117 protein-coding genes, 1 tRNA gene and 3 other annotated features (2 of these 121 cut by a window edge) are annotated in these 115,343 nt (G+C 43.5%); of the genes, 31 read left to right on the top strand and 87 right to left on the bottom strand.

Going from position 1 to position 115,343, the window contains the following annotated elements; all coding sequences use genetic code 11:
* On the top strand, positions 1-827 hold the 3' portion of the coding sequence (locus IGK14_RS06215; RefSeq protein WP_154694394.1) for an NAD-dependent epimerase/dehydratase family protein. 52 nt of this gene lie to the left of the window's left edge; 827 of the gene's 879 nt are visible here — the last part of the coding sequence; the start codon falls outside the window, past its left edge; its stop codon occupies positions 825-827.
* Positions 828-908: 81 nt separating this feature from the next.
* On the opposite strand, the gene IGK14_RS06210 is transcribed toward IGK14_RS06215, so the two are convergent.
* From IGK14_RS06210 to hprK, 6 genes are all read right to left on the bottom strand, one after another.
* Positions 909-1,589: a YtxH domain-containing protein gene (locus IGK14_RS06210; RefSeq protein WP_005235400.1), complete on the bottom strand. Its 681-nt coding sequence runs from the start codon at positions 1,587-1,589 to the stop codon at positions 909-911.
* Positions 1,590-1,603: 14 nt separating this feature from the next.
* Positions 1,604-2,029, bottom strand: a complete 426-nt coding sequence (locus tag IGK14_RS06205; RefSeq protein WP_005235398.1) for a DUF948 domain-containing protein — start codon at positions 2,027-2,029, stop codon at positions 1,604-1,606.
* A gap of 160 nt (positions 2,030-2,189) precedes the next feature.
* A complete protein-coding gene (gene galU / locus IGK14_RS06200; protein WP_005225793.1) occupies positions 2,190-3,107 on the bottom strand; it encodes a UTP--glucose-1-phosphate uridylyltransferase GalU in 918 nt (305 codons plus the stop codon).
* A gap of 17 nt (positions 3,108-3,124) precedes the next feature.
* A complete protein-coding gene (locus tag IGK14_RS06195) occupies positions 3,125-4,153 on the bottom strand; it encodes an NAD(P)H-dependent glycerol-3-phosphate dehydrogenase (RefSeq protein WP_005225792.1) in 1,029 nt (342 codons plus the stop codon).
* A 75-nt stretch (positions 4,154-4,228) separates the two neighbouring features.
* The gene (gene lgt, locus IGK14_RS06190; protein WP_010748008.1) at positions 4,229-5,059 is read right to left on the bottom strand and encodes a prolipoprotein diacylglyceryl transferase; all 831 of its coding nucleotides are present in this window, start codon (positions 5,057-5,059) and stop codon (positions 4,229-4,231) included.
* Positions 5,060-5,073: 14 nt separating this feature from the next.
* Positions 5,074-6,009 (bottom strand): HPr(Ser) kinase/phosphatase, encoded by a 936-nt coding sequence (hprK, locus tag IGK14_RS06185; RefSeq protein ID WP_005225790.1) that lies wholly within the window; start codon positions 6,007-6,009, stop codon positions 5,074-5,076.
* Positions 6,010-6,166: 157 nt separating this feature from the next.
* Here hprK and IGK14_RS06180 point away from each other — a divergent pair, with 157 nt between their 5' ends.
* Positions 6,167-7,867 (top strand): M3 family oligoendopeptidase, encoded by a 1,701-nt coding sequence (locus IGK14_RS06180; protein ID WP_154694393.1) that lies wholly within the window; start codon positions 6,167-6,169, stop codon positions 7,865-7,867.
* Between the two features lie 62 nt (positions 7,868-7,929).
* Here IGK14_RS06180 and IGK14_RS06175 read toward each other — a convergent pair whose 3' ends face one another.
* From IGK14_RS06175 to rplU, 37 genes are all read right to left on the bottom strand, one after another.
* A complete protein-coding gene (locus tag IGK14_RS06175; protein ID WP_005225788.1) occupies positions 7,930-8,289 on the bottom strand; it encodes a phage holin family protein in 360 nt (119 codons plus the stop codon).
* Positions 8,289-8,597, bottom strand: a complete 309-nt coding sequence (locus tag IGK14_RS06170) for a PspC domain-containing protein (RefSeq protein WP_438711873.1) — start codon at positions 8,595-8,597, stop codon at positions 8,289-8,291. Before IGK14_RS06170 ends, IGK14_RS06175 begins: the two co-directional genes overlap by 1 nt.
* A 49-nt stretch (positions 8,598-8,646) precedes the next feature.
* Entirely contained in the window at positions 8,647-10,209 is a 1,563-nt protein-coding gene (gene liaX / locus IGK14_RS06165) for a daptomycin-sensing surface protein LiaX (RefSeq protein ID WP_010748005.1), read from the bottom strand.
* A gap of 528 nt (positions 10,210-10,737) precedes the next feature.
* Positions 10,738-11,415 (bottom strand): phosphate signaling complex protein PhoU, encoded by a 678-nt coding sequence (gene phoU, locus IGK14_RS06160; protein WP_010748004.1) that lies wholly within the window; start codon positions 11,413-11,415, stop codon positions 10,738-10,740.
* Between the two features lie 11 nt (positions 11,416-11,426).
* Positions 11,427-12,185, bottom strand: a complete 759-nt coding sequence (pstB, locus tag IGK14_RS06155; protein ID WP_005225784.1) for a phosphate ABC transporter ATP-binding protein PstB — start codon at positions 12,183-12,185, stop codon at positions 11,427-11,429.
* Positions 12,186-12,216: 31 nt separating this feature from the next.
* Entirely contained in the window at positions 12,217-13,023 is an 807-nt protein-coding gene (gene pstB / locus IGK14_RS06150; protein ID WP_005225783.1) for a phosphate ABC transporter ATP-binding protein PstB, read from the bottom strand.
* 13 nt (positions 13,024-13,036) lie between these two features.
* Positions 13,037-13,921, bottom strand: coding sequence for a phosphate ABC transporter permease PstA (gene pstA / locus IGK14_RS06145; RefSeq protein ID WP_005225782.1), 885 nt, complete (start codon positions 13,919-13,921; stop codon positions 13,037-13,039).
* On the bottom strand, positions 13,921-14,841 hold the full coding sequence (gene pstC, locus IGK14_RS06140) for a phosphate ABC transporter permease subunit PstC (protein ID WP_005225781.1): 921 nt from the start codon (positions 14,839-14,841) through the stop codon (positions 13,921-13,923). Before pstC ends, pstA begins: the two co-directional genes overlap by 1 nt.
* Before the next feature lie 97 nt (positions 14,842-14,938).
* The gene (locus IGK14_RS06135) at positions 14,939-15,793 is read right to left on the bottom strand and encodes a phosphate ABC transporter substrate-binding protein PstS (RefSeq protein WP_010748000.1); all 855 of its coding nucleotides are present in this window, start codon (positions 15,791-15,793) and stop codon (positions 14,939-14,941) included.
* A 400-nt stretch (positions 15,794-16,193) separates the two neighbouring features.
* Positions 16,194-16,925 (bottom strand): alpha/beta hydrolase, encoded by a 732-nt coding sequence (locus tag IGK14_RS06130; RefSeq protein WP_194185961.1) that lies wholly within the window; start codon positions 16,923-16,925, stop codon positions 16,194-16,196.
* Between the two features lie 95 nt (positions 16,926-17,020).
* Complete coding sequence (gene recN / locus IGK14_RS06125; protein WP_154694391.1) at positions 17,021-18,694, bottom strand: DNA repair protein RecN; 1,674 nt, start codon at positions 18,692-18,694, stop codon at positions 17,021-17,023.
* 15 nt (positions 18,695-18,709) lie between these two features.
* Positions 18,710-19,159, bottom strand: a complete 450-nt coding sequence (argR, locus tag IGK14_RS06120) for an arginine repressor (protein WP_005225777.1) — start codon at positions 19,157-19,159, stop codon at positions 18,710-18,712.
* Between the two features lie 97 nt (positions 19,160-19,256).
* Positions 19,257-20,078 (bottom strand): TlyA family RNA methyltransferase, encoded by an 822-nt coding sequence (locus IGK14_RS06115; protein ID WP_005225776.1) that lies wholly within the window; start codon positions 20,076-20,078, stop codon positions 19,257-19,259.
* Positions 20,075-20,971 carry a polyprenyl synthetase family protein gene (locus IGK14_RS06110; RefSeq protein ID WP_121261670.1) on the bottom strand — a complete coding sequence of 299 codons (897 nt, stop codon included), beginning with the start codon at positions 20,969-20,971 and terminating at the stop codon, positions 20,075-20,077. Before IGK14_RS06110 ends, IGK14_RS06115 begins: the two co-directional genes overlap by 4 nt.
* Positions 20,968-21,189, bottom strand: a complete 222-nt coding sequence (locus tag IGK14_RS06105) for an exodeoxyribonuclease VII small subunit (protein WP_121261672.1) — start codon at positions 21,187-21,189, stop codon at positions 20,968-20,970. Before IGK14_RS06105 ends, IGK14_RS06110 begins: the two co-directional genes overlap by 4 nt.
* A complete protein-coding gene (gene xseA, locus IGK14_RS06100; protein WP_438711868.1) occupies positions 21,170-22,522 on the bottom strand; it encodes an exodeoxyribonuclease VII large subunit in 1,353 nt (450 codons plus the stop codon). Before xseA ends, IGK14_RS06105 begins: the two co-directional genes overlap by 20 nt.
* Positions 22,523-23,374 (bottom strand): bifunctional methylenetetrahydrofolate dehydrogenase/methenyltetrahydrofolate cyclohydrolase, encoded by an 852-nt coding sequence (locus tag IGK14_RS06095; protein WP_005235351.1) that lies wholly within the window; start codon positions 23,372-23,374, stop codon positions 22,523-22,525.
* 293 nt (positions 23,375-23,667) lie between these two features.
* Entirely contained in the window at positions 23,668-24,132 is a 465-nt protein-coding gene (nusB, locus tag IGK14_RS06090) for a transcription antitermination factor NusB (RefSeq protein ID WP_034858046.1), read from the bottom strand.
* On the bottom strand, positions 24,125-24,550 hold the full coding sequence (locus IGK14_RS06085) for an Asp23/Gls24 family envelope stress response protein (RefSeq protein WP_005225770.1): 426 nt from the start codon (positions 24,548-24,550) through the stop codon (positions 24,125-24,127). The genes nusB and IGK14_RS06085 overlap by 8 nt, the downstream gene beginning before the upstream one ends.
* A gap of 209 nt (positions 24,551-24,759) precedes the next feature.
* On the bottom strand, positions 24,760-25,824 hold the full coding sequence (locus IGK14_RS06080) for a M24 family metallopeptidase (protein ID WP_154694389.1): 1,065 nt from the start codon (positions 25,822-25,824) through the stop codon (positions 24,760-24,762).
* A 218-nt stretch (positions 25,825-26,042) separates the two neighbouring features.
* A complete protein-coding gene (locus tag IGK14_RS06075) occupies positions 26,043-26,282 on the bottom strand; it encodes a GlsB/YeaQ/YmgE family stress response membrane protein (protein WP_005225767.1) in 240 nt (79 codons plus the stop codon).
* A 74-nt stretch (positions 26,283-26,356) separates the two neighbouring features.
* Complete coding sequence (locus IGK14_RS06070) at positions 26,357-26,722, bottom strand: DUF956 family protein (protein ID WP_005225766.1); 366 nt, start codon at positions 26,720-26,722, stop codon at positions 26,357-26,359.
* 114 nt (positions 26,723-26,836) lie between these two features.
* Positions 26,837-27,748, bottom strand: coding sequence for a PTS system mannose/fructose/sorbose family transporter subunit IID (locus IGK14_RS06065; protein WP_154694388.1), 912 nt, complete (start codon positions 27,746-27,748; stop codon positions 26,837-26,839).
* A gap of 20 nt (positions 27,749-27,768) precedes the next feature.
* Entirely contained in the window at positions 27,769-28,572 is an 804-nt protein-coding gene (locus tag IGK14_RS06060) for a PTS mannose/fructose/sorbose transporter subunit IIC (RefSeq protein WP_005225764.1), read from the bottom strand.
* A gap of 30 nt (positions 28,573-28,602) precedes the next feature.
* Positions 28,603-29,595 (bottom strand): mannose/fructose/sorbose PTS transporter subunit IIA, encoded by a 993-nt coding sequence (locus tag IGK14_RS06055; RefSeq protein ID WP_005225763.1) that lies wholly within the window; start codon positions 29,593-29,595, stop codon positions 28,603-28,605.
* 69 nt (positions 29,596-29,664) lie between these two features.
* Positions 29,665-30,159 carry a PTS system mannose/fructose/N-acetylgalactosamine-transporter subunit IIB gene (locus IGK14_RS06050; RefSeq protein ID WP_026008065.1) on the bottom strand — a complete coding sequence of 165 codons (495 nt, stop codon included), beginning with the start codon at positions 30,157-30,159 and terminating at the stop codon, positions 29,665-29,667.
* A 229-nt stretch (positions 30,160-30,388) separates the two neighbouring features.
* Positions 30,389-33,163, bottom strand: coding sequence for a sigma-54-dependent transcriptional regulator (locus IGK14_RS06045; protein WP_208788417.1), 2,775 nt, complete (start codon positions 33,161-33,163; stop codon positions 30,389-30,391).
* Positions 33,164-33,393: 230 nt separating this feature from the next.
* Positions 33,394-33,927, bottom strand: a complete 534-nt coding sequence (locus IGK14_RS06040) for a GNAT family N-acetyltransferase (protein WP_208788408.1) — start codon at positions 33,925-33,927, stop codon at positions 33,394-33,396.
* Between the two features lie 96 nt (positions 33,928-34,023).
* Entirely contained in the window at positions 34,024-34,932 is a 909-nt protein-coding gene (locus tag IGK14_RS06035) for a diacylglycerol/lipid kinase family protein (protein ID WP_010747989.1), read from the bottom strand.
* Between the two features lie 146 nt (positions 34,933-35,078).
* Complete coding sequence (phnE, locus tag IGK14_RS06030; protein WP_154694386.1) at positions 35,079-35,870, bottom strand: phosphonate ABC transporter, permease protein PhnE; 792 nt, start codon at positions 35,868-35,870, stop codon at positions 35,079-35,081.
* Positions 35,867-36,649, bottom strand: a complete 783-nt coding sequence (gene phnE / locus IGK14_RS06025; protein WP_231473429.1) for a phosphonate ABC transporter, permease protein PhnE — start codon at positions 36,647-36,649, stop codon at positions 35,867-35,869. The genes phnE (IGK14_RS06030) and phnE (IGK14_RS06025) overlap by 4 nt, the downstream gene beginning before the upstream one ends.
* The gene (phnC, locus tag IGK14_RS06020) at positions 36,646-37,434 is read right to left on the bottom strand and encodes a phosphonate ABC transporter ATP-binding protein (protein WP_005225755.1); all 789 of its coding nucleotides are present in this window, start codon (positions 37,432-37,434) and stop codon (positions 36,646-36,648) included. Before phnC ends, phnE (IGK14_RS06025) begins: the two co-directional genes overlap by 4 nt.
* A 95-nt stretch (positions 37,435-37,529) precedes the next feature.
* On the bottom strand, positions 37,530-38,465 hold the full coding sequence (phnD, locus tag IGK14_RS06015; protein ID WP_154694383.1) for a phosphate/phosphite/phosphonate ABC transporter substrate-binding protein: 936 nt from the start codon (positions 38,463-38,465) through the stop codon (positions 37,530-37,532).
* Positions 38,466-38,925: 460 nt separating this feature from the next.
* Complete coding sequence (locus tag IGK14_RS06010) at positions 38,926-39,390, bottom strand: GNAT family N-acetyltransferase (protein WP_154694382.1); 465 nt, start codon at positions 39,388-39,390, stop codon at positions 38,926-38,928.
* A 109-nt stretch (positions 39,391-39,499) separates the two neighbouring features.
* Positions 39,500-39,793 carry a 50S ribosomal protein L27 gene (gene rpmA, locus IGK14_RS06005; protein ID WP_003126181.1) on the bottom strand — a complete coding sequence of 98 codons (294 nt, stop codon included), beginning with the start codon at positions 39,791-39,793 and terminating at the stop codon, positions 39,500-39,502.
* A 12-nt stretch (positions 39,794-39,805) separates the two neighbouring features.
* Positions 39,806-40,150 (bottom strand): ribosomal-processing cysteine protease Prp, encoded by a 345-nt coding sequence (locus tag IGK14_RS06000; RefSeq protein WP_005225752.1) that lies wholly within the window; start codon positions 40,148-40,150, stop codon positions 39,806-39,808.
* Between the two features lie 26 nt (positions 40,151-40,176).
* Positions 40,177-40,485, bottom strand: a complete 309-nt coding sequence (gene rplU / locus IGK14_RS05995; protein ID WP_005225751.1) for a 50S ribosomal protein L21 — start codon at positions 40,483-40,485, stop codon at positions 40,177-40,179.
* A 19-nt stretch (positions 40,486-40,504) separates the two neighbouring features.
* Positions 40,505-40,575: a sequence feature (ribosomal protein L21 leader region), on the bottom strand.
* A 169-nt stretch (positions 40,576-40,744) separates the two neighbouring features.
* Here rplU and IGK14_RS05990 point away from each other — a divergent pair.
* Complete coding sequence (locus IGK14_RS05990; protein WP_154694381.1) at positions 40,745-41,398, top strand: uracil-DNA glycosylase; 654 nt, start codon at positions 40,745-40,747, stop codon at positions 41,396-41,398.
* 17 nt (positions 41,399-41,415) lie between these two features.
* Here the strand turns inward: IGK14_RS05990 and leuD are convergent, their stop codons facing one another.
* From leuD to IGK14_RS05970, 4 genes are read right to left on the bottom strand one after another with little or no spacing between them, the layout of a single operon-like run.
* A complete protein-coding gene (leuD, locus tag IGK14_RS05985) occupies positions 41,416-42,003 on the bottom strand; it encodes a 3-isopropylmalate dehydratase small subunit (RefSeq protein ID WP_154694380.1) in 588 nt (195 codons plus the stop codon).
* Entirely contained in the window at positions 42,003-43,385 is a 1,383-nt protein-coding gene (leuC, locus tag IGK14_RS05980) for a 3-isopropylmalate dehydratase large subunit (protein ID WP_128488992.1), read from the bottom strand. Before leuC ends, leuD begins: the two co-directional genes overlap by 1 nt.
* Positions 43,366-44,430, bottom strand: a complete 1,065-nt coding sequence (leuB, locus tag IGK14_RS05975) for a 3-isopropylmalate dehydrogenase (protein WP_154694379.1) — start codon at positions 44,428-44,430, stop codon at positions 43,366-43,368. Before leuB ends, leuC begins: the two co-directional genes overlap by 20 nt.
* Positions 44,427-45,947: a 2-isopropylmalate synthase gene (locus IGK14_RS05970; RefSeq protein ID WP_154694378.1), complete on the bottom strand. Its 1,521-nt coding sequence runs from the start codon at positions 45,945-45,947 to the stop codon at positions 44,427-44,429. Before IGK14_RS05970 ends, leuB begins: the two co-directional genes overlap by 4 nt.
* Before the next feature lie 574 nt (positions 45,948-46,521).
* Between IGK14_RS05970 and IGK14_RS05965 the strand changes: the two genes are divergently transcribed.
* From IGK14_RS05965 to IGK14_RS05955, 3 genes are all read left to right on the top strand, one after another.
* Entirely contained in the window at positions 46,522-47,220 is a 699-nt protein-coding gene (locus IGK14_RS05965) for an O-methyltransferase (protein ID WP_005225745.1), read from the top strand.
* A gap of 145 nt (positions 47,221-47,365) precedes the next feature.
* Positions 47,366-47,439: transfer RNA gene (locus IGK14_RS05960), tRNA-Arg, on the top strand.
* Between the two features lie 341 nt (positions 47,440-47,780).
* Positions 47,781-48,203: an HIT family protein gene (locus IGK14_RS05955; RefSeq protein ID WP_154694331.1), complete on the top strand. Its 423-nt coding sequence runs from the start codon at positions 47,781-47,783 to the stop codon at positions 48,201-48,203.
* 39 nt (positions 48,204-48,242) lie between these two features.
* Here the strand turns inward: IGK14_RS05955 and IGK14_RS05950 are convergent, their stop codons facing one another.
* The gene (locus IGK14_RS05950; RefSeq protein ID WP_074535676.1) at positions 48,243-48,779 is read right to left on the bottom strand and encodes an AAA family ATPase; all 537 of its coding nucleotides are present in this window, start codon (positions 48,777-48,779) and stop codon (positions 48,243-48,245) included.
* A gap of 113 nt (positions 48,780-48,892) precedes the next feature.
* On the opposite strand from IGK14_RS05950, the gene IGK14_RS05945 reads away from it, so the two are divergent.
* A complete protein-coding gene (locus IGK14_RS05945) occupies positions 48,893-49,750 on the top strand; it encodes a PhzF family phenazine biosynthesis protein (RefSeq protein WP_231473426.1) in 858 nt (285 codons plus the stop codon).
* Between the two features lie 154 nt (positions 49,751-49,904).
* Here IGK14_RS05945 and trpA read toward each other — a convergent pair whose 3' ends face one another.
* From trpA to trpE, 7 genes are read right to left on the bottom strand one after another with little or no spacing between them, the layout of a single operon-like run.
* Positions 49,905-50,681 (bottom strand): tryptophan synthase subunit alpha, encoded by a 777-nt coding sequence (gene trpA, locus IGK14_RS05940; RefSeq protein ID WP_438711856.1) that lies wholly within the window; start codon positions 50,679-50,681, stop codon positions 49,905-49,907.
* Positions 50,678-51,871: a tryptophan synthase subunit beta gene (gene trpB, locus IGK14_RS05935; RefSeq protein ID WP_154694328.1), complete on the bottom strand. Its 1,194-nt coding sequence runs from the start codon at positions 51,869-51,871 to the stop codon at positions 50,678-50,680. The genes trpA and trpB overlap by 4 nt, the downstream gene beginning before the upstream one ends.
* Positions 51,868-52,515, bottom strand: coding sequence for a phosphoribosylanthranilate isomerase (locus IGK14_RS05930; protein WP_154694327.1), 648 nt, complete (start codon positions 52,513-52,515; stop codon positions 51,868-51,870). The genes trpB and IGK14_RS05930 overlap by 4 nt, the downstream gene beginning before the upstream one ends.
* The gene (gene trpC, locus IGK14_RS05925) at positions 52,512-53,270 is read right to left on the bottom strand and encodes an indole-3-glycerol phosphate synthase TrpC (RefSeq protein ID WP_154694326.1); all 759 of its coding nucleotides are present in this window, start codon (positions 53,268-53,270) and stop codon (positions 52,512-52,514) included. Before trpC ends, IGK14_RS05930 begins: the two co-directional genes overlap by 4 nt.
* Before the next feature lie 26 nt (positions 53,271-53,296).
* Positions 53,297-54,331 carry an anthranilate phosphoribosyltransferase gene (trpD, locus tag IGK14_RS05920; RefSeq protein WP_154694325.1) on the bottom strand — a complete coding sequence of 345 codons (1,035 nt, stop codon included), beginning with the start codon at positions 54,329-54,331 and terminating at the stop codon, positions 53,297-53,299.
* An 18-nt stretch (positions 54,332-54,349) separates the two neighbouring features.
* Positions 54,350-54,928: an aminodeoxychorismate/anthranilate synthase component II gene (locus IGK14_RS05915; RefSeq protein ID WP_231473424.1), complete on the bottom strand. Its 579-nt coding sequence runs from the start codon at positions 54,926-54,928 to the stop codon at positions 54,350-54,352.
* A complete protein-coding gene (trpE, locus tag IGK14_RS05910; RefSeq protein WP_154694323.1) occupies positions 54,909-56,315 on the bottom strand; it encodes an anthranilate synthase component I in 1,407 nt (468 codons plus the stop codon). Before trpE ends, IGK14_RS05915 begins: the two co-directional genes overlap by 20 nt.
* 58 nt (positions 56,316-56,373) lie before the next feature.
* Positions 56,374-56,618: a binding site (T-box leader), on the bottom strand.
* Positions 56,619-56,684: 66 nt separating this feature from the next.
* Positions 56,685-56,897: a binding site (T-box leader), on the bottom strand.
* Positions 56,898-57,725: 828 nt separating this feature from the next.
* Here trpE and IGK14_RS05905 point away from each other — a divergent pair.
* Positions 57,726-59,177 (top strand): helix-turn-helix domain-containing protein, encoded by a 1,452-nt coding sequence (locus IGK14_RS05905; protein ID WP_154694322.1) that lies wholly within the window; start codon positions 57,726-57,728, stop codon positions 59,175-59,177.
* Between the two features lie 16 nt (positions 59,178-59,193).
* Here the strand turns inward: IGK14_RS05905 and IGK14_RS05900 are convergent, their stop codons facing one another.
* On the bottom strand, positions 59,194-61,758 hold the full coding sequence (locus IGK14_RS05900) for an HAD-IC family P-type ATPase (protein WP_154694321.1): 2,565 nt from the start codon (positions 61,756-61,758) through the stop codon (positions 59,194-59,196).
* 267 nt (positions 61,759-62,025) lie between these two features.
* Between IGK14_RS05900 and IGK14_RS05895 the strand changes: the two genes are divergently transcribed.
* Positions 62,026-62,364, top strand: a complete 339-nt coding sequence (locus IGK14_RS05895; protein ID WP_010747965.1) for a RidA family protein — start codon at positions 62,026-62,028, stop codon at positions 62,362-62,364.
* A 74-nt stretch (positions 62,365-62,438) separates the two neighbouring features.
* Here the strand turns inward: IGK14_RS05895 and IGK14_RS05890 are convergent, their stop codons facing one another.
* Positions 62,439-63,590, bottom strand: a complete 1,152-nt coding sequence (locus IGK14_RS05890; protein ID WP_438711850.1) for a glycerate kinase family protein — start codon at positions 63,588-63,590, stop codon at positions 62,439-62,441.
* Between the two features lie 170 nt (positions 63,591-63,760).
* Here IGK14_RS05890 and IGK14_RS05885 point away from each other — a divergent pair, with 170 nt between their 5' ends.
* The 4 genes from IGK14_RS05885 to IGK14_RS05870 are packed head-to-tail and all read left to right on the top strand — an operon-like array spanning position 63,761 to position 66,840.
* A complete protein-coding gene (locus IGK14_RS05885) occupies positions 63,761-64,951 on the top strand; it encodes a helix-turn-helix domain-containing protein (RefSeq protein WP_154694319.1) in 1,191 nt (396 codons plus the stop codon).
* Positions 64,944-65,171, top strand: a complete 228-nt coding sequence (locus IGK14_RS05880) for a PLDc N-terminal domain-containing protein (protein WP_154694318.1) — start codon at positions 64,944-64,946, stop codon at positions 65,169-65,171. Before IGK14_RS05885 ends, IGK14_RS05880 begins: the two co-directional genes overlap by 8 nt.
* Entirely contained in the window at positions 65,168-66,079 is a 912-nt protein-coding gene (locus IGK14_RS05875) for an ABC transporter ATP-binding protein (RefSeq protein WP_154694317.1), read from the top strand. Before IGK14_RS05880 ends, IGK14_RS05875 begins: the two co-directional genes overlap by 4 nt.
* Positions 66,076-66,840, top strand: coding sequence for an ABC transporter permease subunit (locus IGK14_RS05870; RefSeq protein WP_154694316.1), 765 nt, complete (start codon positions 66,076-66,078; stop codon positions 66,838-66,840). Before IGK14_RS05875 ends, IGK14_RS05870 begins: the two co-directional genes overlap by 4 nt.
* A gap of 52 nt (positions 66,841-66,892) precedes the next feature.
* On the opposite strand, the gene IGK14_RS05865 is transcribed toward IGK14_RS05870, so the two are convergent.
* The 4 genes from IGK14_RS05865 to IGK14_RS05850 form a co-directional block, all read right to left on the bottom strand.
* Positions 66,893-67,510 carry a YitT family protein gene (locus IGK14_RS05865; RefSeq protein ID WP_151195351.1) on the bottom strand — a complete coding sequence of 206 codons (618 nt, stop codon included), beginning with the start codon at positions 67,508-67,510 and terminating at the stop codon, positions 66,893-66,895.
* Between the two features lie 164 nt (positions 67,511-67,674).
* Positions 67,675-68,235, bottom strand: a complete 561-nt coding sequence (locus IGK14_RS05860) for an NAD(P)H-binding protein (protein WP_154694315.1) — start codon at positions 68,233-68,235, stop codon at positions 67,675-67,677.
* 60 nt (positions 68,236-68,295) lie between these two features.
* A complete protein-coding gene (locus IGK14_RS05855) occupies positions 68,296-68,703 on the bottom strand; it encodes a MerR family transcriptional regulator (protein ID WP_034868481.1) in 408 nt (135 codons plus the stop codon).
* A gap of 75 nt (positions 68,704-68,778) precedes the next feature.
* Positions 68,779-69,759 carry an aldo/keto reductase gene (locus IGK14_RS05850; protein WP_154694314.1) on the bottom strand — a complete coding sequence of 327 codons (981 nt, stop codon included), beginning with the start codon at positions 69,757-69,759 and terminating at the stop codon, positions 68,779-68,781.
* Between the two features lie 210 nt (positions 69,760-69,969).
* On the opposite strand from IGK14_RS05850, the gene IGK14_RS05845 reads away from it, so the two are divergent.
* Positions 69,970-70,335, top strand: a complete 366-nt coding sequence (locus IGK14_RS05845; protein ID WP_154694313.1) for an HIT family protein — start codon at positions 69,970-69,972, stop codon at positions 70,333-70,335.
* 65 nt (positions 70,336-70,400) lie between these two features.
* Here IGK14_RS05845 and IGK14_RS05840 read toward each other — a convergent pair whose 3' ends face one another.
* From IGK14_RS05840 to IGK14_RS05830, 3 genes are read right to left on the bottom strand one after another with little or no spacing between them, the layout of a single operon-like run.
* Positions 70,401-71,249 (bottom strand): PRD domain-containing protein, encoded by an 849-nt coding sequence (locus tag IGK14_RS05840; RefSeq protein WP_010747958.1) that lies wholly within the window; start codon positions 71,247-71,249, stop codon positions 70,401-70,403.
* 20 nt (positions 71,250-71,269) lie between these two features.
* Complete coding sequence (locus IGK14_RS05835; RefSeq protein WP_438711844.1) at positions 71,270-72,733, bottom strand: glycoside hydrolase family 1 protein; 1,464 nt, start codon at positions 72,731-72,733, stop codon at positions 71,270-71,272.
* A 46-nt stretch (positions 72,734-72,779) separates the two neighbouring features.
* The gene (locus tag IGK14_RS05830; RefSeq protein ID WP_154694312.1) at positions 72,780-74,612 is read right to left on the bottom strand and encodes a beta-glucoside-specific PTS transporter subunit IIABC; all 1,833 of its coding nucleotides are present in this window, start codon (positions 74,610-74,612) and stop codon (positions 72,780-72,782) included.
* Positions 74,613-74,948: 336 nt separating this feature from the next.
* Here IGK14_RS05830 and IGK14_RS05825 point away from each other — a divergent pair, with 336 nt between their 5' ends.
* The 8 genes from IGK14_RS05825 to IGK14_RS05790 all read left to right on the top strand — a co-directional run bounded on the left by IGK14_RS05825 (position 74,949) and on the right by IGK14_RS05790 (position 82,266).
* Entirely contained in the window at positions 74,949-75,872 is a 924-nt protein-coding gene (locus IGK14_RS05825; protein ID WP_142965716.1) for a dihydrodipicolinate synthase family protein, read from the top strand.
* Complete coding sequence (locus IGK14_RS05820) at positions 75,862-76,521, top strand: HD domain-containing protein (protein WP_270792355.1); 660 nt, start codon at positions 75,862-75,864, stop codon at positions 76,519-76,521. Before IGK14_RS05825 ends, IGK14_RS05820 begins: the two co-directional genes overlap by 11 nt.
* Before the next feature lie 314 nt (positions 76,522-76,835).
* On the top strand, positions 76,836-77,900 hold the full coding sequence (locus IGK14_RS05815; protein WP_005235249.1) for an ABC transporter permease: 1,065 nt from the start codon (positions 76,836-76,838) through the stop codon (positions 77,898-77,900).
* An 11-nt stretch (positions 77,901-77,911) separates the two neighbouring features.
* Complete coding sequence (locus IGK14_RS05810) at positions 77,912-78,628, top strand: ABC transporter ATP-binding protein (RefSeq protein WP_005225713.1); 717 nt, start codon at positions 77,912-77,914, stop codon at positions 78,626-78,628.
* Positions 78,625-80,112 carry a phytoene desaturase family protein gene (locus IGK14_RS05805; protein ID WP_231473421.1) on the top strand — a complete coding sequence of 496 codons (1,488 nt, stop codon included), beginning with the start codon at positions 78,625-78,627 and terminating at the stop codon, positions 80,110-80,112. The genes IGK14_RS05810 and IGK14_RS05805 overlap by 4 nt, the downstream gene beginning before the upstream one ends.
* Positions 80,102-81,025, top strand: a complete 924-nt coding sequence (locus IGK14_RS05800; protein WP_142965719.1) for a phytoene/squalene synthase family protein — start codon at positions 80,102-80,104, stop codon at positions 81,023-81,025. Before IGK14_RS05805 ends, IGK14_RS05800 begins: the two co-directional genes overlap by 11 nt.
* Before the next feature lie 2 nt (positions 81,026-81,027).
* On the top strand, positions 81,028-81,588 hold the full coding sequence (locus IGK14_RS05795) for a TetR/AcrR family transcriptional regulator (RefSeq protein WP_142965720.1): 561 nt from the start codon (positions 81,028-81,030) through the stop codon (positions 81,586-81,588).
* A 99-nt stretch (positions 81,589-81,687) separates the two neighbouring features.
* Positions 81,688-82,266 (top strand): TMEM175 family protein, encoded by a 579-nt coding sequence (locus IGK14_RS05790; RefSeq protein WP_185933022.1) that lies wholly within the window; start codon positions 81,688-81,690, stop codon positions 82,264-82,266.
* A 106-nt stretch (positions 82,267-82,372) separates the two neighbouring features.
* Here the strand turns inward: IGK14_RS05790 and IGK14_RS05785 are convergent, their stop codons facing one another.
* The 8 genes from IGK14_RS05785 to IGK14_RS05750 form a co-directional block, all read right to left on the bottom strand.
* Complete coding sequence (locus IGK14_RS05785) at positions 82,373-83,368, bottom strand: sugar kinase (RefSeq protein WP_438711838.1); 996 nt, start codon at positions 83,366-83,368, stop codon at positions 82,373-82,375.
* 9 nt (positions 83,369-83,377) lie between these two features.
* Complete coding sequence (gene dagF, locus IGK14_RS05780) at positions 83,378-84,127, bottom strand: 2-dehydro-3-deoxy-phosphogluconate aldolase (protein ID WP_231473419.1); 750 nt, start codon at positions 84,125-84,127, stop codon at positions 83,378-83,380.
* The gene (locus IGK14_RS05775; RefSeq protein ID WP_016610351.1) at positions 84,124-85,230 is read right to left on the bottom strand and encodes a DgaE family pyridoxal phosphate-dependent ammonia lyase; all 1,107 of its coding nucleotides are present in this window, start codon (positions 85,228-85,230) and stop codon (positions 84,124-84,126) included. Before IGK14_RS05775 ends, dagF begins: the two co-directional genes overlap by 4 nt.
* The gene (locus IGK14_RS05770) at positions 85,214-86,326 is read right to left on the bottom strand and encodes an amidohydrolase/deacetylase family metallohydrolase (RefSeq protein ID WP_438711835.1); all 1,113 of its coding nucleotides are present in this window, start codon (positions 86,324-86,326) and stop codon (positions 85,214-85,216) included. The genes IGK14_RS05775 and IGK14_RS05770 overlap by 17 nt, the downstream gene beginning before the upstream one ends.
* Before the next feature lie 4 nt (positions 86,327-86,330).
* Entirely contained in the window at positions 86,331-87,425 is a 1,095-nt protein-coding gene (locus IGK14_RS05765; RefSeq protein WP_438711833.1) for a DUF871 domain-containing protein, read from the bottom strand.
* A 1-nt stretch (position 87,426) separates the two neighbouring features.
* A complete protein-coding gene (locus IGK14_RS05760; protein ID WP_005235223.1) occupies positions 87,427-87,678 on the bottom strand; it encodes a hypothetical protein in 252 nt (83 codons plus the stop codon).
* Between the two features lie 27 nt (positions 87,679-87,705).
* Positions 87,706-89,004 (bottom strand): PTS sugar transporter subunit IIC, encoded by a 1,299-nt coding sequence (locus IGK14_RS05755; protein ID WP_005225702.1) that lies wholly within the window; start codon positions 89,002-89,004, stop codon positions 87,706-87,708.
* Between the two features lie 306 nt (positions 89,005-89,310).
* On the bottom strand, positions 89,311-89,796 hold the full coding sequence (locus IGK14_RS05750) for a GNAT family N-acetyltransferase (protein WP_034858072.1): 486 nt from the start codon (positions 89,794-89,796) through the stop codon (positions 89,311-89,313).
* A gap of 168 nt (positions 89,797-89,964) precedes the next feature.
* Here IGK14_RS05750 and IGK14_RS05745 point away from each other — a divergent pair, with 168 nt between their 5' ends.
* Positions 89,965-90,228, top strand: coding sequence for a hypothetical protein (locus IGK14_RS05745; RefSeq protein ID WP_123833853.1), 264 nt, complete (start codon positions 89,965-89,967; stop codon positions 90,226-90,228).
* 116 nt (positions 90,229-90,344) lie between these two features.
* Here IGK14_RS05745 and IGK14_RS05740 read toward each other — a convergent pair whose 3' ends face one another.
* The 3 genes from IGK14_RS05740 to IGK14_RS05730 all read right to left on the bottom strand — a co-directional run bounded on the left by IGK14_RS05740 (position 90,345) and on the right by IGK14_RS05730 (position 92,748).
* Positions 90,345-90,515 carry a hypothetical protein gene (locus tag IGK14_RS05740; protein ID WP_005225698.1) on the bottom strand — a complete coding sequence of 57 codons (171 nt, stop codon included), beginning with the start codon at positions 90,513-90,515 and terminating at the stop codon, positions 90,345-90,347.
* Between the two features lie 131 nt (positions 90,516-90,646).
* Complete coding sequence (locus IGK14_RS05735; protein WP_142965726.1) at positions 90,647-91,522, bottom strand: cation diffusion facilitator family transporter; 876 nt, start codon at positions 91,520-91,522, stop codon at positions 90,647-90,649.
* Positions 91,523-91,722: 200 nt separating this feature from the next.
* The gene (locus tag IGK14_RS05730; RefSeq protein ID WP_005225695.1) at positions 91,723-92,748 is read right to left on the bottom strand and encodes an NAD(P)/FAD-dependent oxidoreductase; all 1,026 of its coding nucleotides are present in this window, start codon (positions 92,746-92,748) and stop codon (positions 91,723-91,725) included.
* 266 nt (positions 92,749-93,014) lie between these two features.
* On the opposite strand from IGK14_RS05730, the gene IGK14_RS05725 reads away from it, so the two are divergent.
* Both IGK14_RS05725 and mprF read left to right on the top strand, forming a co-directional pair.
* A complete protein-coding gene (locus IGK14_RS05725; protein ID WP_005225694.1) occupies positions 93,015-93,740 on the top strand; it encodes an alpha/beta fold hydrolase in 726 nt (241 codons plus the stop codon).
* Between the two features lie 2 nt (positions 93,741-93,742).
* Complete coding sequence (mprF, locus tag IGK14_RS05720) at positions 93,743-96,289, top strand: bifunctional lysylphosphatidylglycerol flippase/synthetase MprF (protein WP_081116742.1); 2,547 nt, start codon at positions 93,743-93,745, stop codon at positions 96,287-96,289.
* A gap of 66 nt (positions 96,290-96,355) precedes the next feature.
* On the opposite strand, the gene IGK14_RS05715 is transcribed toward mprF, so the two are convergent.
* A complete protein-coding gene (locus tag IGK14_RS05715) occupies positions 96,356-97,315 on the bottom strand; it encodes an SPFH domain-containing protein (protein WP_081116743.1) in 960 nt (319 codons plus the stop codon).
* Positions 97,312-97,524, bottom strand: coding sequence for a hypothetical protein (locus tag IGK14_RS05710; protein WP_005225691.1), 213 nt, complete (start codon positions 97,522-97,524; stop codon positions 97,312-97,314). Before IGK14_RS05710 ends, IGK14_RS05715 begins: the two co-directional genes overlap by 4 nt.
* 248 nt (positions 97,525-97,772) lie before the next feature.
* Between IGK14_RS05710 and IGK14_RS05705 the strand changes: the two genes are divergently transcribed.
* Together IGK14_RS05705 and IGK14_RS05700 are read left to right on the top strand one after the other, a co-directional pair.
* Positions 97,773-98,183, top strand: coding sequence for an organic hydroperoxide resistance protein (locus IGK14_RS05705; protein ID WP_026008061.1), 411 nt, complete (start codon positions 97,773-97,775; stop codon positions 98,181-98,183).
* Positions 98,184-98,241: 58 nt separating this feature from the next.
* Positions 98,242-98,676: a MarR family winged helix-turn-helix transcriptional regulator gene (locus IGK14_RS05700; RefSeq protein ID WP_081116744.1), complete on the top strand. Its 435-nt coding sequence runs from the start codon at positions 98,242-98,244 to the stop codon at positions 98,674-98,676.
* 75 nt (positions 98,677-98,751) lie between these two features.
* Here IGK14_RS05700 and IGK14_RS05695 read toward each other — a convergent pair whose 3' ends face one another.
* The 5 genes from IGK14_RS05695 to IGK14_RS05675 form a co-directional block, all read right to left on the bottom strand.
* Positions 98,752-99,114, bottom strand: a complete 363-nt coding sequence (locus tag IGK14_RS05695) for a hypothetical protein (protein ID WP_081116745.1) — start codon at positions 99,112-99,114, stop codon at positions 98,752-98,754.
* A gap of 277 nt (positions 99,115-99,391) precedes the next feature.
* The gene (locus IGK14_RS05690; RefSeq protein WP_015509452.1) at positions 99,392-99,760 is read right to left on the bottom strand and encodes a DUF7006 family protein; all 369 of its coding nucleotides are present in this window, start codon (positions 99,758-99,760) and stop codon (positions 99,392-99,394) included.
* Between the two features lie 685 nt (positions 99,761-100,445).
* A complete protein-coding gene (locus IGK14_RS05685) occupies positions 100,446-102,605 on the bottom strand; it encodes an L-type lectin-domain containing protein (RefSeq protein ID WP_438711828.1) in 2,160 nt (719 codons plus the stop codon).
* A gap of 45 nt (positions 102,606-102,650) precedes the next feature.
* Entirely contained in the window at positions 102,651-103,682 is a 1,032-nt protein-coding gene (locus tag IGK14_RS05680) for a DUF916 and DUF3324 domain-containing protein (protein ID WP_438711827.1), read from the bottom strand.
* Positions 103,683-103,698: 16 nt separating this feature from the next.
* Positions 103,699-104,367: a WxL domain-containing protein gene (locus IGK14_RS05675; RefSeq protein ID WP_118214972.1), complete on the bottom strand. Its 669-nt coding sequence runs from the start codon at positions 104,365-104,367 to the stop codon at positions 103,699-103,701.
* Between the two features lie 92 nt (positions 104,368-104,459).
* Between IGK14_RS05675 and IGK14_RS05670 the strand changes: the two genes are divergently transcribed.
* Positions 104,460-105,965 carry a helix-turn-helix domain-containing protein gene (locus IGK14_RS05670; protein ID WP_118214973.1) on the top strand — a complete coding sequence of 502 codons (1,506 nt, stop codon included), beginning with the start codon at positions 104,460-104,462 and terminating at the stop codon, positions 105,963-105,965.
* An 81-nt stretch (positions 105,966-106,046) separates the two neighbouring features.
* On the opposite strand, the gene IGK14_RS05665 is transcribed toward IGK14_RS05670, so the two are convergent.
* Positions 106,047-106,934, bottom strand: a complete 888-nt coding sequence (locus tag IGK14_RS05665) for an SDR family oxidoreductase (protein ID WP_005225682.1) — start codon at positions 106,932-106,934, stop codon at positions 106,047-106,049.
* 572 nt (positions 106,935-107,506) lie between these two features.
* On the opposite strand from IGK14_RS05665, the gene IGK14_RS05660 reads away from it, so the two are divergent.
* Together IGK14_RS05660 and IGK14_RS05655 are read left to right on the top strand one after the other, a co-directional pair.
* Entirely contained in the window at positions 107,507-107,764 is a 258-nt protein-coding gene (locus IGK14_RS05660; protein ID WP_010747924.1) for a hypothetical protein, read from the top strand.
* Between the two features lie 365 nt (positions 107,765-108,129).
* Entirely contained in the window at positions 108,130-108,315 is a 186-nt protein-coding gene (locus tag IGK14_RS05655; RefSeq protein WP_010747923.1) for a hypothetical protein, read from the top strand.
* Between the two features lie 51 nt (positions 108,316-108,366).
* Here IGK14_RS05655 and IGK14_RS05650 read toward each other — a convergent pair whose 3' ends face one another.
* From IGK14_RS05650 to IGK14_RS05640, 3 genes are all read right to left on the bottom strand, one after another.
* Complete coding sequence (locus tag IGK14_RS05650; protein WP_438711824.1) at positions 108,367-109,836, bottom strand: glycoside hydrolase family 1 protein; 1,470 nt, start codon at positions 109,834-109,836, stop codon at positions 108,367-108,369.
* Positions 109,837-109,927: 91 nt separating this feature from the next.
* Positions 109,928-111,829, bottom strand: a complete 1,902-nt coding sequence (locus IGK14_RS05645) for a beta-glucoside-specific PTS transporter subunit IIABC (RefSeq protein WP_010747921.1) — start codon at positions 111,827-111,829, stop codon at positions 109,928-109,930.
* A gap of 170 nt (positions 111,830-111,999) precedes the next feature.
* Positions 112,000-112,842, bottom strand: a complete 843-nt coding sequence (locus IGK14_RS05640) for a PRD domain-containing protein (protein ID WP_005225677.1) — start codon at positions 112,840-112,842, stop codon at positions 112,000-112,002.
* 1,057 nt (positions 112,843-113,899) lie between these two features.
* Between IGK14_RS05640 and IGK14_RS05635 the strand changes: the two genes are divergently transcribed.
* Positions 113,900-114,763 carry a helix-turn-helix domain-containing protein gene (locus IGK14_RS05635; RefSeq protein ID WP_142962717.1) on the top strand — a complete coding sequence of 288 codons (864 nt, stop codon included), beginning with the start codon at positions 113,900-113,902 and terminating at the stop codon, positions 114,761-114,763.
* A 257-nt stretch (positions 114,764-115,020) separates the two neighbouring features.
* Here IGK14_RS05635 and IGK14_RS05630 read toward each other — a convergent pair whose 3' ends face one another.
* Positions 115,021-115,343 carry the 3' portion of an oligopeptide ABC transporter substrate-binding protein gene (locus tag IGK14_RS05630; RefSeq protein ID WP_081116753.1) on the bottom strand. Its footprint extends 1,471 nt past the window's final position, so the window shows 323 of its 1,794 coding nt (coding positions 1,472-1,794); its start codon lies beyond the right edge, outside the window; its stop codon occupies positions 115,021-115,023.

Genomic DNA, 115,343 nt, shown 5'->3' with positions numbered 1-115,343 from the left:
TGGTCCAATCACTAATTGATCAAGGATTGGACGTGACGATCGCTACCCGAGGGAACACGAAAGATTCCTTTGGCGATCAAGTCAACAGAATCATCTTCGATCGTACGGACGAAGAAAGTATCAAAACGGCATTGACAAAAGAAACCTATGATGTCATTTTTGACAATATTGCTTATACTTCTAACGACATTGAGATTCTACTGCGTCATGTCACACCCAAGCGCTACATCGTTACTAGCTCAATGTCTGCGTATCATGAATTACACTTCGATTTGATTGAAGCGGATTTTGACCCTGCTAAAGAACCCTTCAGACTGGTCAGCTCTGAGGAGGTCGATTATGCACAAGGCAAGCGAACCGTGGAAGAGATCCTGACCCAAAAATACAGTCAGATCCCGTCCGTTTTTGTCCGCTTTCCTTATGTGATCGGTGCAGATGATTACACAAAACGTTTTACCTTTTACATTGACCATCTGATAAAGCAAAAGCCAATGGCTGTCGATAATCTAACGCATCAAATGGGCTTTGTGGATGCCCAAGAAGCTGGTAAATTTTTAGCGTTTCTAGGCACTAGCTCGTTCACAGGCCCCATCAATGGTGCGTCAAAAGGTACAGTTTCCTTAGAAGAAGTGCTGCAATACGTAACGAAAAAAACTGGTCTTTCCCCGCTCTTTTCAGAAACAGGCGACCAAGGCCCTTACAATGGTACACCTGCTTATTCGATCAATGTTGATCTCGCTGAGGAAATTGGTTTTTCATTCAGTCACCTGCAGGATTGGCTCTATCAACTTTGCGATTGGGAAATCACCCAAGCATCAAACGAATAACTACTGAAATCACAAAAAAACGTTCGCCGATTTAATTGGCGAACGTTTTTATCTTTTAAAGCAATCAAGTTTTATCCTTACTTATGCTTCTGGGTTGTTTTTTTCTAATGTGTCTTTTAATTCTTCTTTGGCATCTTCCAAGTCAGCTTTAGCTTCTTTTGTTTCTGCTTTCGCTGTTTTTTTGGCATCATCCGCTGCCTTTCCAGCTTCTTTTTTCAAATCAGCAGCTGCTGCTTGACCGTCTTTTTTGGCTTCTTCAACGACAGGTTTTGCTTCTTGTGCCCCTTCTTTGACGGTTTGTTTCATATCCGCTGCAGAAGATTTTGCATCAATAATGATATCTTGGACTGTATCATCTGCATCTTCTTTGGCATCTTTCGCTGTTTCTTTCACATCGCTCGCTGATTTTTTGAAGCGTTCTGATAGATCACCTGCTTGTTTCTTTAACTCTTCAACGGTTTCTTCGGATGAACCAGCTGCTGTTTCTTTCAAGTCATCGACTTTCGCTGTTAAAGAACCGGTGAAGTCAGATGCTTGCTCGCTTAGTTTTGCCGCTTTATCTTTAGCGATATCGACAAGATCCGTACTTCTTTCTTTGGCTAAATCACCATAATCAGATGCTTTATCTAATAAATCGTCTGCTTGTTTTGCTAATTTATTTCTTAATGTTTTACCAGATTCTGGCGCCAACAAAAGTGCTGCTGCTGCTGCCGCTGTTCCTCCGATGATTGCTCCTAATAAAAATCCGCCTTTTTTACTCATTGAAAGTCCTCCTTTTATTTTTGGTTATTTTTGTCTTTGAAAAATTTCATGGCTGTTTGACCGACTTTTCCAGCTACCGTTGCTTTGGCAGTGGTCCGGCCAAGACTACCCACGCGCGTAATTAAATTTTTTCCAGAAACATTTAGTTCTGAAACACTGGTACTTAGATCTGCAACTGCTGTGAACAAAGGATCGATGGTTGCGACTTTTCCGTTCACATCTTGTAAAAGCTCATTCGTTTTTACCAATAGACCTTCAACCTCTTTTGAGAGAATATCAACGTCTTTGGTAATGACACGGATGGTTGTGTTTGCTTCTTCGACCGTTTTGTCTACTTTGGTCATTGTCTTGCTGACTTGCATCAACAAACGAACGACGAAAATGACCAATACGACAAATGCAATCGCAGCAATCAATGCAGCTAGTTCTCCTCCTGACATAGAATGGCTCCTTTCCCCATTTACTTATATTAAGAATAGCATTTCACTGCACTTTCTACAAATAAAAGACTGCATTTTTAAGAAAATTATCCGCTTTCAACGAGAAATAATAAAAAAACAAAGCAATTTCATCAGAAATCGCCTTGTTTAGGAGTTTTTGTTATTTTTTTGACGCTTTCGGTGCTTCTTTGACTTCTTTTTGAGCCGGAGCTAGTTCTTTTCCTAACTCGATCAAATACTCTTTCAAGCTGTCTTTGACTTCAGGGTGCACTAGACCATACTCGATACTTGTTTTTAAGAAACCGAATTTGTCTCCAACATCGTAACGCTTGCCGGTAAATTGATGAGCAAACACGCGTTGGGTTTTATTTAATGTGTCGATGGCATCCGTCAATTGGATCTCGCCACCAGCACCTGGTTCTTGATTGGCTAAAATATCAAAAATTTCAGGGGTCAGCAAGTAGCGGCCAATAATTGCTAAATCACTTGGCGCATTTTCTGGCGCTGGTTTTTCAACAAAGTTTTTGACATTGAACAAGCCTTTTTCAACTTCCATACCAGGATCAATGATCCCGTATTTTGATGTATCTTCATGAGGAACATCCATGACAGCGATCGTTGATGCATGCGTTTTTTCATAATTATCGATCAACTGTTTCGTCAACGGTACTTGATCTTCCATCAAGTCATCACCAAGCATAACTACAAACGGTTCATTTCCGACAAATGCCCGAGCCTGTAATACGGCATGACCTAATCCTTTTGGATGAGATTGGCGAATGAAGTGAAGATTTACGTCAGTTGTTTCTTCCACTAATTTCAAAAGCTCCGTCTTGCCTTTTTCTTTTAGATTCATCTCTAATTCTAAATTGGCATCGAAATGGTCTTCGATTGGACGCTTTGCTTTCCCTGTGACGATCAAAATATCTTCGATCCCTGATTGTAATGCTTCTTCCACGATAAACTGGATCGTTGGTTTGTCAACGATCGGCAACATTTCTTTTGCCATTGCCTTTGTAGCTGGTAAAAATCGGGTACCTAGACCAGCTGCTGGGATAACTGCTTTTTTAACATTCATGTGACTCGCTCCTTTAATCATAATGATTGATCTACCGAAAATTCGTTTTCTTCTTTGCCGTCTCGCAGCATAATATCTTTAGCTGCTTGCTTGATGTCTTTGCCTTCATACAAGACCGAATAAATCGTTTCTGTGATTGGCATTTCCACCGACAAAGCTTCTGCTAATTCGCGGGCAGCTTTTGTGGTTGAAACTCCTTCAACGATCATCCCCATATTGTCTAATACTTCATCTAAGCTATGGCCTTTTCCTAATAGGTTTCCTGCACGCCAATTCCGTGAATGGACACTGGTACAAGTGACGATCAAATCGCCAACCCCACTCAATCCGATAAAGGTTAAAGGATTGGCACCCATTGCCACACCAAGACGACTGATTTCTGCTAACCCACGGGTCATAATCGCTGCCTTCGCATCATCCCCAAAGCCAAGTCCTGCGATAGCACCGGCACCAATGGCGATGATGTTTTTCAAAGCGGCGCCAGTTTCGACACCGATCACATCGTTATTCGTGTAGATTCTAAAGTAATCATTCATAAATAGCTCTTGTACATACTTAGCAGCCGCTTCATTTTCTGAAGCTGCCGTGATCGTCGTGATATCATGGACAGCGACTTCTTCAGCATGAGATGGTCCTGACAAAACAACGATTTCTTGCCGTTTATCAGCTGGGATCTCTTCGGCAAGTACTTCTGAGATTCGTTTATGACTGCCTTGTTCTAACCCTTTTGAGGCATGGATAATGACTGGCTTGCCAGTTGTTTTCTTAGTGAATTCTTGTGCCACGGCACGAATCGCTTTAGTTGGTACGACAAACAAGACGGCATCTGCCCCTTGGATCGCCTCTTCTAAATCTTTACAGCCTAGAATATTTTCAGGAAGCTTCAGATCTGGCAAATAATGCCGATTCGTATGATACGTATTTATTTCATCGATTTGGGCGGGATTGTTCCCCCAAATAGTCACTTCATGTCCATTTTCAGACAAGACTTGTGCCAAAGCAGTCCCCCATGATCCGGGACCTAAGACGGCGATTTTCTGTTTCACTATGGAAACCTCCTCTATCCTTTTCGCAAATTCATGCACTTCATCATTTTACCATAATTTCGATAAAATAACTGTTTAGATAATCGCTTGGTTCTTACCAAAGCTGCGGTTGTAATCCTTTAACGCTTGTTTTTTCCTGCGCCAGATCATTAAAGCGATCGCTCCGAAGAACAATAAAGCGGAAAGTGCCTGTGACACACGGATTCCACCAAATAAGTATAAACTATCGGTACGCATTCCTTCAATAAAGAAGCGCCCGAATCCATACCAAATCAAGTAGCTCAAGAAGACTTCGCCTTCTTTTAATAACCCAGTTTTCTTACGCAAGAAGATCAAAACGATAAATCCAATCACGTTCCAAACCGATTCATAAAGAAAGGTCGGCTGCCGATACGCTTCATCAATATACATATTATCGATAATAAATTTCGGTATATACAAACTTTCTAAGAAGGAGCGGCTGACTTCAGCGCCAAATGCTTCATGGTTCATAAAGTTGCCCCAACGCCCGATGCCTTGTGCCAATAAGACACTTGGTGCGGCGATGTCTAAGAAGGTCCAGGGAGAAATAAAATTTCGTTGGCAGAAAAAGTATAGCCAGATCCCCCCGGCGATCAGTGCGCCATAGATCGCGATCCCACCAGAGCGAATATTGAAAATTTGACTTGGGTCATCAATGTAGTATTGCAAGTCAAACAGAATATAATAAAGCCGCGCACCAATGATCGCTACTGGCAATCCAATCAACATAAAATCAGTCACATCATCTGGCTTGAGCCCGACACGAACCGCCTCTCTCGTGCTTAACCACATAGCAATGATCACGCCTGATACGATAATTATCGCATACCAATAAATCGGCAAACCAAATAGTTCAAATGCGACTCGATTTACTAAACCTAACATCTATCTTATCCTCTCTAGTTTCCAGAATTTTCTTCGATCAATTGCGTCAATCGATTTTCAAAGGTCTTCGTTGCATCGTAGCCCATCGTTTTCGCTCGGAAATTCATGGCAGCGACTTCGATAATGATCGCAACATTTCGACCAGTTTTTACCGGGATCTTGATTTGTGGTACATCGACGCCACCAATTTCAACCGTCGTATCATCGGTTCCTAGTCGATCATACTTTTTGTCTTTCGCCCAAGCTTCTAAATACACTGCTACTTGAACTTGCATATACCCTCGTACGGCACTGGCACCAAAAAGATTCATGACATCGATGATCCCGATCCCGCGGATCTCGATCAAGTGCTGCAAGATTTTCGGCGGTTCCCCTACCAAAGTCAATTCATCTTGCTTATACACGTCCACCCGATCGTCAGCGATCAACCGATGCCCACGTTTGATCAACTCTAAGGCTGTTTCGCTTTTCCCAATTCCGCTATCGCCTTGAATCAAAACACCTAGCCCATAGACATCCACTAATACTCCATGGACACTGGTTCTTGTGGCTAAACGCCCATCGAGGAAACTAGAAAGCTCTCCTTGCAGACGTGAGGTTGAGATGGGCGAACGCAAAATTGTGATCTCATGTTCTTTGCAGGCTTGAATCATTTCTGCTGGTACTTCCAAGCCGCGAGAAACGATAAACCCTGGGGTATCCTCAGCACACATTTTGCGCATCACCATCAAGCGTTCTTCTGGCATCATTCGTTCCGCAAAGGTGATCTCTTTGCTGCCGAATAATTGCAGACGATCATGGGAATAGTAATTAAAATAACCCGTCAATTCCAAACCAGGTCGGGAAATATCGCCGGTAATGATTTCTCTTTCTAAACTGTTTTCAGTTCCTTCAACTATCTCTAAATTTAAAGCCTCCGCCAGCTCGCTGACTTTGACGGTTTCTGCCATAGGTTTTCCCTCTTTTCTCAATGATTCTTGCCGCTGTTTCTTGTAAACGACACTCTGGTTCTATTTTATCATTCTATCAGTAAAGTTACTACCTTCGCCAATAGAAGTCCTCATTCTTTTTCGTTTGTGTTATTATTTTACTAAGGAGGGATTTTTAATGAAATTTTCAGCATACAAGTATCAACGCCCTGATTTTCCAGTCTATCAAGAAACATTCAAAAAAGCATTAGCGAACCTTCAGTCAGCCGATACCTTCTCGGAGGCGAAGCAAGCCCTTGATGCTTTGAACGAACTAAGAAGAACGATCGATACCGCAATGAACTTGGCTTCGATGCGCTATTCGATCGATACCAACGATGCCTTTTATGAAGCAGAAGACACCTTTTGGAATGAATACCAGCCTCATTTTGAAGCTCTGGATTTTCAATTCTATCAAGCACTCCTGGCTTCACCTGTCTTAGATGAATTAAAAGCCGAATATCCAGAAACACTTTTTTTATTTGCCGAAAGCCGTGTGAAGCTTTTTGATGAGGCCTTGATCGAATTATTTCAAAAAGAAAACCAATTGGCTTCTGATTACAGCAAATTGGTCGCTTCTGCCCAAATCGACTTCCAAGGAGAAACCTATACCCTCGCACAACTGCGACCATTTACCGAAAACAAAGATCGCGGTGTTCGAAAAGAAGCGTTTGAAAAACAAACGGCTTTCTTCACGGAAAATGAAGACCGTTTTGATCAAATTTATGACGAGATGGTCAAGGTTCGTACCGAGATCGCCCACAAGCTCGGCTTTGAAAATTACGTCGCCTTTGCGGATACCCAAATGAATCGTTGGGACTATGATCGTTCAATGATCGAGACCTATCGTCGGGAAATTTTAGAAAAAGTCGTCCCAATCGCCCAAAAACTATACCAAAGACAGGCGCAGCGTAATCAATTGACTCAGGCAACCTTTACCGACCTGCCGCTTGTTTATCCTAGTGGTAACGCAGAGCCTAAAGGAACTCCTGAAGAACTAGTAGAAAAAGCCCGTGTGATGTATCAGGAACTATCCCCTGAAACTGGCGAATTTTTTGATTTTATGCTCGAGCATGACCTACTTGATCTACTAAGCAAAAAAGGCAAACAATCTGGCGGCTATTGTACGTTTATCCAAGACTATCAATCGCCATTTATCTTTGCCAACTTTAACGGCACTTCTGGCGATGTCGATGTTTTGACCCACGAAGCTGGCCACGCGTTTCAAGCCTTTCGCTCTCGTTGGGTCAAAGAACCGGAAATTCTCTTTCCCAATTATGAGTCTTGCGAGATCCATTCAATGTCGATGGAATTTATCGCCTGGCCATGGATGGATGCTTTTTTCGAAGAAGAAACAGAAAAATACAAATTTGCGCATCTTGCTAGCAGCCTGCAATTTCTGCCTTATGGCGTTTTAGTGGATCACTTCCAGCAAGACGTTTATGAGCATCCCGAATGGTCACCTGCGCAGCGCAAAGCCCGTTGGCGGGAATTAGAACGTCAATATTGTCCTGAGCGGGATTATTCCGAATATCCGGACCTTGATCGTGGCTTGTATTGGTTTAGACAGGGGCATATTTTTGAATCACCTTTCTATTATATCGATTATACATTGGCGCAAGTGTGTGCGTTCCAATTTTGGTATCGATTCATCGTGGCAAAAGACGAAACCGCTTGGCAAGATTATTTGGCCATCTGCGAAGTCGGCGGCACGAAAACATTCCTTGAGATCCTGGCTCTTGCTCATTTGCGTTCACCTTTTGAAAAAGGAGCGCTTGATGAAACGTTACAGGCAGTAGATACGTACCTGGCAGCCATCAAAGAAGAACAGTTAAACTAAAAAAAGACGTTTCCGTTTCTCCACTAGCTTCATAGTTAGTGGAGAAAACGTGAAACGTCTTTTTAACGTGAATATTTTTCGATATGGTGTTCGGTCACGATCATATTGATCACTGACATGATCAGCGCCACTAATAGTGCAGCCCCAAACGAGGAGAAGCCGAAGTTGGCTGACCCAACAAAATACGAAGTCAAATTCAGCATGAGCGCATTGATCACAAAGGTGAAAAACCCAAGCGTCAGTAAAGTCAATGGAAATGAAATGACGATCAGAATTGGTTTAATCAAAGCATTCAGTATCGACAGTACGAAACTGGCGATCACTGCAGTCATAATGCTTTGAACATGGATCATATTTGGTAATAGAACCGCCAATGTGACAAACGTCAGTGTATTCATGATAAGCCGTTGAAAATAAGACACTAGAAGTCACTCCAGTCCTCATCCTCCACCTTTTCCGCTTCTTTACGGGGACGATTTGCTTCATTGTATTTGTTTTGTTTGTAGTAGTGATTGTCGTAGCCATATCCTGAGGTGCTCTTGCGTCCTGAAGGAATCAAGACCGCCATGATGATATATAAAGTGATTCCAGGGAATCCAGCAGTCACTAAAGATAGAAAGACATAGATCACGCGAACGATGGTTGGATCGATTCGCAAGTATTCTGCCAGACCCCCTAGAGTACCTGTAATGACAACGTTATTGGCTGATTTTGTTAATTTTTTGTTCATTTATCTACACCTTCCTTCTTTTCTTTAATGAGTGTAAACCCAGCGATTCTTATTTGTCTGTATCTTTGATAAAGACATTTCCTGTTGTTGTGGATAGATCGATTTGTGCGACTTTATCGGCAACCCGACGGAATTGCAATAGTTGGTTTAGGCGTTCTTTTTTCTCACGCACAACTTCCATCTCGCTTAAACGATTGTTGATGCTACCTAAACTTGTTTTTGCGATCCCTTCAAAACCGATTCCTGTCGGTAATGCTACTTTGACATTCCCATTTACAGAGCTGGCGTTTAATTTTTGAACCGTTTCTTCCTTATAGGTCACACGGATATTACCGTTTACTAAAGAAATGCCGGTATTTTGAGGCGTTGCTGTCAACGTAACGTCGCCGTTCACCGTTTCGATAATGGCATCTAAAATCTCACCCTCTTGAACAGTGATCGTTCCATTCACGCCTTCAATCTCTAACATCGATGCGTTTACTTTGCGGAAATCGATATTGCCGTTTGTTGATTTTGTATAGACATCTTTCGCATCCAATTCATTGAATGTAACATTGCCGTTCAGCAATTTCACTGCCACATGATCATAGGTACGTTTTGGCAAGTAGAAAACGAGATCGGCACGAATGCGTTTGTTAGGAATTTGGAAAGAGATGCGTTCATCATCGACATTGATTTGGCTTCTTGCTTCAAAAGCATCGAAAGGCTCCGCCGCATCCATTTTACCATATAGTTTGATTTTGGCATCTACTTTGACACCTGGTTCATCCCATAATTGGAAGGAAACATTGCCGTTTGCCAATTTCACATCGATCAATGTCGCTGCCGTTTCGTCATAGCTGAATGTGTGCTCAAATTTTGTCGCTGCAACACCAGGAACTTTCAAGTTGATGTCTTTCCATTCCATGTTGTCATTGACTGACTCTGTCACTGCCCGAACTGTTTTCTTCAAGAAGTGTCCGAAGTGTGTGCTGGCATCGACCATTTTTTCACTTACTTGGTTAAAGGTGTCAGTCGCTTGCTCTTTCCAATCCTCTGGAATATCTAATTTTTGAGAAATTTTTTCTTTTGTTTGAGACCATTGGTCTTTGCGAATATTTTTTAATTTTGCTTCCAATTCTGCTTTTTCTTCAGATAAACCATCTAAGGTTTCTTCCAAGGCAGTAATGGTCGCTTCTGTTTCGTGACGCGTAGCCAATTCATCTTCTGACAATTGATCCAACTCTTCTTTGGTGTTCAATTGCATCAGTGTTTCTTGTGCTTCTTTTAATTCTTCTTTGACGCCAAGAATTTCAGCATTGATTTCGTCCAACTCAGCAGATGCTTGGTTGGCTTCCGTTGCTAAGCCATCGAGAATCTTTTCAAGATTTTCTTTGTCTTGCGCTTCGTTTTGACGAAGTTTTTCTTCGCTGTCAAACGTGAACATCTCATCGTCGTTTTCAGTATCATCAAATGGGCTTGTCGCATTCTTATCCGCGGTTACCTCAGCAGCAGCTTTGTTAATTTGTTTTTCGTCTTTGGCTTTTGCCATACCTTCTAGTAAATCTAAGGCTTCTTCTGTAGAAAGCACACCTTTTTTTACTAGATCCAATATACGTTCTCTTTCGTTCATGGAAATTGCCTCCTTCAGCAAATGTGTGATTGCAAGTTTAGCTTACGAACCTATTATGCCTTGTTTTAGCGAAAGTGTCATAGGTCTTAAGTACCAAGTTTTTCTCAATCTGCAGATTGGCAAGCAAAACCGACACTTTTTCTTCATTCCTCTAGGCTCAAAACGATCTTCCTATTATTAACAGTACCACGAAAAACCAATAGAAACAAAAGTTTCAGCTAGTAGAATTCTTAAGGAATAGGCCTGCTAGAGTAAATGAGTGATTGCTCCTTTCACTGCAGGTCGGCGACGAAAAGAATAGACGGCTCAACTAGTAAATTTCAGGGACGATAGAATCGATTTCCATTGGCCATCTTTATGGAGGAGCCAATTTCTAATTTGCCTATCCTGTTCACATCATCGATTGAAGCGATTCTTTCAAATCAAAAAGACCGCCGAGAGAAGTTACTTCTTAAAGGACAACTTCTTTCGACGGTCCGTCCCATCTCTTTTAAAAGAGATATGTGATCAAGAACCCAAGCTGGTTTCTTATATCATTTCCGTACGGTTTGTATTCAATTCACTGATTTTCCCAGTAGCAAGATACACGATCCATTCACAAATATTCGTAACGTAGTCACCGATTCGTTCCAAGTATTGAGCAACAGACAAATAATCGGTCCCACTGACAACTGTTTCTGGATTTTCTTTCATACTCTCGATCGTTTTGTAATAAATGTCTTTGTAATATTCATTGACCCGATCGTCCATTTGAGCGATCATACGGGCATCTTCTTGGTCGGTCTTTACATACGCCACTAAAACATTATCGACCATTTTCTTGACATAATCCGACATATCAGAGATTTCTTTTTCGATTTCAGCAATCCGCGTTTCACCTTTGACCCGAATCGTTGACTTCGCGATGGATACCGCATGATCCCCCATTCGCTCCAAGTCAGAGCTGGCTTTCATTACAGTAATGATCATTCGTAGATCGGTCGTTACTGGTTGTTGCAAAGCAATCATCTCAAAGCTCTTTTTTTCTAAACGAACTTCCATATTGTTGATCGCCAAATCATTTTCAATTACTTCCTGCGCAATTTCTTTGTCATGTCTGACATATGCTCGCACAGATTTATGAATGGCACTGCTGACTAGCATCCCCATTTCATAAAATTGATTGTGTAAATTTAATAATTCTTCTTCAAATTGTGTACGCAACATCCCTTTTCCTCCTAACCAAATCTTCCTGAGATATAATCTTCTGTTTCTTTTTTGCTTGGACTTAGGAACACTTTTTTCGTGTCATTGAACTCGATCAAGTTGCCGTCCAAAAAGAACGCGGTTTTATCTGAGATTCTTGAAGCTTGTGACATGTTGTGGGTCACGATGATCATGGTGTAGCGTTCTTTCAGTGCTAGAAGGGTATTCTCGATTTTCCCTGATGAAATGGGGTCTAACGCACTGGTTGGTTCATCCAGCAAAATGATTTCTGGATCGACAGCCAATACCCGAGCGATACAAACCCGCTGCTGTTGTCCACCTGATAAAGAAAGCGCACTTTGGTGAAGTTTGTCTTTGACATCTTCCCAGACAGAAGCTGCTTTCAGGCTTTCTTCTACCGTCTTATCAAGAATCTCCTTGTCCGTGACTCCTTTTAATTTTAACCCATAAATCACATTTTCGTAAATTGAAAAGGGAAAAGGATTCGGTTGTTGAAAAACCATCCCGATTTCTTTGCGCAAATCAACGATGTCTTGCTTTGGACTATAAATGTCTTTCCCTTTATAGACAACACTTCCTGTAATTGTCACACCAGGGATCAAATCATTCATTCGATTAAGAGAACGCAAGTAGGTCGATTTCCCACATCCTGAAGGTCCGATCATTGCAGTGATCTCGCCTTTTTTGATGGAAAGGTCGATTCCTTTTAATGCTTCTTTTTTTCCGTAGTATAAATGCAGATCTTTCGATGTAATAATTTCTTCTGCCATTGTTTTGCCTCCGTTTACTGATCGAATCGGCTCAGCCAAAATGACCGGATACGTAATCTTCTGTTGCTTTAATTTTTGGACGAGTAAATATCTTACGGGTCTCATCGTACTCGATCGCATTTCCTAAGTAGAAAAAGGCAGTATAATCGCTGATCCGAGCAGCTTGCTGCATATTATGGGTCACGATGATGATAGAATAGTCGTTTTTCAAGTTGATAAGAGTTTCTTCCACTGTCCCGGTCGAGATTGGATCAAGGGCACTAGCTGGTTCATCTAGAAGTAAGATATCTGGTTTCATCGCAATTGCTCGAGCGATACACAGACGTTGCTGCTGTCCACCAGATAATGCCAAAGCACTTTTATCTAAACTGTCTTTTACTTGATCCCAAAGAGCCGCTTGTTTCAAGCTGGTTTCGACTGCTTCATCCAATTTCTTTTTGTTTCTTTCTCCATGACGGCGTAAAGCAAAGGCGATATTGTCATAGATCGATTTACTGAAAGGATTTGGTCGTTGGAAAACCATGCCGATCCGCTTGCGCATTTCGAAGACATCGACTTCTTTTGTATTGACGTCGACTCCTTTATACATGATGTTTCCTGTGACTCTCGTGTTTGCGATCCCATCATTCATTCGATTCAAAGAACGCAGATACGTTGATTTACCGCAACCGGAAGGTCCGATCAATGCGGTGATTTTATTTTTTTCAAATTGTAGATCAATGCCTTTGATGGCTTCATTTGATCCATACCATACATGCAAGTCAGTGGTATAAAGCGCCACATCTTCTGGTTTATCGAAGGTAATGATATTTCGATCGTCCCAATTGTAATCGTTCATACTGTCATTCTCCTTATGCTGACGTCATTTTCTTGTACAACCGTTTGCCAGCTGCACGGGCGCCAAAGTTAAATAGCAAGACGGCAATGATCAATACCGCGGAAGCCCCGGCTGAAACTTGAGCGCCATCAGGCATCGTACCTTCTGTATTGATTTTCCAAATATGGACTGCCAGCGTCTCCGCTTGTCGGAAAAGACCGATCGGGCTGGAAACACTCAATGGATTCCAGTTGGTAAAATCAAGGGCCGGTGCACTTTGTCCTGCAGTGTAGATCAGCGCTGCCGCTTCACCAAAAATCCGACCAGAACTTAGAATGACCCCAGTCAAAATCCCTGGTGTTGCTTCTGGAACAATGATGCGTGTGACAGTTTCCCAACGGGATAAGCCTAAAGACAAGCCCGCTTCACGCTGCGTATAATGAATCGCTTGTAGAGATTCTTCCACATTTCTAGTCAATAGTGGCAAATTGAAGAAAGTCAATGCCAAGGCACCTGAAATGATCGAAAAGCCATAACCAAACTGGATAACAAAGACCAAGAAACCAAAAAGACCGACAACCACAGAAGGCAGTGAACTCAAGATTTCGATCGATGTCCGAATGATATCCGTCAACCAGTTTTTCTTCGCATATTCTGATAAGTAGATCCCCGCTCCTAAAGAAATCGGAAAACTAATGATCATTGTCACTAAAAGCAAGTATAGGGAATTGAACAATTGGATGCCGATCCCGCCACCTTCTTGATACGCTTTTGAAGAAGAAGTCAGAAACTCCCAATTGATATGGGGAATACCACGTACCAAAATGTACAATAGTAAGGAAGCCAAAATCAAAACAATGACTCCAGCAACAGCATACAAGACGCCGGTAGCAATTTTATCAGAACGTTTTGCATTCATTATTTCAATGCTCCTTTCTTCCCAATAAAGCGAATGACAATGTTAAATAGTAAGGACATCAATAAGAGAATCAAGGCTAATGACCATAGAACGTTGTTTTGGACTGTTCCCATGATCGTATTCCCAATACCCATGGTTAAGATCGATGTCAATGTTGATGCAGGTGTCACTAAGCTCGTCGGCATCAATGCCGCATTACCGATAACCATTTGGATCGCCAATGCTTCCCCAAATGCGCGAGCCATTCCGAAAACAACTGCCGTTAAAATCCCAGGGACAGCTGCTCGTAAAACAACTTTATAGATCGTTTGCCAGCGTGTTGCACCTAAAGCTAAGGATGCCTCACGGTAGTGCCGAGGGACTGCCCGTAATGCATCGACAGTCATCGTAGTCACTGTCGGCAAAATCATGATAAATAGGACAAAGGTCCCCGCCAAGATCCCAAACCCTGTACCGCCAAAAACAGAACGGACTGCTGGTACAATGACAGACAAACCGATAAAACCATAAACTACAGAAGGAATACCGACTAATAGTTCGATGACGGGCTGCAAAATCTTCTCTCCGTTACGAGGGGAGATCTCCACCATAAAGACTGCTGCACCGATCGCAAATGGTGTTGCGACGATCGCTGATAGGAAGGTTACGAAGAACGAACCAAGTATCATCGGTAAAGCACCTACTAATGGTTGGCCATCAGGACCAACAGCACTTGGATTCCATTGCGTACCAAACAAAAAGTCGAAAACATTGACTTTGTCTACAAAGAATGTCGCTAATCCACGGCTAGCAACGAAATAAAAAATGGAGATCACAACCAATACAATCAACGCAATACATAGAAAGCTAACCAGCTTTCCTCTTTGTTCCATTCTTGCGCGCTTGGATTTTTTTGTTAACACTTCTTTTACATTTTCCACGAGGGTTCCTCCTCAAAAATCAAACTAAACTCATAACCATTAGTTTATCGGTTCAACATCAATTTCTGTTAAAGCTTGTGTAAATTTTGTGTAAAGATTACTCGACGATGTTGCCTTCCCAATCTCTTTCCACCTGCATGATGGAAATTGGAATATAACCCAGATCCCCGACGATATGCTCTTGTACTTCATCAGAAAGCATATATTCGAGAAATTCAGCGGTCAATCCCGTTGGTTCTCCTTTTGTATACATATGCTCGTAAGCCCAAACTTTCCAATCATTGGTCGTTACATTTTCAATCGTTGGTTGAACCCCATCGATCGAAAGGACGTTGACTTCATCTGTCACATAAGAAAATGCAACATAACTGATGGCGCCTGGTGTATCTGAAACAATCGAACGGACCATCCCACTAGAATCTTGCTCTTGGGAAGGAATCGCTGTTTCGCCATCCATGATCCATTTTTCAAACGTACTTCTCGTGCCGCTTCCAGTCGCCCGATTCAACAAAACGATGGGCAGATCATTTCCGCCAACTTCACGCCAATTTGTAATATTTCCTAAGAAGATATTTTTTAAGTCCTCTGTTGAAATATCCGTGATCCCGACGCCTTTGTTGACGATCGGTGTGATACCCACCGTTGCCACTCGGTGGTCAACGAGTGCATCCGCATCGATCCCTGGCTTTTCTTCTGCAAACAAATCAGAATTCCCAATATCGACTGCGCCTGCTTGGACTTGACTTAACCCAGTGCCGCTCCCGCCTCCTTGGACATTGATAAATCGCCCAGGATTTGAGTTTTGAAATTCTTCCGCAACGGTTTCTACGAGTGGCTGCAAGGCAGAAGACCCGACTGCTGTGATCGATTCTCCTCGATCTGCCCAGCTTGCACATCCTGAGAGTAAAATAACCAATCCGATGATAGGACTTAGAAGTTTTAATTTTTTCATCATAACGCTCCTTGTACTTTCGAAAGTCATTGATTGTAAAAATCAATTATTTTCATTTTACCATTAGTTGAAATCAATGAAAATTATTATTTGCTTTTTTTTCTTAAGCTGAGTCTGTCCCTTTATTTAAAACGCTTTTTTTCTTTTACAAAATAACTATTTTGTAAATAAAATGACAAGATTTCTTAATTAAATTACGTGCATCCAGAAGGTATGCTGTGCTATACTGTGAGAGGAAACGTATTTTAAAAAGAACATAATTATTAATCTTGCTTCCCCAATCAAGTACAATATGTTGTTATGTTCAGCGTTTTCACGATTTCATCAACATTTCCCCAAAATGTCTGTTGAATCGAAACGGCAGAAAGAAGCATTCCTATGCATCTTCTGCCGTCTTTTTTTATTCTAATTCACTTAACCATGCCGCCATCTGCTCAATGATGGCTTCTTGCTGTGCTTCATTTGGTAGATCCGCTGCTGCTTCTCCTTTTTGTAACCCATAGGTACCAAAGCCAGCATGATTGCCGCCTTCGATCGTTTGGAACGTCGTAGTTTCTGGAAGGAGGCTGCGGGCAGCCTGCCAATTTTCTTGATTCACTACTTGGTCTTGACTGCCTGAGAGTGACAACACAGCAATCGATTGATCAGCTAAGGATCCTTTTTCATCTGGGTAACTAGCAAAGAAAAAGACGCCTTTTAACTCGTTGTCGTTTTCAGCCAACTGATTCGCTGCAAAACGGCTTGCCATGACGCCACCTAATGAATGACCGCCAATGACATAGGAGCTATGGGGAATTTCTTTCAAGACCTCTTCTGCACGATTGCCTGCTAAAACAGCCATGTTAAAGGGCATTTTAACGATCGCTACAGAATAGCCTTTTTCCGCTAAACCTGCTGCCCATACACTATAGCTTTCGGCATCGACAAGCGCACCAGGATAGAAAATAACCAAAGGCTTTTCTTCATCTCCAGCAAAATAGAGGACATTTCCCTCATCATCTGCCTCTTTCGCAGCTGTAACTGCAGCATCCACTGCTGGGTAATGCAGTTGTTGCCAACCGACCCAACCGGCAATAGTTAAAATAACAACGGTGATCAATACACCGATCAAGACTTTTGTTCTTTTTCTCATCATGTCCTCCTGCAAAAAAGAAGATCAGGAAAGGATGGCAGACGAAACTTGCGAGTCCATCATCTCCTGAATCTTTCTATAAGTGTTTCCAATTTTTATCGGTGAGCCAGCGCCAATAGTTCTCGTGCATGTTCAATTGTTAAATCGGTGATTTCTGCACCTGAGAGCATACGGGCGATCTCAGCCACTCGTTCTTCTTCTGATAATTTACGGACATGGGTTTCTGTCCGACCTTCTTGAATTGCTTTTTCGATAAAATATTGATTGTCCGCCACAGCCGCTACTTGCGGCAAGTGGGTGATACACAAGACTTGCGAATTCGCAGCGATCTTGGCGATTTTTTCGGCGATCGCCTGAGCTACTCGGCCACTGACCCCAGTATCCACCTCATCAAAGACAATACTAGTGATTCCTTGCTTGCGGGAGAAAATCGATTTAAGCGCTAATAAGATTCGGGAAAGCTCTCCTCCAGAAGCAACTCGCACTAACGGTTTCATGCCTTCACCGGGGTTGGTGGTCAAATAAAACTCCACGGTATCAAAGCCGCTGCTGCTTAATTGTTTTGAGCCAGATGCAAACCGTACTTCAAATTGCGCGTGGTCCATATACAGCTCTTTTAACTCTTGAACGATTTCTTTTTCTAAACGATGAGCCAGTTCACGTCGTTTGACGTGCAAGGCTTCCGCCAGCTGCCAAACTGCTTCAGCTTTTTGGGCAAGCTCTTCTTCTAATTGCTCCAACTGACCTTCCGTATAGGCTGATTCGCTGATTTCTTTGCTGATCTCGTCATAATAAGCAAGGATCACAGGAATCGATTCCCCGTATTTGCGCTTCAATTGACGAATCGTTTCCAGCCGTGAAATGACTTCTTCCAGTCGGCCTTCATCTAATTCAAGGTTGTCGACTTGCCGCGAAATATCAGTGGCTGCATCTTGCAACAAGTAATACGCACTTTGGATCGCTTCACTGATTTTTTCATACGCAGGATCAAGATGGGCGATCGACTGGATCTCTGATAATGCCACACTGACTCCATCTAGGCTATTAACTTCTTCGGCGGATAGAGCGCCATAGCTTTGCCCTAGAGCATCCACGATTTTTTGATAATTGGTCAGTTTTTCTCGTTCATCGATCAGCTGCTCTTCTTCATTTTCCATCAATTCCGCTTGGGCGATCTCTTCTTGTTGAAAACGCAGCATGTCCATTCGCTGCACATAGAGCTGTTCATTTTCTTGAATGGTCCGCACATGTTTTTCTAAGGAGCGATAGGCTTGATAGGCTTGACGGTAACTTGCAAGTTCCGCTTTAAAGGCATCATCTCCAAAACCATCCATCAACGCCAAATGTTTTTCTGGCTGCAGCAGCTCTTGATGCTCATTTTGTCCTTGGATATCAACTAAAAACAAGCCGATTTGGCGCAAAACCGACAAGGTAACAGTTCGACCATTAACACGACAAATAGTTTTACCCGATTGAGAGATATCCCGTTGTACGATCAGAACTTCCTCTTCATCAATACCCAGATCTGCGGTCAATTCTTTGAACTCCTGCTGATTCGGCCATTCAAAAATCCCTTCCAAACGGCATTTTTCTGCGCCTTGACGCAAATAGTCACTGGATCCTCTGCCACCTGCTAGTAAGCCCATCGCATCGATAATGATTGATTTCCCAGCACCTGTTTCACCTGTTAGAGCCGTCATTCCCTCATGAAAAGACAGGTGCAAGTTGGAGATAATCGCAAAATTTTGGATCGACAATTCTAAAAGCATCCCTTGCCTCCTCTTTTATACGTAACGTTGGAAATCCTTGAATAGGTTCTCGGTATCTGCTTCTGTTCTAGTGATCATCAAGACGTTGTCATCATCGTTTAGCGTGCCAAATAATTCTTTGGCATAACGCTTATCGATCAAATTCGCCAAAGCCGAAGCATTGCCAGGCAGTGTGCGCAGGATCACAAATTTGTCCATTCGATCGACAGAAACAAACGCCGTTTTTAGGATTTTATCTAGTTTACCACTCACGTCTTCTGTTGTCTCTTGTGGAATACTATAGCGATAGCCGCCTTTTTGGGAAGGAACTTTCACTAACTTCAATTCCTTGATATCCCTTGATATGGTTGCTTGTGTGACTGAGACGCCGCGATCTTTTAGCAACTCGACAAAATCTTCTTGTTTCTGAATATCTTGTTCACTTAACAATCGTGTAATCAAGCGATGCCGTTCTTTTTTTCTCATCTCTTGTTCCTCCTGAATGAATTCCTACTAATTTTATCCTATTTTGCGCAAGAAAGAAAGAGAGCCGACAAGTAAAATGTCCACTCTCTTCCATTCTTTATTTTGGTTGATGAAAGGTCTCATGTGCTGATGCAACAACTTTCGGGATGTCGATCCCTGCTGCGGTGCCTTCTTGCAGGCTTTTCTTTAAATGTACGATAAACTCGATATTCCCTTCGCCACCAGTGATTGGTGAAAAACTTAGGTTTAATACATCGAATTTTGTTTTCTTAGCGAATGCCAGTACTTCCTCCAACACTCGTTCATGGGTTTTGGGGTCACGAACGATCCCATTTTTTCCGACCGCTTCTTTGCCCGCTTCAAATTGTGGTTTGATCAGCGCCATCACTTCGCCATCCGCTACCAAAATATCATAAAGGGGAGGTAAGATCAGTTTAAGTGAAATAAAAGAAACATCGATCGTAGCAGCTTCAGGAAGACCATCCAGGAAGTCTGTTGGTTTTGCATAACGGAAGTTGACCCGTTCCATTACGATCACTCGCTCATCTTGCCGCAGCTTCCATGCTAACTGATTGTAACCGACATCCAGTGCATAGCTTTTTTTGGCGCCATTTTGCAACGCCGCATCAGTAAAGCCACCGGTGGAAGCGCCGATATCTAACATGATTTTATCGGTTACGTCAAAATCAAAAACTTTGAGTGCTTTTTCTAACTTGAGACCACCACGAGAAACATAAGGCAGCTTCTTCCCTTTGATCTGCAGCAGTGTATCTGCGGCAATTTTTTCTCCAGGCTTATCTAAGCGCTCATTGTTTTTTTCTTTGTACACCAATCCAGCCATCACTCCTCGTTTGGCTTGCTCGCGGGTCTCAAAGAGGCCTTGCTGGACAGCTAAAACATCTACTCGTTCTTTCTTCATGCGTTCCCTCGAATCTCAAATCGTTCCACAAATGCTAATAAAACATCCTGCGTAAATTGACCGTATTGGCTTAACTGTGCCAGAATTTCTTTGGCTTTGCCCAATTCTTCAGTCAAGGCTTGCTGCGCGCCTGCTAAGCCAAGTAAAGCAGGATAGGTACTTTTCGCCAACTCGTCATCTCGGCGGACAACTTTGCCTAGCTCTTCGGTCGTACTAGTGGCATCTAACAGATCGTCGCGAATTTGAAAGGCTAACCCAATATGCTGGGCAAAGCGATCCAATTCATGCAGAACCTCTTCCGTCTGGTCGGCTAAGACACCACCAGCAATCACCGCAAAGCGGATCAATTCTCCAGTCTTTCGTTCATGGATTGACATGAGCTCCTCAAGACGAAGGGCTTGGTTCTCCCCTTGAATATCAGCTGCTTGGCCGGCGACCATCCCTTGCGTGCCCGCTGCTTTACTCAACTGCTGCAGCAGCAAGACTTTTTGATTGGCTTCGATTTCCGCCATAGCGACTAATTGAAACGCAGCCGTCAAAAGACCATCTCCAGCTAAAATCGCTAAAGCTTCACCAAAAACCTTATGGTTGGTGGGTTTTCCTCGACGCAGATCATCGTTGTCCATTGCTGGCAGATCATCATGGATCAGCGAATACGTATGCACCATTTCTAGGGCTGCTGCACACTGGTACACCGCGGTATTGACGGGTTTGTGAAAAGCGGCGACTGTTGCTACCAATAAAAGCGGGCGAATGCGTTTGCCGCCAGCTTGGATCGAATACTGCATGCTTTCAAATAGTCGTTGATCAGAAGTGTGTTCTTTGACAAAACGTTCCATAACTTCTTCGATCAATGGGGCGTGTTCTTTCGTAAATTCCTTCAAAGCACTCATTGGCTTTCCTCTTCAAAGGGGATTTCTTCATTGGATTCAGTCATCATTTTTGTTAAGGATTTTTCCGCTTTACTCAAGGTGTCCTTGCATTGCTTGCTCAAAACCATGCCTTTTTGAAAAGCATCTAACGCTTCTTCCAATGGAACATCGCCTTGTTCCAAACGGGTTACGATTTGTTCTAATTCTTGTAATGATTCTTCAAATGTTGGATTTGCCATGATTAACTCCTTCTGTACTAATAACTTCGACCAGTGCTTGGCCATCTTGGTAATGGATCGTCAGCTGATCTTCTGGCTCGATCGCATCAATCGATTTGATCACCTGCTCATTTTTCGTGGTATAGCTGTAGCCGCGTCCCATGATTTTTAGTGGGCTTAACAAATCAAGGGATTGGACTGCATTTGCAAATTGATTTTCTTTTGCCGCATAAATATCTTTCATAGCTTTCGTTAAGCGTTGAGAAAGATAGCTGACCTCTTGATTGCTGGCTTGTAATCGCGCTTTTGGTTGTTGCTGGGCCAGCCGTGAAATCAATTGCTGTGCCTGGCGATCCTTGTCATAAAGCAAGGTTTGCAAGCCTTGCTGCATCCGCTGCTGCAACTGATCGAGTTTGATCGACTGTGCCTCATACAAGCGCTCTGGTTGTCGAAAAACATACGATCCAATCACTCGCTGATAGCGCTCTTGTTTGTACCGGATCTGGTGCATAAATGCTTGCTCTAATCGGGCTTGTCTTTCTTCGATCCGCATAATCTCCTCCGACAGCACTGGCACCGCTAATTCGGCAGCGGCGGTCGGAGTTGCCGCCCGTACATCCGCCACTAAATCGGCAATCGTCGTATCGGTTTCATGCCCCACTGAAGAAATAATGGGGGTTTTTGCATCAAAAATGGCTCTTGCCACTCGTTCTTCATTGAAAGGCCAGAGGTCCTCGATCGATCCACCCCCACGTCCGATGATCATAGTATCAAAGGTCCCATCGGCTTCGACTCGTTGGATATTTTTCACCACATCATCCGCAGCTTTATTGCCTTGTACCACGGTTGGATACAAAACGATCTGAGCAATGGGGTAACGCCGCTGTGTCGTCGTGATGATATCTCTGATCACCGCCCCACTAGGACTGGTCAAAACTGCGATGCGTTTCGGGTATTTCGGCAAGGACTGCTTCGGTGCAGAAAATAAACCTTCTGCTGCCAATTTCTGCTTTAATTGTTCATAGGCTTGATAAAGAGCGCCGACACCGTCTGGTTCCATATGATCGATCACCATCTGGTAATTTCCGCTTGCCTCATACAGAGTGATACGCCCAACCGCCATGACTTTCATGCCCTCTTCTGGTTGAAAGCGCAACTTGTCAAAAGCGCCTTTGAACATGACGGTCGAAATTTTTGCACCATCATCCTTCAAACTAAAGTATTGGTGATTGGGGCGACGACGAAAATTGGAGATCTCCCCCGTCAAATAAACCCGCTCTAGATACGGATCGACGTCAAACTTACGCTTGATATATTTTGTTAATGCGGTTACCGTTAAATATTCTTGCGCCATTTAGTTTTTCATTGTCTCCTTTGCTGCCTCGATCGTTTGGGCCATCAACATCGTGATCGTCATTGGACCTACACCTCTAGGTACCGGTGTGATATAGCTAGCGATCGGTTCGACTTCATCAAATTTCACATCGCCGATCAACTTGCCGTTGGCATCACGATTCATCCCAACATCAATCACCACAGCCCCTTCTTTTACGAAGTCTTTTGTGACAAAATGACCGCGGCCGATCGCCACGACTAAAATGTCCGCTTGTTTTGCCAACTCGGGCAGATTTTTGGTTTTTGAATGAGCAATAGTCACGGTGGCATTTGCCCCCAAGAGCAAGTGCGCCATTGGTTTTCCGACAATGTTGCTGCGACCGATCACTAAGGCATTTTTTCCTTCCAATTCGATCCCATACGCAGCAAACATTTTCATAATGCCATAAGGGGTACAAGGAATTCGGTCAGGTACACCTGCGAATAATTTTCCTAAATTGATTGGATGAAAGCCGTCGACATCTTTTTCTGGTTTGATGGCTAACAGGACTTTTTCTTCATTGATATGTTTTGGCAAAGGAAGTTGAACCAAAATTCCATGAAAGGCATCATCGTTATTGAACTGTTCGATTTCTGCTAATAATTCTGCCTCAGTAATGGATTCAGGGTAGCGGGCAACACGGGAATTGATGCCGATTTTCGCCGCAGCTAGTTCTTTATTTTTCACATAAGTCTGACTTGCTTTGTCTTCTCCAACAAGCAAAACAACTAATCCCGGTGTCACACCCTGCTCTTTTAGTGTTGCTGTCTCTGAAAGAAACGCTGCTTGCATTTTTTCAGCCAATTCTTTTCCATTGATTAATGTACCCATTCTGACAACTCCTCCAACCTGATTATACGGACTTATTTTGTAAAAAGAAACGCACCAATCGTTTGTCGATATGCTTCTTCATGTTTTCTATCATAGCATTTTCTGAAAAGAAAAACACCGTCTAAGGCTCCCTTTTTTCGGAAAAAACGAGGGTAAACCGACAAAGTGCGTGCAAAAAAACCGAACGATCAAGCAGGACCGTCAAAACAAGGCGGTTGCTCATAAATCGTTCGGTTTCTGACTCGATCGAAAAAAAGCTGATCTCTTTTGATCGATCGTGTTAGGGCTGAAAATTACTCACTTACCTGGTTGGTTTTTGTTTCTAGCTCTTGATTGACTGTCGATAAAATACCGTTGACAAACTTTCTGGACTGATCATCACTAAAAGTTTTCGCTAACTCGATCGCTTCATTCAAAGCCACACGATTCGGCACATTATCCACATAGATCATTTCATACAAAGCAATTCGTAAAATCGTCACGTCCATTTTTGATAAACGCTGGATTTTCCAACCAGCTTTTAAATGATTTTGAATGACTTCATCCAAGGCTTCTTTGTAATGACAGACACCTGCCACTAATTGATCTAAATAAACAGGCACAAAATGCTCTTGTTCTTCATCGATCAATTCATGGTGTTCCAACTCGATGGCATGCATGATGGCATCTTGTTTCGTTAAATCTTTATTAAAGTCTAGTGGAAATAAAGCTTGTAACGCCATTTTCCGTATTTCATGCCGTGATAATTCTTTACTCATTTTCTTCCTCATCGTTTCCAAATAATTCTTCGATGTCTGGTAAATCTACTTTTTCTGGCACGACTGCCACAACATGAACATTTACTTCAGCCAGTTGTACATCTGTCATAAATAAGACTTGCTGTTTGACCCGTTCTTGGATCTCCATTGCCACTTTAGGCACTGACATCCCATAAGTGATATAGCAATAGATGTCCACTTTGATCCCTGTTTCATCGATCGTTAAGTAGACCCCTTTGCCATGAGCTGCGCGACCTAATAATTCAGTGACACTGTTTGCCAGTGTTCCTCGCATCCCATAGACACCTTCCACTTTAGAAGCAGCGATCCCAATAATGATCTCGATCACTTCTGGTGCGATGACGATCTCGCCTAATTCAGGACTTGCATTTAATACAAGGTTTTTATCTTCATTCATACGTTTTTGCCTCCATTCTAAACAGCTGTACCGTATTGTTTGTAAAAAAACCGCTCGTTTTTTCCGTTTGAAGCAAACCAACGCTTGATTCAATCAATAACATCCATGGCACAGTGTTTCTTCTCGCTCTAAGTTTATCATTTTCTGCACTGAGAATCTATAATAACCCACTATTCTCAATGAATTTTCTGAAAAACAAGGTCGATGAATCAGAGAATGATCAATTCTTTCGGTGAATGTGTCAACACTTTATTGCCAGTTTCGGTGATCAAAAGATCATCTTCGATACGAACGCCGCCAATTCCTGGAATATAGATTCCTGGTTCATCTGTAATGACGTTTCCGACAACAAATGCTTTATCAGCGCGGAAGGATACATTTGGTCCTTCGTGGATCTCTAAACCAATCCCATGACCTGTTGAATGACCAAAGGCATCTCCGTAGCCAAAGGAAGCAATGTGATCCCGAGCGATCGCATCTAGTTCAATTCCGGTCATTCCAGGTTTTGCTGCGGCCAAGACTTTTTCTTGCGCTTCAAGTACGATTTGATAGATTTCCTTCAATTTATCGCCAGGATCTCCTACTGCAAAGGTTCTAGTCATATCAGACACATAGCCTTGATAGTAACAGCCAAAGTCTAACGTGATCAGATCGCCTTGTTCGATCACTTTTTCACTGGCAACCCCATGGGGCATTGCTGAACGCAGACCACTAGCAACGATCGTTTCAAAAGATACGCTTGTGGCACCTAATGAACGCATAAAGAAATCTAACTGATTCGCCACTTCGATTTCTGTCATTCCTGGGCGGACCATTTTCAAAATATGTTCGAATCCTTGATCAGCGATATGGCAGGCTTGTTGGATCAATGCGATCTCTTCCTCATCTTTGACTTCCCGCAAAGCCTCGATCATACCCGATACAGGGGCAAGGGATGATTCCTCGATCAAGTCTTCTAAGACGGAGTATTCGGCAAAGCTGACGAAACTTTCTTCAAAAGCTAAGACATTGATTTCTTCCTTTTGGCAGATGGTTGCAACTTCTTCAAAAATCGGTCCGCTATTTTTTACGATCTCAAATCCTTGAGCTTGGGCAGCTGCTTGCTCTGTATATCGGAAATCTGTTACAAAAAAAGCTTTGTCCAACGTAATGATTGCTAAACCAGTTGTCCCAGTAAAGTTTGTCAAGTAACGCAAATTGTATGGGCTGGTGATCAAGAACCCATCAATCGAATCTTTTCTCATTGCTTCACGTAATTTTTCAACTCTTAACATGTATCGTTCCCTACTTTCTTGTTCTATACGATAGTATTATAACAAACTTCCAGAAAAAGCGGAAAGCAAGCGAAAAGTTTTCTAAAAAATCAAGCAATATGAATAAACGATAGAGTACTTTAAAAAGATTGCCGTGTGATCTTTCGTTGTTCTCTTCTAAATGATGGCTTCCGTGCACAAAAAAAAGCAATTCAATCAATGAATTGCTTTTTTGATAATTATCTTTTACGTCCCAAAAAGAACGATACGACTGCCACGAAAATGACCGCGCCGATAATCGCAGGCACGATAGCCATTCCTGCTACTTGCGGTCCCCAAGTGCCAAAAAGGCCTTGACCAATCGATGCGCCTACAAGTCCTGCAACGATATCAAAAATACAACCGCGTTTTTCGCCTGCAATGGCACCACCGATTGAACCGATGACCGCTCCTACGATCAATGTCCATAAAAAGTGCATACTAACCCCTCCTAAACTTTCTTATAAAAAGGGTACCATATTGAGAATCAATTGGAAAAATATATGCTCTCTTGTTATTTTCTGCGAGTGAAGGCTCGTTTCAATACATCAAAAAAGCCTAATGAATGCACCATATGGTCTGGATCGACGTATTCACGAATCGCTCGCAAGACTTTTTTTGGTTCTTTTGAGGAGAAGGTATACGTGCCATTCTTTTTGGTGCGGATCGCATAGCGTGGTATCCAACGGCCTTTGAACATGACCGAAGCGATCACATAGTCGACATCTTCCCATGGGATCTGAATAAACTTGCGTTTGTCACGGTCATTGTAAAACTCAAAGGCTTTATCGCCGATCATAATTTTGCCGTACTCATTGATCCCTAAAAAAGACGTAGCATCGATCGTCAAATCCACTTTTGTATTAAGAGATTGTACCATTTGCGCTTACTCCATTCTATATCGTCTTATTATCTTATTATACGTGTTTGCAGCAGGTTTGGCGAATAAATAAAAAGGTACTTGGGTTGCCCCAAGCACCTTTCATTGAAAAGATTATAACAATCCGATCAAGTGTCCACCGATACCGACTAAGAATAGACCGATAATAATGATGATTGGAGAAACTTTTTTCTTCAATAACCACATACATAATAAAGTAAGCAATAGTGCAGCTAGACCAGGAATCAATTGATCCAAGTTGTTTTGCAATGTTGTTACTTTTGTATCAGTCAACGCACGGCCTTCAGCAACTTGTTGGAAGGCTTGTTGCAAACCAGCAGAGCCAGAAGGCAAGTTCGCCCAATCGACATAAGCACCTTCATCAAGCGGTACGCTTGAGACAACTGGCGCAAATGAGATCGATACCCAACGCTGAACGAGTGACCCTAATACGAACATCCCTAAAATTGAAGCACCTTTTGTTACATCTTGCAACAATCCGCCTGAAAGGTCATCAGTGATTTTTGAACCAGCACGGTAGCCGAATTCTTGTGTGTACCACATAAATGCCCAACGGATGATGTTCCAAGCAACGAAGAAGATGATTGGGCCTAAGATGTTTCCGCCTAAAGCAAGAGAAGCACCTAATGCACCTAACATCGGACGTACAGTAAACCAGAACACAGGGTCACCGACACCGGCTAAAGGACCCATCATCCCAACTTTAACCCCTTGGATCGCTACGTCATCGACAGCCGCGCCATTGGCACGTTCTTCTTCTAACGCTAACGTTACCCCTAAGATTGGTGATGCGATATATGGGTGAGTGTTAAAGAATTCTAAGTGACGCTTCAAAGCAGCGGCACGGTCTTCTTTTGTTTTGTATAATTTTTTGATTGCTGGAATCATTGAGAATGCCCAACCACCATTTTGCATACGTTCATAGTTCCATGAACCTTGAATGAAGGTAGAGCGCCATGCTACGGCTAAACGATCTTTTTTATTTAATTGAATTTTTTCTGCCATTTTTTTCTCCTCCTTCGATTCTAATAGTCATTCAAGATATCGCCTAGAGGGTCGCCAGTGTTGCTGCCGCCGCCTCCATTTGATGATCCGCCCATTTTAGTTAGGTTCAAGTAGATCAATGCGATTGCTACTGCCAAAGCACCGATAGCGATCAATGTCAATTGAGAAATAGCTGCGATAACGAAACCGATAATGAAGAATGGCCATACTTCGCGAGTTGCCATCATGTTGATAACCATTGCATAACCAACGGCAACGACCATACCACCACCGATAGCCATACCATCAGTTAACCATGCAGGCATTGATTCTAAGAAGTTTTGAACAGTTGCAGCAGGGATAGCCAACAATGCAGCTGCAGGAATCGCAATACGAACCCCTTGCATACATACAGCGATCACGTGCCACATTTCGATTTTACGAATGTTGCCTTCTTCAGCAGCAGCATCCATAAAGTGAACGATTGGCACAGCTAATGTACGAACGATCATTGTCAAGAACAAACCAGCAACAGCTAGAGGGATCGCAACGGCAATCGCTGTATCAACACCAGCAGTTCCTTGTCCACCTAAAACTAAAATAATTGCAGATGCAACAGACGCCAATGCAGCATCAGGTGCAACAGCGGCACCGATATTTGCCCATCCAAGTGCGATCATTTGTAATGATCCGCCCAAAATGATACATGCTTCCAAATTACCGGTCACTAAACCGATCAAAGTACACGCGACTAGCGGTTGATGGAATTGGAATTCATCCAAGATTCCTTCCATACCAGCTAAAAAGGCAACGAGTACTACTAATACCATAGATATAATAGTCATGATAGACCTCCTATTTAGTTGAATACGTTTCTATTTATTCGCCAATTCATTTTTGGCTTTGCGTAAGATTTCGTCCATGTTGTCTCGAGAGTCATTTGGCACTTTACGCACATCGAATTTGATGCCGCGTCCTTTTAGATCTTCAAATGTCTTCACATCGTCCGTACCCATCGACAATACTTTACTTACAACAACTTTCCCAACAGAGTGAGCCATTGAACCAACGTTCACCTCAGTGATGTCAACGCCACCTTCAACTGCACGCAACACATCTTGTGGGTTTTCAAATAATAGTAAAGCTTTCGTATTCCCGAAACGAGGGTCTTTAGAAACTTCGATCATTTTATCCACTGGAATGACGTTCGCTTTTACTCCTGGAGGAGCTGCTTGTTCGATCAGTTTTTTACGCAAATCATCTTTTGCCACTGCATCAGAAACAACGATGATCCGAGATGGATTAACTGATTTTGTCCAAGCTGTAGCGACTTGACCATGTAGCAAACGAGAATCCACACGCGCAAGCACGATTTTGATTTTGCCATCGCCTAGAACAGTTCCCGGAGGAAGTGATCCTTTAGGTTGATCGTCTTGCACAGCTTTTGGTGCTGTCGCTTCTTCTGGTTCAAGCTCTTCTGGTTTGACCTTAACCCCTTCTTTAGCTGTTTCAACGATGTGCGCAGCGATTTCATGCGCAGTGTTCATTGAAAAACGTGAAGCATAGGCTTCGATCACCATTGGTAAATTCATACCAGCAACGATTGCCCATTTGTCTTTGTGATCTTCAAACAAGCTGTTTGCTTGGTTGAAAGGAGTACCACCCCAAAGATCAACTAAGAATAATACTTCTTCTTGATCGTCAAATGTAGCAATTGCTTCTTGCATTTTTGCCTTGATGTCATCTGGACCTTCACTTGGCATCAATGTAACAGCTTTAACATTTTCTTGTTCGCCGAAGATCATTGAACCAGATTGCAAAATGCCGTTAGCAAATTCTCCATGACTTGCTAGGATAATTCCTACCATCTTTTTACCTCCTATATCAAAATTGAAAAATGTGACACGAATACGAAAGAAAAAACAACATCGAAAAAATTAAGGGTGACTACCTTCTTTTTCCAAAATATCCTTCAAAAAGATTTTACGATCAGCTGGAACTTTGCGTATCTCTACTTCTATGCCTTGATTTTGCAAATAAAGCAGCGAAGCAAGATCTTGATCATTGACTGACACGAAATTAGTGATCATCCGTTTTCCCATTGAAAAGCTCATGCCGCCGATATTGACGGAACGAATGTCAATGCCTCCTTTGACCAGAGTCACGACATCTTGAGGGTTGGTAAATAATAACATGACTTTTTGCGTATTAAATAATGTGTTATGCGCCACCTCAAGCATTTTTGCTACTGTCACCACATTGGATTTGATTCCTGGTGGAGCAGCTTCTTTCAATAGAAACTTCCGTAATTGGTCATTTGCGACCTCATCACTGACCACGATGATTCGATTGATACCAGTCATTTTCGACCAAGCTGTGGCGACCTGACCATGAATCAACCGATCGTCGATTCGGGCAAGACGTATATCCATTCCCATTGTGCAAGCCTCCTACATCCATCGATCCGCTTTTCATATTGAGGATCTGTTCTTTTTTCAATCACCTCCTGTATCCACTTATATAGAAGCAAGAAGCGTGCCAAGTTTTTTCGATACACTATTCTTGGAAAAACCTTAAGAATCAGCATTCGAACAATACACTAAAAAAGATACACTAAAAAATACTGTATCTTTTTTAGTGTATCTGTATTATTTGCAGGATTTAAAAATACATTTCTTTTTCGTGATGGTTTTTGATCAGCTCCAGCAGGTAATACTCTTCTGTCTTCGGCACTTCGAAATTCATCAAGCGCGAAAATGATTGGACATGCACATGCAATTGGCCGTAAAGAGGATTCTCCTCCATCGCTGCTAAATCAATTTCAGAAACAGTCAATGGTTGACGCAATAAGATCCGCTCCAGCATACCTGCGCCATGCATCACAAAATTGATCTGAAAGCCTTGCTGCGCCCCTACCAAATCCAAATCGTGAATGATCTCTTCGCCAAATTTCCACAACGGCTCTACCACTTTTTTCGCATTGATATAGGTAAAGTTTTCCTCTAAATACCGAACACAGATTTCCTTTGCCTGCCGATCATCTAGCTGCACTTCATCTTCAAAACTCAAATCGTTTTCCAATAAGATATCATCCAACAAAAGATCAACATCTTGGTCGATAAAACGTTCTAATGAAATAAACGGTGCATCGATATGCGGATCAATGATCCCCGTTGCGGCAATCAGCCGGTAGCGCTGTTGAATCTGATCCAAGTCCGTTCTCAGATCCGCCACCGATAAGGTCACTACGTCAACATTTTGATTTTGGCGTTTTGACAATGAGCTTTGGATCAATTCTTTGATGCGCTGCGCTGTCCCTTTTCCCGAAGCGCAGACCGCTAGAATCGCTTTAGGGTGGTGGTTTTGTGTCACTGGTTCTTCCACAGTGACCGCTCCGTATCCGCGGAACTTCCGTAATGAATCATAGAGCTGATCGAGGTCCGTGCCGATCACTGATGCTTTACGGACCGTCTCGAGGACGATGGAGGTAGTCACCATATCGACTGTTCGAACAGCCACACCCGTTTCTCGCTGGATTTCATTATTAAAGGTCGCTAAGGACCCCATATCGACTAAGAGGATCACCCCACTGCCGTCATTGACTGCTCGTACACTATCCACGATTTTTTTCAACGCCACAGCCGGTGGCATATCTAATGGCATGTCCACCGCTGTCACTTGATCGACTTCCAACAGCTGCTTGACTACTTGTACCATACTACTAGCCGTACTGTTGCCGTGAGCTGCCACAACGACACCAATTTTCCCAGAGGAATGTGTCGTACGCAGTGAAACCAATAGAACTGCCAAGTAATAGGATTCACTTTCAGGAATCGCCACGTGAAAGCTGTCGCCGATGAAGTCGCGGACTTCTTTGGCAACTTCGAACTCTTGGGGGTAATCCGCCACCATTTGACGAATGTTGTCGTTGGTTTGCCGTTCTTCTCCCAAATGGATCTTTTTCAAAAAAGAACTGATATGCAAACTCATCGCGTAAATAAAGTTTTGCTGGAAATCGTAATTTAACCGTTTCCGAACCATCTCATAAATTTGATTTGTTACACTGATCACTTTCTGATCGACAAATTCACTTAGTTTATTAACAGAATTAAAAGAGAAGCCGTGATCTTTATAAAAAGATTTCAAATGAACATTGATATCGGTTGAAATAAAATGATTGATTGCTTCTTGATCCAAACCATCTGCTTTTAATAAGGCTGCTTTATCCCCGATGATGTCGTAGAGATTGTAAGGCAATTCATAGGAATCTGATTGAATATTGTTTAAGTTTTGATTCGGTTGAATGCTGATCTTCGGTTCAAGGATCTTAGAAAGCTCCGCCAGCTCATTGCGGCGATTCCCCAAAACGATCAATCCAGAACGAATCCCTTCTGGCAAATCGATCAAATCGATCTCAATCTCATCTTGTTGCATATGATTCAAAAAGCCCCGTGCACAGACGAGCTGGACATTGGATTTCAATTGACCGATATTCCCAAAACTGACACTGCCGATCAACGCTTTGACTACATCTTCTGTCAAGGTGATCGTCCGCTGAATACGGGACGCCTCTTGCCCGACTAACACCCGAACGAGATCGACTTTTTCTGATGCGGGTCGTTTCTCAAAGAAGGGCAGTTGAATATTGATAGGAATGCGTCGGGTAAAGGTATCTAATAGCGTTGAGTTGGGGTCTTCGGTAGTCGCTCCAACGATTCGGACATTCGCTTGATGATTTTTGCCCGTTTCCCCTAAACGACTAAACGTTCCATGGTCCATAAAGTAAAAAATCATTTCTTGCCCTTCTGGCGGTAATCGATGGATCTCATCGAGAAACAACATACTCTCATCCGCTTGATCAATAATACCGATCTTCTCTTGATCGGCACCCGTAAATGCCCCCCGTACATAACCAAACAAATGGCTCATCAAAAGCTCTGGGTTATTTGCATAGTCGGCACAGTTAAAGACGATCAATTCTTTGTCAACGGCAATTACTTGATTGCTTTTGGCAAACTGGAACATTGCATGGGCAAAGTAGGTTTTCCCAGAACCAGTAGGCCCTGTGATCAAGCAGTTTAGCCCTTTTGGCGGATACAAGATCGCTGCTTTCGCCTGCTCAACGGCATTTTTCATACTTCCGTTGGCACCGATGATCGTCGCAAAAATATCTCGGTCAGAGGGTTTTCCTTGTACCCGTTGAGGGAAGGCTTTTTCTCTTTGCGGGCGACTTTCTTTGTAGCTTGGCACATACTTTTCCCTACTGCTGGGATCGACCCCTGCCGCCCAGTAGCGAACAGGCCGCGAGTCGCTTTTTTCGACGCGCCCTTCTTTGACAAGCTTATTTAAATCCTTACTGGCATTACTGCGCTGAATGGCTAAATGATCGGCAACTTCTGAAGTAGATAACCCTTTCTTTTCCCCTAAGCCGCTCATCGTATTTTCGACGATATATTGATAAATCCGTTCGATTCGCTTGCCCAACAGCTTCGCCTCCTTGTTTTTTCCACTTGAATACTTTACTCATTTTTCTATAAAAAAGCAACTTTTTTTCCGCACAGAAAAAGCAAAATACTTTGTTCGAAAGAGCAATAGAGCGTCCTATCACATGCTACTCTCAGCATAAAGCATTTTGCCAAAAAAAGATATTCAAAAGTCAGGATGCGTTAGGCTTTTTCATTGGGAATGAACGCTGGTACCTTCTCAGGAAACCATTGCAGTTCTTTTTGCATCCAAATCACATCGTGCCATTGATTGAACTTATAGCCGACCTGCGCAAAATCAGCAACTTTACGATACCCAAGCTTCTCATGAAAAGCCTCGCTTTGTCGATTGCCTCCTGTAATGCATGCAGTCAGATTGACCACGTTTTGCGCTTTTAATTTTTCTTCAAGCGCTTGATAAAGAGCGGTGCCGAGCCCTTTTGCTTTGGCATCCGGTGCTAAATAAACGGTTACTTCAACGGTCCAATCGTACGCAGCCCGTTCTTTATAGGCTGACGCATAGGCATAACCGACGATTTCACCAGCCTCTTCTGCAACGAGATATGGGTAGCGTTTCAAGGTCTTGGCGATGCGTTCCGCGAATTCTTGAACCGATGGCACCTCCGTTTCAAAGGTAATCGGTGTCTTTTCTACATAATAAGCATAGATCGCTGTCAAGGCTTGGGCATCTGCAATCGTGGCAGAACGTATCGTCATAGAATCCCTTCTTTCAGTAAATTTTTTCCCAGTATACTCTTTCTGAACAAAAAAAACAATCCGCTTTTGACGGATCGTTTCCTAGTGATAAATGATTTAGCGGGCTTTTTCAGCTCCGCAATACACGGTAAGATGCTGCGGCAGTACCGCTACTGTGATTGGCAATTCAGGTCCTGGATCACCATCGACATTCGTTTCGATCGTTGCCCCATCCGTCAAACGAATCGCAGCTTTATCAAAGGTTTGATAGCCAAGAACATCATTTGATTCTGTCACCCCTTTGAGAAGCTCTGGGACACTTTTGACGGTCTCCCAAAGATTCGTATCCTTCAAGTAGATCAGATGCAATTTGCCGTCATCGGTACTCGCTTTAGGCAAAAGAGATTCGAAACCGCCGATCGTATTGGATGACCCAACGATCATCGTACTGCTTTCCACAGCGATCGTCGTTTTTTCGCCATTATTTTCGGCGGTCACTTCAAACGGATGACTTTCATTTTTCCTCACTTCCCGTAGACCAGAAACAAAATAGGCCATTTTTCCCAGCTTCGTTTTTTCTTCGACCTCTACGTTGTTGATCGCTGCTGGAATCATACCGATCGCCACCACATTGGTAAAATAGGCTTGATTGACCTGACCAATATCGATTTTACGGGTGTGATCCACTGCAAATGATTCGATGGCTTCCTTAGGATCTAGTGGAATCGCTAATGCTCTGGCTAAATCATTTACTGTTCCCAGCGGGAAGAAACCAAAATTTGGTCGTTTGTCATGAGGGGCTAAGCCATTGACCGCTTCATTGACGGTACCATCACCGCCCATTGCAAAGACACTGTCAAATTCTGCTGCCGCTTCAGAGGCAAAACGTGTGGCATCTCCTTCTTTTTCGGTATGTTTGACCACGATTTCTGAAAAAGCTTCCCGCAACTTTTCTTCTGCCAGCTGCTCATATTCTTGGGCCTGTTCCCCACCAGAGCTTGGATTGACGATCAATAATGCTTTCATAAAACAGCCTCCTTGTTTGGGTTCATTTTCTATGAATCCAGTATAACAAGTTTCACGAAACCTGTCTTAAACGACCTCCGCCTATCCCCTACCAAAAAAACACAGCCTAATCAGACTGTGTTTTTTCGAGTACTCACTTCATTTTATTAAACCAATCGTTTACGCAAACGCCCAGAAATAAAATCAATGATCGTGACCGTCACCACGATCCCTAATAAAATGATTCCTACACGGCTCCATGAACGCGCATTGATGGCAAAGATCATCGGTGTACCGATCCCACCTGCCCCTACGATCCCTAAGATCGAAGCTGAACGGACAGCCAGTTCAAATCGATACAAGGTAAAAGAAAGAAATTCTGGGATCAGTTGCGGCAATGTCGCAAAGCCTAATACATCCCAGCGGCTTCCTCCCGCACTAATGACGGATTCCGAGGGACCATGGTCCATGTTTTCGATCGCTTCGCTGTAAAGCTTTGCTAGCATCCCAATGGAATGGACACTGACCGCCAAGACGCCAGCAAAGGAGCCCGGACCTACCGTTTTGATAAACATGATGGCTAAGACGATTTCTGGAAACGTTCGAATCGCCGTCAGCACGATTTTCCCAAATCCCGATAACCAGCGAGGGCTGTTTTTGCTGCGCGCCGCCCAAAAGGCAAAAGGAATACTTAAAATCGATGACAAAAAGGTCCCAACAAAGGCAATCGCGACGGTTTCGATCATCAGACTGATCAAATCTTCGCCATCACCGGTATAAATATAGCCCCAATCAGGATGGATCAGGCCATAAAAGATCGAGCCGACAATTTGACCGACATTTTCTTTAACACCAGCAAAAGGCACGCCAGCAAAAGCCCAGATATAAAGGAGGATAACGACTACTGCGATCAGCCAATTCCGTATTTTTTTCTTCTTCGGTTCTGCTGGCAACATCATAATAATCGCTCCCTTAATCTATTACTAATGGTATCAATCACCAAAACAACTGCAAAAATCACTAAGACGATAATCGACGTCTGGTCATATCGAAATTGGCTTAAAGATCGTTGTAAGAAAACACCGATTCCGCCTGCGCCGATATACCCAAGAATCGTCGATGCCCGCACATTGATCTCAAAGGCATAAAGCAAGTAACTAAGAAAATGGCTCATGACTTGCGGTACGACTGCATAGCGGATGATATCAAACTTTGATCCTCCAGAAGCAGTGATCGCTTCGATCGGCCCTTCATCAATCGTTTCAATCGATTCATAAAACAATTTGGTGATCATCCCAAAAGAAAACACAGAGATGGAGATCACCCCTGCAACGGGACCAATTCCGACAATGGCAACAAATAAAGCCGCCAGCATCAAATCAGGTACCGTCCGAATGATATTCAAGACAAAACGGAAACAACCACTGATCCAATGATTCGTCATGATATTTCGTGCTGCTAAAAGTGAAAACGGAAAGGCCGCCAGTGCACCAAAGGTCGTGCCGATGATCGCCATTTGGATCGTTTGCAAAATCGGCTCAACAATGATTTTGGCATATGCCCAATCAGGATGAGCCATCTTTTGTAAGATGACATTCATTTGACTGCTATTGCTAAAGAACCGTGCCAAATCAACACCTGAAATAGAGCCGCTAACGAACAATACCATTAAAAAAATGACGAGCCAAAGAACACTTTTCCATAGTCCGCTGCGTTTCGGCAACGTATTTGTCGTCATTGTCCCGCCCCTTCCTGCTCTTCCATGATCTCGCTGCCATAAATCTGTTTCAATCGCTGATCGGTCGCTTCACTGACAGGGCCATCAAAAACCAAGCCTCCGTCTCGCAACCCGATGATCCGCGTGCCGTATTCTCTTGCCAATTGGACAGAATGTAAATTGACTACGATTGTGATTCCCAGATCTTGATTGATCCGTTTTAAGTCATTCATGACTTTTTCAGTGGTTAACGGATCCAATGAAGCAACTGGTTCATCCGCTAAAATAATCTTCGGCTCTTGCGTCAAAGCCCGGGCAATCGAAACCCGCTGCTGCTGACCGCCAGACAATTCATCGGCTCGGGTATAGACTTTTTCTGCTAAATTGACCCGCTGCAGTGATTGATACGCCAACTCTTTGTCCGCTTGCGGAAACAGACCCAGCAGCATTTTGAGCGTGGGATGATAAGCCACTCGCCCCGTTAAGACGTTTCGCAAGACACTCGAACGTTTCACCAAATTGAAGCTTTGGAAAATCATGCCAATGTCTCGACGAATCAAGCGCAGCTCTCTTCCTTTTGCTTTTGTGATCGACTTGTTATCGATTAAAATCTCGCCACTCGTGATCTCGTGCAGTCGATTGATGGAGCGCAGCATCGTCGATTTACCTGCACCGGATAAGCCCACTACGATGACAAATTCCCCTTTTTTGATATCGATGTTCAAGTCCTTCAACCCCAACACCCCATTTGGGTATTGCTTGGTCACATTCTGAAATGAAATAATCGTTTCGTTCTCTAGAGCCATGATTCTCCTACTTTCTTTCCATTAGGTAAAAATTGCTGTCCATTCGAAAAGGGTACCTCAACTACCGGTACCCTCCCGATCTATTCATCTATTAATTATTGTCCGACCTGTTCCGCATACTCTCTTACGATGTCGAAATTGCTGTCTTGTGAAACAACGTATCCTTCATGAGAGTAAATATCAGAGATGATTTGTTTTCCTTCTTCATCTTTTCCGATCGCGATAAAGGCATCTTGGATTTTTTTGTCCCACTCTTCACTCATATCGCTGCGAACACTGATCGTATCGTTCGGGATCGGTTCGGTAAAGTACATTGGTTCTACTTCATCCATGATTTCTGGGTAATCATTTTTGACCGTGTTACGGGCATCTTCAAAAACGAACGCCGCATCAACGTCCCCATTCAAGACAGATAAGACCGCTTGGTCATGGCCTTTGACTTGAACAGTCGTCACATCCGTATTGATATCGATGCCTGCTTTTTTCATTTCTGCTACTGGCCAAACATAACCGGCAGAAGAAGTAACATCTTGCGTGGCAATCGTTTTGCCTTTTAAATCTTCCAACTCTTTGATGTAGCTGCCGCTTTTTACAACGATCATTGAACGATAGCTATCAACCAATTCATCCGTTGATTCGCCACCAGGCTGCTTGATGCCATAACGCTGTGCTTGCAACAGTACCTTAACATTGCTTTGTTCATTTGCTAAAACATAGGCATTCGGCGGTAAAAAGCCGACATCTACTTGTTTCGAAGCCATTGCTTCGACGATTGTATTGTAGTCAGTGGAAACACTCACTGTGACTGGAATCCCTAATTCATCACTTAATAATTGCTCAAGTGGTTTTGCTTTTGCTTCTAATGTTTCTGCTGCTTGTGATGGGACAAATTGAACGGTCAACTTTTCTGGTACATATCCTGCGTCCTCAGCCGCCGAGTCAGTACTTGCTCCACCTGAGCCACATGCCGCCAGCGTAACTGCTGCCACCAAACCTAAACCAAACATTGCCGTTTTCTTCCAAACTTTCATCACTTTTTCTCCTTTTCATATAAAAAATCGAACTCATGGAATTCCGAACTTTCCTTTTTGATTATAAAAAACCAACGAATTAAAAACAATCTTTTTCGAATTACGAACGTTTTCTTTTTTGATAATGTTCGTGTTTTGACCGAAATCATTCGTGAGCACATTCTCAATAATCAACGTTTTTCGAAAGTTTCTTTCCATTTGTTCTACTTCCTCAGAGTATCAAATGAATATAAGGTTTGTGTTGTCAACGTGTAAAGATTCTGTTAACAGTAAAAGGAACTTTGTGAACAACAAAGCATGAACACACTCGTAATCCTTACCCCAAGTGCACAAAATTTCTTGAAGCGTCTAACCAGAACATGACCGCACACTTTTTTTAACGAAACAACACAAAAAAAGCAGAGGATTCCCTTAAGGACCTCTGCTTTTGACCTCATTCTTTTATTGTAGAAAGAGTCATTTACCCTTGCTCCGTTGGTAGCTGCAACAAGAGTACATGCTCGTTCTCAATCATTTCACCCGTCAAAACAAAGCCATTGCGTTCGTAAAGCTTTGTTGCGATCTCGTTGCCATCCACAGCGGAGATCCTTAATTCTTGCGCTTGGATATGGGCTTTGAACCAATCTAACCCAGCAAGAAACGCCTGAGTGCCTAACCCTTGATTTTGGAATTTCTCTGCGATCATAAATCGCTCGATCCACCACGAAGCTTTTGGATAATCCTCATCTGCCTCGTAAAAACTAAATAGGATAAAGCCAACCATTTCCTCACCATTGTATAGGGCAAATGCCTGACGAGGTTCCTCATAGATCGCCTCTAACATTGAGTACCAATTGGGTGCAACAAAGTCTTCTTGCTCCTTCGTTGTCTTCAAATTCATGCACGCACGATAGTTTTCTTTCGTGATTTCTTTTAACTGAATCATTGCTTCGCTCCTTATCTAATCCATTATAAATAACTATTTCGTTAAAACGGTTTCATCGGTGTATAAAAAAACACCCAGGTTACTTTTACGTAATCTGGATGTCATTTTCTTATGCTTCTTGCGCTACTGGATACACAGATACTTGCTTTTTGTCGCGGCCTTTACGTTCGAAACGAACAACGCCGTCAACTTTTGCAAACAATGTATCATCTCCACCGATACCTACGTTTACCCCTGGGTAAATTTTAGTGCCGCGTTGGCGATAAAGGATTGATCCGCCTGAAACGGTTTGACCGTCAGCACGTTTCGCACCTAAACGTTTTGATTGAGAGTCACGTCCGTTAGAAGTAGAACCCCCACCTTTTTTGTGAGCGAAGAATTGCAAATTCATTTTCATCAACATGAGATGCACCTCCTAGTTTTCTTTAGTAGTTTTGATTTGGATATAATCGTTGTACTCTTCTTGAACTGATTGCAAGCCGATCAACAAATTTTCTAAAAGAATTTGTGCGATATTCGACTGCTCTTGGGTCAAACGAGAAGGCAGTGTGACTAATAAGTACCCACCATTTTCGTTATCTGCTTCAACTTTTGGCGCAACGCCAGCCAAAGCATCGATCCCATTGACTGCACTGATCGCTAAAGCGGATGCTGCAGCACAGACGATGTCTTTGCCGTATTCTCCTGCTTGTGCGTGTCCAGCTAGTTCAAAAGAAACAATCCGACCAGAGTCATTTCGTTTGAATGTCCCTTTGATCATATTCGTTACCCTGCTTTTCGTAAGAATTAAGCGTTGATCGCGTCAATAACAACTTTTGTGTAAGGTTGACGGTGACCTTGTTTACGGTGTGAATGTTTTTTAGGTTTGTATTTGAAAGTTACGACTTTCTTTTGTTTGCCGTGTTTTTCAACAGTCCCTTCAACAGTTGCTCCTGCAACGATTGGGGCACCTACTTTTGTTGATTCGCCACCTACTAAGATAACTTCATCAAAAGTAACCTTTTGTCCAGCTTCAACGTCTAATTTTTCAACGTAGATTGCTTGACCCACTTCAACTTTTACTTGTTTCCCACCAGTTTTGATAATTGCGTACATGCTCTACAGCACCTCCTTATAATATACTTAGACTCGCCATCCCAAGTGACTTTCGTACTTACTACTTGTTCTGTGCGGTTGTAGCTGTGGAGTCCACAATTACAACAGATTAACTTTATCAAAATGTTTTCCTAAAGTCAATCACTAATTAAGGAAAAGACAGAATTCTTTTGCTACTAGCCATTTCCTTTTGTGCATTTTTTGTTTTCTATTACTATAGAAGAAAGAGCACAAGTGAAACAGAATTGGAGGAGTTTGCATGCAATATCCCAAAGAGTTAGCCATTGCCGTTCAACAGGCGTCCCGCAGTTATCCGTTGGAAGGATTTGTTCCCGGTCAAGGACCGCTGCAGCCCAAATTGATGATCGTTGGGGAAGCCCCTGGTCGAACCGAAATCGAGAATTTTATTCCTTTTAGCGGACAAGCAGGAAAAGAATTGATGAAATCGTTGGCTTTAGCCGGTTTGACCCGTGAGGATGTCTACATCACCAGCGCTGTCCGCAGCCGCCCATACTCCGTCAAAGAACGGATCAACAAGCGCAGCGGTGCCCATGAGATCGTCCATCCCAATCGGACACCTACCAAAAAAGAAGTCTTGCTACACGCACCGCTGCTTGACTACGAGTTGTCCGTTGTAGATCCACCCGTTATTGCAACTGTTGGCAATATCGGACTGCAGCGATTATTAGGCAACGCCTATTATATCAAAGACCACCATGGCGAAGAGATCCGTTCCAAAATACAAGAAAGCAATCCGACAAAGGATGGCTATCAATGGTCGGAAAAAGAATACTTGATCGTGCCGATGTATCATCCCGCTGCGATCTTTTACAATCGAACGTTGACCCCGCAAATCGAAGCCGATTGGCGAGGGTTAAGAAACATTCTCTCACAAATACCAGCCGACGAATAACTACCAGTCCCCTAGCCCTATTGCCAATACGCTGGAATCGTCTGCTCATAGGCGGTGATTTTCGCCTCTTCCTGCAACGTGATACTGATCTCATCGAGACCGTGGATCAATTTGTGTTTCCAGGTAGCATCGATTGCAAAGAAATGCTCCTCCCCGGCAACGGTCACACATTGCCTTGGCAAGTCGATGCTGATTTTTTCTGAAGCAGGCAGCGAAGCGATCCTTTGGCGAACAGTCAAAGGCAGTTCGATGGGCAGCAGCCCGTTTTTGGTGGCATTCATATAGAAAATATCACCGAAGCTGCCAGCAATCACGGCTTTAAAGCCGTAATCCAACAGCGCCCATGCCGCGTGCTCTCGAGAAGAGCCCGAACCAAAATTATCACCAGTGACGAGGACTTGAGCGGTCTGATATGCTGGATCATTCAAGATAAATGCTGGATTAGGCTTGCGTTGCGGCAAATAGCGCCAATCGTCAAATAAAAATTCGCCAAAGCCCGTTTTTTCAACGCGCTTCAAATAATTTTTGGGTAGGATTTGATCGGTATCGATATTGTCATTCATCAAAGGCAGCGTCGTACTTTCAAATTGCGTAAAAGCTTCCATTAACCAACACCTCCAACCACTTCTCGTACATCGACAAAGCGCCCATGAATCGCAGCTGCTGCCGCCATCGCTGGACTACAGAGGTGCGTCCGCGCGTTTTTCCCTTGCCGTCCAACAAAATTGCGGTTTGATGTGGAGGCACAGTGGACGCCTTCTGGTACTTTATCAGGATTCATTCCTAAGCACATGGAACAGCCAGGCTCCCGCCATTCAAAACCAGCGTCAATAAAGACTTTGTCTAAACCGATCGCTTCCGCTGCTTTACGAACAGGGCGTGAACCAGGAACGATAATACCAGTGACCCCTTCTTTGATGGTCTGACCTTTCAAAATCGCCGCTGCCTCTTGCAGATCAGACAAACGACCATTGGTACACGATCCAATAAAAATGTATTCAATGGGGATATCAGCAGCTGTCTGTCCAGGTTGCAGCGCCATATATTCATAGGCTTGCTGATCATTGTGATCCCGCACTTCAGGAAACGCTTCGCTGACTGGTACCCCCATTTCTGGATTGGTTCCCCAAGTGATATAGGGTTCTAAGGTTGTTGCGTCTAGGGTGATCAGGGCATCATAGTTAGCATCTTCATCGGTATAAAGGCTTTGCCAATCAGCCACCGCACTGGCAAACGCTTGTGGCGCAAAGCGTCGATCCTTCACATAAGCAAAGGTCGTTTCATCAGGGGCGATCAAGCCCATTTTCGCCCCACCTTCGATCGACATATTGCAAATGGTCATGCGTTCTTCCATCGTCAGGCTACGGATCGTTTCGCCAAAGAATTCTACGGCATAGCCACCACCAAAATCAGTGCCATGGGTCGCGATCAATGCCAAAATAATATCTTTGGCATACACTCCCGGCTGCAGGTGACCGGTAATCTCAACTCCCATGCGTTTCGGTTTTGTCTGCCAAATCGTCTGTGTCGCAAAGACATGCTCTACTTCACTCGTACCGATCCCAAACGCGATCGCACCGAAAGCACCATGGGTGGCAGTGTGGGAATCCCCGCAAACGATCGTTTTCCCTGGTTGGGTCAAGCCAACTTCTGGGCCAACCATGTGGACGATTCCTTGGTTGGCAGAGCCATTGTCACACAATTCGATCCCAAAATCTCGACAGTTTTTACGTAACGTGTCCATTTGCTTTTTTGCAACCAGATCAGTGATGGTAAAAATATCTTTGGTAGGCACGTTGTGATCCATCGTTGCGAAGGTTTTTTCGGGACAACGGACTGTCCGTCCCGCTTGCCGTAATCCTTCGAAGGCTTGCGGTGTCGTCACTTCATGGATCATATGCAGATCGACATAAAGCAGCTGCGCTTGCCCTTCTTCTCCTGTGATGACATGCCGATCCCATAGTTTATCAAACAGCGTTTTCCCCATAATTGCTCACTCCTAACTGTGCAATAACCGCTTCTGTAAAGGCAGATGTCGTTGCTGTACCACCTAGATCACGGGTCAAGATCCCCGCATTCATTACCTCGTAACAAGCACTTTCGATGGTATCCGCCAGCTCTTCCTCTTGAAAGGACTCTCTTAGCATCATGACGACAGATAAAATCATGGAAACCGGATTGGCGCAATTTTGCCCAGCGATATCAGGTGCAGAGCCATGAATCGGTTCATATAAAGAAACCCCTTCTGCGCCATGACTTGCGCTGGGCAGCACCCCTAATGACCCTGGCAAAACCGAGGCTTCATCACTTAAAATGTCGCCAAAGAGATTTTCTGTCACGATTACATCAAAGTCTTTGGGATTTTGGATGATTTTCATAGCGGCGGAATCAACATATTGATGAGTCAACTGACAATCTGGGAATTCCTGTGCCGTTTCTTCCGCTAATCGGCGCCAAAGTCGGCTAGTCGCCAACACATTTGCTTTATCGACAGAGAGAACCCGCTTCTTCCGCGTACGGGCGATCTCAAAGGCTTTACGCAAAATCCGTCGAATCTCTGCTTGATGATAATGATTGATGTCGTAGGCTTCTTCAGGTTTTTCTGCTTTTTCGCCAAAATAAATACCGCCAGTCAACTCACGAACGATGACAAAATCTGTCCCCCGAAGGATCGCTTCTTTAATGGGAGACAAAGCAATCACCGCATCAACTACTTTGATGGGTCGAATATTGGCGTATAGCCCTAACGCTTGACGCAAATTCAAAAGTCCTTTCTCGGGTGTTGTCGGTGCGTTTTCCCAAGCTGGATCACCGATGGCTCCTAAAAGGATCGCATCCGCCTGCTGGCAAGCTTGTAGTGTTTCTTGCGGCAATGGATCTCCAGTAAGTGCCAGCGCCGCCCCACCAAATGGCCGCTGGTCAAAATGAAAGCGCTGGAGATGGTCTGGACAAGCCGCTTTTAATACCGCAAGCGCACTGTCCATAATTTCTGGTCCGATGCCATCTCCTGCTAAAACCACGATCTTTTTCAAACAATGACACCTCGATTCTTTAGAGCTGCGCTAGCCTGTACATAGGCTTTTGCTGACGCCTGCAAGACATCAAAGTCTAAGCCGATCCCACTGATTTTTTCATTGGTTTCTTGGCATTCAATAACCACGTGCACTTCCGCTTGCGCATCTTCCCCACTGGTCAAGGCAGTGATCTCATAGTTCAACAACTTCGGCTGCTGCTGGAAAATCTGATCGATCGAGTTGTAGATTGCTTGAATACTGCCGGCGCCAATGGCTGATGCCACTTGTTTTTCCTCATCTTTTATGATAGAAACCACCGCTCCTTGATGGCCATTGGACACGTATTGTAGCTGAACGGCGTCCAACTCGCAGCCATCTTCTTGGCTGCGGCCTTGATCAGCCACCAACGCTAACAAATCTTGTTCGGTCACTTGTTTCTTTTTATCTGCTAACTCTTTGAAACGTTTAAACAACTCGTTGGTTTCTTCTTGGTCAAACTGGTACCCCAACTGCTGCATTTTATCGACGAAGGCATGGCGGCCAGAAAGTTTGCCTAAAGGCAGCGAGTTGGTTTGTACGCCTACCAGTTGTGGGGTAATGATTTCGTAAGTTTCAGGATTTTTCAAGACGCCATCTTGATGAATCCCAGATTCATGGGCATAGGCATTGCCGCCGACGATCGCTTTGTTTTTCGGTACCGTGATCCCAGACAAACGTGCCACCAAATCGCTGGTGCGTTTTGTTTCGTTTAACTTGATGTTGGAGGTAGCCTGATAGAAATCATTGCGGATATGCAACGCCAGCGCCACTTCTTCTAATGCGGTATTGCCCGCTCGTTCGCCGATCCCGTTGATCGTTCCTTCCACCCGATCAGCACCATTTTCGATAGCTGCCAGCGCATTGGCTGTCGCCATTCCCAAGTCATCATGACAATGGGAAGAAAAAATGATCGGCTGCTCACTCTTGATATTGGCGATCAAATAGGCAAAAAGCGCACCATATTCCGTAGGATTGGTAAACCCTACTGTATCGGGCACATTGATGATCGTCGCGCCGGCATCAATCGCTGTTTGAACCGCCTCAAGCAAGAAGGCCTTATCGGTGCGGGTGGCATCTTCTGGCGAAAATTGAACTTTTTCAAAGCGTTCACGGGCATAAGCCACATGTTCTTTGATCGAAGCGAGTACTTCTGCTTTCGTCATATTCAGCTTGTACTGGCGATGTACCTCACTCGTTGCTAGAAAGACATGGATCTGGGGATCGATGGCTTGATGAAGAGCTTCATAGGCACGATCAATGTCTTTTTTCTGACAACGGGCAAGTCCTGCAACGGTCATTTTCGTCACCGCCCCAGCAATCGCTTGGACTGCTTGAAAATCTCCTTCTGATGCAATCGGAAAGCCTGCTTCAATCGTATCGATCCCCCATTTTTCTAATTGCAGCGCCAGCTGAACCTTCTCTTTTGTATTGAAGTTGACTCCCGGCGTCTGTTCACCGTCTCTCAATGTGGTGTCAAAAAACTGGATTTTTCTCATCACTATTTCCTCCTTGGCAGTGGTAGGGGCACGCTTGGCGCGACCTCATTCAAACAAATTGAAAAAATGGTATAAAAAAAGCACTCCATAAAGGGTTTCCTTCATGCAATGCGAATAGGACTCTTCAAATGATGCCTTAAAAAGGCGGGTCATAGAAAAAGAGTCCTTACGATAATAATAATAAAAATGCAGCTGTTTGTTTCAATCGTTTATCCATCGTCGTCACCTATCACTTTTTTTATCTTGTTATGAAGATACCAAACAGCAGGTTCCTCTGTCAACACTTTTCCCTGAATTTTCTGAATATTTCGATAAAAAGTTCGTTTTCGCCCTGATGATGGGTTGCTTTTCTTCCTTGATGAAAATTTAAGCAGAACCTGACGAGATCTTCACAGGATTTTAACCAAACCTCCACATAACACCGTTATGATAGAAATATCCCAAAAATATTTTTCACCCCTTTATCCTGCCAGTCGTATGACTGGTTTTTTTGTTGTTCAAAAGACTCGAAAAGATTGAACTTAAGGTGAGTTATTCGTATAATAAGGGGCAGCGATAAATGAGGAGGATGAAGATGCGCAACGAAATGATGCATCGTCCAGTAGTCAAACCAGAACTAGTGGCGTTTATGCGTGAAAAACAAAAACAATTACCCGGCGAACTTGGTGAAATTGAGCAAGCCGCTCATGAAAAAGAAGTGCCAATCATCCCACATGAAACTGTGGTCTTTTTGCAGTTTTTATTGGGACAGCTTCAGCCAAAAGAAATCCTTGAGATCGGCACAGCGATCGGTTTTTCTTCAAGCTTGATGGCGCAATGTGTGAAAGAGGGGCATGTCACAACGATCGATCGCTTTGACGTCATGATCCGCAAAGCCAAAGAAACCTATGCTCGCTTAGGAAATGAAGACAAAATCACGCTTTTAGAAGGACAAGCGGCAGATGTCCTGCCTACATTGAGTGGGCCTTATGATTTTATCTTCATGGACAGTGCCAAATCGAAATACATTGAATTTTTGCCAGAATGTCTACGTCTGTTACGCAAAGGTGGCGTGTTGATGGTGGATGACGTGTTCCAAGCTGGAACGATTCTACAACCCATCGAAGACATCCCTCGCAACCAGCGAGCGATCCATCGCAAGCTGAATCTTTTCTTGGATACCGTGATGAACCATCCTCAGCTGACCTCCACCCTCGTCCCTTTAGGAGATGGTGTGATTCTCATTACGAAAGAAGCAGATAGCGTAATCCTTGAGGAACCTGAGAAAGGTTGAGGGCAGCTGCGCTTCCTTTTTTCAAAGAAAAAATAAGAAAAGGGCGAAAAGAGATTGACATTGCTGCGCCCTTTTTCTATAATGTTATTTGTTGCTGATTGATTTCAACAGCTTAGGCGAAGTGAGCATTCGCTGAAAATTATTTGTTCCAGTAGCTCAGCCGGATAGAGCATTCGCCTTCTAAGCGAACGGTCGGGGGTTCGAATCCCTCCTGGAACGTTATATTATCGTGCATAGCGCTAGCAGATCGTTAGGAATCTTGATTCCTAGCGATTTTTTTTTGACAAATTTTTTAAAAACCACTTTTTTCAAACGCACTTTTACCACAAATCAGCAGCACGGTGCTTTTCTTTTGCAAACAACCTATTAACTAATTATCTAAAACATCATTAATTATCACATATAGTTTTAACTGCTAAATAAATATGATATTATCCTCTCAAAGAGCGGCTTAATTGCAAAGCTCGTTTATGGTTTCCCATAATCCAGTAGCTTCACGTTTTTAGATATTATACTTCTCGAACACAACTAACAAAATTTATTCCATAGGAGGAATTTTGATGGAAGAATGTCCTTTTTGCCGTATCGTCTCTGGAAAAATAAAAAGCCATGTAATCTATGAAGATGACAGTGTTTGCGCCTTCCTTGATCATGCCAAAGACGTGGATTATCATATGCTGGTTATTCCTAAAAAACATTACACCAGTATTTTAGACTGCGACCCCGTTCTTCTTGCTCACCTCATTCAAACGGTTCAAAAAATAGCAGATCATTGTGTCACTCGCTTAGGATTTGATGGGATTAATTTGCTAAGCGCAGCAAATCAAGCAGCGGGTCAATCAGTCCCTCACTTTCATCTTCACTTGATTCCGAGAAAAAACTGTGACGGTATCAATGCGTGGCCCACATTCCATGGAGCAGCGCTCTCTTTAGAGGAAGCAGCGGCATTTTTGACCTTTGAAACAGATAGTAAGGGAGTTTAAACAAAACTCAGTAGACTAAATCTTACTTAAAAGCGCTTCTTAAAATACTTGATAATACTTTACTTGTTCTGCTAGCTGATCAGCTGGTCGAGCACCATCCAGTACATAGTCGGCTGTTTCAGCAATGATCTGTTCGTGTAAAACAAATAGCTCCCTTGCATAGGAAAGATAAGTATCTGCCCAAGTCAAAATCGCTTCTTTTGATTCGTTCGTATAATCCCGTTTAATCTGACGAGCAAAAGCAATATCTAGTGGTGTTTTCAAATAAATCACCGTATCGATCAACTGACGCAAATCTTGGTGCTCATATCCGAAGGGAAAGTCCACAAAAATGATTGGGTAAAGTAGCATCGCTCTCTTCAGATCTTTCAGTAGCAGACTGATGTCATATTGATTGATCGCTGCGCGGGGATCTTGTAAAAAATAATCAAAAGATGGTGCTGAGGGCAATGCATCGATACTATAATCATCAAAGGAGATCACTATTCCATCTGCCAATCTACTCAATTCACGAACCAATGTCGTTTTGCCGGACGCTGTAACACCACTGACTACAATTACTTTCCCTCTCTTCATGAAGTCCCTCCTCTGTCGTACCTTCAGTATAACACGATCAACCAATCCGTTTTCTTAACCTATCCCTGCAAAAATATGCTATGCTTGACAAGAATAAAGAAAGCAGGTGTCCTATGGAGATAACGGTACATATCGCAAGCGGATTTAGTAAAAATCAAACAGGTGGCAACAAGGCTGGAGTCGTTTTGCTGGAACAGCCTCTTACGCCACAACAAAAGTTAGCCGTCGCAAAAGAGTTAGGCTTTTCAGAAACAGCTTTTTTATCGAAATCCCCGCAGGCCGATTTTCGATTTGACTATTTTACGCCAAAAGAAGAAGTTGACTTATGCGGACATGCAACAATTGCCTCCTTTGCACTATTATCGTATCTAAACAAACTTTCCAAGCAACAGTATCGCATCGACACCAACGCCGGACGTTTGTCGATCACCATCAAAGACGGTGTCATTTTCATGGAACAGAACAAACCGCTGTTTTCAGATGTGCTTTCACTAGAACAATTAGCTGACTGTTTCGATACCAATGCTATCGATGATCAAATTCCTATTCAAATCGTTTCTACTGGATTAAAGGATATCCTTGTTCCAATCAAAACAACGGCGCAGTTGCAGCAAGTTGTACCTAATTTTGAGGAAATAAAAAAAGTAAGTGCGCTGCAACAAGTAGTTGGCATGCACTTATATGCAATGGAAAAAGAACGAATCGTTTGCCGTAACTTTGCCCCATTGTTTGACATCAATGAAGAATCTGCCACAGGTACTTCCAATGCCGCTTTGGCTTGCTTCTTGTATCAAAAGTGTTCCCTTGAAAAAGAAGTGTATCGCTTTGAACAAGGCAGCAATTTAGGTGAACCTTCTGAAATCTTTGTCAAACTAGTTACGACTTCGCGAAAGGAAATCCAACGTGTTTACGTTGGGGGCAGAGGGCATTTTTGCGAGACAGTCACCATCGACACCGATACACTGGCATAATCACAACAATTTAGGCTGATCTTCCATCAGCCTTTTTTCTTTTCCACTTCACACATCGTGTTCTTTTTTCCCATAGCAACCCATCAGTATCTCGAATACTAATTTTCTCATAAAAAAAGAACCCAAATCGGGCTCTTTCCTTCACATTGATTTTCTATGGCTTACCAACAAGTTCTGCTAACAGCTCACTGACTTTAGGCAGTGGCTCGTTTTGTAAGGCTGCTACGATTTTTGAACCGATCACTACCCCATCGCACACTCGGGCAAAACGCTGCACGTCTGCATTGGTCGAGACTCCGAAACCAGCCAATACTGGAATCGGACTTTTTTCCGAAATGGCTTGCAAATGCTGATCCAGTTGTTCGTTGTATTGGCGATCTTCTCCAGTGACACCGTTCACTGTCACAGCATAGACGAATCCTTCCGCTTCTTCGGTCAGCGTCTGAATTCTGTCTGGAGGACTGGTCAAAGAGACCAGTGTGAGCAGCGCAAGATCTGCCGCATCAAACGTAGGCGTTACTAGCGATCGATGTTCAAAAGGTAAATCTGGAATAATCAACCCTTTCACATTTGTCGTTTTTAACTCATTTGTTAACTGTTCAATCCCATAATGAAAGAATGAATTAGCATACCCCATCAATACCAGTGGAACTTCAGAATGGATCGTTTGCAGTGCAACAATGATCTTTTTTAAAGTGGTGCCATTGGCTAATGCCTGCATTCCAGCTGCTTGGATGACCGCTCCATCTGCGACTGGGTCTGAAAAGGGCACGCCGATTTCAATGGCGGCTGCGCCATGTGTCGTCAATAGCTCGATTTCTGCTGGCAGGCGTTCCAGTCCGTTGGCACCCGCCATAATATAAGGTACAAACAAAGGCTTGCCTTGTTTTTGGCGCTCTTTTAGTTTTATCGTCAATGTTTTGCTGGTCATTTCGCTGCTCCTTTCCGATCTTTGATTTGTTGAACATCTTTGTCCCCTCGCCCAGACAAACAGATCACTAAGCGTTCTTCTGCTGTCATCGTTGGCGCTAACTTTAAGGCATAGGCAACGGCATGGGCACTTTCCAAAGCAGGAATAATGCCTTCGATTTGAGACAAGAGATAAAAGGCATCAACGGCTTCTTCATCAGTGACCGCGAAATACTCCGCTCGCTTGATTTCCTTCAGATAAGAATGCTCGGGACCGACCCCTGGATAATCCAAACCAGCTGAAATCGAATAAGGTTCGATCACTTGCCCATCATCGTCTTGCAGCAAATGCATTTTAGTACCATGTAAAATACCGATACTGCCTTTCGTTAAAGTCGCCGCATGCTCGGTAGTATCTACGCCTTTTCCAGCTGCTTCAACGCCAATCAAACGAACGGTCTGATCGTTGATGAAAGGGTAAAACATTCCCATCGCATTGCTGCCGCCGCCAACACAAGCAACGACTGTCGTTGGTAGTTGTCCTTCTTTTTCTAATAGTTGCCGCCGTGTCTCACTGCCAATCACACTTTGAAAATCTCGAACGATCTCTGGAAAAGGATGCGGACCGAGTACCGAACCCATCACGTAATGAGTGTCCTCAACGGTTGCGACCCAGTAGCGCAGCGCTTCATTGACAGCATCTTTCAACGTCTGATTGCCTGATGTGACTGAAACCACTTTTGCACCTAATAACTCCATTCGAAAGACGTTTAGTGCTTGCCGCTGAACATCTACCGCGCCCATAAAAATCGTGCATTCCATACCGAACAGCGCTGCCGCAGTTGCTGTGGCGACGCCATGCTGTCCAGCACCGGTCTCTGCTACCACTTTCTTTTTCCCCATCCGTTTTGCTAATAAGACTTGGCCAAGCGCATTATTGATTTTATGGGCACCCGTATGATTCAAATCTTCTCGCTTCAGATAAATTTTGGCACCGCCTAAGTGTTGTGACAAGCGCTGTGCATGATAAAGGGGGGTCTCTCTTCCTACATACTCTTGCAAATATTCCTGTAATTCAGCTTGAAAACTTGCGTCCGTTTGTGCTTCACGATAGACAGTTTCCAATTGCTTGACTGCATACATCAATGTCTCTGGCACAAACTGTCCGCCAAAAGAACCATAAAATCCTGTTTTTGTGGGATACTGAGTCATCTTTTTTTCTCCTTTACTAAATGAATAAATTGTTCGATTTTCCGACTGTCTTTCTTGCCCTGGGTTTCCACGCCTGAAGAAACATCGACAGCATAAGGCCTAAAAAGTTGGATCGCCTCTTCTACATTTTCCGCGTGCAACCCGCCAGCAATAAAAAATCGCTCAGACAACGGCAACGGTTCTTTCGCCGCTTTTTGCCAATCAAAGGACTGGCCGTTGCCGCCAGCATAAGGGTGATCTCTTACTGGAGCGTCCAATAAACCAAAATCTGCATCGCAGCTCAGGAAATCTTGCTTTAAAGTTTCTGCTTCTCCATCAAAGGCTTGGATCACTGCGATCTTTTGATGAGCAAAAACGCCCTTCTGAATGGCTGTTTGCAAAGATGGCAGAACCTTTCCATGGAGCTGAATCGCTGTCAGTTGGGCGGCTTGAATTGCCGCTTGCACTTCTTCAACACTTGGAGAAACGAAAACCCCGACTTTCCCTACATTTTCGGGTACTTGCTCCGTTATCTTGCGGACTTGGGTCGGATCGATTCTCCGACGGCTTTCGGCAAAAACAAACCCAAGGTAATCTGCTCCTGCATTGATGGCAGTTTCGACATGCAGGCGTTCGGTGAGTCCGCAAATTTTCACTTTGGTCATCGGCGGCTCACCTGCAAATCTGCCGCTGTTTCAGCAATTCGATTGCTTCTCATCAACGTTTCTCCAACGAGGACTCCATGATAAAACGGTGCAAGCTGCAGCACATCTGCGGCAGTTCGAATACCAGATTCACTGATATAAACCGCCTCTGATGGCTGAGGTGCTAAAGCAACACTGACATCCAAGGAAACGTCAAAAGTTTTTAGGTCACGATTGTTGACGCCGATGATTTTGGCACCTAATGCTTGGGCTTGTTGAAATTCAGCCGCATTATGAGTCTCAACGAGTACTTCCAACCCTAGTGTTTCGGCTTCTTGATACAGCGCGACGAAACGGGCTGGCTCTAACGCAGCCACGATCAATAAAACGATACTGGCACCTGCATTCTTGGCGCGAATCAATTGTTTTTTGTCGATAATGAAGTCTTTGCATAGTATAGGCACCGAAACAGCCTTACTGACTGCTTCAAGATCTGCCAGCGACCCTTTGAAAAACTGCTGGTCGGTCAAAACGGAAATCCCGCTGACACCCGCGGCTTCATAAGCTTGCGCTTGCGTGACTGGGTCGATCGCTTGATTAATGTCTCCTTTTGAAGGTGAAGCTCGCTTGATTTCAGCAATGAGGTGCATCTTTTGTGGTCGTTCCTTGACTTGCTGATAAAATGATGGGCGTTTCGCTACGACCTTTTCGGTTTCTTGTGGCATCGCGGCAACTTCTTCAACTTTTTTCTGGATGATCGTTTCTAAAAAATCCATGATTCTCCTCCTTACAGCTTTCGTAATTATTGACTATTTGACTGGCGGATCAACTCCTGCAGTTTGTCATAGGCGGCGCCCGAAGCGATACACGCCCGTGCCATCGCAAACCCTTCCGCTATCGTGGCGGCTTTGCCGTTAGCGTAAAAACCTAACCCTGCATTTAAGACCACCGTTTCTAGATAAACGGAGGGTTGATTTTTCAACACCGCAGTTAAGATCGCGGCGTTTTGAACGGCATCCCCGCCGACGATCGCCTCGATCGGTGCTGGCTTAAAGCCGTATGCTTGTGGATCCAAAGAAAAATTGGCTACCTCTCCTCCTTGATAAAAGCTGATCGCCGTTTCACCTGCCAAATTGGCTTCATCCATTCCGTTGCATCCATGGATCACCATTGCTCTTTGCCGACCAAGACTGCCTAACGCCTGAGCGGTGTCGGCCAAGCTCTCGCCTGCGTATGTCCCAATCAGTTGCGTAGTCAACGGAACAGGATTGATCAAGGGCCCGAGTAGGTTAAAAATCGTTGGTGTTGCTAATTCTTGCCGTATCTTCATCACTGCTTTCATCCCCGGATGCAACGAGGGAGCGAAGAGAAACGCGATGCCGACAGTCGTTAATAGCTCAGCGATTTTTTCTGGTGATGCTTGGATCGATACCCCCAAGCAGGCTAAGACATCGGCACTGCCTGAACGACTAGAAATACTGCGATTGCCGTGTTTTGCCATCGTGATTCCCCCGGCTGCTAAAACGAAGGCAGCCGTAGTGGAGACATTAAAACTATTGGAGTGGTCGCCGCCAGTACCGCAATTGTCCATGGCGTCTCCTCCTTCATAAGGAATGGTCACGGCATGCTCTAACATAATTTCTGCTAAAGCGGTCAATTCGGCGGCTGTGATGCCGTTGATCTTCATCGCAACTAACGCTGCCCCCAATTGACTTTCTGAAAACATCCCGCTTAAAATTCCTTGAGCAAAGTGGCGCATCTCCTGATAACTTAAATGACTGCCATTAAATAATTGCTGAGTGATTTGTTGCGGCGGCTGTTTTTTTATTGCTTGCATTTACGATTCCTCCTTTTTTCATCTTGTGTTTTTTGCTGTATTATCTGAGACGAGTCCAAGAAACTGTTCTATGAAAAATGCCCCCTCGTTTGTTCCCATTGATTCTGGATGGAATTGGAGTCCTACGATTGGTTTTTCGCGATGCTGAATCGCCATGATGATCCCTTCTGTTTCAGCCAATACCTCAAATTCCGCTGGGAGTGTCGCTGGCTCAATGACCAGCGAGTGATAGCGCATGACCGTCATATCTCCTAGGTAGGTTTCGAACACGCCTTTTTTCTGATACGTAAGGCTCGATTGCTTGCCGTGCATAATGGCTGGTGCTTGGACCACTTTAGCACCAAACGCTTCTCCAATGGCTTGATGACCTAAGCAGATCCCTAAAAGCGGCTTGCTATCATGGTGTGCTTTGATCAAAGGAATCATGAATCCTGCCTCTGCGGGACGTCCTGGTCCTGGAGAAAAAATGATGGCATCTGCTTCTTCAGCAACAAGGAAAAGGTCTGGATCATCATTTCTCAAGACGACTGTTTCTTCTGGACAGAGCTGGAGAAGATTGTAAGTAAACGAATCATAGTTATCGACGAGTAAGATCATTGGCTGACACCTCCAATAGTGCTTTGGCTTTGTGTAAGGTTTCGTGGTATTCAGATGAGGGATCAGAATCATAAACGACACCCGCCCCTGCCTGGACATAAGCGATCGCGTCTTTCAAAACCATTGTCCGAATCCCGATGGCAAAATCCGCTTGATCGTTTCGAGAAAAATACCCAACGGCTCCCGCATAGACCCCTCTTCGAACAGCTTCCCATTGATAGATGTGAGTCATAGCACGAATCTTTGGTGCCCCGCTGACCGTGCCTGCTGGCAGGGTTGCTTTCAAAGCATCCATTGCCGTCACACCTGCTCTGCGCTTGGCAGCCACTACCGAAACGATATGCATGACATAGCGGTATTTCTCGATCACCATGTATAAAGGAACATGAACCGTGCCATGTTCAGCGATCCGCCCTAAATCATTGCGCCCCAGATCGATCAGCATTTGGTGCTCTGCACGTTCTTTTTCATCTGCTAATAGTTCCGCCGCCAAAGCTTCGTCTTCTGCTTTGGTCGCCCCTCGTTTGCGGGTACCAGCGATTGGATTTGTGGTGATCGTTGTTCCTTGAACCCGAATCAAGCTTTCAGGTGAACTGCCGATCACTTTGAATCCGTGATCGAAATCAAGATAATAGAGGTAGGCAGAAGGATTCGTCACTCGCAGTTTTCGGTAATAGTCAAAAGGATCTTGTTTAAATGACGCTTGCAGCCGTTGCGAAGGAACAACTTGGAACATGTCTCCCGCCGTAATTCGGGCTTTTGCCTCACGAACGATCGTTTCATAGCCATGTTGGGTAACATTACTTGTAAAATGCAGCTTTTCATTCGATAACCCACGGGTCTCAGCAGCGACCGGTGTCCTTAATTGCTGCTTCACTGCTTGCATTACCTGCTCCATCTCGACGGTTCCTCTTTGGCTATAGCAATTTTCAAGAATGATCGTTAAAGTTTCCCTCTGATGGTCCAAAACGAGAAAAGTTTCGAAAAGCCAAAAGGCCATATCAGGCACCTGCAATTCATCTGCGGGCAGTTGTCCAATGTCTTCATAGCAAGCGGTGATATCATAGCCCGCGTACCCGATCGCCCCACTTTGCAACGGCAGATCCGATAAAGCGGTGATTTCTTTTTTGACTACATACCGCTCCATTTCCTTTAAAGGGTCCTGACAGGGATACTTGTTGACCGTTTTTTTCAAAAGATCCTCCACGTGAAAAACACCATCTTTAAATGTCAGTTTCTGAACAGGATCAAAGGTGAGGATCGAATAGCGTCCGGTATCTTCTTCTCTGGGAATACTTTCCAATAAACATTTATGCGCCCCTTGAATCCGTAAAAACACTGAGACAGGTGTCAAACAATCGCTGTTGATTCGTTCCATTCGATACATAAGCTGCTCCTTTCTTTGTAAACAAAAAGCCCTCAAGCAAACGCCATAAAAACGTCTGCTTGAGGGCGAATGATCGCGGTACCACCTCAATTGAAGTTGCCCAAATAAACAACTTCTTCTCTATCAACCGTCTAACAACGGTCTTCCTCTATAACGGGAGTTCCCGCATTTTCCTACTGCCAAAAAAGGGTTCAAAAAATGATCGACTAAGGCCATTTCCTTGATTTCTTGGTATCGGACTCTCATCACCGCCGACTTTCTGTAACCAAAAATATTCAAGTACTTCTCTTAGTTTGATTTTATTGCTATTTTTCTCATTGATCGAGGGGCAGAAAAACAAAAAAGCCCTCATGCAAACAAACTCGTCTGCATGAGGGCGATTACTCACGGTGCCACCTCAATTTGTTCTCTAGATCGTCTATCAACGATCGCTCTCTGTAACGGGAGTTCCCGGAAAAAGCCTACTGATTTCAGCCTTTCGACACAAAAGTCCATTTCTGAAGCGTCAATCTGCTGATTTACACCACCATCAGCTCTCTGCAAGACGAACGTCCTCATACTTCTCTTTTGTTTGGTCTTTACTAGTTATTGGTAGCTATATTACGTGGCTTTTGCTGATCTGTCAACAGGAAAATTCTCTATATTTTACTCTTTTAATCTTTTTATGTTACTCTCCTTTACACATTTCGTTCAATTTCGTTACAAAGAACCAGCTGACAAACAAGCTGGAGCGTTGTGGATCTTCTTGAGAATAACAATCGAAAAACAACAGAAGAAAAATCGAACAACAATAGTTATTTTTTCAAAAAAATATCCAACCGACTTTATGCGAAATTATTGGCATTTACACACTATTTTCGTCATCCATAGAAAATAAAGATTTGTTATTCCAAAAAAACTCTCATATGATTGAGCAGGATATAAGAAAGGGTGATTAAATGCATGTAGATAAACTCTGTTTTTCCATCTTTATTTATAAAATGAACTGCTTGGAGTTCACCTACTCTCTCATAAAAGCAAATGAGAAAAAAATTATTTTAACCCCAGCCGAACAAGCTGAAATTGAGTGGATGATTGCTTCTTCCCTGCATCGCAAACTTTACGCCTCTCGGAAGAAATCTCTCTTTTCCTCAAAAATCAAATTGTCCAAAGAAGATTATTCATTGTTTTTGCGCATGAAAAAATACGAATACATCATTGATATTTAATGAATAGGCGTCAATCGATACACACATCTTACTTCTTCCTATTCAAAAACTACATCAGTTACTTTCTAAAAAAGAATGATTTGAAATAGCATATCTTGCCCTTTTCGTATAAAATCAAGAAAGGGACAAGCCGGATCTCTTGTATTTCCCTTGTTCCTTGACTTCTTACGACTTTGAAGCTTAAACAAAAGGGAGTTTTGTCATGGATGGGATGATGAAAAAAATCATTACGGAGAAGGATTTATTACGTCAGATCCTTCTCTTGGAACAACTGGCGAATCACAAAATGATCACTGCCAAGCAACTAGCAAAATTGATCGATACGACGGAGCGAACCGTTTTTTCCGATCTAACCTATATACGCCAACAATTGCCTGATGGTTGGCAGATCGAAGCTGCCAGTAGTGGCTTTGCTCTGACCCATGATGGGCCATTGTTGATGAGTCAGCTCTGGGAAACGTTTTTCCCTCAATCGATCGGTGTTTCTTTGATGAAAGCATTGCTTTTTTCCAGCGAACTCCGTACGCAAGATATTCTTAGCCAAACAGGGACATCTTATGAGACCTTGCGACGACATGTGACAAAATTAAACAAAAGCCTTACTGATTTTTCGTTGCGGATTCGGATCACCAATCGCATGATCCGGTTTGAAGGAAGTGAGATCAACATCCGTGTTTTTTTTCATCGCCTGTTACTGCCATACACCCATAACAATTACTTTTTTGAGGAATATACGATTCATGAGTCCCACTATTATCATTTCTTGGATCGCTTAGCAAAAGCCAAGCTGCAGATCGAGGTGGAACAAATCTACGGTACCTGCTGGTTTTTTATCAATACGATCCGCATCAAAGCCAATTGCCGTATCGATTCCTTTGAATTTCAGGGGGACGATCCCCTTTATAGCCTTTTCCAACAGCCATTAAGCCAGCTATATCAAAAAGAAGGCGTTTATTTAGAACGCAGCGAACACTTCTTTAGCTTCTACTGCTTCTTAGAAAGTTGGAACTACAATAACGACTGGTCCGAAACGATCCAAGTAACCCTTGAATCCTACCAAACCATTTATCAGAAAACGACCCATTTTGTTAAAAAATTAGACTGCTTGTTGCAGTTGTCTTTAGCTAGTGGTACGCAACTGATTGAGAATCTACTGTTGCTTTTGATCAAATCGCAAGAATCAGCCAAGCTCTCAGAATTGTTCGGGCTTGAATTTCACGAGATCCAACGGTTAAATCAACCCTATTCGCTACCGATCGAAGCGACGATCCATGACTTTTTAGAAGAACAAACAGCCAGTCAATCGGAAATGAGTTTTCCATTATGGTCAACCACCACCTTACTGATCCAACAAGCGATTTTACAAATCAATCCCATTCGCGCAAAAGGGTATTTTGTTTTCCAAGGTGAGCCCGCCTGGAAAGCTTATCTCCTGCAAGAATTGAATGACTTCCTCGGTGCCCGCATCCTTTTATCGGCGATCGAGCCTGGTCAACTAGAGGGGTTAGCGGAAATCGAGGTCGATTTTATTCTCTCAAATTTCCCTTTAGAGGAAGCATCTGTTCCAGTCTTTTACTTATCGATGGTACCAACGAAAAATGAGCTCAATCAAGTGACTGAGCTCATCCAAACCTATTATTTAAGCTATCGCTAGAATCATCAAGCTGCCGCTACTGCTTCACTGGGGCGGCTTTTTGCCGTCCTTGCAGCTTGTTTGTAATAAATTTCTCACCTTCGACGACTGCGAAAAGGAGTGCGCCGTTAGCAGCGATACTCAACTGCTGCGTCAAGGTCAAAGAACCGATCCCTAAAAGCTGGTGCCCAAGAGGGGTTAGGAAAATCGCTGCCTGTAATACGATCAGCAGTGCCAGGGAGACTAAGAGTGCTTTATTGGCAAAGAGTTGGCGATTCAACGCCGGCTTTACCAGCTCACGGCAGTTCAGTAAGTAGACTGCTTGAGCAAAGACGATACTTTGCAGCAGCATGCTTTGCTGAAGGACCGTTCCTTCAAACTGAATCGCTAAGACGTAGGAAGGAATCATGATCAACAGCGAGACGTAGAAGATGCGGAACAGACTGTACCAAGATAAGATACCTTCTTTGATTGGCCGTGGTGGTCGATTCATGACATCCGCACTTGCCTTTTCAAAACCGAGTGCGTAAGAAAGCGTGATCGTTGTCACCATATTTACCCATAAAATTTGGACAGGTGTCAGTGGCAGTGGTCGGTTCAACAAGAGTGCCGCAATAACGATCAATCCTTGGGCAACCGCCGTTGGTAAGAAGAAGTTGATGGTTTTCTTCAAATTATCGTAGATCCGACGACCCACTCGGACGGCATTGGCGATCGTATGAAAATTATCGTCTGCCAAAACCATATCGGCTGCTTGCTTGGTTACTTCACTGCCTTTGATTCCCATAGCGATCCCAATGTCGGCTTTTTTCAGCGCTGGTGCATCGTTGACGCCATCGCCGGTCATTCCGACGATCTCGTCATTCGCCTGCAAAGCACTAACGATCCGTAATTTATGCTCAGGGGTCGTTCGAGCAAAGATGTCTGTCTTTTGGACTGCTTGCTGCAATTCTTCCTCCGACAGCAGATCGATTTCTAACCCTTCCAACACGTGATTCGTGTGCTTCAAGCCAATTTGCTTGCCGATGGCTTGAGCGGTCTTGCCATGATCCCCTGTGATCATTTTGACTTGGATGCCCGCTTGCAAGCACTCTTTTACCGCTTTGATGGCACTGTCTTTCGGAGGATCAATGATACCAGCGATCCCGACAAAGGTTAAATTGGTTAGCCCTTCGTGGGACAAGGACTCCTGTGCCGACAGCGTCAGATGCGCAAAGCCGATCAGACGCTGCCCTTTCGCTGCTAATTTTGCACTTTCATCTAACCACCATTGCTTTTGATCTGAAGTCAGTTGGCTTTTCTCAAGCAACACTTCGGGCGCACCTTTGACAAACACTACCGAGGCATTCGGCTCTTCTTGATTTTGATGGCGTGTTGCCATGTACTTGTAAGAGGAACTAAAAGGAATCTTATCGACTGTTTTACGCAATGGTTGCTGCGCTGATTCTGCGTATTGTAACAAGGCTTTTTCGGTTGGGTTCCCGACGAGATCCGCAGCCTTTTGTTCTTCGTCTTGCTTCAAGTCTTGACAATTTGCCATGATATCAAGCACCGTTGCTTTATCCACGTTTGACTCAACCAAGACATCGACGACCGTCATTTCATTTTTGGTCAAGGTTCCTGTTTTGTCTGAACAAATCACCGTCATGGCACCTAGTGTCTCCACTGATGGCATCGTTTTGATGATTGCTTGCTCCTCAGACATTTCCTTGACACCCATCGATAAAATCATGGTCAGCACGGCTGGCAAGCCCTCAGGAATCATCGCTACCACTAAGGCGATACCTGATGAGAACAAGAGATCCAGATCAAAGCCGTAGCGGAAGGTAGTAAAGAAGATCAAGAAAATCACTAATCCGATAATGCCTTTAAAGATTTGGTGATTCAATTGCTTCATTTTTTTGATCAACGGGGTTTCTTGCGCTTTCACAGACTGAATCGCTTGATTGATCTGGCCAATTTGCGTATCGTCACCTGTTTCAACGACGATCCCGCTGGCGGTTCCGCTCTCTACATGGGTACCAGAAAACGCCATGTTCCGCTGGTCGCCAATTGTACTTTCTTGAGTAATGGGTTCGGTCATTTTTTGAACTGGCTCAGATTCGCCGGTTAAAATCGACTCTTCAATCACAAGATCATGGGTTTCGATCAAGCGCATATCTGCTGGTACGACATCTCCTGGTCCTAAAACGACTAAATCTCCATTTACTAAGGAAGAAACAGCAATTTTCTTCTTGCGGCCATGAACATAAATTGTTGCTTCTTGCCCCATGAATTGCTTCAACCCATCCAGTGACTCTTGGGCTTTACGCTCTTGCCAGTATCCGACTAATCCATTGATGACGACGACCGCCATAATAATGCCGCTTTCGATATAATCACCAGAGATCCCTTTTAAGACAGCTGCGACGATCAAGACCAGCATCAGTAAGTCTGTAAAGTGCTTGCCGACTTTCTTCCATGTGGGGATCTGCGCTGCCTCAGTAATTTTATTTTCACCTTGCTTTGCTAAACGCTGGTTGCGTTCTTCGGAGGAAAGGCCCTGCCGTGATGTTTGCAACGTGTGTAATAGTTCTTCTGTTGTGTTTTTGTACCAATTCATATTTTTTTCCTCCTTGTTTATTTATTTGATCTGAACATAGTATAAGACATTAAAACCATAAAATTCTGGCGATAATTTCAGCGGAGCCTGAAAAAAATGAATGCTTTTATGAAAAGGGAAGGGCCCTGGTCGCGTGGTTATACACAACCAACTGAAAACCTCCGTTGATTGTTTTTGCAGGTGGAATCAAGTAAACTAGGACACACCCAATCAATTGCTATCTACCCCCATCATCCAAAGGCAAGATAGACGAAAGGAGCCAAACAAATGGCAATCTATACCGATACAAAAATCGCTCAAGGACCTTTTCTTTTCATTTCTGGTCAAACGCCGTCGCAAGACGGAGCCACACCTGAGGACCCGCAAGAGCAAACAACCATCGTTTTGAAAAAGATCGAACAGCTTCTATCAGCCAATCAACTGTCCTGGTCATCAGTGGTCAAAATGACCGTCTTTTTAACAGATGCTGCCTACTTAGCTGCTGTCCGTACGGCGTTTACAACTATTTTGGCAGAAAACAAACCAGCCATGAGTCTCGTCATCGTTGCCGGCTTGGTTGCCCCTGAATTTAAAGTAGAGATTGAAGCACAAGCTACCATGGCTTAAGCATAGAGAAAAACACCAAAAAAACTTCGTACAAAAGCCAGTAGCCAATACGAAGTTTTTTTGGTGTTATCTTCTTATTCAGTCCTATGTGAAGTGTCTGATTCAGTCTTTTTTTGCCACTGCTCCACAAAACTAGCGATGGCTTGAGCAGTCTGTTGAGCATTCACTAAGGTTCGCTTTTTCTCCATCGCTTCTGTCAACGAAATCGGACCATACTGGATACAAAAGACGGCAGATAGTAGTTGCGGCAGTTTTCCTAGATCGTCGCTTCGGGAGCCGCAGATGGCAACAACCGGGACCTGATGTTTGTGGGCGAGCAACGCGATGCCATAAGGTACTTTTCCCCCAGCGGTTTGCCCATCGATGCGTCCTTCACCCGTGATCAACAAATCTGCTTCTTTGATTTTTTCCTCAAACCCAACCAAGGAAGCGATCGTCGCAAATCCTGGAACCAATTGACCACCTGCCAAACGAACAGCACCACCAAGCCCACCTGCCGCACCAGCACCAGGGACGTCCAGATCGATCCCTGTGGTCCGCTTGATGTGCTCAGCCAAGCGCTTTGCCTGCTGATCCAACTGCTGGATCGTTTCTTGGGATGCCCCTTTTTGCGGACCAAAAACTGGCGCAAATCCCTGATTGCCAAAATATGGATTTGTTACATCGGCTAAAGCAAACAGGTCAATTTGTGCCAGCAGAGGGTTCAACTGGCTGAGCGCCAGAGATTCTGCCTGCAGCAAAGGATTGTTTTCCATTCGCTCGTTTCTTTGAATGGTTGCTCCTAGCGCAAGTAAGAAGCCTACGCCCCCATCAGAAGTGCCACTACCGCCAAGGGTCAGGTAAATTTTTTTCACACCTTGCCTGCAAGCTGCTAAGACCATTTGGCCTAAACCAAAAGAAGAGCTATTGCGGGTGGTCTCGTCACTAGGTTCCACGAGTTGCAACCCAATCACTTCTGCAGATTCAATCAGGGCAATTTTTTCTTCCTTGATTTTTGTGACCAACATACGGGCTTGCAACTTACCGCCTAATGGAGCGGTCACTGAAACCGTTTCGTAATTGCCTCCCAGCGCAGCAATGACTGCTGCCATTGACCCTTCTCCCCCATCAGCGATTGGGATACTGCATTTTTCCCACTGGTCTGAAAACCCGCTTAAGACGGCTTGATTTAGTTCTGCGGAAGTGGCACTTCCTTTGAAGGAATCGATCGCTGCTACAACTTTCATTTTTTTACCTCTCATTTACGATCATCTCTTTCCCAAAGATTGGAATACTTCGACTTATAATCAACTTTTAGTTAACTAAATCAACTAAAAATTAACTAGCAATCCATTGTAAGTCATCCCTTCTCCTCTTATGATAGAAGTATACCAAACAAACCTATCGGAGGTGCACTATGGACTTACCAATCGGCGAGGAAATCGCTCGGAGAAGAAAACAACGAGGTATTACCCAGCAAGAATTAGCAGTGTTTATGAATGTGTCCAAAGCATCCGTTTCGAAATGGGAAACGGGACAGTCTTATCCAGATATCACCTCGCTGCCCTTATTAGCAGCGTATTTTGATTGCAGCGTCGATGAATTATTGATTTTGGACTCGCAGCTATCCCCTAAAGAGATCCAACGAATCTATCAATTACTAAAAGACGCCTTTCAAACAAAAACACCAAGCGAAGTCCTCGCGCTGGCACAAAGTTTTACCAAACGGTATTACTCTTGTTACCCGTTCTTGTTACAGATGGGCTCCTTTTACTTAAATCATTGGGATCTTTTGCCAGATGTCCCTGTAGCAGATAGCTCAGAAGGACACCCCTCTGAAGAAGCCTTGATGGAAGCGAAGAAAACTACCTATTTGAAAGAAGCAGAAATCCTTTATCAACGGATCATTGCGCATGGTGACAATGCGTTGGCACAACAAGCGCAACAAATCGAAGCCTATTGTCTGCTGATGAGAAACAAGCCCGATGAGGTCTTGGCGATCCTTGGCACGAAAACGCCGACTTTATTACCTAGCGAACCGCTGATTGCCGCAGCATTTCAGCAAAACAATCAGTTGCAACAAGCTGAGATCGTTACGCAAAGTGCGATTTACCAGTACTTGATTCTTTTTATGAGTTTGCTAACGAATTATTTAGCAATGCTCACACAAGACGAGGAGCAACTGGAAAAAACCTTTGCACGTGGGCTGGCACTCAGCGAGAGCTTCCAACTGGCCCAGCTGCATCCTATTTCTTTACTGAATTTTCTAGCCGCTGGGATGGTTTCGTTTGCGGCTTTAGGAAAAGAAAGCTTATTGCTGCAAGCATTAACACTGTATGTCAAAACATTAGCAGACACGCCTGAGGAAATCGTTTTGAAAGGAGACGATTATTTCAACAGCATCGATGAGTGGATCAGCGAATTAGAATTAGGCAGTCAGATCCCGCGGAACTCAGGTAGTGTCAAAAAACAATTTCTTGCAGTAGCACAGCTGACACCCTTGTTTGAACCATATCAAGAAAAACCCCCATTTAAAGAGTTGTTTCAGCGCTTGAGCAATCTGGCTGAACAAGTATCTAATTCTAAACGGAGTGACTCACATGAATAGTTTTTCACTAAATATACCAGAAAATATGTCTGATTATTTGCCCGTACTCATCCCCTTGATTGTTTTGCAATTGGTCCTGATCATCTTGGCGGTTCGCGATATTTTAAAACAAGAACAGTTTAAATTCGGCTCCCGCATTCTTTGGCTTTTCATCACCTGTTTTGTTAGCCTGATCGGTCCTATCCTTTATTTTGCTTTCGGAAAAGAGGGCCAACAATGAAGATGATCGAGATCAACCATTTATCCAAGTGTTTTGGGCGCAAACAAGTGCTGCAAGACCTAACCTTTTCGGTTCCAAAGGGCAGCGTTGTGGGGTTTGTCGGGGAAAATGGTGCTGGCAAAACAACGACCATGAAGGCGATTTTAGGATTGCTCCCCATTGATGAAGGCGAAATCACCGTTTGCGGCGAAGTGGTGCAATTCGGCTCAGCCAAGACCAATCGCTGGATCGGCTATTTACCAGATGTACCGCAGTTTTACTCGTTTATGACAGCTGTAGAATATTTGACTTTTTGCGGAAAGATCCAGCCCAATCAAGAACCTTTTCATCCTCAGCGGGTGATGGAAGTTTTAGCGTTGGTAGGCCTGGAAGCTTCGAAACAAAAAATCGCTGGCTTTTCTCGAGGCATGAAGCAGCGTCTTGGATTAGCTCAAGCATTGATCAACCGACCAGCTATCTTGATTTGTGATGAGCCGACCTCTGCACTCGATCCTTTAGGTCGCAAGGCCTTTCTTGATGTATTGGCTAAAATCAAAGAAGAAACGACAGTTCTTTTTTCATCCCATATTCTCGCAGATGTCGAGCAGCTGTCAGATTACATTGCGATTTTGCACAAAGGCCAGATCCAGGCGTTTGAACCGATGGATTCCTTAAAAAAACGTTATCGAAAAACCGCCTTTGGGATTGTCTTTACCAACGAAGGTGACCATTCGAAATTTGCCAATCTGTTAGCATCCCACGGCATTGCGGCAGAAAGAAAGAACAATCAATTACTGATCGACGAAACTGCCGACACGAATGTTGGAAAGCAGTTGCTGCAATTGCTCAATGAACAACAGATAGTACCTGAATCCTTTCAACGGATCGAACCGACTTTAGAGGCGATTTATTTGGAGGTGATCAAATGAAGGTGTTTCTTGTTTTCTTAAAAAAAGAATTTCTCGGTGGTCTTCGCAGCAAAAAACTGCTGATTTGCTTGATTCTGTTTGCCCTGATTGGTATGCTTTCTCCCTTTACTGCCAAAATCATGCCAGATCTGATGGCCAGTATGATGCCGGAATCGATTGAAATCACGATTGCTGATCCGACATCGATCGATGCGTGGCTTCAGTTTTACAGCAACATCGGCACGATTGGTCTGCTAGTATTTGTGATTCTTTTTACCGATACGCTGTCAGCCGAAATAAATCAGGGTACCTTTATTCAGCTGATCACCAGAGGCTTACCAAAAACCACGATCGTCTGTGCCAAAGCTGGCTATTTAACGATTCTTTGGTCTTTGAGTTACCTCCTAAGTGCCAGTGTCAGTGCTTTTTATACCTTGATCTATTTCGATGATTCCAGCGCTGCTCAAGTCCCTAGCGCATTGTTCAGCTATTGGCTGTTTGGTTTACTAGCAATCAGCATCCTGCTGCTAGGTTCCAGCTTTGCTAAAAGTATCTATCAAGGTTTGTTGTTTATTGGCGTCTGTTATCTGATGGGCATGTTAGGCAATCTGTGGAGCCAATTAACAAATTGGAATCCTTATTCCCTATCTAGCCAATTTCCTAATTACTTAACCAACCAAATCAAACTAGGAGAACTGCTGCCAGCACTGTTGTTAAGTTGCTTTTTGATCATCGCTTGTTTGACTGGTTCCATAGCTGTTCTAAGAAAAAGAAAATATTAAAAAACATCGGTGCAGATTTTTTGCACCGATGTTTTGCTTCTGATATGTTACTCTATTTTGCTGTTCCTTGGACTTTCACAGATTTCTTGGCCTGCATTTTTTGTTCGATTCTCATGAAGAGCCGCATGAAGAAGGCAATCAAGTAGATTGAAAAGGCAGAAATAAGTGCTTCTTGCCAAGAAAAGATCAGGAGGTTCAATAAGATGATGATCAAATTGGTCAAGAAAACCCCACTGGACCTGCGAATGCCATAGTATTTTTCCAAAATTAGTGGCGGAATTGTCACGCCGCCATTAGACGCGCCGATTTTGTAGAGCGAAAAGATACCAAAGCTAAAGAAGAAACTACCTAAAATCAATGAGATGGAATAAAAGCGCAGCAGCATAATTTCTGGTAAAAGCGCCAGAAGAACGGGAAATGCCAGACTGCCGATAACCGTATTGACAAAGACCTCTCGCTTTAAAAGCAAAAATGCCAACGCCAGCATCAATAAATTAATACCCCAGACAACGATATGACGATTGATCGACCAGCCGGTTTCGATCAGGTAGCCGATCGACCCGACACCAGCAGAAGCAATACTGTGAGGCAAAAGGAAAAAGTTCAATGCGATGCAGATCCACAGCACCCCAAGCAATAGAGCAAGATTTTTTTTGATAAGTGATTCCATCAACGTTCTCCTTTCAATCTGGCAACTAATTTTATGGATAAAAGCTTCTGTCTATTCTATCAAAAAAAGCTCAAAAGAAAGAACCATTTTTTTCATGAAAACATGAAAAAAATGATTCTGAACTTCAAGAAAGTATGTTGGTTTTCATCACAGATGCACAGGCTTTAGGCTGTATAGCAGTGATACATCGCAAGCATTTCTTCTGCGACTGCTTCTTGCCATCCCCCTGGCTGTATCATGCATTCTTCCATTGATGGCAAATGAACAAAGCGAACTGCCAACTCTGAGCCTACAATCAATTGGTAGGACATTAAGCGATTTTTTTGCTGCAAGAGCAGCTGATGCTTTTTCGGGGAAAGGGAAAGATCAGTTACGGACACCAATTGCTTTAATGCCTCTGGATGACAAAGGTTTCTTTCTGGTGCGACACTGATCAATTGGCTGACCTCTGCTAATTTCATCGCCTCGATCACCCGCAGCGTTGCCCGCAGATCATGGATATCCGTCAAAAAAACCGACTGGCAACCTTGCAATGCTCGAACGAGTCGTCCTAAATCGAGAAAGTCACCATCAATGATCGTCTCACGGGCAGCATCGATCTGTTGCAAACGCTCCGATGCACGGCGGGCATAGAGTACGAGTGGTCGATTGGTTCTTTCTAAAAGTTTTTGTCGTGATCGCTGACCGATCGTGCCAGCAGCTCCTAAAATCGCAAGTCGTTTCATAAGCTCCCTTTCGTTTTTGAAAAATTCAAGCCTAGTTCTTTGATTAGAAAAAATGGCTTGTCATAAAGTCTGGTTGACGAGATTGGCTTTGCGTTGACGCAGTCGTTCTTCGGTCGGCAGAACATGCTCGTCGTAATGTTCCAGTTTGTATTCTAAACGTTCAACAGCTTCCGTCATATCTGAGATTTTCTCCCTGAGTACCGCAATTTGTTCGGCTAACAGCTGCTTGCGCTCAGGAACCGTCCCTCGCCCTTCTTCAAATAAAGCCAGATAATGACTCAACCCATCAATCGATAGTCCAGCATTACGCATTTGCCTAGTAAAGGTGATCCATTTTAAGTCGTCATCATCAAATTCACGAACACCGTTTTTATTGCGTTTGACCGGCGGAATCAGCCCAATCTTTTCATAGTAACGGATGGTATCAGCTGAGACACCGCTCAGTTCACTGACTTTTTTGATATTCATGGCTTCACTTCCTTGTTTTACATTTTTTCCTAGATCGTTTTGTATGCTACGAGCCAGAAGCCCTTTTATTACACGTTATTCCGCTCCTACCACTGCATGAGGCAAGTAAGGCTCTTCCAAATACGCAATCTCTTCGGCAGTCAGCTTTAGATCAAGGGCAGGTAATGCATCCAATAAATGGCTTTCTTTTGTTGCGCCGATAATTGGTGCGACCACTTGTTCTTTTTGTAATAACCAAGCCAAGGCGATTTGCGCCCGTTTGCTTTGGTGTTTGTCAGCGATCTGTGCGACCCGCGCCACGATCTCTCGGTCTTGTTCCATCGTTTTGTCGTACTTTTGATTGGCGGTTTTATCCGTTAAGTACCGTTTAGTCTCTGCACCCCAATCTCTTGTTAACCGTCCAGCAGCCAATGGGCTATATGGCGTCACGGCAATTTTTTGATCGTCACACAAGGGCATCATTTCCCGCTCTTCTTCTCGATAAAGCAAGTTCAAGTGATTTTGCATCGAAACAAATTTGGTCCAGCCATTTTTCTCTGCAACTGCTTGTGCTTTGGCAAATTGCCAAGCGTACATCGCAGATGCGCCGATATAGCGTACTTTTCCAGAAACTACCAAATCATGTAATGCCTTCATGGTTTCTTCAATTGGCGTGTGGTAATCCCAACGATGGATGATATACAAATCAATGTAGTCCATTTGCAGGCGTTTTAAGCTTTGTTCGATTTGATAAAAAATCGCTTTTCGGGACAAGCCTCCACTGTTAGGTCGCTGTTTCATTTTAGAATATAGTTTTGTGGCAACCACGATCTCATCCCGGGGCGCAAAATCGTTCAATGCTCGACCGACGATTTCTTCGCTCGCTCCATAAGAATAGACATTTGCCGTATCAAAAAAGTTGATGCCCAGATCCAAGGCTTTTTTGATGACTTCACGACTGTCGTCTTCTTCTAACACCCACTCATGAAACCCGCTGTTGGGATCGCCAAATCCCATTGTCCCTAAACACAAAGGTGACACATCAAGTCCTGTATTGCCAAATTTTACATAGTCCATTTTTACGTCCTCCTGTTTTTTTAAGTTACACTAAGCATACAGGTTGAAGTGCACTCTAAGTCAAGCGAATCTATAAACTTTTTTTTATTTTACTGTCAATTGACTCAAAAGGACATGCTTTTTGTCGTGCGTTTCATTTCAAATCAGCTTTTGGTACACTAAGATCAGATATTGATACGCTTTTTAGCTGAAAAAAAGGAGTGGAAAATTTTGACTTGTATTTTTTGTACTGCCTCAAAACATGCGATCATTGAAAACGAACGCTTTTATGCGATCCCTGATAAGTACCCCGTCACCCCTGGACACTTGCTATTGATCCCCAAAGCGCATCGCAGGGATTATTTTGCTCTCACCCAAGAGGAATTACAAGACTTGCAGGCTTTGTTGCAGGAAGGCAAAGCTTATTTATTGGAAACCTATCGACCAGACGGTTTCAACATCGGCTTCAATTGCGGGGAGGCTGCTGGACAGACGGTCTTTCATTGCCATTGTCATTTGATCCCACGCTACCAAGGCGACGTGGAGCGGCCAAAAGGTGGCGTTCGAGGCGTGATTCCTAACAAGCAAGCCTACTAAACACAAACAAGCCGTTTCTCCAGCAAAGGAAAACGGCTTGATTATGTTTGTTAAAATGAGGACGCTTAGGAATTGATCGCTGAATGATTCATCAATCGATTGATATGAACGCCTAGATAGACGATTTCATTGACAGGGATCTTCGTTTGGTATTCTTTATCGATATAGGCTTTGACTTTTGTCGCAATCTCCATAGCATTCGGATAAAGAGCCCACATTTGACGGTATAGTCCTTCATCTTCTTCTTGCAGCAGACCATCCAAAAAGAATCGGTCAACGAAGAAACGCACGTGGGTGATAAAGCGATTGTAATGGATCGAATTGGTGTTGACGTCTTGCTGGATCGAGTAGCGCACCATATTGACGATCAACCCGATCAATTTGGCCTTTTTCAACCCATCTTGATTTTCCTCGGTGTTCGACTGGGCATTGATCAAATGAAACGCGATATTGGAGGCTTCTTCTTCTGGCAGCTCAATCTGATACTTCTCTTTCAACAAGCGCAGTGCCTGTTCGGCGGCTCGAAATTCCTCTGTATAGTAATTCTTGATTTCCCAATAGAGCCGATTCGTCACACTCAAGCCTTTTTGCTGACGTTCTACAGCAAAGTGCAAGTGATCCGATAAGGTGAGGTAAATCGTTGAATTTAGCGGATATGGCAGCATTTTTTGCGCCAGCTGGACGATTTCTTTGGTCATTTCAAAATAGTACAACGGAATCTCATCCACTAAATCGGCAAACTGACCTGATTTTTTTTCATCGATTGGCAGAAAAACTTGATCGATCTGGGTATCGGCTATGCTGTCGCCGACTTTCTTTCCATAGCCGATGCCTTTCCCAAGTGCAATCATTTCTTGGCCTTCCTTATCAACAAGTACGACACTTGAATTTAAGACTTTCTTGATGTAAATCATGCACTCTCGCTCCTCACTGTTTATTCTGCCAAACTTGCGCCATTGGTGGCGATCACTTCTTTGTACCAGTCGAAGGAATCTTTTTTCAAACGGTCATAACTGCCGTTTCCTTCATCATCGGCATCCACATAAATGAAGCCATAGCGTTTCGTCACTTGTAACGTCCCAGCACTGACCAGATCGATCGGTGCCCAAGAAGTATAACCAATCAAATCGACCCCTTCATCGATAGCTTCCTTCATTTGTTTGAAGTGTGCCTTGAAATAATCGACCCGATACGGATCATGCACTTGGCCGTCTTCAAGGACATCCACGGCGCCCATACCATTTTCAACGATCATTAATGGCACTTGATACCGATCATACAATGAAAGCAAGGATATTTTCAAGCCTTTAGGATCGATCTGCCAGCCCCATTCGGTTGATGGCAGCTTGGGATTTTTTACCCCTAAAACCGTATTGCCCGGTGTCCGTTCGGCATTTGGATCACCTGATTCGGCCATAGACATATAATAACTAAAGGAAAGAAAATCAACGGTGTGATCTTTTAAGATTTGGCGGTCTTCTGGTGCCATTTCAATCTTGATGCCGCGTTTTTCCAGATCTTTTTCAATCATTCGCGGATAAGCCCCTTTGACTTGAACGTCCGCATAAAAATCATTTTCCAAGTTTTTCTTTAAGGTCAATTCAACATCCAATGGGTCACAAGTCAATGGATACGTCATTAGTTTCGTTAACATGCAGCCAACTTTATTGTTTGGGTTTTTCTCATGAGCGATTTTGGTCACTAATGAGCTGGCCACAAATTGGTGATGGAGCGCTTGATACACCTCTTGCTCTTCTTTGCCTGCTTCTGATTGTTCTGGAATGATGCCTGCTGTTGTAAAGGGATGACGATGGATACTGTCGATTTCGTTAAAGGTCAGCCAATACTCCACATACTCCCCAAATTCTTCAAAACAGACGGTTGCAAAGCGGACAAAGTCATCGATCACTTTGCGTTCCACCCAGCCATTGTACTTCAAGCTAAGCGCTAGGGGCATTTCATAGTGAGACAACGTTACGATCGGTTTGATCCCCAAGCGCTGCATTTCTTGAAAGACATTGCGGTAAAAAGCGATCCCTTCTTGATTGGGTGTCGTTTCTTCCCCGGTTGGGAACAAACGGGTCCACGCAATCGACAATCGCAAAACTTTAAAGCCCATCTCCGCAAACAAAGCCAAATCTTCTGGATAGCGGTGATAGAAATCGATTCCTCGCCGTTTTGGATAGATGGTATCTGTTGGATCTGCCATCGCTTCTTTGACGGCTTCTACGGTCACGCTCATGTGCGCCGCATAATCTTTGTTATCGACATGAGGTTTGTAGGTCGCCACATCTGCCACCGACAAGCCTTTGCCGCCAAGATTCCAACCTCCTTCTACTTGATTTGCGGCGATTGCGCCACCCCATAAGAAGTCCTTTGGAAAAGTTGTTTCAGTCATTTTTTCAATCCCCTTTTACATTGTTTTTGTTGCATTGCTCATTTGTTTAGACGAGTGGTGCGATCGATAGGACACCTTGGTCGCTTTGCTCATCGGTTGATTCGATCGTTTTGACCATAAAGTTTTCTTGATTGGTGACCACACAGATCACGATTGGATCAAAACCAGCTGCTTTGATGGCATCTAGATCGAATTGGATCAGCGGTTGCCCTTGTTTCACTTGATCCCCCGCTTTTACGTAAGGGGTAAAGTGTTTGCCTTCTAATTGGACGGTATCCAAGCCGATATGAAAGAGCAGTTCTGCGCCATTACGGGTTTTTAACCCGATCGCATGGTTGGTTTCAAACAACATCGTGATCTCGCCATCTTCAGGTGCGATCAATTCGCCAGACGTCGGAATGATCCCGAACCCTTCTCCGATCATGCCGCTTGAAAAGACTTCATCGTTGACTTCAGATAAAGCTACCACTTGCCCATCTACTGGTTTGCTCAATACTTCGGCTTTGGGATCGGCAACCGTCGTCTTATTTTCTACCACTTTGTCTTTGAATAAGAAAAGGACAAGGACAAAAGAAACAGCAAAGGATACCCCTAACGTGACCATTGCCCACACAAGATTCATCGGGTTGGCTTCATCCACGAACATAGTGATACTTGCTAGACCAGGGCCAACTAATGCGAAGGCCTTGATGGCAAACAAACCAGCCACCGCTCCACCAACTAGGCTGGAAGCCATCACGCCGTAAAGCACTCGTTTATGCAGGATCGTCACCCCATACAAAGCAGGTTCGGTGATGCCAAAAAGGGCGGAGATGCCTGCAGAAACAGCGGTTGAACGAAGTTTTTGGTCTTTGGTCCGAACACTCACCGCAAAACAAGCACCAGCTTCTGCAATGTTATGTGCCAATGAGGCAGGCAAGTATAACAGCTCTGCCCCCATCTCACTCATGGACGAAACAGCATAGGGAATCATGGCTTTGTGCATACCAGTAACCACCATCAATGGTAAAACAGCGGCTAAAATCCCTGTTGCCACCCAACCTAAATGGGCATACAGCCAAATGATCGCTGCTGAAAAAATCGTTCCGACTTCAAAGCCTAATGGGCCTAAAATCAATAAAGCAACTGGAACCGTAATAACTAAGCTCATCATTGGAACAAAGAAGATACGGATCGGTTTTGGTGAGATTCGGGTAAACAGCTTTTCAATTTGAGCGTAAAATAAAACCGTTAAAATGGCTGGAAATACTTGTGACGCATAGGCGATATTTTGTAAACCGAAGCCCATGAACGCTGCGCCATCTGTCAATAGTGTCGTTAGTTCAGGCAAAATCAAGGCACCGACAGCGGAAACCGCCACCAATTGATTGACCTTTAATTTATTTGCCGTGGTGATCGCCACTAAAATCGGTAAGAAATACAATGGTGCGCCACCGATCAGATTCAAAATTTGATACGTCTGGCTCGTATTGTCCATCAATCCGGTGACAGAAGCAAGTAACAGTAAGGATTTCAAGACGCCCCCTCCAGCGACTGCTGGAATCAACGGTTGAAAAATCGAGATAATAAAATCAAGCAGGACCGCACCCCACGATTGTTTTTGTTTGCCTTCACTTCCTCCATCCGCTGTTAGCTCATGACCTAACACGTTCATAACCTCATCATACACTTCGACGACATCATTGCCGATGATGACTTGGCATTGGACATTTTGTCGCACCCCAATCACGCCATCGACTTTTTCCAAGGCATCTTTTTGTACGAGGCTATTGTCTTTTAAGGTAAAGCGCAAGCGTGTGGAGCAATGTTCCAAATGTGCGATATTTTCTTTTCCGCCAATCAACTCAACGATGGCAGTTGCCGTTTCTTTTACATTCATAATTTTCTTCTCCTTTAATTAGTTTTCCTTTGTTGGCCAAACAAAGAAAAAAGCAGGCAGCACCTACAAAAACATTGAACGGAATCCAACGATCCCTTCCATGTTTTTTATAGGTCCTGCCTGCATTACCAGTCACATGCCTGTTTTATTACTTGCATAATACCATGCTTTATTTGAAAACGCAACCACCGTTTTAAAAATATTTTGCTAAGCCTTTTGCTGAAACGAGAAGTTTGCTACACTTAGTGGATAATCAGTTGTTTCGTCTTCCTTGGCTTGCACCAGAAGCAAGAAGAACATCGCTGGCTAAACGTATCACAAGAAAGGATGAATCGGATGACTTCATTGAATCACTCACTGCATGTTGCCGTCCCCACAGCATTTGATCATGCAGAAAGACTTGACACGAAAAGGACGATTGCCCATATCTTGCAACTGCAAAAGCAAGGGATCAAATCGGTTTTGGTGTGCGGCTCCACCGGTGAACAGCACTCATTGACCTTAACAGAAAAAAAACAGCTTCTACATGCCTTAGCGCAAGAAACCAGCTGGGCAGCCGATTTCGAAGTCCTCTTCGGTTTAGCTGGCATCGTATTTCATGAAACGCTCGCGTTGGCAGAAGCAATCAGCAAAAATCCCCGAATCGATGGTGTGGTTTTAGGCTTTCCCCCTTATCTTTGCCTGACCCAAAAGGAAGCTGTGCTCTATGCTCAGGGATTGATCCATACTTGCGAAAAACCAGTTATTTTATACAACATTCCCCGCCGCACGGGCTTTGATTTATCTGCAGAAAGCCTCTTGACCTTGATCGCTGACCCTCGGGTGATCGGCTTAAAAGAAGCTGGCAGGAAGGAGCGAGTGCCTCAACTAAAAACAAAGACGGCTGCCGATTTTCGTTTTTATGCTGGTGGTGAAGCGGACTTGGCGGAAAAGGTCGCACTAGGGTTTAACGGGCTGTCATCAATGGCAGGAAACCTTTGTCCCAAGGAGATCCAGGTGATATGGCACGGCTTATTGAAAGGTGATGCAACGATTTCTACGTCGAATGAATGGCAGAAAATGGAACAAGCAGCTGCTGGCGATCCAACCAATACCATCAGTTACCTTCCGTGGCTCAAGCAGCAAATCACCATTGATGGACAGCCCTTTGGCTTTTGTCGTCAGCCGCTAGGTCTAGCAACAAATGATCGGTTTGGCACTGGCTCAATTCCCCCTCATCTAGCACATGAAAGGCAGGAGAACCAGACAAATGAAGATTGATGCACCGATTGATCCACAACTAAAGCACTATATTGAAAGCTCCATCATCCCGCAATACAACCAATTGGATAGCAGTCACTCCCCAGCGCACGTCCACCAAGTGATCCAAAATAGTTTTGAAATTGCTGAAACATTGCCCGTTGACCTGAATATCGTCTATACGGTAGCTGCCTACCATGATATCGGCTTGCTCTATGGCCGCAAAAACCACGAAAGCAATTCCCGCAAGATCGTTGAACAAGATGCTGTGTTGCCACGCTTTTTCTCTCCTTCAGTCATTTCAATGATCGGCGAAGCTGTAGAAGATCGTCGCGCCTCGTTGCCCTATGAGCCTCGCTCGCTTTATGGCAAAATTATTTCCGAAGCCGATCGCGACTTAGATTTTGAGCGAATCCTCAAGCGAACCTTGCTTTTTGCTTATGAGAAAAAGCAGCTGACAGATTTAGAACAATTGCATCATGAAGCGTATCAGTACATTTCAAAGAAATACGGTCCTCAAAGTGAGCTGAAGGTTTGGTTGGATTATCGCAAAAACCAAGACGGTTTGGCGATCATCTATCAAAAATTAGCACAACCTGAAAGCTTCCGTCACTCCTTTGAAAAAATCGTGCCGTTAGTTATCGCTACAAGCAAAGAAACTGACGATTGACACTTTGATCCAGCACCAGACTTCAAATAGGAACCTTCTGATTCAGCGCCGCAGTTGTGTCTGCACTGAATCAGAGGGCTTTTACTGTTATTCTAAACGTTCTTTCTCCACTAAAATCCCCCGCCCCTTCGCTGCTCCTACGCGCCTATTCAAATCAAAGGGCAGCAAGTGGTTTTCTTCAATCAACAGACGCCCCTTCTAAATAACCTTCCTTTTTTCTCCGAATTTACTCTTTGTAAGCAAGATAGTTTGCTGAAAATAAAAAAAATGGTATTTTTATTTTATCAAGTGATAAAATATTAGGAGGAATCGTTATGTTTTTGGCAATCAATGAAATACGCCATTCCAAATTGCGTTACGCCCTAGTCACAGGGGTCATGTTTTTAATCGCCTATTTGGTCTTTTTTTTAACTGGGTTAGCTTATGGGTTGGCTCAAGATAATCGGATGGCGGTCGACAAATGGGAGGCAGATCAAATTTTGTTGACCGAAGAAGCAAATGATAATTTAAACATGTCGATGCTTCCTCGCAGTCTTTATGATGAAGTCGATGCACCAGAAAAAGCAGTTTTGGCGCAAACCGCTGGAGTTGTGACCAAAGAAGACAACGGTGAAAAAGTCGATGTCACCTTTTTCGGCATTGATCCAGATCAATTTTTAGCACCCAATATTACCGATGGCGAGATGTTTGCTTCAGATGATGAAGCGGTCGCCGACAGCAGTATTGAGGAAGAATACGGGATTTCCATTGGTGACACCATCAAATTAGCAGGCAGTGACAAAAAATTGAAAATCGTCGGTTTTACAGATAACGCCCGCTTCAGTGTCGCTCCGGTCCTCTACACCTCGATCGGTGCTTATCAAGAAATTCGTTTTGAAAAAGAAGATGATTCTGAAAATGCCCGTATCAACGCGATCGTGACTCGCGGCAAAATCAAAGAAGTGCCAGATGATCTGGTCGCTACGGATATCAGCAAATTTATTAATGAATTGCCTGGTTACAACGCACAAGTGCTGACTTTTGGCTTTATGATCGGGTTCTTGATCGTGATCGCTGCCATCGTTATCGGTATTTTTATCTATGTGCTAACGATGCAAAAATCAGAAATTTTTGGTGTCATGAAGGCTCAAGGGATCTCTAGCCGCTACATTGCTTTTTCGGTGATCGCCCAAACGTTCTTATTGGCAACCTCGGGTGTTTTGATCGGTGGTTTGGCAACGATCGGTACCGCCCTCGTGTTACCTGCGGCAGTGCCATTCCAAATCAATCTATTATTCTTTGCTAGTATCAGTGTCATGATGATTCTGATCGCGATGCTAGGTGCTTTCTTCTCGGTGCGAACGATTGTAAAAATCGACCCATTGAAAGCAATCGGATAGGAGGAAAAAACATGAGTGCCATTGAATTCAAACAAGTCAAAAAATCATTTAAAGATGGGGACGCGACAATTGAAGCCTTGAAAGAAACCAACTTTTCGGTAGAAAAAGGCGAATTTGTCGCCATCATCGGTCCTTCTGGCTCTGGGAAAAGTACCTTTCTAACGATCGCCGGTGGTCTGCAAGCCCCCTCTGAAGGCGAAGTGTTTATCAATGACGAACCCTTCAGTAAACAAAAAGAAAAGCAACGGGCAAAAACTCGTTTCAAAAAGATCGGCTTTATTTTACAAGCTTCCAACCTTGTCCCCTTTTTGACGGTCAAAAAGCAACTCCAATTAGTGGATAAGGTCAGCAAAGAAACCCAAGAGCAATCAGCAACTGAATTGTTTGAACAACTTGGGATCGAAAAGCTGCAGAACAAATATCCCGATGAACTTTCTGGTGGTGAAAGACAGCGTGTGGCTATTGCCCGAGCGCTCTATCATGATCCCACCATCATATTGGCAGATGAACCAACGGCGAGTCTTGATTCAAAAAAAGCCGTCGAAGTCGTCAAAATCTTAGCAAAAGAAACCAAAGAGAAACAAAAAGCCACCATTATGGTGACCCATGATACCCGTTTAACAGATTATTGTGATCGGGTTCTCGTCATGAAAGATGGCGTTTTAGAAGAAAAAGAACACACGAAAAAAGAAGCCGAATCAGATGATTCGCAGAAGGAGCAAGCATGAAAAAAATTATTGTTGTCGGTGCGGGCGTGTCAGGATTAGCTGCTGCTGTCCGTTTGCAAAAACTTGGCTATGACGTCAGCCTCTACGAAAAAGAAGGTCAACCTGGGGGCAAAATGAATCAGATCAAGGAAAACGGCTTTACCTTTGATGTGGGCCCCACCATCGTGATGATGCCTGAAATTTATCGTGAAGTGTTTGAATTTGCTGGCGTTGATCCGAATGACTATATTCCTATGGAGAAAGTCGATCCGATGCTGCAGCTGTATTTTGCCCAAGACGAACCGCTGACCTTCTCAAATGACTTAGTAGAATTGACCAAAACGCTAGAAGCGATCTCAGAAGAAGATGCTCAAGGCTATTTTGCCTTTTTAGCAGATATTTACAAACGCTATGTGATCGCCAAAGAGTCCTTCATCACCAAGTCGTTTCGGACATGGCGAGACTTTTACAATCCCAAATCATTATGGGCAGGGTTAAAGCTGCGAACGTTTAGTGACGCCTACTCTTCCATTTCTAAATTTGTCAAAGATGATCGCCTTCGAAAATCATTGGCGTTTCAAACCTTGTATATCGGCGTCTCCCCTTATCAAGGGCCGTCTCTTTATACGATCATTCCTATGATCGAATTGATGTATGGGGTCTATTTCATCAAAGGCGGCATGTATACGTTAGCCACTGGTATGGCACGTTTGTTCCAAGAATTAGGCGGTACGATCCATTACAATACGCCGATCGATGAATTATTGATCGAAAACAAGCAAACCAAAGGCGTTCGTGTCAATGGAGAAACGATCACCGCAGATGCCGTGATTTGTGCGGCTGATTTTCCTTATGCCATGGAAAGCTTGATTCCTGATGAATCAAAACGCGGCAAATACACCAATCAAAAAATCGCTTCGATGGATTATTCTTGTTCTTGTTTCTTGCTTTATTTAGGTCTGGACAAAAAATATGAGGATAGCGCACTCCACAGCATTTATTTTGCCAATGATTTCAAACGCAATGTAGACGATCTTTTCGAGGCTGGCAAACTGCCAGAAGATCCTTCCTTCTACTTGTATCGTCCAACCCTGAAAGATGCTTCCTTAGCACCTGATGGTCAAGAAGGTCTTTATGTTTTAGTCCCAGTGCCTGAATTATCTAAATTTGATCAATGGACGGATGAAACGATCCAAAGCTACCGCCAGCAGATTATTGGATTATTAAAAGAAAAAACGATCTTTACGGATATCGATGAACACATCGTGTATGAAAAAATGTATACGCCAGATACGTTCAATGATCGGTTCAATGCCTACAATGGTGCGACATTTGGCTTGAAACCGACATTAGCCCAAAGCAATTACTATCGTCCCCATAATAAATTTGATTATGCAGAAGGCCTATACTTCTGCGGCAGCAGTACGCATCCAGGAGCGGGTGTGCCAATCGTGATGCAAAGTGCCAAGTTAGCTGTGGAGGAGTTGTTAAAAGATGACCGTTAAATCATTAAGCGTCTTTGATGAATACGACAACGATTTTTTATACTGTGAGGCCATCATAAAAAAGCATTCGAAAAATTTTCATACCGCCTTTTCTCAATTGCCAAAAGACAAAGCCCGCGCCGTCTATGCCGTCTACGCCTTTTGCCGACGTGCCGATGATGCCGTCGATGAAAAGCAAGACCCATTGTTGATCGAAGCCATGAAAAAACGCTTGGAAGAAATGCAAAAACAAGTATCAGACGATACGATCGACTTGCCGCAAGCCGTCAAGGATGAAGATCCTGATGAAGCCATTTGGCGGGCATTGACCCTTTCTTTCCAACAGTTTGATCTGCAATTTCAACCCTTTTTCGACCTATTGGTGGGGCAAAAACAAGACCTTGACTTCCAGCAGCCCACCTCTGAAAAAGAGCTTTCTGACTATAGTTACTACGTAGCTGGCAGTGTAGGTCTGATGCTCTTGCCGATTCTCTCGCAAGCAGCCGCTGCGATTCAAGAGCCTGCCATCAAATTGGGTGAAGCGATGCAGCGCACCAATATTTTACGTGATATTGGCGAGGATCTGCGGATGGGCCGCATCTATTTGCCGCAAACAGTCTTGGCGCAATACAACCTTTCGCGAGAGGCTTTAGCAGCTGGCAATCAAAACCCGCAGTTTATCGAGATGTGGGAACACGAGGCGCAAATGGCAGAGACGCTTTATCAAGAATCTTTTGTCATGATGCCGCAAATCGATGAAGATTGCCGTGAAGCTCTATTAGCAGCTGCTTTGATCTATCGGGAAATCTTGACTGTGATTCGCAAAAACAACTATCAAGTATTTGCTGAAAAAACAGCGGTACCGAAACAACGGAAAATCCAACTTTTGTTTACCGCGAAAAAAATGCTTCGTCAGGAACGTTGGGAGGGCTGACTTTGAACTTGCGAGAAAAAATTTTACGAGTCGCAGAGAACCTGTTTATGCAGCAGGGGTATCAAGCAACTTCTACTAGACAGATCGCAGAAGCCGTCGGCATCACCCAACCCAATCTTTATTATCACTTCAAAGGCAAAGAAGCCATCTATTATGAAGTGATGGTTTCTTTGGCACAAGAGGTTTCTGGAAAGCTAAATCAGAGCGTTGAAGATACTTCCTTGACGATCTCTGAAAAAATCTTGAACATGTTTCTTTTTTTAAGAAGTCGGCATCGGATCAATTTTTATATGATGATGCACGACATTCAGCATACCGTTTCTGAGGACACTTCTAAAAAACTGTACTTGCTTTGGCGGAAAAATTATAAAGAACCGTTTCTTGACTTGTTTCGTCGCAGTGATTCCAATCTCCGTTCGGATGTCGACCCAGAATTTGTCACCAGTCAATTGTTAGTACTGATGGCGGCTCATTTGGACTCACCAGAAAAAGAAGACAAGATGCCAGAAGCGATCGATTTGTTTTTATTCGGTGCACTAGGCAATGGGCCAATTGCGAAATAGCTGGAACGTTGGCTTTTGTCCCGAGAATAATCATTCGACGAATTTCTGACAATCGCGTACACTGATCCAGTAAACAGAAACTTAAAAGGATGGATGTACATGTCAAAAAATCGAATCGAAGCCTTTACCGATGCGGTCATTGCGATCGTAATGACCTTATTAGTATTGGAATTGCACCAGCCCGAAGGCGATACATTTGCTTTTTTTTTAGGAGTGGAACAGCAATTTATTATTTATTTGATCAGCTTTGTGATGTTAGCGATCTACTGGAACAATCACCATCATCTATTTCAAGTAGTGTCTAAAATCGACGGTTGGACCTTGTGGGCGAATCATTTATTGATCCTGGCACTGACCCTCTTTCCTTTTGTAACGTCATGGGTCAGTCGTTATCCAGTCGCTCTTGCCCCTCAGCTGCTGTACGGGGCTGTCATTTTATTGACGGATTTCAGCTATTTCCTTGTAGGAAAGTCCTTGGTGCGTGCCAACCCTGATAATCAAGCCATCGTAGAACTGTTTCGCGGATACAAGAAACTCTACTTTACGTTGTTTATCAACGTGCTGGCATTGCTCCTCGGCTGGCTGATCCATCCCCTATTCATCATCACACTGGATAGTCTCGTGCTATTGTTGTGGGTGATCCCTGAGAAAAAAGTAGAAGCCTTTTTAAAACAATAAAAACACTTGCGTCCTTCTCCTAAAAGCGGTGAATGATTGCGCAAAAGCAGCCGATTGGTCTACTTTTGCGCAGTCATCCATCAAGAGAAGGACGCAAGTGTTTTTTCTAGCGAATCAAGTCTTTTCCTGGTGCCTGTAAGACTTGTTCTTTGGTGGTTAATGGGACATCTCCCAGCATCGTATGAGCCAATACAGCATTCGTGATTGCAAAATCAGCGGTGCGTTGGAGCGACCATTTTTCGGCATAGCCTAATAATACACCAGCGGCATAGGCATCCCCTGCCCCGATCCGATCCAATACTTGCAGCAGCTGCGGTGCCGTTTCATAGGCATCCTGCGCCGTAATGATTCTTCCACTGATAAATTGCTTGTCTTCCACGGCTAGACGGCGTGTCCCGCAGAACCATTCTAGTTGATACTGGTCAATAAAGGATTGGATCAACGCAAGCTGGGCACCTTCTGTTTCCTCTAAGGGATATGCCAGCAGCTCCTCCAAGTCACGGACAGAGCCGAAAACTAGGTCACAATAGGGTAGGATCGTTTCATACCGTTGTTTCAGTACCTCCCGATTTAATTCTTCATTCAAGCTTGGACGGAAGTTGAAATCAAAGCAGACGCGAATCTGCTTGGCATGGGCCTGTTTCGCCAAAGCCAAAGCTGTTTGCCAGGTTTTCTCAGTCAAACTAAGAGAGATCCCGCAAATATGAATGAGATCGACCGTTTCTAAAAATCCATCGATAGCATATTCTTCTGGACCAGAAACGCCAAAGGAACTATGATGGCGATTTTGATACGTCACATAGGTCGGACGAGCGCCGTAGCCGATCTCGGCGAAATAACTGCCGATATGACTGTATTTTTTGCCAACAAATGCCGTCTGGATTCCATAGGAACGCAAGCTGGCTTTTGCCGTATCTCCTAATCGGTTGGCTGGCACCTGTGTCAGCATCGACGTCGTCAAGCCGAAATGCGCCAAATTACCTAACAGATTGACCCCTGTTCCCGTAAAATCCATTCGCAAAGAGTGAGTCTGTTCCAATGTTCGATATTCTGGTGGCGTCAACCGCATCATTACCTCACCGTAAGCACCGATCCGCATCATTGATCCCCCCTATTTGGCTGCTGCCAACACCTTTTTCGTCATTTCTGCTAATGTCTGTACATCTCTAGGGCGTGTGTCCCCTGTTTCTCCATCGATGATAGAGCTGTAAATATGCGGAATGATTTTTTTCACGCCTGCATCAACAGCGATCTGCAAGATTTCTTCGAAGTTTTCTAAATCGATACCGCCGGTCGGTTCCAAATAAAAATCATTCGCAGCACAAGCCTCGGCTACCGCTTGATATTCTGCTTTATGAGCCAACCCTTTCATTGGAAAATACTTGATAGAACTAGCGCCCATGTCTTTTAATAAAGCGATCGCTGTTTCGACTGGGACTTCTGCAGCTGGAGTTTGTGAACTCAATGGACCAGTCGCAATATTGACATAGCCGACTTTTCCCGTTGGTGAAATCAGGGCATTGACGATCGTTTCAGATTGTCCTAGCAAAGCTCGTGAGGTCCCCGCTCCCGTGAACACTTGGTTAACATGCTGTGGTTGAAGAACAGCGGAAATTCGGGAGACCATTTCACTTTGATTGGGGTCGCCAGCACCAAGCCCTACAGAAAGGGCATTATTTGTTGCCGCTTGGTAGTTCTTCATGTCAGCGATAGCCGCCTCGTCACTATCATAGTTTTTTGATAAAACACCTAGGACGATGTTGCCCTCTGCTGCTTCGTAACAAGCTTTCGCATTGTCGATGGAGTTTGCTAACACATTTAGACAGACACGGTCAGCGAAATAATTGGGTGAAGTTTTCATTTTTGGGTTGCTCCTAACATAATTTCTTGTAAGCGATCAGTGATCACTGCCATTTCTTGTTCATTGACTGCTCGGATATCAAATTCAATAATGCCGTTATTGGCTTGGTACTCACGGGTATAAATCGCTGGTTCTCCTGCTTTTAGCGCGTCGATCACTGCTTTGGCACTTGGTTCTTTCACTTTGACACTCGCCCGATAAATGTCTCTGCCCGCGCTGTCTTGAACGATTTTTGCTTCGAAACCAGTGATTTCATTGATTGCCGCAATAAATGGTTGCAGACGCTCTTGCATCGAAGCGCCAGATTCTGTTCCCTCCGCTAGATAATCCGTCACGGCTTGGGTAAATCCGAGAATATTGTCTTTACCGATTTTCATTGCTCGACCTATCCCTTTGGATTGCAGGCGCACCCAAGAGACATAGGGCTGCTTGCCGATCACTAAGCCAGCACTCGGTCCTGACAGTGCTTTCGCACCTGAATAGATCACTAAATCAGCACCAGCTTGGGTATAGGCAAACAAATCTTCCTCAGCAGCCGCATCAACGATCAATGGAAGATCGTGTGCCTTGGCAACTTGGGCCGTTTCTGCTACCGTCAGCATACTTTTTTGAACGGTGTGATGACTCTTTATGTAGAGGATCGCCGCTGTTTCGGGCGTGATCATCTGTTCAATGTGCTCGGGTGTACACATATTGGCATAGCCTGCTTCCACGACCTTCCCACCGCCTTGTGCTACCATCACTTCCACTGGTGTGCCATAATCTACGTTGTGGCCTTTGGGCAAAATGATCTCCCGCTTACTGATTTTCTCACTGTATGGGTGGTACAAATGATAGCTGTCGCCTTGACCGATGAGTGCCGCCACTGATTGGGCGATTCCCGCCGAAGCGGAAGAAACGATTTGCGCATCTTCCGTTTTCAACAATTTTGCTAAATAGGCACCGGTTTTTTCTGCTAGATCTGCCATTTCAAAGAAATGCTCCCCGCCATAGCGCTGGGCTGCAAGCACGCTTTCGCTGACTTTCGAGACACCTAGAATCGTCATTTTGCCAGAAGCATTGATGACTTCTTTCAAGCCTAGTTCTTCAATATTCAGTGTCAAAAAGTTCCCCTCCTATCACCGCTTTTTGCGGCACGATCTGTTGTGTCGTGATTCGACGATTGCCGTTAGAATCCGTCAATTCCTTTTCGCCCGCTTCAAAGCGGAAAATCGTAAAATCAGCATCATATCCCAATGCGATCTCGCCTTTGTTTTGTAAATGAAATTGCTTCGCAGGGGCACTGGTCACCTTCTCGATGATCTCACGCCAATCATACCCTACGACCGCTAATTTTTCCATAGTCGTCGCTAAATCAAAGACTGGTCCATTGGTACGATTGCGAATGTAGATATCTGTACTAATGGAAGAAGCCTTCAGCTGATTGGCAAAGGCTGTCTCCGACACGTCAAAATTGAAACTGTCTGTCCCATGACCAATATCGAAGACCAAGCCTTTTTCATAGGCAGCAAAGACGAAAGGCTTGATGGTATGGTTCGTCTGATCCAAAATCCCATTGGCTTTGCCGTTAAAGCAATGGGTCACCACATCGCCTGTTTCCAATTCAGCAAGAATCTCTGCTAAATTCGGTGGTGCTGAACCAATATGGACCATCAAAGGCAGCGGTTGATTTTCATCTTGGATCGCTTTGGCTAATTTCAACGGCGTGATGCCATTTTCGCCGATCACCGTTTTGCTCATTCGGGCTTTGATTCCGACGATAAAGTCAGGAAACTTCTGCAGCGCTTCTTTGACCAATTCTTTTTTGACTTTTGACAGATCCGCAAGTTCATCCTGCTCTACGATCCCCCATTTGGAAATGTTGACTAAAGCAAAGACATTGGTTTTGGCTTCTTTGGCTAAATCATAAAACCGATGGATATTTTCGGCGCCAGTCGTCCCCGCATCGATAACGGTCGTGACGCCTTGTTTGACACCGATCTCGTCTGGATAATCATAATAGAGCGTCATTTCCTCGAAACAATGGACATGGTCATCGATCCAACCGGCTGACAAGAACTCCCCTTCTGCTAAGGTCAGCTCTTGTTTCGCCTGCTCCTGCAACGTTGGTGCCAAAGCAGTGATTTTCCCGTCTTGAATCCCAATATCAAATACTTCTTCATTGATCGTGCGGGCTTGACGAATAATCAAATCAAACATCTCGTTACACCTTCCTCTCTGTGAAAGTGAATTTCGACCAAGGATGGATAAAGGGCAGCAGAACGAACTCTTGTTCGACGATCGAACCGATTTTATTTTTTCGTGGATCTGAGTGAGGCTCTAGCACGACTTGCAGCTCGTTTTTGTACTTGCCAAAACGATCATTGCCAATCACAACGTCCCCTCGTTGAAAGACGCCTTCGTGGTCATGGACAGGATTGTCATGGTTCTTATACTTTTTACGAACTTCTGTGGAACGGATCATCCGATCGGTGATGTCGCCTCGACGGTAATGCTGCTCATCCAGGGCGATTTGGCGTTCAACTTCATTGATTTCAGGCACAAATTCAATAGCAAATGCGGTCTGGTAGCGATCAATCGCTCCTAGTACCGCCAATTCTGCTTCCGAAGCATAAGCATTGCCGATAATGACATCGTCGATCAGGCCTGTGGCAAACAAATGCTTTGCGGCAGTTTCTACAGGCATTTTACGGTGCATTTCTAAGGTCGGTAAGCCATCATTGATATCCCAAGGTCCGATCGTTCCCGTTTGAGAAGAGATAAATGCGGCGGTTCGAATGCCTTTTTCCTTGAAACAACGACTGCATTTTTCAAAGAAATCATAGGGCAAGGCAGTCCCTTCTTGCGGATAAAAATTGTGGCAGCCGTATAAGTAAGGAATGTTGGCTTGATAGGTCAAAATATTGTCTAAATACGCCACATCATTGCTCATATTCAATTCAACAGCTAAACCAAAGGGATTGTAGGTCAACATCGCTTCTTTATTGCCGTCAAAGCCTAAATCTAAACGAATCCCATCGGCACCTAGTTCATGAAAAAAGGTCAAGTCATCATAGGAGATGCCTAGTTCCGAAAAGATGGCTGGTGCCACGTCTAAAATCGTTTCATAGCCTAATCCTTTGGCAAAATCAATCAACGCTTTAAATTTTTTCTGCACGTTTTCTTTGCCGTCACTCACTTCCAGCATACTCATAAAAATGCGGCTAAAGCCATAATCATGGGCTAATTGCAGATAGGCTTTGTCTGTTTCAAAATCACTGTGATCGGGATACACCGATACTCCTAGTTGTCTTTTCAACTTATCTCATCCTCATTTCTTCATAAAAAGCAGTAAAACGTGTCAGTAAAAGCGAACTGCAAACAATCGTCGCCGTCATCGTCAAAAATGGTCCCCACGGAAACTGACGGCTCAGTAGGATCGCTGCAGCAACGCCAAGAATCCCGAACAAAAGCATCCGCCAAAACGGCACTTCTTGAATTTTTTTCCCTTGTGCTGATTTTGTTAACCAAATTTGACAACCAAAAAATAAACAAATGGCATAAATCCCCATGTTTGCACCTCACTCTTTTTTTCTTGCTTAAGCAGCTGTTTCTTCTTCTTGTTCGCGGGCAATCTGCTGTTTCTCAAAGACTTTAAAGAATGGGTAGTAGATTGCTAGTGTGATAAAGAAGTTGACGATCACTAAAATCGCTGCTGCGATACTCCAGTCCGTACTCATCCAGGCGGCGATTGGTGCTGGAATGGCAAACCCAAGTCTGGCAGCCATCATCGGTACGACGCCCGTAATGGTCGCGAAGTAAGAAATCGTTGTCGTAATCAACGGTGCCACCAAGAACGGAATGCCTAAGATTGGGTTCATTACGATCGGTGCACCGAAAATCACTGGTTCATTGATATTGAATAAGCCTGGCAAGATGGATAAACGGCCCAATTGTTTCAAGTATTTTGATTTGGAGAAGAAGAACAAAACGACCAACGCTAAGGTCGTACCGGCTCCACCGATCCACACGAACCATTGTAAAAATTGTTCTGTAAAAATATTAGGCAATTCATGCGCATTGCCAGATGCTTGGAAGGCTTCCATATTTTCAGCAATGGAAATATCCCAAAATGGACGAATGACAGGACCCATGATGGCTGGTCCATGAATCCCCAGTACCCAAAAGAAACAGATCAAGAAGACAGTCAATAAACCACCAAACAAGCTGTTACCTGCTAGCACGTCTTTTAACGGCATCAACAAGTTACTTAAAAAGCCATTGATATCAAAGCCTAACATATGACGGATCACCCAGAACAAAATCAGGATCGCTCCTCCAGGAATCAACGCCATAAATGAATTCGTCACTTCTGGTGGCACACCATCTGGCATTTTGATGGTAATGTTTTTTACAATAAAGAAACGATAGATTTCAACGGACAAGATGGCCGTGACGATCGCGCCAAACAAAGAGCCTGACCCTAAATTTGCCACATTGATATAACGTCCCGCATCAATGATGCCTTCCACAGAATCAAAGACTCGCAACGGTGGTGCAGCGGTTACAAGAAAGGACATCGTTGCTAAGATACCCGCAGTCAATGAATCCAGCTTGTAGCTTTTGGCTAGCGATGAAGCAATCCCATATGTTGCATACAATGCCAATAATCCGACTGTATAACGAAAGGGAATATCCAAAACTTCCCGATACGGTTCGATCACCGCAGCGACTGATTCGATGGGAAAATTCAGTAAGATCGTGAAGAAAGACCCAACGATCGTTAATGGTAACGTAGCGATGATCCCCTTACGAATCGCTACCATGTGCCGTTGCATCCCCACTTTATTTGCAATCGGCATCAACTTCTGTTCAATAAATTCTACAAACCCTTTCATAATTGCCTCCTTAGTTTATAACATTATAATGTTTATACAAGGATAATAGCACAGTGCTTCCTGGGAGTAAATATGTTTTTTACGAATAGACGAAACTATTTTTAACAACTCAAAATAACATTTATTCATCGTAATTTTACACAATATCAAAACTTAAAAATTTATGTGTTGATAAGGGATTTTTGAATAGCTTGATACAAAAAAACCTATTGGCAATGTTTTCCAATAGGCACGATATTAAAATCAAAAATAGTATTCTTGATTCATTTAATGTTTTTTAGTTTTTCAAATGAATTTTCTACTTAATTATACTTTCTTCTCATAAATAAAATCATCCATCACAAATCCCGAACCAATCGTAACGGTGCGTTCAGAAACACGCGTAAAGCCGCGATGCTCATAAACAGCGATCGCTTGCTGGTTTTGTTTGTTGACGTTTAAATGCAGTGTTTTTCCTGAGGCGATCTCCTCATACCAATCAAAGACTTGGCTGGCATAGCCTTTGCCTCTAGTGGATTGATGGAGATACAATTTACTTAAATAAATCTGCTGCTGCGTTTCTTCATACGCTGTATATCCTACTGCTCGGTCTCCTTCTAATAACAAAAGATAGACTGCTCCTTGCTGGACTTCGTTTTGAATCGCTGCTGGTGATTGGTAATGAGCCAGCATATACGCGACTTGATCGGACCCAATGATAGGTGTAAACACTTCTGGCCAGATTTCTTTGATCAAACGATCCAACGTTTGGAAATCTTCAGGTGATTGAATGATTTTTTTTGTGATTGCCATAAGAACCCCTTCTTTCTGCTGCACGAAACAAAAAATCGTTTATAAATATCTCTATTATAAGGGATAAGGAAAAAAAAGAAAGGGCACGTGGAACAAAGACCCCAAAATGTCTCAAAAGATGGTAAACTAGAAGTGAAAAAATGGTGACGAAAAGGAGGTAGCAACACCATGCAGCTCTTGCAACTACTTTTACTGGCAATCATTTTTGTTTCGTTCTTCATGGCGTTGATTGGCTGGGTTTTATCGATGACCAATGGCTTGATCTTCTCTCGTTCTCCTCAGCAATTTAAAGCGCATGCCCATGATCCTAACTATGAAAAAGAACGACAAGCAGGCAAGCGCTTGAAAGAGATTATATTCCGACGCATTGTTCCTCTAGGAATAGCCTCTTTGTTCGTCTATGGGTTAATCGCACTATTAAACGTCCTTTAAAAGTTTTTAAAAAGACTCAAACAAATCAAAAAACAACCGGCATCTTTTCCTGTTGATCAATGCGCCTTTCGCTTTCGCTGAGAGGAACATCAATGCATAAGATGCCGGTTTGTTTTTTATTTGCTTACTGCTGCTTTAGAGGCTTGAACTTTTTTCAGTAAAGCGAAGAGGACTTGGCTATCATCAATAGCCGCAATATATTGTTGGCAAAGTGCCATCATTTCTGTTTCATCCATTTTATCTAAAGAAATAACTAACTCATTTTCTACTACCTGCTTATTATTCATAGGGCTCCCTACTTTCTTCCTTTGTTACCTCTAGTTTGCCATGAATGAGCAGGTTCCGTAAGAACTTTTCAGTTTACAAACAGGAAACGGGTGGTTTACATCCTTGTCCTATCAAGGTTTTTCCAGAAAATTTATTCGGTAGCAGGCTCGATGTGGATGTCAGTATCAAACACCTGAAAACGATCAGCTAAGAGATCTTCAATAGCATCTGCTACGTTATGACTCTTTTCAACCGTCAAAGATTTGTCCATCGTCACGACGACATCGAGAAAAACATTGGCGCCATACATTCTTCCTCGAATCGATTTGACAGATTTCACTTCAGAAAAACCAGCGATTGCCGCTTCATACTCCACGACTAACGATTCATCAAACCCATCAGAAAGTGAAAAGGCACTCTCACGAAAAATATCGACGGCGGTTTTGATAATCAAAAGAGCTACCACGATCGCAGTCAAACTGTCCAACCAACCGATACCAAATGATGCGGCAAAAATAGCGATCGCAGTTCCAATACTCGTCCACGCATCGCTGCGGTTGTCTTTCGCAGCTGCTAGCAGAGCGGAGCTTTTTACGCGAGCGGATAATCGCTTATTATAATAATACATGCCATACATCAAAATAGCTGAAATGATACCGACGACTGCCGCGATCATATCGGGACTTTGCGTTTCTCCGAGTAGAATCGTTTGAATGGAAGACCATAAGACCTGCAGACCGACTGCCAGCATAATCAAGGACGTTACGAGACTCGCCACGTTTTCTGCTTTCCAATGACCATATTTATGGTCTTCATCTGCTGGCTTTTGAGCCAAACGCAAACCAATCAAGACAGCGATCGACGCTACGATATCCGTCGCATTGTTCAACCCATCTGCCCATAGTCCTTCAGAGTTTGCCAAACGACCGATGACAAGTTTGGCGATCGAAACCAAAATGTAAGCAACGATACTTAAGATGGCGCCTCTTTCTGCTTGTTTTAATTCTGCGTATCTTGTTTGATTCATGTCATCCCCTCCAAATAGTCAACTTGAAAATAATAGCTGAAATTTTCACAGTTTGCATCATTTATTTGAGAGATTTTATTTTTTAGGAGCGGCAAACATTCACTTCTAGTGAAACGAATTTCTGTTCTGAGGACACCAAAAAAGCAGGACCCATAAGGGACTCCTGCTTTTTCTACTTTTTCTTTCACAAAGAAGCATGGCTACTCATTCACCAACAACTGGCGATTTCTTTCACTGAATTTCTCATTGTGGGATGAAACCATCGCCTGTGGGACACTGGTCGGCTCTAAATAGTGTTTGATTTGGTTGACTGCTTGCGCAGCATCTTGAAAGGCTCCCGCCAAAAGATTCACTTTGCCTTTGAAATAATGAATGTCGCCCGCCGCAAAAACACCAGGATGGCTAGTTTTTGTAGGAATCTCGCAATTGAGGTAAAAGTCTTCATGGCGTGCAAGATCAAAGGAGACTTTATCTAACAAGCCACTGTCACGGTCATACCCGTGTTGGATCAGTAGATGATCACATAAAAAATCGATCGTTTCATGGTTGGCACTGTTTTTTAGCCGTAGAACCATATTGAATGTTTCTGCTTGATTCACCCCATCGATGGTGTGATTCATCAGCACTTGAATCCCTTCTGCTTTCATCTTCTTTACTTGTGCTTCATGGGCTTTCAATTTTTCTCCTCGGTAACACAGGGTGACTTTGGCACCATAAGACACTGCTTCGATCGCATAATCCACTGCCGCATCACCGCCGCCAGAGATCACTAGATGCTTGCCTTGGATCGCTTGCTGGTCAGGAAACTGATAGTGGATATAGTTGTCGACATTATTATGGATGAAACATGGCAATTTTTGCGGAGAAACGACACCGCCGCCGATACAGACTAAAACGGTGCGTCCAACATGGGTCCTCCCTTGGTCATCCACTGCATAAAAAAGGTCGTCTTCCTTGGTCAATGAAATGATTTTCGTTTTCAGATAGATCGTTGGATCAAACAACTTGGCCTGTTCAATCAAGTGTTCTTTGACTTTCTTTCCCTTGGTGGGCGGCAATGCACCCACATCCCAGACCATTTTTTCAGGATAGAAATTGATCTTCCCGCCTAATTCGGCTTGTGCTTCAAACAATACGACCGATAGATCACGTAATCCAGCATAAAAACTCGCATAGAGTCCAGTGGGTCCTCCGCCGATAATCAGAACATCTGCTATAGTGGTCATTGGCTAGCCTCTCTTTCGTAAATGAAAATCATTCTCAATTAGTTAGTTCGATTATAGACAACGATCGTCCATTTGTAAAGAATTTTCTGAAAATAAATTAATTATGTTTACCAATTATTTTTCTTTACATTGTAAAGAAAAAAGCCTTTTCCTGAACTTCTGGTAAAAAAAAGATGAGCAGATTGTTATTTTTTCTCATTTTATCTAGTGATATATTTGTGATCGTCCCTGACTTCAAGGTATACTCTTAGAAAGTAGGTGAAAAAATGGAAGTTGAAAAATGTTACGCGCCCTTACCGGACGGGTCTGTCCTCTATTACGAGAAAACCGGTTCAGGACGCCCTCTTTTTTTATTGCACGGAAATGGCGGCAGCAGTGCCTATTTCTCAAAGCAGGTCGACGCCTTGCGTCAAAAACATCAACTGTATTTAATCGATAGTCGAGGGCATGGCAAATCCACTAATACGCAGAAGAAAATCGATTTTTTTAAAATGGCAACAGATCTTTTAGCAATTATTCAGCAAGAAAAGCTAACGAAAATCGCCTTACTAGGATTTAGCGATGGTGCCAATCTGGCGATGGTCTTTTGCCATCTCTACCCAGAGCATGTCAGCTGCATGATTTTAAACTCTGGCAACACGGAACCGCGAGGTGTGAGGCTCTTTTCTCGAATCGGCAGTGTCTTGCAATATCTGATCGTTTGGCTTTGTTCCCCATTCTCCAAAGGCATGCGGGGCTTTCTGCCTATTTTGGGATTGTTGTTTCGTCCAATCGGTTTATCTACAGCCGATTTGAATCACCTCAGTGTGCCGACATTGATTTTGGTCGGCAAACGTGATTCGATCAAGCTTTCCCATTCTTTTTATATTGCAAACAGTATCCCTCAGTCCAATTTTATCGTTGTCAAAGGACAAGGACATAGTTTTGCACGAAAGAATCCTGAAGTTTTTAACACGAAAGTATTATCTTTTTTAGAAAAGGTCGGTGAATAACTATGAGAATCTTTACTTGGCTCCGTGACCACCGCTCACTGTTTAAAACCCTCTTCTTAATTGCAGTCGCCGTGATCGTGTTCGGCGAGCTGCTTTCGTTAAGCAAGACGATTTCGATTGATCAACTAAAACAATTGTTTGCGCAGCTATCCCTTTGGCGAGTGGCTTTAATGGCTGTCATTGGCTTACTGTGTGTTTTTCCCATGGTCTTATATGATATCGTCTTGAATCGCTTACTAGGGGACAAACCTGAACGCCGCTATTTACTAGAAACCAGCTGGATCATCAATACCATGAACAATTTGATCGGCTTTGGCGGATTCATCAGTATCGGGTTAAGGTCGGAATTCTATGGCAAAGGAAAAAAAGGCAAAGACGTTGCCCAAGCAATATCGAAGATTTTTATCTACTTGATGTCTGGTCTTTCGATTTTATCGCTTGCAGCGCTGGCATTCGTCCTCTTCGGTCCCACGACCGATTATCTCCAACAGTATTGGATCTGGCTTTTAGGCGGCAGTCTTTATTTTCCAATCGTCTATGCGCTTAGTTTTTCCAAAAAAAATGCCTACTTAGGTGGGCTGCAACGACGTGATCGTCTGCAGCTGATCGCCGCTTCCTTATTGGAATGGCTAGGTGTTTTTGCCGCCTTCTTTACGACGGGTCTGTTGATGGGTCTCTCGGTCGATGTGTTTCAACTTTTGCCGCTTTTCATCGCTGCTTCCGTGATTGGGATCGTCTCGATGATTCCTGGCGAACTGGGAACCTTTGATGTCATGATGATTATGGGAATGGGTTCACTACAGATTCCCCGTGAAAGTGTCATTGCCTGGCTCTTGCTGTTCCGTCTGTTTTATTACATCATTCCCTTTTTGATCGGTTTGCTTTTTTTCTCAAAAAATGTCGGTGTCTCCCTCAACCAGCGCTTTTCTGGTATTCCAAAAAGCTTGTTGTTGGAAGTGTTCCACAAGATCGAAGTGTTGCTGCTTTATCTGACTGGAACGATGTTGGTGCTTTCCGCCACGATCCCAGAAGCCTTTGATCAAATCAAATGGTTAGCCCACCTCAATCCGATTCGCTTGAATTTTGTGATGCAGTACCCGAGTATCTTTCTCGGCTATCTCTTTTTGATCGCCGGTCGCGGCATCTCTGCCCGTGTCAGTCGCGCGTATATGCCGACGCTTTTGTTGATTGCAGCAACAATCGCCTATGCTATTTTTGCGGGTTTCCGCTTTTCGACCATGCTGTTTCTTCTATTATTACTGGCGATCATGATTTTTTCAAAAAGCGAGTTATTCCGAAAGCAACTGGTTTTCGCTTGGGAATGGCTAACGATCGATGGTTTGCTGATTGGTTCATTGACGATCCTCTATGTCATTATCGGGGTCTACAATATGCCCCATATCAATCGGCATCCGACGCATCACCATTCGATGGATTTTTTGCTTTTCCCTTCTGAAAAATTATGGCTCCAAGGCTTCGTTGCGATTTTATTCGTCGCCGTTGCGATGCTGCTGTTTGCACGCTACTTGATGGGACCAAAGCACCAACTCGGTGTCAGTGCCGCCACCGATAAAGTGAAGCATATTTTGAACACTTATGGCGGCAATAGCGATAGCCATCTTGTCTATTTAAAAGACAAGCAAGTGTACGTTTATCCAGAAATCGGCGAGCCGACGGTCTTTTTTCAATTTACGACCTTTAATAATAAATGCTTAGTCATGGGGGATCCTTCTGGGAAGCAAGCAGACTTTCCCCAGGCACTGGAAACCTTTTTAACAGAGATGGATCAGTGGAATTACTTGCCAGTCTTTTATGAAAGTAGTGAAGAAATGGTGATGCTACTGCATGAATTCGGGTATGACTTTATCAAATTCGGTGAGAAAGCCTATGTGGATCTGCCTAGCTTCACCCTCTCAGGAAAGAAAATGAAGGGACAGCGGGCATTGAACAACAAGATCACCAAAGAAGGCTTTACCTTTGATGTGCTCACTCCACCCTTTTCAGCCGAAACCTTTGCCACCCTTAAGGAAATTTCTGACAACTGGCTAGATGGACGGAAAGAAAAAGGGTTCTCCCTTGGATTCTTTTCAGAATCCTATCTGAGTACCGCACCAATTGCAGTCGTCCGTAATCAGCAACAAGAGATCGTCGCGTTTGCTTCCTTTATGCCAACCTATCAGACAGGCTTAGCTTCCATTGATCTGATGCGTCACGATCCTGAAAAAGCCCCGAACGGAACGATGGATTTCTTGTTTATTCAGCTGTTTGACTATTTTAAAGAACAAGGCTACCAACAATTCGATTTAGGTATGGCACCATTAGCCAATGTTGGTACTTTCCGCAGTAGTTTCTTACAAGAGCGGATCGCCTATCTCGTTTACACTTTCGGGTCTCGCTTCTATTCTTTTGAAGGATTGCGGGAGTACAAACAGAAATATGCCGCTTCTTGGTCCCCTCGCTACATCTTATATTCTCGGGACAGTTGGATCGGTTATGTCATGATTGCTCTGTTGATCGTCGATAATCAAGCGGCAGACAAAACGAAATAAAAAAGCTCAAATGCGCCGGTTTATTCTCGGAGCATTTGAGCTTTTTTCATTTGTTGCGCTTCAAAGTTATTCTACTGATTTAGATGGTGCGTTTTCCCAAAGTTGTTTGACGACTGGAATATTTCCTAGTTCCGTCATATTGGATGGCAGAATGACCGTGTTGGTATTGCTGTTGACCACGTCTTTAAAGGCTTCGATCCCTAGATAAGATAAGGAGCGCTCGTCTAGCTGGCTTTCTTTGATTGCTTCATTGATAGCTAAAATCCGTTTGCGTTCAGCTTCAGTGATTTTCGCGATTCGTTCCGCTTCTGCCTCAGCATCGATCCGTACACGTTTTGCCCGCGCCTCTGCATCGATTTGGGTTTGTTCTGCCCGAGCTTGCGCGTCGATCGTCATTTGCGAAGCTTTGGCTTCGGCACTTAAGACTGAAGAAGATTTCTCCCCTTGGGCTCTTGTGATCATGGATTCTTTGTCTCTTGAAGCTGTGATCAATTTATTCATTGATTCAATGATTTCTTGGGAAACTTTGATTTCCCCGATATTGATCCGGTCGATCGCTAACCCATAGCCAGCAGTGATGTCTTTGATTGAAGTAAATAGAGCCACGTTGATTTCTTCAGTTCCATTTAGAACCTCGTTCAGATCCATTTTCCCGATGATCCCCCGTAAGTTTGATTGGGCATCTTGAATCATTGAGATAACGGAGTTTTCATTTTCGTAAACAAAAGCACGAACATCAGTGACGTGGTATTTGATTGCTTCATCGATCTGCACGATTACGTTGTCTTTCGTAATTGCACTTTGCGGTTCGATCTCCAAAGGAATCTGTTTCAAGGACACTCTTTCTCTAACTGTATACAAAATCGGAACAAGAAAATGAAGACCTGGCTCCAACGTTCGAACATATTTCCCAAAACTTTCCACAACTTTGACTTCCCCTTGACGAACGATCACAGCAGTGCTTGCGATCAGCCAAATCAGAACCACTAATACGAAGATAACTAAAATAATTTGGATAATGATCATTGTAAAAACCCTCTTCCATTTTCAAATAATGTATTGTTAACACGGGTCAATAAGACACCGTTTTCAACCCCGATAATCTCTAACATGACATTTTCAGCAGGAATCCCTGCAATCACTCGATATTCTGTGTAGGTGCCATAAAGACGGATATAGCCTGAATAATGATCCGTCAGCGATCGAAAATAACGTCCAACCGCTCGTTGTTCCATGTAGTCTACGATGATTTTCCACCCTCTTTGCCTTCGTGCAGGTTATTTTTCGTTTCAATTGATTCGTTCATTCTATGACAAGTGTTACTAACTATAATAGCACGTTTCACCCAAGAGGACAGTATACATTTCATAATTCCCTCCTTTTTAGAAAAAAAAGACGAGCTGAAAACAAATCCCTTGCATTTGCCAAATAAATTGCATACAATCTAATTGTACAAAATATAAAAATCAGGAGTGAAGAAATAATGAAAAAAATGTATTCGACAAAAATGATCAACACTGGCGGCCGCTCAGGAGAAGTTCATAGTCCCGATCATTCATTTGAACTAAATATTACTGCACCTGGCAAACGTGTTGAAAATGCCACCAATCCAGAACAACTTTTTGCGGCTGGGTTTAGTGCTTGTTTCAATAGTGCCCTTGAATTAGTAAAAAGCAACAAAGGAATCGACGGTGCTTCGACTGTCAGTGCACAAGTGACGTTATACGCAGAAAGTGAATCAAGCTTTGTTTTAGGCGTTGAGATCGAAGGTCAAATCGAAGGTTTATCAACAGAGGAAACACAAGAATTGCTTGAAATCGCTCATACCGTATGTCCTTACTCAAAAGCTACAGCTGGCAACATTGAAGTGACTGTCAAAGCCGTTAGCGAGTAGACTTTCGTTGAAAAAACAGCTATGATAAGAGGCGGATGTTAGAAAAAGGGGTGAAAACATGAATGTCTTAGCGTTAGAAAACCAATTGTGTTTTCCTCTATACGCCGCTTCAAAAGAAATTATCAAACAGTACAAAAACTTACTGGACCCGTTGAATTTGACCTATACCCAATATTTAGTGATGTTGGTGTTATGGGAAGATGAAGCGATCAGTGTCAAAGAATTGGGGAAGCAATTATGTCTAGATTCTGGCACACTGACACCGGTTTTAAAAAAGCTTGAAGCAAAAGGATACCTAGTAAGAAATCGAAATCAAGACGATGAACGTTCCTTGCGGGTCACATTGACTGATTCAGGCAAAGGACTCCATGAACAAGCGCTAGAGATCCCCTGCAAAGTAACGGAATTCTTGCCCCTTGAACCGGAAGAACTGTCAGTCCTCCACGAATTGACGACCAAAATGGTCCAAAAATTTCAAGAACAAGAAAAATGATCCGCTGTTTTCACAGTGGATCATTTTTTTATCTTTTAAACCTTCACTAACAAACAGCGAAGAAAACGGGATGACCTACGAAGCTTTGGTTTTCAATTCGCCAATAACATTTCGCAACTGAGTTAATTGTTCTGGGTCTTCAATTTTTTTGATCGCAATTTTTACCAGTTCAAAAATTTGTTCCTCCGTCAAACCACTTTGCAAAATCTCCAATTCGGTGACGGCTGGTTGGAAACGACGAGCCAAAACTGACCCACTCATCTTGATACTTGCGATCTCAAGTATCCCTTTATTGACTAACTTACGAATCACTGACAATGACGTGTTGCGATTCAAGCCGAAGCGTTCACTAAATTCGGTACAGCATAGCGGCTCATCCACAGCCCAAAAACAAACTAAGACTTCCCACTCTTTTTTTGAAAAACTCAAGTAATTCATAACTGCTCCTTTCCATGCCAATCAGGCTGGTTCTTATTTTCTAATCAAAACAATCGCAGCTATTGACATAAGCTATCTATCCTCTTCATTTTACGATTGTTTTTTCTTTCACTAAAAGGATTATATACCAATAATAATCCATTTTATTCATAATTTCAAAATAATTTTTATTTTAATGATAAATAACACGTTTAATTCTCCTTCTTCTCCATAAAAAAAAAGCGACTAGATGCGCTAGTCGCTTTCTTTTCTATCAAGTGATCCTAAGAAGAACCGCTTATTGGATGTTGAAGATCAGGCTTTCGTGCTCTTTTTCTTTTAAGGAATAGCCACAAAACTCTTTATTCAAATTCGGATAATCGCGTTCGATCATCTGAATAACCTCGATTTCCGTCAAAAATTTGTCTTCTGACAATTGCAACGAGTTCAACAAGACAAAGCGTGAATCATAGCCTAAAATCTCTGGCATCAATTGCCAAAAATTTGAGTGATCAATTTGTTGGATCGTTTCTTCAAAGTTAGCAATCAATTGTTGTACATGATCATAGACTTTGGGATAATCAGATTTTAACAAATCCAACAGTGCTTGATCGACCACCTTATCCAAATAAGCCTTTGTGTCCGTATAGATTATTGAAGAAATCACTTATTTCATCAATCCTTTCATTCAAATGCCATATTCGACATCGTCAAGGATGGCTCCCTGTTCCTATATATAGCATACTATCGGTGATTTTCGTTCTCAGATTAAGGATAGAATCAAGAAAAAAAGGAGAAGTCGTTTTTTGATTCCTCAATCTTACTCCACAATAGCAAAATTTTGCTGAACTGATAAGCAAAGCGAATCAGCAACATCTGAAAATGAGAAATTTGTCAGATTTCCCTCCTTTTTTAGATAGATTGCCTCTCTTCTATACGAAAAATCAGCCGCCAAGGATCGCATCCTTTAGCGTGATCGATTTGAAACAAACAACCAGCAGCCCTTATTGCCCTTCACAAAAAACGGAGACAGCATAATCTCAGACAGAACCTTCAGCAACATGTATAATTAAAGTAGAGAAAGTCATCAAAAATAAACGAGACGAGGAGTGGAGCAAAGATGAAGAACCATTGTAAATGCGGCAAGAAGTTAACTGGCAATGAAAAAAGCTGTCCGGATTGTAAACACAAAAAACAGCAAACTTTAGATTCCTTGGAAAAATTCGTTAAATACGGCAGTTTTGCTTTAGCAGGCCTATCATTAGTTTTAAAAATTGCGAAAAGTCGACAAAGTTAGCAGTGATCGACTGAGAACTTTAATAAAAAAAAACGCCGTAATGGCGTTTTTTTTATTAGTCTACAATCATACTCTCCAACTGCCAATTGACCGTACCAGTATACGTCCCCGGTTGAATCAAATCAAAATCAGGAACAAATCGTAAATAGCAGTTGTATTCATTTAAAGCAAGGGTCAAATCAGCCTCGCCGTCGGGAAGCTGCTGAAAAAGGATCGTTTCTTCTTTCGTAACTGTTGCCACCAAGTGATCGTCGAGCGGATCATAGATCACGAATTGGACTTCTTCTGCCAACTGCTGCTGGTCTTGCAAGAAATCAGTCATTTGCCCACTAAGCTGCCAAGTCCCTTCACTGCTGTTGCTGATAGACAGCAGTGCCGAGGTTTGATCAAACGAAACAGGAAGATAGGCAAAGCCATCACTTCGGATCGATCGTGCGAGCTCATTTACATTGATTGTCGGTCCGTTGATCGACTCCGGCGCACTGAGAAATTGTACACTGCCTCGAAAATCAATGCCATAATAATGGGTTTCTGATTGATTTCCTTCTGCATCGATCACAAAAGCAGCAAGATAATAAGTGGTTCCCGGCTCCAGATTCGCGGTATCTCGTTCCAACGTGTATGTAAAGGGATCTGCCAATGTGGCACGCTCTATCTGAGCTGTTTCTAAGAAATCTGCCTCCGTCACCGTCTCTGCTTCCGTAAAAAAATCCGTAACATACAAGCGTGCTTGCGTTGAATTGCGGTCATCGATGGTAATCGGGGTAAAGCACAAACGGTTTTCCCGCACGATCTGCTGGGTTTCTTTCGCTTCTTCTAAGGTAGGCACACCCGTTGTCAGCGTGGGCGGAAACACACCGGTCATTGTGTAGGAATGCGTCTCAGGGCTGCCAGATACGAGACTCGATACAAAGGCATTCCCTTGGAAGGTCGTTTGCACAGGCACTGTTTGATTCAAGTTCTCATTGAGCGGCGCCCCCGTATAGGTAATCGAATAGTGGATAAGATAGTCATTCCCTTTGGCTAATGCAGGTAGGGTCGCGACCAACTCACCAGCTTCAACGCTAAAATCAATCGGCGTGCCGCCTTCTGGCATACCATTTACCATCAAATCAGGACCACCGAAATACACTGTCTCATCGACTAAAGAAAAGCCTTCTGGAAGAAACGAACGCAGCTTGATGCCTGCTTCCAACTCCGTTAAATCACTGGTGTCCTTATAAGAAAGATACGTGGCATAAGTAATTGTTTTTTGCGCATCAACGACTGGTGGTTGACTCAGAGCTGTCTCAGTATCTAGCAAAAGCTTGTTGGGGTCACGTTCAAATACGCCTGTACGCAATTCCATATCGACCAAGCCTTCGACATCAATGAATGCCACTGCTTTTTCTTGGACATTTCCACCATTAGCACCAGTAAAACCAAAATAAACTGGCGCATTGTTGGTCAAGTTCAAGTTCGTTTTGAACGTATCATCCACGGGTACCGTGACATCGACCCCAAAATCTGGGACAGAATAATGCAAGGTTTGATTGGGCTGATCGAAAGCAACGGTAAACGTATGCCACTGGCTATCGGAAATATCAGTGACCGCAACAGTATCAAGATGGTTGACGACTTTATACGACGGCAGCCAGCCTTCCGTCGTATAGGCGTCGTTTGAACCTGGAAAATTCCATGCGATATGATGACTATTGGGGGCATCACGATCTATGGCACCATGGAGACCCAGACTACCAGAATTGTAGTAAGTATCGAATTCGATGGCAAAGCTTTGCGGAATCGCTCCGGTATTCAGTGGGTCGGTTCCCCCTACATTCGACCAAACACCAATCGTTGGACCGGCTTGTTGAGCAAGTGCATTTAAGCCAATGCTTTGCATAACAAAAGCTAAGCCATCGCTATCAGCAGCTGCATTTTCAATGCAAAAAGCCATTTCTAAACGAAAAGATCGGGTAAAAGAAACCGCTTTGTTGAACCAAACGCCCCCACTAACATTTGATGTCACCCCATCATTTATCTGAACATAGTTATAGCCATCCGATCCTTGCGGAGAACGAGCTTGCCCCACCGTAGTGATCAAGGTCTCATCGATCGGCAACGTCGCAAAATCTGGCTCAACGACGGTCGCCTCAACAGATGCGTTTCCTGTATAGCATAAGGCGATACCTAACAAGAAGAAAAGTAAAAAACGTGTCGTAAGAAATTTTTTCATCGTCATCCTCCGCTTTGTTTGATCAAGTGCTTAAATGAAGTCTTCTCATTCCTGCTCTGTTGTTTCCTTTGATTTTTTTCGTCGCAAATACATCAGGAGCAATAGACTGGAAATAAGCAGGAGAATGACCACTGCAACAATATATACCCAACGGTTGCTGTGAAGAGAGCCTGATCCCACGATCGTTTTTCGATTGATCGATTCAGCTTCTGGGCGAGAAACAGTAACGCTATCCTCAAAAACCCACGTTCCACGTGGGGCACTCAGCTCGATTTGAATGTGATAGGTTCCTGGCTCTACAATTTCTTCATCAAACGCGCTATAAAGATCCAGTGTAGAGTTTGGGCCAAATTGAAAACTTTCCGCAGTAAATCCCCCCACAACCCTGTCACTGTCTTGCTCACGAATCACAGTCTTAACAGCAATCTTCCCAAAAGCAACTGGCTGATCATTTTCAATGCGGCTTTTTAGGGATGCGATGCCGTCTTTTTCTATCGCCTCACTTTCGATCAAGGAAAGTTCAGGATCAGGTAGCGGATCTAACTGCTGACGAAGGCGGACACCTTGGACGATTTTATAGGTTGACGTAAGACTTGTTTCCTCCGCCTCTTGCCCCTCCTTTTGTTCTTCTTCAAAAGAAAAGGCACCTAAGATTTCACCTGTAAAACGCTTGTCATTCATTGAAAGAGGAAATACCACTTGGCGTGTTTCCCCTGGTGCAAGCTGAATCATTTGATTTGGTTTCTTTATCAAGGTCGTGAAAGACACCCCGCCAAAATCCTCTGCTGTTTCGGCTGCCTGATAAGCGATGATCCCAGTAGCAGCTGTGTAACTATTCAGTGCGGATGCTTGTATCGTAAGGGTTTCCGAACTCGTGCTATGAAGGGCAACGGTCAAATTCTGTTCGGTCTCATGATTTACCAGTAAGTCGAAATAAGTGACGTCACTGACTTGATTTTGGGGAAGTTCAGGGGTTACAGTGAACCGTGTGGTCTGTGCATGACCGGTGACTTTCGTAACGCAACACAAACTGATAAAGAAACTAATGAGTACGAAGCACTTGATTTGTTTTTTCATTGTCGCCCTTTCTTTCCTACTCTGCTTGATACGTGTTCGCTAATGTCCAAGTGATCGTGCCGCTATAAGTGCCGCTGTTCACATTTTGCTTTGGTACGGTTAATGAAGCATTGGAAAAGTTAAAGTCATTGGTTGCTAAGCCAGTTGTGCCATTAGCAGAAGCGATCAATGTAGGTTCTGTTGCCCCTACCATCAATTCGGTGCCCGATACTAGCGCTGCATCGCCAGAAGCCGTTGTACCATTTAAAGTGACTTTGGCATTTGCCAGCTCGTTATCGCTAGCATTCGTCATTTTCGATAATTGCGCCGTCAACTGCCAGCCAGCTTGATTCGGCCCACGGTAATCTGTGATCGATGTCACTTCATTCGACGTTGTTTGAATCACTTGTTCATCGGTAGCGATCTCTTGGATACTGCTTGTACCGAAGTTAAAATTAGTCACCTGATCCAGTGACAAGATTCCTTGCTCGATCGTTAGCGTTGCTTGACTCGTCATTGAAGCCGTTGGATTCGCTTCTGCTGCAGCTGCCGCAGTCGGCGCCATTCCTAAACCCATTCCGACCAAACCTAACATTACTGCCTTTTTGTTCATTTTCATCTCTTCCTTCACTTTTTTTAATGAGAAACCGAGGTTAATCGAAAAAAACAGCCTTAAAAAATAATAATTTAATTGGTGTTTTTTCATTCTATTCTCATCTATCATAAGTATAATCCATCATGGTTATCATACGGTTCACAGATTTAGCGTAAAAAAAACGCCAAAAAGGAGAATCCCTTATGTATCGAGAATTCATTTCTCCCGCAGAAGAAAAGAAATTAGAGATTTTCAAAGTTGTCTGTAATTCCAATGGCGTGACATTGGTCCAACTGTCAGAAGTTTTGAACATCCCACAAAAAAGTCTGCAAAAATATATTTATTTTTTAAATGAAGATTTGCAGCTGCTCTCCCCTCACCTGCTTCTATCAAAAAATCATTACAATCAGTATTTTGTTGATCAAGCAGAGGACGATGAACCTTTCTATGCAAAATTGATGTATCATTATTTGCTCAACTCCACACAATATACCTTGATTCACTACTTGATTGGGCGCCCGCAAATGACCTTGACGCAATTATGTTTGGATTTGCATGTCAGCCAATCGCATATGTATCGGTTGATCAAGAAAATCAATCAACTATTGGAAAAGTTTCAAATCCAAATTCGAACAGACCTGAATAATCGCATCGTTCTTGCTGGAAAAGAGCTTGATATCCGTATTTTCACCTACAGTTTCTTGACCCAAAGTGCGCCTGCTGATTTGTGGCTATTGCCGAGCGTTTCCCATAAAAATGTCGAAGAGTTTACAGCGTTCTTTGCTGTTTCTCACTTTGATCCGTTAACGAAAAATAAACTCGCTGCATTTTGGCAAGCAGTGGTCAGCCGAACGATCCAGAAAAAATATTTGCCAGCGATTCCTGAAAAATACATGGGATTGATGAATTTTTATTGTTTTTTACCAGAGGAAATCCTCGAATCGCTTTTTTTGAGTGCCGATTATGCCTCAGAAAAGACGCTTCAGTCAGAATATCTTTACTTAAATTTCTTTTTGCATGTCTTTTTGCCAGGGGTGATTCCCCAAGAGAAGAATCAAGCGATCATCCAAGAGATCAAACATTCTGATACCGATCTTGTGCGTTTTTTCACCGCAATGATCAAAGATTGGCACGATACCTTTGCTCCAAGTCAAGAAGTCGCCGAATTTGAAAAATTATTAAGCAGCTGTCTGCTGGTCTTCAATCTATCAATCATTATCGGCATCGATCTTCTGGAAGTGTGGCAACTAGAACACCAACTGTTGACCGAAAACACTCCTTCGAATGACAAAACCTATGAAGCAATCTGCAAGCTTTTACTGACCCATGTTGAAAGGTATCCATTTGCTGACTTGGACAAAAAGTATTTTGAACAGACACAGTTGCCTTATCTTGCGCATCTCTTGTTTTTAGAAACACAGATGAATACGCCCCCGACCGTGTCGATCTATATTCAAACGACGATCCAATACCGCACGAAGCAAATGATCGAGACAAGGATCCGTTCGATTTATTCCAAAGCTTCAGTGACTTTTATTAACCAGATGGAAGCAGCCGATCTATTGATCACCGATAGTTATGAAGAAGTGATTTTTTCCGAAAAATTAGTCTTACTGTCTAACCTACAAGCCGAACAAGAGTGGGCAGCCGTTTTTGCAAAGATCAATCAACTGATGATGACCAAGATGTTTGCCAAACAAGGAAAGTAAGCTGCCGATTCCATTTCCATCCACAAAAAAAGCCCGAGCATCTTTGCTCGAGCTTTTTTCCTACAAGTTTATCCAGGGTTGTTAAGCGAAGAAGCTACCACCCGTTACACTGTACACTTGACCAGTTACATAGCTTGCTTCATCAGAGGCTAGGAAAACGTAGACTGGTGCTAATTCGACTGGTTGTCCAGCACGTTTCATCAATTCTTTTTGACCAAATTCTGGGATCGCAGATTGTGGTTGGCCACCAGAAATTTGAAGTGGCGTCCAGATTGGACCAGGCGCAACGGTATTGACCCGAATGCCTTTTTCACTTAATTGCGCAGCTAGCCCTTTACTAAAGGAAGTAATGGCACCTTTCGTGGCTGCATAGTCTAAAAGATGGGCGCTTGGTTCCGCACTTTGGATCGAAGTGGTCGTGATGATGCTTCCACCAGCTGGTAAGTAATCCAATGCTTCTTGGACTGTCCAATACATCGAGATGATATTCGTTGTAAAGGTGTCTTGAATTTGTTGCGTAGTCAACTCTTTGATGTCCTTCACCGCTTGTTGCATCCCAGCATTTAGAACCAACGTATCTAACCCGCCTAATTCTTTGGCTGCTTCATGAACCAATTGACGAGCGAAGGTTTCATCTTTCAAATCTCCTGGGATCAAGACGGCTTTGCGTCCAGCTTTTTCAATGACTGCTTTGACTTCTTGCGCGTCTTCTTCTTCAAAAGGAAGATAGTTGATTGCAACATCGGCGCCTTCTTTGGCAAAAGCGATCGCTGCTGCTCGACCAATACCAGAATCACCACCGGTCACTAATGCTTTGCGTCCAGCTAATTTGTCTGAACCTGAGTAGCTTTCTTCCCCGCAATCAGGTACTGGCTGCATCTTTCCTTGAATCGCCGGTGCTTCTTGCACCTGTTTTTCAAATTTGCCATCATAATACTTCGTTAACGGATTGTTGATTTTTTCTGACATGCTCGTTTCCTCCTTGATTATTTCTACATCTTATTTGTCATCGTTTGTTATGACCTTACTTAAAAGTGTAAAGGAAGACGGAGCGAATGAGAAACGAAACGCTCACCAGAAAAAAAGCATCTGTAAGAAAACAGATGCTTAGTAAAACGAAAATGATGCATGACTCAGTAGTGAAAACGCCCCCAGGTATCTCATCATTCTGCTGGGAAATCGTAATGAAATTTTTGTGTGCAGTGGTTGATTTTGCTACTTTTCTAGCAGTTCGAGGAGTGCCCGACGAAAGGCCTCCATCTCCTTTGCGGTCTGTAGAAAAACATCGGGATGACTGTGGTGGCTGTCGATCATCCAGTGTTTGGTGTCTGTAATATGTGCTGAAACTTTCTAAAGTAATAAAAAGCATACTCGTTTTCTAAAAAATAAGCTGTTTATTCGCGGTACTAAAAACATTAGCGTGCCTTCACATATCCTTCTGATTATTAACTATTTTTTTCACAACCAATGGATATGATTTTAAAAAATTGAATATTTACGTTATCCTTTTACTCAAATAAGAATGAATGAGGAGAGATAAAATGATCCAACTTGCTCGCTTGATCTTTTGGGTACCAGTCATCTTTTTTTCGTTAGGTTTGGTCTTCCTGACAAAACGACTGCCGCGTTTCACATGGGTTTCTCTAACGATCACTGTTTCTTTGATCCTCTTTGTTTGTAAAATCTTAGAATACTCCTATGTCATGCCAGATATGAAACTAACCGTTTATTTTATGGGTTTCCTGATTTCTGCTAGTCTGCTTGGGTATATTTTTTATTTGCGTAGTAGAAAACGTTGACTGCAGCTGCGCCTCACTCGCACCAAAACATCCTCTTAGTGAACACTCATTTGACTACAACAAAGACGAGCTATACCTACGAAACAGCTCCTTTCATCCCCTTCGTAAGGATTGCGGCTCATGATCCCCTTTCGAGGGGATTTTTTTATTATTCATCCTCACTCATTCTTATTCAGTCTGCTTTGATGAAAAAATCACTTTTCGCCGATCACGGCATACCAAGCCTTTCTCTCTGATTCCTTTCGTTGTGACACTTGCGATCCCCAAGAACACATTGCCTTCCTGAATAATTAAATATATAATAAAATTGTAAATTACCACATCGTAACAAAGAATCTTCAAACCTCTTGAAAGGAGCGTTTCCTATGAGCTGGCTGACCTTTGTCGTCCAACCACTGACCCTGCTATTTTTTCTCACGGTTTTTTCCCTTGTGTATTTAATGCCTGAATCCGTTGTGCCTAAGCCAAAAATGAAGAAGTGGGCGTTGACTGTTTCTTTGATTTATCTGGCATGGCAGCTGCTGATTCCCTTTTTCTTCTTTGTTCTCTAAACCCAGCAAAAAAAGCGGCGCTCACAAAAGAGAGCCGCTTTGTTTTAGTTTTTAATCCTGTAACAAACTACCGCCATTGGTGGCAATGACTTCTTTGTACCAGTAGAAACTATCTTTGCGGGAACGGTCAAAGCTGCCGTTTCCTTCATCATCCGCGTCTACATAGACAAAGCCGTAGCGTTTCGACATTTCTGACGTGGAAGCCGATACTAAGTCGGTACAACCCCAAGGCGTATAGCCCATCAATTCCACACCATCTTCGATCGCTTCATACATTTGTTCGATATGCGCCTTCAAATATTCGATGCGATAGCTGTCATGGATTGAACCATCTTCTTCCACTGTATCCAAGGCACCTAAGCCGTTTTCAACGATAAACAACGGTACTTGGTAGCGGTCGTACAAGTTATTCAAAGTCACACGCAAGCCGATTGGATCGATTTGCCACCCCCAGTCAGAAGCTTCCAAGTAAGGGTTTGATTCGCCTAAAGAAAAGTTGCCAGCAGTTGCTTCGCCGCCTTCTTCAGGATTGTGGCGGGCAATAGAACTCATGTAGTAAGAAAAGGACATGAAGTCGACAGGGTATTGCGCAAGAATGTCTAAATCGCCGTCTTCGAAGGTCACTTCGATGCCGTTTTCTTTAAAGAAGCGCTTCGTATATGCGGGATACTTCCCACGAACTTGAACATCAGAGAAGAAGAGATTCTCGTGGTCACGCTTGATTTCTTCCATCACATCTGCTGGATTTGGTGTAGCTGGGTAAGCTTGCATTCGTGCCAACATCATCCCTACTTTGATGTCAGGATTGATTTCGTGGGCAAATTTTGTTGCTAAACTAGAAGCCACAAATTGATGATGCACGGCTTGATACATGTCAGAAAGGTTTTGTGTGCCGTCTTCGGATAATAAGGCACCGCCAACATAGCCAGAGATCCCCATAATATTGATTTCATTGAAGGTCAACCAGTATTTGACTTTGTCTTTGTAGCGGGTCAACACGGTTTCTGCGTATTTGACGAACAAATCGATCACTTGGCGATTTTTCCAGCCGCCATAGTTCAACGCGATCCCGATAGGTGTTTCGTAGTGAGAGAGGGTCACTAAGGGTTCGATCCCGTATTTCGCACACTCATCAAACACATTGTCATAAAATTGCAAGCCCTCTTCATTTGGCTGAGCATCGTCACCATTTGGAAAAATTCTTGACCAAGCGATGGACAGACGGAAGGTTTTGAAGCCCATCTCTGCATACAAGGCGATATCTTCTTTGTAGCGATGGTAGAAGTCTGACCCCCAACGTTTTGGATACAAGCCTTCTTTGTCATTTAAGGCAAACAAAACTTTTTCCCGTGTCATTGGTGCAGCAAATTCTGCCATGTTTTTGCGGTCTTCTGGTTTGACAGCGACCGCTGTATCGGATGTCGCTGGACCACGTCCGCCTTCGTTCCATGCTCCTTCAAATTGGTTGGCTGCAGTGGCGCCGCCCCATAAAAAACCTTTTGGAAATTGTTTTTCTGTCATGATTAGCCTACTTTCTTTTTCTTTAATGATCGACACAGCAGATCAGCAAGAAAGCATTCTTACTGATCCTGCGACGTGCCGTTAAACGCATTTATTTTACGACTTCGATCAAATCATCCTGCGCTGTTACTTCTTTTGACTGTGTCGTTTGGATGTCACTGTAGTCGTTAGAGTTCGTGACGATGACTGGTGTCAGCAAGGAATAGCCTTCCGCACGAATCGCCTCTGTATCAAAAGAAATCAATTTTTGACCAGCTTTGACTTTGTCTCCTTGGTTGATGTAGGCAGTAAAGTGATTGCCTTCAAGTTCTACCGTATTCATGCCGATGTGGATCAATAGTTCTGTTCCATCTTCTGTCACTAAACCGATGGCATGTTTTGTTGGAAACAAGATTTTGACTTCTGCATCTGCTGGCGCAGTGATTTCACCGATCGCTGGTTCAACTGCGATCCCTTTTCCCATAGCACCTGAAGAAAAGACTTTGTCTTCCACATCTGCTAAAGCAACCACTTGACCAGTTACTGGGCTTTTGACTGTTTCATCTTTGACGCTGGCAGAAACAGTTTTTGCTTCTGGCGCTGGCGCTGCTGGTGTTGCTTGACCGTCGACTGGTGAATCAACAGTTGTATACAATGTTGGTACTTTCAACAACATCATGATGATAAATGACGCTACGATCGCAATCACTGTACCGATCGCCAAGTGGATCACACTATGGAAGCTGCCTGTTGCTGGATCGATATATGCAGGATACAAGAAGATCCCCATACCACCCATTGCATAACCAGTGACGTTAAAGATTGACAAGTAGATACCGACGAAACCTGAAACTAAACAAGAAACGATAAATGGTGTTTTCATTGGCAACGTGTACCCGTAGATCGCAGGTTCAGTCACACCGAAGATTGATGAGATCAAAGCTGGCATTGCGCCTTGTTTGACTTTTGGTTCTTTCGTTTTCAACCAAATCGCTGCTAACACACCCGTTTGCGTGAAACATGGTAGCACTGCTGCGGTCAAAATAATCGAAGAGCCGTTTTGCGCCATATCCATGATCGCCAATGGCACAAGACCCCAGTGAAGACCAAACATAACTAATACTTGCCATAATGCCCCTAAAGCAAAGCCGTAAATAATTGGGCTGAAATCGTACACCGCTTGGAAAGCAACACCGATCCAGCTAGAGGCTGTATTTGCGACTGGACCGACCACAAAGAAGGTCAACGGCACAGTGATCAAAATCGTTACAAACGGAACCACAAACATTTTGACTACGTCAGGTGTGACTTTGCGCATAAACTGTTCAATTTTTGAAGCGACAAAAATCGCTAAAATAATTGGCAATACGCTGTTGAAGTAGCCGCCTGCTGGCAAGGTCAAGGTTAGACCGAAGACTTTGCTCGCTTCAGCCACGCTTTCTGCTAAGCCAGGATAGACCATCGCCCCTGCGATCGCTAATGCTGTATAGGTATTCATCTTGAATTTCTTCGCTGCAGTGACGGCTAAGATCATTGGTAAGTATTGGAACAAACCATCGCCTAGAGTATTCATTACTACATAGATACCATTGGTCGCTTCCATCCCAGTTGCTGCCAGCAACGCCGTGATCCCTTTTAAGATACCAGCTGCCGCTAATGGGCCTAAGAACGGTTGGAACAGGCTTGAGATAACATCGATAAAGCGGTCAAACAAGCTGCCTTTTTGCCCGTCGCCTTCATCGATATCAAGACTGCCGCCATCGGCTAATCCGCCGACTTTCAACACTTCATCGTAAACATCTGGCACATGATTGCCGATAACGACTTGGTATTGTCCGCCTGCTTTGACGACGGTCACGACACCGTCACGTTTTTGCAAATAATCAGTGTCCGCTTTGCTTTCGTCTTTTAAGTGGAACCGTAAGCGAGTCACACAGTGTTTTACAGATGAGACATTTTCTTTGCCACCAACGTGGGCCAAAATGTCTTGCGCTAATTCAGTATATTTTGCCATTTTGATTGCTCCTTTTTTATTGGTCATTTAATAAAAATAAAAAGACCAGCCATTTCTACAATAAACAAGCATGAGAGATCCCCTAAAAAAAGAGTGACGGGTTTCCTCATCTAGTATTGTAAGAAAGTGCAGGTCTTGCCAGCCGAACTGTAACGAATCCATTTCCATTCTTAGGTTAATTTTGAGTGAGCGGCTAAGTTACCGATATGCAGAATCAAATACATCAATTCCATATCGTTGACATGCCAGCCCTTTTGTTCAAATAAGTATTCTTTGATCGAATCTGCGGTTTCTTTTTCTTTTGGATAGCTGCTGAAGGCCAAGGCAATCATTGGATTTGCCAATACTGGCTCTTCTTTTTCTTGACTTTGTCGAATTAAATAATAGCGAATGTGGGTCACGAACCGTTGGAAGTAAGAAGAATTCTCATCAAACTCGATGTTCATGCTGTACTTAACGATCCGTAAAATATTGTTCGTCAACTCGGTGTGCTCATAAGCACTTTGATTGGCGCTTTTTTCAATTTGCGCATTGACGAAATGCAAAGTGATAAACGCAGCTTCTTCTTGTGAAAAATCGGGATACAGCTCTTTGCGGATCAACTCGACCGCTTGGACACTGACCGCATATTCCTTGGCATAGATTTTCTTGATTTCCCAATGCATGGGATTGGTCAAAACAATTTCTTGCTTTTGGCGACTGATGGCAAACAAGATATGATCCATCAGTGTGAAATAAACATTTGGATTGAAATCGGTTCCAACACTATCCCGAAAAAGACGCACGATTTCATAAATGACGGCCATTTGTTTTTCGTCAGCCTTCGTCATGACTTTCGACATATGTTCCACTGTCAAATCATCTTCTGGATAGTATTTTTTTTCGATTCGCTCAGCTGGAATCGGGTCACCCGGTTTCGTTTGAAAGCCGATCCCTTTTCCCATTAGGATCACTTCAACTTCATCTTCTTTTGAAAGTACAACATTGTTGTTGATCCTCTTGATAATCTTCACGAACGATCCTCCTTGATCAGCATAGCCCGTAAAAACGTTGCATCCTTTGACGTCTATGCAGAAGGTCTTGTATTTTTTTCTTTCTCTGATGTGCCGTTAAGTGACGAGGTGATTGACTGCTCCAGACAGTGCTGCAGGCTATCGTCAAACCTAACTGGCAGTTCATTGCGTTTTACTTCTCCCCTCCTTTGCTGATCAATGACTGGACCTTACCTTGGAACCGGTTCTTTTTTTAGCTATTAGAAATAATGGAGCAAAAAAAGAAGACCAAAGCAAAAAAGTGTACAACCCAAGAAACTTTGGGTAATCAACGCACTTTTTTCCTCTGGTCTTGCCTGCCGAACAGTAACGAATCCAGTAATGAGAACACTCTCATGTTCCGTTGAGATAATAGTACTCATTCTGAGAAAAAATGTCAACACTTCTTTTGCAAACGTTTTTCTTTTTTCGTTTTCGGCTTCGTTTCACTCTTATTTGCTCGTAGTTTTCTTACTGATAGTGAGGGGTTTTTCTGTATAAACCCTCTGTGACAACTCTTGCAGATTTTATCCAATAGCACACAACAAAAAAAAACCGTAATCTTCGTACATTACGGTCATAGCTAGAAGGATGATGCTTTACAAAAAACGATCAATCACAAAGAATTGGGGAAGGTCTGGTGCATGACAGACATTCAATGTGACTGACCGCTTTTAGCGATTCATGTGCTTCATGACTTCCACAAACGAAAAGGTGTCTTTGAGAGGGGGAAGCAATCAAATAACCTTTCGATTCTTCAAGATGTTGCTCGATCCTGCGATAAAAACCGCAGAGAGCGAGGAATATGCTGTTCCTATCATAAAGGAAACAGTCACAAGACTTATCATTGAAAGGTCAACGATAAGGTTTCGCAGAAAAGGCAGTACTAGTTTTTAAATGGGTTGATTTCCCAAGGGCCGAATGGTTCAAATTCCATGAAAAACTACCTCCTTTATTATTTGCTATACCTTATTATATTTGATAACATGTTATTAAAATCACATTGTTCAGAAATGCGTCACAATTAAGGAGGTCCCCCATGAAACAGCAAGGCTCTTTAATCAAAAAACTGCGCACAGATCGCAAAATCTCGCAAGCCAAGCTTGCCGAAGGTATTTCCTCACGCACCACCCTTTCTTCATTCGAAAATCGTAAAACAAACCTCTCATCACAAACCCTATTTGACTACTTAGACAAAATGAATATCACGGTTCATGAGTTCAGTCTGTTGATCGACAGCGAAGTCACGGATCAGAAACGTCAGCTGGTGCAAGATTTCTATACCCGTTACTATGAGCGAACACTGACTCTCGACTACTTGACTAGCCTGGAAAAACGCTACTTTGAGACACAAAATTTTTTCTATTATTCTTTGTATGTCCAAGGATTGCTGCTGCTCAACCGTGAATCATTTCTGATGAATCAAGGAGCTTACACCCAAGAAGTCGAACTGGTAAAGCAATACTTGTTTGATATCGAAACCTGGGGGCGCTTTGAGTTAAATTTATTCTCAAATTTGTTATTTATTTTTGACCAAGAAACGATCAGTTATTACTTAGATCATGGGATCAAAAAAATTCTTCACTACGCCAATGATCCATTTTATGCAAATCTGTTAAGTGTCGTGATCTTAAACGGCTGTGCCTTTGCCAGCGAAAATAAAGATGCCTATCTACTAAACAAGTTTCTGCTCATGTCTGAACCGCTCCCCAATACACCCCTCTATTTTTATTTGAAAATCCATCAAGTGCTGTATCAGGAAATTTACTCGTATTTGCAATCCGCTCAGTTGAACAAAGAGATTCTAAAAAACACCTTAGTCGTTATTGAACAAGCCGGTTACCAGAACCATAAAAACGATCTCCAACAGTTGCTTGCTGCTGTTACCAATCGTGCGATTTAGCCGCTTATTAAATGGACATTTATGTAATGTTATCTAACAAAAAAAGCTGATCTTCCAACGGAGCTCAGCTTTTTCGTCAATGTCACTCCAACCCGCCCACGAAACAGCCGCTCAAAATGAAGGGTTCAACATGCGACTTGCTTCTTCCGTCTACATGGACCAAGAAAAAACCAGTTAGGTTTTAATCCTAACTGATTTTGCTTGGCAAAAGCAACGAACACGCTGCTGCCGATTCATTTGTGTAATTTACTAACCGATTAACGAGATTCTGAAGTCACACCGATGGTTGCCCATGGGTTATGATCGGCGTCAAATGCCCAGGTAAAGTTTGCGACACGATCAGAGATCGGTAAGATTTGATTCCGATACAACGTTGGGATCGCAAAAGCTTCTTCAATCGCATATTCTTGCCATGCATCAAAAGCAGCCTTCCGTGTTGCTTCATCAAAGGAATCGATTGAATCGATCGCAGCTAACAATTCAGTATTTTCATCTGACTCAAAACGAGTGTAGTTAAATGCTGAATTTGGTCCCCATAAGCTGGTTGGTGATGGATCTGAACCAGTAGACCAAGCAGCTT

Origin of the sequence: Enterococcus sp. DIV0970a (assembly GCF_051711265.1) — a bacterium.
Lineage (GTDB): Bacteria > Bacillota > Bacilli > Lactobacillales > Enterococcaceae > Enterococcus_D > Enterococcus_D casseliflavus.
Note: the sequence above shows the minus strand (reverse complement) of the source record. Positions and strands in the feature narration are given on the sequence as shown.

Coding starts and splice junctions, on each gene's coding strand:
- IGK14_RS06210 (WP_005235400.1), bottom strand. CDS start 1,589: ATGAGTAAAAAAGGCGGATTTTTATTAGGAGCAATCATCGGAGGAACA.
- IGK14_RS06205 (WP_005235398.1), bottom strand. CDS start 2,029: ATGTCAGGAGGAGAACTAGCTGCATTGATTGCTGCGATTGCATTTGTC.
- galU (WP_005225793.1), bottom strand. CDS start 3,107: ATGAATGTTAAAAAAGCAGTTATCCCAGCAGCTGGTCTAGGTACCCGA.
- lgt (WP_010748008.1), bottom strand. CDS start 5,059: ATGTTAGGTTTAGTAAATCGAGTCGCATTTGAACTATTTGGTTTGCCG.
- hprK (WP_005225790.1), bottom strand. CDS start 6,009: ATGGCAGAAACCGTCAAAGTCAGCGAGCTGGCGGAGGCTTTAAATTTA.
- IGK14_RS06180 (WP_154694393.1), top strand. CDS start 6,167: ATGAAATTTTCAGCATACAAGTATCAACGCCCTGATTTTCCAGTCTAT.
- IGK14_RS06170 (WP_438711873.1), bottom strand. CDS start 8,597: ATGAACAAAAAATTAACAAAATCAGCCAATAACGTTGTCATTACAGGT.
- liaX (WP_010748005.1), bottom strand. CDS start 10,209: ATGAACGAAAGAGAACGTATATTGGATCTAGTAAAAAAAGGTGTGCTT.
- phoU (WP_010748004.1), bottom strand. CDS start 11,415: ATGTTGCGTACACAATTTGAAGAAGAATTATTAAATTTACACAATCAA.
- pstB (WP_005225784.1), bottom strand. CDS start 12,185: ATGGCAGAAGAAATTATTACATCGAAAGATCTGCATTTATACTACGGA.
- pstB (WP_005225783.1), bottom strand. CDS start 13,023: ATGAACGATTACAATTGGGACGATCGAAATATCATTACCTTCGATAAA.
- pstA (WP_005225782.1), bottom strand. CDS start 13,921: ATGAATGCAAAACGTTCTGATAAAATTGCTACCGGCGTCTTGTATGCT.
- IGK14_RS06135 (WP_010748000.1), bottom strand. CDS start 15,793: ATGAAAAAATTAAAACTTCTAAGTCCTATCATCGGATTGGTTATTTTA.
- IGK14_RS06130 (WP_194185961.1), bottom strand. CDS start 16,925: ATGAGAAAAAGAACAAAAGTCTTGATCGGTGTATTGATCACCGTTGTT.
- recN (WP_154694391.1), bottom strand. CDS start 18,694: ATGCTTTTAGAATTGTCGATCCAAAATTTTGCGATTATCTCCAACTTG.
- argR (WP_005225777.1), bottom strand. CDS start 19,159: ATGAGAAAAAAAGAACGGCATCGCTTGATTACACGATTGTTAAGTGAA.
- IGK14_RS06115 (WP_005225776.1), bottom strand. CDS start 20,078: ATGAAGAAAGAACGAGTAGATGTTTTAGCTGTCCAGCAAGGCCTCTTT.
- IGK14_RS06110 (WP_121261670.1), bottom strand. CDS start 20,971: ATGAGTGCTTTGAAGGAATTTACGAAAGAACACGCCCCATTGATCGAA.
- IGK14_RS06105 (WP_121261672.1), bottom strand. CDS start 21,189: ATGGCAAATCCAACATTTGAAGAATCATTACAAGAATTAGAACAAATC.
- xseA (WP_438711868.1), bottom strand. CDS start 22,522: ATGGCGCAAGAATATTTAACGGTAACCGCATTAACAAAATATATCAAG.
- IGK14_RS06095 (WP_005235351.1), bottom strand. CDS start 23,374: ATGGGTACATTAATCAATGGAAAAGAATTGGCTGAAAAAATGCAAGCA.
- nusB (WP_034858046.1), bottom strand. CDS start 24,132: ATGAGTAAAGAATTATCACGGCATGAAATACGGAAAATGGCGTTACAA.
- IGK14_RS06085 (WP_005225770.1), bottom strand. CDS start 24,550: ATGAATGAAGATAAAAACCTTGTATTAAATGCAAGTCCTGAATTAGGC.
- IGK14_RS06080 (WP_154694389.1), bottom strand. CDS start 25,824: ATGTTAAGAGTTGAAAAATTACGTGAAGCAATGAGAAAAGATTCGATT.
- IGK14_RS06075 (WP_005225767.1), bottom strand. CDS start 26,282: ATGCACTTTTTATGGACATTGATCGTAGGAGCGGTCATCGGTTCAATC.
- IGK14_RS06070 (WP_005225766.1), bottom strand. CDS start 26,722: ATGGTACAATCTCTTAATACAAAAGTGGATTTGACGATCGATGCTACG.
- IGK14_RS06065 (WP_154694388.1), bottom strand. CDS start 27,748: ATGGCAGAAAAAATTCAATTAAATAAAAAAGATCGTTTAGCCGTAGCA.
- IGK14_RS06060 (WP_005225764.1), bottom strand. CDS start 28,572: ATGACTATTATATCTATGGTATTAGTAGTACTCGTTGCCTTTTTAGCT.
- IGK14_RS06055 (WP_005225763.1), bottom strand. CDS start 29,595: ATGGTAGGAATTATCCTAGCAAGTCATGGAGAATTTGCTAACGGCATT.
- IGK14_RS06050 (WP_026008065.1), bottom strand. CDS start 30,159: ATGGATATACGTCTTGCCCGAATCGACGATCGGTTGATTCATGGTCAG.
- IGK14_RS06045 (WP_208788417.1), bottom strand. CDS start 33,163: ATGAGCGGCTTAGGGGAAAAGAAAGGGTTATCTACTTCAGAAGTTGCC.
- IGK14_RS06040 (WP_208788408.1), bottom strand. CDS start 33,927: ATGACGATACGTTCTGCCACGATTGCAGATGCCCAAGCCTTGACAGCG.
- IGK14_RS06035 (WP_010747989.1), bottom strand. CDS start 34,932: ATGAAAGCATTATTGATCGTCAATCCAAGCTCTGGTGGGGAACAGGCC.
- phnE (WP_154694386.1), bottom strand. CDS start 35,870: ATGATGTTGCCAGCAGAACCGAAGAAGAAAAAAATACGGAATTGGCTG.
- phnE (WP_231473429.1), bottom strand. CDS start 36,649: ATGACGACAAATACGTTGCCGAAACGCAGCGGACTATGGAAAAGTGTT.
- phnC (WP_005225755.1), bottom strand. CDS start 37,434: ATGGCTCTAGAGAACGAAACGATTATTTCATTTCAGAATGTGACCAAG.
- phnD (WP_154694383.1), bottom strand. CDS start 38,465: ATGAAAGTTTGGAAGAAAACGGCAATGTTTGGTTTAGGTTTGGTGGCA.
- IGK14_RS06010 (WP_154694382.1), bottom strand. CDS start 39,390: ATGATTCAGTTAAAAGAAATCACGAAAGAAAACTATCGTGCGTGCATG.
- rpmA (WP_003126181.1), bottom strand. CDS start 39,793: ATGTTGATGAAAATGAATTTGCAATTCTTCGCTCACAAAAAAGGTGGG.
- IGK14_RS06000 (WP_005225752.1), bottom strand. CDS start 40,150: ATGATCAAAGGGACATTCAAACGAAATGACTCTGGTCGGATTGTTTCT.
- rplU (WP_005225751.1), bottom strand. CDS start 40,485: ATGTACGCAATTATCAAAACTGGTGGGAAACAAGTAAAAGTTGAAGTG.
- IGK14_RS05990 (WP_154694381.1), top strand. CDS start 40,745: ATGCAATATCCCAAAGAGTTAGCCATTGCCGTTCAACAGGCGTCCCGC.
- leuD (WP_154694380.1), bottom strand. CDS start 42,003: ATGGAAGCTTTTACGCAATTTGAAAGTACGACGCTGCCTTTGATGAAT.
- leuC (WP_128488992.1), bottom strand. CDS start 43,385: ATGGGGAAAACGCTGTTTGATAAACTATGGGATCGGCATGTCATCACA.
- IGK14_RS05970 (WP_154694378.1), bottom strand. CDS start 45,947: ATGAGAAAAATCCAGTTTTTTGACACCACATTGAGAGACGGTGAACAG.
- IGK14_RS05965 (WP_005225745.1), top strand. CDS start 46,522: ATGCGCAACGAAATGATGCATCGTCCAGTAGTCAAACCAGAACTAGTG.
- IGK14_RS05955 (WP_154694331.1), top strand. CDS start 47,781: ATGGAAGAATGTCCTTTTTGCCGTATCGTCTCTGGAAAAATAAAAAGC.
- IGK14_RS05950 (WP_074535676.1), bottom strand. CDS start 48,779: ATGAAGAGAGGGAAAGTAATTGTAGTCAGTGGTGTTACAGCGTCCGGC.
- IGK14_RS05945 (WP_231473426.1), top strand. CDS start 48,893: ATGGAGATAACGGTACATATCGCAAGCGGATTTAGTAAAAATCAAACA.
- trpA (WP_438711856.1), bottom strand. CDS start 50,681: ATGACCAGCAAAACATTGACGATAAAACTAAAAGAGCGCCAAAAACAA.
- trpB (WP_154694328.1), bottom strand. CDS start 51,871: ATGACTCAGTATCCCACAAAAACAGGATTTTATGGTTCTTTTGGCGGA.
- IGK14_RS05930 (WP_154694327.1), bottom strand. CDS start 52,515: ATGACCAAAGTGAAAATTTGCGGACTCACCGAACGCCTGCATGTCGAA.
- trpC (WP_154694326.1), bottom strand. CDS start 53,270: ATGGATTTTTTAGAAACGATCATCCAGAAAAAAGTTGAAGAAGTTGCC.
- trpD (WP_154694325.1), bottom strand. CDS start 54,331: ATGCAAGCAATAAAAAAACAGCCGCCGCAACAAATCACTCAGCAATTA.
- IGK14_RS05915 (WP_231473424.1), bottom strand. CDS start 54,928: ATGATCTTACTCGTCGATAACTATGATTCGTTTACTTACAATCTTCTC.
- trpE (WP_154694323.1), bottom strand. CDS start 56,315: ATGTATCGAATGGAACGAATCAACAGCGATTGTTTGACACCTGTCTCA.
- IGK14_RS05905 (WP_154694322.1), top strand. CDS start 57,726: ATGGATGGGATGATGAAAAAAATCATTACGGAGAAGGATTTATTACGT.
- IGK14_RS05900 (WP_154694321.1), bottom strand. CDS start 61,758: ATGAATTGGTACAAAAACACAACAGAAGAACTATTACACACGTTGCAA.
- IGK14_RS05895 (WP_010747965.1), top strand. CDS start 62,026: ATGGCAATCTATACCGATACAAAAATCGCTCAAGGACCTTTTCTTTTC.
- IGK14_RS05890 (WP_438711850.1), bottom strand. CDS start 63,590: ATGAAAGTTGTAGCAGCGATCGATTCCTTCAAAGGAAGTGCCACTTCC.
- IGK14_RS05885 (WP_154694319.1), top strand. CDS start 63,761: ATGGACTTACCAATCGGCGAGGAAATCGCTCGGAGAAGAAAACAACGA.
- IGK14_RS05880 (WP_154694318.1), top strand. CDS start 64,944: ATGAATAGTTTTTCACTAAATATACCAGAAAATATGTCTGATTATTTG.
- IGK14_RS05875 (WP_154694317.1), top strand. CDS start 65,168: ATGAAGATGATCGAGATCAACCATTTATCCAAGTGTTTTGGGCGCAAA.
- IGK14_RS05870 (WP_154694316.1), top strand. CDS start 66,076: ATGAAGGTGTTTCTTGTTTTCTTAAAAAAAGAATTTCTCGGTGGTCTT.
- IGK14_RS05865 (WP_151195351.1), bottom strand. CDS start 67,510: ATGGAATCACTTATCAAAAAAAATCTTGCTCTATTGCTTGGGGTGCTG.
- IGK14_RS05860 (WP_154694315.1), bottom strand. CDS start 68,235: ATGAAACGACTTGCGATTTTAGGAGCTGCTGGCACGATCGGTCAGCGA.
- IGK14_RS05855 (WP_034868481.1), bottom strand. CDS start 68,703: ATGAATATCAAAAAAGTCAGTGAACTGAGCGGTGTCTCAGCTGATACC.
- IGK14_RS05850 (WP_154694314.1), bottom strand. CDS start 69,759: ATGGACTATGTAAAATTTGGCAATACAGGACTTGATGTGTCACCTTTG.
- IGK14_RS05840 (WP_010747958.1), bottom strand. CDS start 71,249: ATGATTTACATCAAGAAAGTCTTAAATTCAAGTGTCGTACTTGTTGAT.
- IGK14_RS05835 (WP_438711844.1), bottom strand. CDS start 72,733: ATGACTGAAACAACTTTTCCAAAGGACTTCTTATGGGGTGGCGCAATC.
- IGK14_RS05830 (WP_154694312.1), bottom strand. CDS start 74,612: ATGAATGTAAAAGAAACGGCAACTGCCATCGTTGAGTTGATTGGCGGA.
- IGK14_RS05825 (WP_142965716.1), top strand. CDS start 74,949: ATGACTTCATTGAATCACTCACTGCATGTTGCCGTCCCCACAGCATTT.
- IGK14_RS05820 (WP_270792355.1), top strand. CDS start 75,862: ATGAAGATTGATGCACCGATTGATCCACAACTAAAGCACTATATTGAA.
- IGK14_RS05815 (WP_005235249.1), top strand. CDS start 76,836: ATGTTTTTGGCAATCAATGAAATACGCCATTCCAAATTGCGTTACGCC.
- IGK14_RS05810 (WP_005225713.1), top strand. CDS start 77,912: ATGAGTGCCATTGAATTCAAACAAGTCAAAAAATCATTTAAAGATGGG.
- IGK14_RS05805 (WP_231473421.1), top strand. CDS start 78,625: ATGAAAAAAATTATTGTTGTCGGTGCGGGCGTGTCAGGATTAGCTGCT.
- IGK14_RS05800 (WP_142965719.1), top strand. CDS start 80,102: ATGACCGTTAAATCATTAAGCGTCTTTGATGAATACGACAACGATTTT.
- IGK14_RS05790 (WP_185933022.1), top strand. CDS start 81,688: ATGTCAAAAAATCGAATCGAAGCCTTTACCGATGCGGTCATTGCGATC.
- IGK14_RS05785 (WP_438711838.1), bottom strand. CDS start 83,368: ATGATGCGGATCGGTGCTTACGGTGAGGTAATGATGCGGTTGACGCCA.
- dagF (WP_231473419.1), bottom strand. CDS start 84,127: ATGAAAACTTCACCCAATTATTTCGCTGACCGTGTCTGTCTAAATGTG.
- IGK14_RS05770 (WP_438711835.1), bottom strand. CDS start 86,326: ATGTTTGATTTGATTATTCGTCAAGCCCGCACGATCAATGAAGAAGTA.
- IGK14_RS05760 (WP_005235223.1), bottom strand. CDS start 87,678: ATGGGGATTTATGCCATTTGTTTATTTTTTGGTTGTCAAATTTGGTTA.
- IGK14_RS05755 (WP_005225702.1), bottom strand. CDS start 89,004: ATGAAAGGGTTTGTAGAATTTATTGAACAGAAGTTGATGCCGATTGCA.
- IGK14_RS05750 (WP_034858072.1), bottom strand. CDS start 89,796: ATGGCAATCACAAAAAAAATCATTCAATCACCTGAAGATTTCCAAACG.
- IGK14_RS05745 (WP_123833853.1), top strand. CDS start 89,965: ATGCAGCTCTTGCAACTACTTTTACTGGCAATCATTTTTGTTTCGTTC.
- IGK14_RS05740 (WP_005225698.1), bottom strand. CDS start 90,515: ATGAATAATAAGCAGGTAGTAGAAAATGAGTTAGTTATTTCTTTAGAT.
- IGK14_RS05735 (WP_142965726.1), bottom strand. CDS start 91,522: ATGAATCAAACAAGATACGCAGAATTAAAACAAGCAGAAAGAGGCGCC.
- IGK14_RS05730 (WP_005225695.1), bottom strand. CDS start 92,748: ATGACCACTATAGCAGATGTTCTGATTATCGGCGGAGGACCCACTGGA.
- IGK14_RS05725 (WP_005225694.1), top strand. CDS start 93,015: ATGGAAGTTGAAAAATGTTACGCGCCCTTACCGGACGGGTCTGTCCTC.
- mprF (WP_081116742.1), top strand. CDS start 93,743: ATGAGAATCTTTACTTGGCTCCGTGACCACCGCTCACTGTTTAAAACC.
- IGK14_RS05715 (WP_081116743.1), bottom strand. CDS start 97,315: ATGATCATTATCCAAATTATTTTAGTTATCTTCGTATTAGTGGTTCTG.
- IGK14_RS05710 (WP_005225691.1), bottom strand. CDS start 97,524: ATGGAACAACGAGCGGTTGGACGTTATTTTCGATCGCTGACGGATCAT.
- IGK14_RS05705 (WP_026008061.1), top strand. CDS start 97,773: ATGAAAAAAATGTATTCGACAAAAATGATCAACACTGGCGGCCGCTCA.
- IGK14_RS05700 (WP_081116744.1), top strand. CDS start 98,242: ATGAATGTCTTAGCGTTAGAAAACCAATTGTGTTTTCCTCTATACGCC.
- IGK14_RS05695 (WP_081116745.1), bottom strand. CDS start 99,114: ATGAATTACTTGAGTTTTTCAAAAAAAGAGTGGGAAGTCTTAGTTTGT.
- IGK14_RS05685 (WP_438711828.1), bottom strand. CDS start 102,605: ATGAAAAAATTTCTTACGACACGTTTTTTACTTTTCTTCTTGTTAGGT.
- IGK14_RS05680 (WP_438711827.1), bottom strand. CDS start 103,682: ATGAAAAAACAAATCAAGTGCTTCGTACTCATTAGTTTCTTTATCAGT.
- IGK14_RS05675 (WP_118214972.1), bottom strand. CDS start 104,367: ATGAAAAAACACCAATTAAATTATTATTTTTTAAGGCTGTTTTTTTCG.
- IGK14_RS05670 (WP_118214973.1), top strand. CDS start 104,460: ATGTATCGAGAATTCATTTCTCCCGCAGAAGAAAAGAAATTAGAGATT.
- IGK14_RS05665 (WP_005225682.1), bottom strand. CDS start 106,934: ATGTCAGAAAAAATCAACAATCCGTTAACGAAGTATTATGATGGCAAA.
- IGK14_RS05660 (WP_010747924.1), top strand. CDS start 107,507: ATGATCCAACTTGCTCGCTTGATCTTTTGGGTACCAGTCATCTTTTTT.
- IGK14_RS05655 (WP_010747923.1), top strand. CDS start 108,130: ATGAGCTGGCTGACCTTTGTCGTCCAACCACTGACCCTGCTATTTTTT.
- IGK14_RS05650 (WP_438711824.1), bottom strand. CDS start 109,836: ATGACAGAAAAACAATTTCCAAAAGGTTTTTTATGGGGCGGCGCCACT.
- IGK14_RS05645 (WP_010747921.1), bottom strand. CDS start 111,829: ATGGCAAAATATACTGAATTAGCGCAAGACATTTTGGCCCACGTTGGT.
- IGK14_RS05635 (WP_142962717.1), top strand. CDS start 113,900: ATGAAACAGCAAGGCTCTTTAATCAAAAAACTGCGCACAGATCGCAAA.